The following is a 93,721-nucleotide window of genomic DNA, read 5'->3' on the forward strand; positions in this document are numbered from 1 at the left end:
TCTTCCATGACCCGCGCGGTCGCCGCGATCTCGGCGGACTGACCTCGTTCAGTCCGCCCAGGCGCGCAGTCGTTCCAGACCCCAGGTCGTCACGATCCGCGACGCGGGCACCCCGGCCTGTTCCGCCCGCTCGGCGCCGTGATCCAGCAGTGACAGCTGCCCCGGCGCGTGCGCATCCGAGTCGATCGAGAACAGGCATCCGGCATCGAGCGCGATGGCTATGAGCTCATCGGGCGGATCCTGTCTTTCGGGCCGGGAGTTGATCTCCACCGCCACGCCGTTCGCTGCACACGCGGCGAACACGGCTTCGGCGTCGAACTCCGACGCCGGCCTGGTGCCGCGACTGCCCTCCACGAGACGGCCGGTGCAATGGCCGAGCACGTTCACCCGCGGGTCGGAGACCGCAGCGATCATCCTCGCGGTCATCGCCTTCGCGTCCATGCGCAACTTGGAATGAACGGAGGCCACGACGATGTCGAGCTCGCGGAGCAGGTCGTCCTCCTGGTCCAGCGTGCCGTCCTCCAGGATGTCGACCTCGATGCCCGCGAGCAGCGTGAAGCCGTCTCCCGACTGCGCCCGCACGAGCGGGATCTGCTCGCGCAGTCGCTCCGCCGACAGTCCGCGGGCGACGCGAAGGCGCGGTGAGTGGTCGGTGATGGCCTGATACTCGTGTCCGAGCGTCCGCGCCGCCTTCGCCATCACCTCGATCGACGTCGTCCCGTCCGACCACTCGGTGTGCGCGTGAAGGTCACCGCGCAGCTTGGCCCGCAGAGCCGAGACCCGTTCCGGCTCCACGTCGCCGCGCAGCTCGACGAGGTAGTCGGGCACCTGTCCGGATTGCGCCTGCCGGATGACCGCGAAGGTGGACTCCCCGATGCCCTTGCTGGCACGCAGTCGCACCGGGTCTTCACGCACCTCGTCATCGAGCGCCTGGAGCGTCGCCGCCGCCTGACGGAACGCCTTCGCCCGGTACCGCGACGCGCGCTCGCGCTCCAGCAGAGAGGCGATCTCGAGCAGCGCGTCGACGGGATCCACAGTGCCTCCTATGCCGTCGCCAGCTCGCGCGAGACGGCCACCCATTCATCCAGCTTCGCCGCCGCGCGGCCGTCGTCGACAGCCCGCGCGGCGCGGTCGTATCCCTCGCGGAGGCGCTCGAGGATGGGACGCTGCACCTGCGTGGCATCCTGAGACAGTTCGAAGGCGACGATCCCAGCGGCAGCGTTCAGGAGGACGATGTCGCGCACCGGGCCGGCCTCTCCGGAGAGCGTGCGCCGCAGCACCTCGGCATTGTGCTCCGGGGTGCCGCCGACGAGGTCGGCGAGATCGGCGAGCGGGATGCCGAGATCGCGTGGATCGAGGTCGTGCTCGTGGATGTCGCCGCGCGTCACCTCCCAGATGCGGCTGTGCCCCGTGGTGGTGAGCTCGTCGAGACCGTCGTCGCCGCGGAACACGAGAGCGGTCGCGCCCCGGGTCCGGAACACCCCGGTGATCAGGGGCACGCGCTCGAGGTGCGCGACACCGACCGCGTTGGCTTCGGCTCTCGCCGGGTTGCAGAGCGGACCGAGCATGTTGAACACGGTGGGAACTCCGAGTTCGGCGCGCACGGCGCCGGCGTGCCGGAAGCCGGGGTGGAACGCCGCCGCCCAGGCGAAGGTGATCCCCGTCCGGTCGAGCACGGCCGCGACCGCGGCGGGATCGAGCGACAGCTCGAGGCCCAGGGCTCCGAGCACGTCCGACGATCCGGATGCGGAGCTCGCGGCCCGGTTACCGTGCTTCACGACGGGGATGCCCGAAGCGCCGATGATGATCGCGGCGGTCGTCGAGACGTTCACCGTGCCGATCCGGTCGCCGCCGGTGCCGACGATGTCCAGCACGTCGGGCGACACGGGCAACGGGACGGCTGCTTCGAGGATCGCATCGCGGAAGCCGACGATCTCGTCGATGGTCTCGCCCTTGGCACGAAGCGCGACGAGGAATCCCGCGAGCTGCGCCTCGGAGAGCTTGCCCTGCATGACCTGTCGCATCGCCCATGTCGACTCCCACACGCTGAGGTCGCGCCGCTCCAGCAGAGAGGTGAGCACGTCGGACCAGGTCAGCGAATCAGCCATGTGTGCGATCCTATCGGCGCCGGTTGCGGCGCCCGCCCGGATGGCCGCCGGCGGCCGGCCCCGGTTTCGCGGTGATCCAAGGCGGATTCGCAGCCACTTCTTAGGGTCCCCTAAGCGGAAGACACCCGGATCGCGGGCCTCCGGTGCGAGAATCACCCCTCGAGATCGGCCATAATGGAAGAGTGACGACCTCAGCGACGTATGCCCAGGCGGCGAGAACGATCAAGCGGCCCAACCCGGTAGCTGTCGGCACCATCGTGTGGCTCGGCAGCGAGGTGATGTTCTTCGCGGGACTGTTCGCGATCTACTTCACTCTCCGCAGCACGTCGCCCGAGTTGTGGGCGGAGCGCACAGAGCTGCTGAACGTCCCGTTCGCGGCGATCAACACCGCGATCCTGGTGCTCTCCTCCTTCACATGCCAGATGGGTGTCTTCGCCGCTGAGCGCCTGCAGCCGTACACCAACAAGAAGCGCGGCATGCTCGGCTGGGGCATGGTGGAGTGGTTCTTCCTCACCTTCGCACTCGGCGCGATCTTCGTCTCCGGTCAGGTATGGGAGTACGCGCAGCTCGTCGCCGAGGGTCTGCCGATCAGCGCCGACTCGTACGCGTCAGCGTTCTACCTCACCACCGGCTTCCACGCACTGCACGTCACCGGCGGGCTCATCGCGTTCCTGCTCGTCATCGGCCGCGCTTACGCCGTCAAGAACTTCACGCACAAGGAGGCGACCTCCTCGATCGTGGTGTCTTACTACTGGCACTTCGTCGACGTCGTCTGGATCGTGCTGTTCCTCGTTATCTACTTCCTGAAATAAGAGCGGAGCTGATCCCCGAGATGGCACGAGAGAAGAAGCGCCGCTCCAGCGGTCGTCGCAGCCCGTTTGCTGCGGCCGCACTCATCGGAGCAGGCCTGATGATCACCGGCGCCGTGTACGCCGGTGCGTCCGCCGCATTCGCGGCCACGGACACGCAGGCGTCGGCATCCACCCAGCTGACGGTGGAGGACGGCGAGAAGCTGTTCACCGCGAACTGCGCGACGTGCCACGGCCTCGACCTGCAGGGCACGCCGAACGGCCCGAGCCTCTACGGCGTCGGCGAGCTGGCGACGGAGTTCCAGGTGGCCACCGGCCGGATGCCCCTTCAAGCGCAGGGACCCCAGGCACCGCAGAAGGAGCCGCAGTTCACTCAGGAGCAGATCGAGGCGATGGCGGCGTACGTCCAGTCGATCGCGCCCGGTCCCACCTACCCGGACGCCCACCTGCTCGACGGAGAGGGCGACGTCTCGAAGGGTGCGGAGCTGTTCCGCGTCAACTGCGCGATGTGCCACAACGTCGCCGCAGCAGGAGGTGCGCTCACCGAGGGGAAGTACGCGCCAGGCCTGGCCGACACCAGCGCGCTGCACATGTACGCCGCGATGGTGACCGGGCCCCAGAACATGCCCGTCTTCGGCGACATGAACCTGTCTGACGAGGACAAGCGCGACATCATCTCGGCGCTGCTGTTCCAGCAGGAGTCCGTGCAGGTCGGCGGTGCTTCGCTCGGCTCCCTCGGACCGGTCTCCGAGGGTCTGTTCATCTGGATCTTCGGCATCGGCGCACTGGTCGCCATCACCGTGTGGATCACGGCGAAGTCCAACTGACGCTTATTCATCGAAGAGGAACGTACGAGGAGCACCATGGCACACGACGACGACTCGCAGGCTCTTGACAGGGCCTACCAGCCCTCTCCGGGGCTGGGTGTCGCAGTCAGCGACCCCGTGCGCAATCCTGGACTGCCGCCGCACCGCGAGCGGATCACCGACAAGGATCCGCGCGCCGAGAAGAACGCCGCCCGCACCGTCTACTCGCTGTTCTACCTGTCGCTCGCCGGCAGCATCTGGGCGGTCGCCGCCTACATGCTGTTCCCGATCGAGAGCGGCGCTCTCATCGACATCCGCAACAACAACCTCTTCATTGGACTCGGCATCGCCCTCGCGCTGCTGGCACTGGGCATCGGCGCGATCCACTGGGCGAAGGCCCTGATGTCCGACAAGGAGTTCGTCGAGCACCGCCACCCCACGCGCGGCAAGGACTCGACGCGCGAGGCCGCCGTCAAGGCGTTCGCCGACGCCAACGAAGAATCCGGATTCGGTCGTCGTGCGATGATCCGCAACTCGCTGTTCGCAGCGATCGTCGCCTCGATCGTGCCCGGTGTGATTCTCTTCCGCGGACTGGCACCTCACTCCTCGGCGGAGAACCCGACGGCGGGCGATCCCGTCGCGCTGCTCAAGCACACGATGTGGGACAAGGGCATGCGTCTCGCGCGCGACCCTGACGGCACCCCGATCCGCGCGGCGGACGTCACGCTGGGCTCGGCCTTCCACGTCATCCCCGAAGAGCTCGCCGAGGTCAGCCACCATGACGGTTACCTCGAGGAGAAGGCCAAGGCGATCGTGCTCCTCATGCGTCTGCGCCCCGAGCAGCTCATCGAGTCCGAAGAGCGCAAGGACTGGTCGTACGACGGCATCGTCGCGTACTCCAAGGTCTGCACTCACGTCGGCTGCCCGGTCGCTCTGTACGAACAGCAGACGCACCACCTGCTCTGCCCGTGCCACCAGTCGCAGTTCGACGTCACCGACCACGCCAAGGTCATCTTCGGCCCGGCCGCCCGGCCGCTGCCGCAGCTGCCGATCACGATCGACGACGAGGGCTACCTCATCGCACGCAGCGATTTCACCGAGCCCGTCGGCCCGAGCTTCTGGGAGCGCCATTGAGCACCGCAACGCTGTCCAAAGAGGACAATGACACCAAGGCACCGCTCGGCGGTCGCTTCGTCGGCGCTGCGTCGAACTACATCGATGAGCGCACCAGCCTCTCCGGGTTCGTCAAAGAGCTCGGTCGCAAGATCTTCCCCGACCACTGGTCGTTCATGCTCGGCGAGATCGCGCTGTGGAGCTTCGTGGTCGTGTTCCTCTCGGGAACCTTCCTGACGTTCTTCTTCCAGGCGTCGATGGTCGAGACCCACTACACGGGTGCATACGCCCCGATGCGGGGCATCGAGATGTCGGCAGCGCTCGAGTCGTCGCTGCACATCTCATTCGACCTGCGCGGCGGACTCCTGGTCCGCCAGATCCACCACTGGGCGGCACTGGTGTTCATCGCCGGCATCGGCGTGCACATGCTGCGGGTGTTCTTCACCGGCGCGTTCCGCAAGCCGCGAGAGCTGAACTGGGTGATCGGCTTCGTGCTGTTCATCCTGGCGATGGCCGAGGGCTTCACCGGCTACTCCCTTCCCGACGACCTGCTCTCGGGTAACGGGCTTCGGATCATCGACGGCATGGTGAAGGGTCTGCCGCTGATCGGCACCTGGACGTCGTTCCTGCTGTTCGGCGGCGAGTTCCCGGGCACCGACATCGTCGGCCGTCTCTACACGCTGCACATCCTGCTGCTGCCCCTGCTGGTGATCGGGCTGATCGTCGTGCACCTGATGCTGATGGTGATCAACAAGCACACGCAGTTCGCCGGCCCCGGTCGCACCAACGACAACGTCGTCGGATACCCGATGATGCCCGTCTACATGTCGAAGATGGGCGGCTACCTGTTCATCGTGTTCGGCGTGATCGTCCTCGTCGCGACCTTCTTCCAGATCAACCCGATCTGGAACTACGGGCCCTACGATCCGTCGCCCGTCTCGGCCGGCACGCAACCGGACTGGTACATCGGTTTCGCTGACGGCGCGCTGCGATTGGCCCCGTCGAACTGGGACATCGTGTTCCTGGGCTACACGTGGTCCTTCGGCATCCTGGCACCGGTCGCAATTCTGGGCCTGTTCATCGTCGTCGTCGCGATCTACCCCTTCCTCGAGGCGTGGATCACGGGTGACAAGCGCGAGCACCACATCGCCCAGCGTCCGCGCAACGCGGCGACGCGCACAGCGATCGGCACCGCCGGCGTCATCTTCTACGCCGTGCTGTGGGCGGCGGCATCCTCCGACCTCATCGCGACGCACTTCTCGTTGACCATGGAGGGCGTGATCCACTCCCTGCAGGCGCTGCTGATCATCGGACCGGTGCTCGGATACTTCGTGACGAAGCGCATCTGCCTCGCACTGCAGAAGAAGGACCGCGAGATCGTTCTTCACGGGTACGAGTCCGGGCGCATCGTCCGCCTCCCGGGCGGCGAGTACATCGAGGTGCACCAGCCGGTCGACGTGTACGACCGCTGGAAGCTGATCGACGTGGATGAGTATCAGCCGCTCGTGGTCCGCCCGAACGCCAAGGGACGCATCCCGTGGACCGAGAACGTCCGCTCGGCGATCTCCCGCTGGTTCTACGAGGACCGTCTCACCCCGCTCACCCAGGCGGAGATCGAGGCCGCGGATGCCCACCAGCACCATGTGCTCGCGGGCACCGAGGAGGCAGAGACGGCCGAGATCCAGAGCGCTCACGAGCGCGCCGGGTTCCCGGACGCGCCGCTCGTGGCGACCGAGGATCACGTCGGTGAAACGGCCAACACGCCCAGCACGGTCATCGCGACCGAGCCTGCCGAGAAGCCCTCGAAGAAGAAGAAGTCCGAGGACGGCGAGTAGCCGCCACTCCCCACGAGGGCCCGTCGAAGCGGTGATGGGGCCCTCGTGCGTTGCACCGAGGCCGTTCGACAGAAAGGAGCGGCGCCATGACCGCCACCCACGACGGAGGGCGCGCCGGTGAGGAGAGCCGCGGCGGCATGGCGATCCGCGCCGCGCGGCCGTCCGAACTGACCCGTCTCGAACAGATCGAGCGGGCAGCTGACGAGCTGCTCGTCGAACGCTTCGGCGCGAAGGAATGGCCTCCGCCCGCCACCGCCGCCGAGCGTGCGGCGCTGCCCGGCTTCATCCTCGTCATCGAATTCGCCGACACCGCACGCCCCGTCGTCGGCTTCGTACACGTGCTCGAGATCAATGGGCATGCGCATCTGGAGCAGCTTTCCGTTTTACCCGACCACGGGCGGAAGGGCTACGGACGGATGCTGGTCACCGCGGCGAAGCACGAGGCGCGGCGTCGAGGGTATCGGGCGATCACCCTGCGGACATACCGCGACGTGCCGTGGAACGCTCCGTTCTACGCGTCGTGCGGCTTCCGGGTCAGCACCCCGTCGACGCCGTTTCTGAGCGGGCTGGTGGACGTCGAAGCGCGGCTGGGTCTGGAACGGTACGGTCGACGAGTCCACATGACAGCCGAGCTCTGATCCGATCAGTCGCGGCGAACGTGCGCGTTCGAATGGCGGAATTCCGAGCATCCGCGACCGACACACGCGCGACGCGGATCGACGTCGTCCATATGCTGACACCATGATCGATCGCGCAGACTTCTTCGCCGCCAAGCTCGCATCCGAGACCGATCCCAGCGATGTGCATGCCGCCCGCAGGGCAGGCGAAGACATCGTGGTCGTCGATGTCCGCTCGGACGAGGCGTGGGCGCAGGGTCGGGTCGCCGGCGCCATTCACATGCACTACAGCGAGATCGCGACGCGTGCTGCTCCCGAGATCCCGGCCGACGCGCGAGTCATCGTGTACTGCTGGAGTCCCGGATGCAACGCCGGCGCCAAAGGGGCCCTGGAGTTCGCCAAGCTCGGCTACGACGTGCGTGAGATGATCGGCGGCTTCGAGTACTGGGCGCGCGAGGGCTACCCGGTGGAAGACGCCGACGGTGTGCACCACCGCCCCATCGACCCCCTCACGGGTGTGCCCCGCCTTCGTACGCGCGCCTGAGACGAGGCGAGGGCGGGCACAAGACCGCCGCACCCTTGTTGACGCACCACAGGGAGTGTGAGTCACCACGCCACACGTGACGTCTCACGACGCCTGTCCGGGTTCACGCCCGAAGAGATGTATCGAACGGGAACCGAAGCTCTCCACGCTGCGCCCACGTCGAAGGCCCCCGGAAATCCAGGGGCCTTCGACGTGATGAATGAGATCAGCGGGCGAAGTGGCCGCGATAGTACTCGTAGACCCACCCGATGATCGCGACGACGAAGATCGCGAGTCCGATCGGAAGGAGGAACTGTCCGACGGCGAGACCGACGACGAACACCGCAGCAGAGCCCGCCAGCACGATGGGCCACCAGGACCAGGGGCTGAACTCACCGAGCTCCGGGTCACCGTCGTCGATGTCTGCCGTCAGGATGTCTTCCGGCAGCTCGCCGCCCTGCGCCCGGTGGGTGCGGTCGAGGTAGAACGCGACCATCGCGCCCATGAACGCCGCGAAGAACAGCGCGACAGTACCCACCCACTCGATACGGTTGACGATCTCGAGGTGCTGGTTGGTGAGGATGCTCCACCCGGTGTAGACCACACCGACGAGCGCGAAGAAGGCGGTGAGCACCCACCAGAGAATGACGTTGTCGCGCATGGCTCAGTGGACCTCTCGTTCGCCGGCGTATGCGGGCTCGGGGACGGGGAACGCCTGCTCCGCTGCCTCCGGGTGATTCAGATCGAACGCCGGACGCTCACTGCGGATGCGCGGGATCGAGGTGAAGTTGTGCCGCGGCGGCGGGCAGCTCGTGGCCCACTCGAGCGATGCCCCGTAGCCCCAGGGGTCGTTGACCATGACCTTGGGGGCCTTGCGGGCGGTGATCCACACGTTGAGGAAGAACGGCAGCATCGAGGCTCCGAGGATGATCGCGCCGATCGTGGAGACCTGGTTCTGCCAGGTCCAGCCGTCGGCCGCCGAGTAGTCCGCGTAGCGGCGGACCATGCCGTCGACACCGAGCCAGTGCTGGATGAGGAACGTCATGTGGAAGCCGATGAACAGCATCCAGAAGTGGACGTAGCCGAGGCGCTCGTTGAGCATGCGTCCGGTCCACTTCGGCCACCAGAAGTAGAAGCCGGCGAACATGGCGAAGACCACGGTGCCGAAGACGACGTAGTGGAAGTGGGCGACGACGAAGTACGAGTCGCTCAGGTGGAAGTCCAGCGGCGGAGCCGCGAGGATGATGCCGGTCAGACCACCGAAGACGAACGACACGAGGAATCCGAGCGAGAACACCATCGGCGTTTCGAAGGTGACCGATCCACGCCACATCGTGCCGATCCAGTTGAAGATCTTCACGCCCGTCGGCACCGCGATCAGCATCGTCATGAGCGCGAAGAACGGCAGCAGCACGGAGCCGGTCACGTACATGTGATGTGCCCACACGGCGACCGACAGAGCAGCGATCGCGATCGTCGCGTAGACGAGCGTCTTGTATCCGAAGATCGGCTTGCGGCTGAACACCGGGAAGATCTCCGAGACGATGCCGAAGAACGGCAGCGCGATGATGTACACCTCGGGGTGCCCGAAGAACCAGAACAGGTGCTGCCACAGGAGCACGCCGCCATTGGCCGGGTCGTAGATGTGCGCGCCGAGGATGCGGTCGGCAGCGGCGGCGAAGATCGCCGCGGCCAGCACCGGGAAGGCCATGAGGACCAGGAGGCTCGTGACGAGCGTGTTCCACGAGAAGATCGGCATGCGCCACATCGTCATGCCGGGGGCGCGCATCGTGATGATGGTCGTGATGAAGTTCACGGCACCGAGGATCGTTCCGAAACCGGAGATGCCGAGGCCGACCATCCAGAGGTTCCCGCCGGCGCCGGGAGTGAACGTCGCGTTGGCGAGGGGCTGATAGGCGAACCAGCCGAAGGAAGCGGCTCCCTGCGGGGTGAGGAAGCCTGCGACAGCGATCGTGGACCCGAACAGGAACAGCCAGAAGGCGAATGCGTTCAGACGCGGGAACGCCACATCGGGTGCGCCCAGCTGAAGCGGGAGGATGGCGTTGGCGAACCCGGCGAACAGCGGCGTCGCGAACATCAGCAGCATGATCGTGCCGTGCATCGTGAACAGCTGGTTGTACTGCTCCTTGGTCGGGACGATCTGCATCCCGGGGGCGAAGAGTTCCGCACGGATGACGAGCGCCATCACTCCGCCGAGCAGGAAGAACAGCACGGATGCGATCAGGTACATGTACCCGATCGTCTTGTGATCGGTGGATGTGATCCACTTGACGACGATGTTGCCCTTCTGCTCGACGCGCGAGGTGCTCATCAGAGCAGCCTGGCGGGCGGGCAGAGCGGTGGGGCGAGAGCCGTGAGCGTCGAACGACGCGGCGCTGGTCGACATGGTTTACTCAGCCTCTTCCTCGGAGTCGGTCTGGCCCTTCGTTCCGGGGAAGTTGCCGAGACGGTCGTACGCATCGGAGATGTCTCCGGTGTTGCCCTGCTCCTCGAGCGATTCGAGGTAGGCCTCGTACTCAGCCTGCTCCACGACCTTCACGTTGAAGAGCATCATCGAGTGGTACTCACCGCAGAGCTCGGCGCATTTGCCCTGATACTCGCCGACGCGGGTCGGGATGAAGGACCAGGAGTTGTCCTTCCCGATGAACATGTCCTTCTTGTAGAGGAAGTCGATGATCCAGAAGGAGTGGATGACGTCGCGGGACTGAAGGTCGATCGTGACCTTCTGGTCGACGGGAAGCACCAATGTGGGCAGCTGCGCCTCATCGATGTTGCCCTCGGCATCGGGCTGGGCCTGGATGCCCATCGTCCAGACGGCGTCGGAGTTGTCCTCCTCCTCGCCGTTGTACATGAAGTCCCACGCCCACTGCTTGCCGATCGCAGTGATCTCGACGTCGGGGTCATCCCATACCGTCTCGATCGCGCTCTGGTCGCGGGCGGTGAAGAAGAACATCCCGAGCACGAGGATGAGCGGCACGACCGTGTAGAAGATCTCGATCGGCATGTTGTAGCGCATCTGCACGGGCAGGCCGGTCTGGCCCTTGCGGCGGCGATACGCGATCGCCGCCCATGCCATCAGGGCCCACGTGATCACGCCGACCGCAAGCAGGACGATCCAGGAGTTCACCCAGAGCGACGACACGCGCTCGACCTGGTTGGTGGTGGCGGTGCCGCCATCCTCGAAGCCCGGAAGATAGCCGTTGAGCTCGGTGGGAGTACATCCCGCCAGAGCCACGGCTGCCGCCACTCCCAGGGGGAGAGCGGCCCAACGAAGGCGGCGTTTCGAGGGCACGATGCACCTTTCAGATCGCGGACAGGGCACACTCAAGTCTAGGGCAACCTCACACCTGATTCATGCCAAGCGCGCAGGTTGGCGGGTGCCTCGACTCAGTGGAAGCTGTCGCCGCAGGCGCAGCTTCCGGCCGCGTTGGGGTTGTCGATCGTGAAGCCCTGCTCGGAGATCGTGTCCTTGAAATCGATGGATGCGCCGTCGAGATACGGAACGCTCATGTTGTCGACGATGACCTCGACGCCCCCGAAATCGACGGTCTCGTCACCCTCGAGGAACCGCTCGTCGAAGTACAGCTGGTAGATGAGACCCGAGCATCCGCCGGGCTGCACGGCGACGCGAAGTCGCAGATCGTCGCGGCCCTCCTGCTCGAGCAGGTTCTTCACCTTGGTCGCCGCCGCCTCGGTCAGGCTGATGCCGTGGGCGCGGGTGGTCGGTGCTGTCAGTGTGGTGTCGCTCATGTCGCTCCTTGTGACGGGCCGGGCTCGGCGCAGTGCTCTTATCGATTGTACCGTCGCACCTGCGGGAGCGGCGTGTATGGACGCCGCTCCCCTGCGGCATCACCCTGGTTGCGACGTGGCGTTCATCCGCGCGAGCAACAGGGCCTCAGCTGCGACGGCATTTCGGAAGGTCTGCAGGTGCAGCGACTCGTTCGGGCTGTGCGCGCGTGAGTGGGGGTCCTCCACCCCGGTCACGAGGATCTGCGCCGCAGGAAACTCCCTCACGAGATCCGCGATGAACGGGATCGACCCGCCGACGCCGAGATCGACAGGCTCCGCGCCGTAGGCGTCCCTCATCGCATCGCGCGTCATGGAGACGGCCCATCCGCTGGTATCGACGAGGAATCCATCCCCCAGATCAGGGTCGGAGAACGTCACCTCGGCACCGAACGGCGCGTGTTCTCTCAGATGACGCTGGAGCGACTCGTACGCCTCGCTGCCGGTCTGCCCCGGCGCCACCCGAGCGCTGATGACGACGGTCACCTCCGGGAGCAACGTGTTCGACGCCTCGGCGACGCTCGTCGCATCGATTCCGATGATCGTGATCGACGGCTTGTTCCAGATGCGGCTGAGGATCGTCCCCGAACCGATTGGCGTCGTTCCCGGCAGGAGCGCCGCTTCGTCTCGCAGGGTCTGCTCGGTGTACTCGGGCGTCGGAGCGTCGCGCTCGGTCAGGCCTTCGACCGCCACCGATCCGTCCGCGTCCCAGAGGGTCGACAGAAGCCTGACGGTCACCATCATCGCGTCGGGAACCGCTCCCCCGAACATCCCCGAGTGGGACGCGTGATCGAGAGTGCGCACCCGCATCGTGAATCGCGCGTTGCCCCGAAGCGAGACCGTCAGGCCCGGCGTGTGGGAATCCCAGTTGCCGGAGTCCGCCACCACGATCGCATCGGCGCGAAGGGCGTCTCTGTTGTCGGAGAGGAATCGGGCGAACGAGCGGGAACCGTATTCTTCCTCCCCTTCGATGAACATCGAGACCCCGAGATCGAAGTCATCTCCGAGCACCTCGGAGATCGCGCGCAGCGAAGCGATGTGCGCCATGATCCCGGCTTTGTCGTCCGCCGCGCCCCGACCGTAGAGGCGACCGTCGCGAACCGTCGGCTCGAACGGCGGCGTCTCCCAGAGTTCATCGTCGCCGGGGGGCTGCACGTCGTGATGCGCGTACAACAGGATGGTCGGCTTGCCATTGCGCGCAGCGCGCGTTGCGAGCACTGCGGGCTGGCCCTGCTCATCGGTGCCGGGGATCGCCGCACGCAGCACGCGCACCTCATCGAAGACCCCGGTCTGCGTCGCGAGCGCGGCGACCGCGTCTGCGCTGCGCTCCAGTTGCGTCTGGTCGAACGCCGGCCACGCCATCCCGGGGATGCGGACGAGGTCGCCGAGGTCCGCCAGTGCGGCCGGTATCCCGGTCGCGACGGCTTCGATGACGGCCGGATCTTCGGGACGGGGAGAAGCAGGAGAGGTCATGCGAGTAATCTTAAGGTGAACCCCCTGTAGCGAACCGAGGATCCTCGTGGCCAAGACCCCTGTCTCCCCATCGACGAACGATGATGCCGTCCCAGAGACGCCCGCCGTCGGAAAGGGCCGCGCGACGCCGACCCGCGCCGAGCGGGAGGCGGCTCGGCGCCGTCCGCTGGTCGCCAACACCAAGGAGGCGAAGGCAGCCGCTCGCGCCGAGCTCAATGAGCGTCGCGCACGCGCCCAGGCAGGTATGGCCGCGGGCGACGAGCGCTATCTGCCCGTCCGCGACAAGGGCCCGCAGCGCCGCTGGGTGCGCGACTACGTGGATGCCGGATGGCACCCCGCCGAATTCGTGATGGCCGTGATGGTGCTCGTCATCCTCGCATCCCTCGCCCCGGCCAACCTTGCGATCGCCTATTGGGCGTACCTGGTCATGATGGCCTACCTGCTCATCGCCGTCGGAGGCATGATCCTGCTGGGTCTGCGGGTCAAGCGCAAGGCTGCGGCGAAGTTCGGCAAGGAGCGGATGGAGAAGGGGCTCGGCTGGTACGCGGCGATGCGTGCGCTGCAGATGCGCTTCATGCGACTTCCCAAGCCGCAGGTCAAGCGAGGCCAGTACCCCGACTGAGCAGTCAGCACAGAAGAGGCCTCATGCTCGTCGAGCGTGAGGCCGTCCTTCGTTCGGTTCAGCGGCCGACGAGGCCTCTGTTGATCTCGCGGCCCCACAGCGGGCCTCGGTAGAGGAACGCGGTGTACCCCTGCACCAGCGTCGCTCCTGCCGCGAGTCGCTCGTTCACATCGTGTGCTGTCTCCACGCCTCCGACGGCGATGACGCAGAAGTCCTCGGGCACGACCTCGCGCACGACGCGGAGCACCTGGAGAGAACGCTCCTTCAGCGGCGCGCCCGACAGACCGCCGGCGCCTGCCGCCTCGACCTCGGCGTCGGGTGTCTTCAGACCGTCGCGGCTGACAGTGGTGTTGTGGGCGACGATGCCCGCCAGTTGTTCGGCGACGGCCAGCTTCGCGATCGCCGCGATCTCCTCATCGGTGAGATCGGGAGCGATTTTCACCAGCAGCGGGGTCTCCCCTGCAGCGACACGGACCGCGCGGAGCAGTGGCGCGAGTGTCTCCACTGCCTGGAGCCCGCGAAGGCCTGGGGTGTTCGGCGACGAGACATTGACGGCAAGGTAGTCGGCCAGCGGCGCCAATGCGGTGGCGGAGGCGACGTAGTCGGCCGTTGCCTCCTCCACCGCGACCACCCTGCTCTTGCCGATGTTCACGCCGATCACAGCATCCGGTGCACCGCGGCGGAGCTTCGCGAGGCGCCGGGCCGCGGCATCCGCTCCCTCGTTGTTGAAGCCCATCCTGTTGATCACCGCCCGGTCCGCGATCAGCCGGAACAGCCGGGGTTTGGGATTGCCCTCCTGCGGGATCGCCGTCACGGTGCCGACCTCGATGTGTCCGAAGCCGAGCGCCGCCAGCCCGCGCACGCCGACCGCGTTCTTGTCGAAGCCGGCGGCGATGCCCAGAGGCGAAGGGAAGGTCAGTCCGAGCGCTTCCACTCGCAGCGACGGGTCAGGGCGCGTCAGCGCGCGCGTCGCCCAGGAGAACGGCGGCACCCCGAGGACGCGGATCACCGCCATGCCGGCGTGGTGGGCGAACTCGGGATCGAAGCGCGACAGGACGGCGCGGAAGAGCAGCGGATACATCCCTGCCAGGCTACCGCTCGGCGGTCTCGGACTTCGCCTCGTCGGCGCGGAGGTCGTTGATGGCGCTCTCGAAATCGTCGAGTGAGTCGAACGCCTGGTACACGCTGGCGAATCGCAGGTATGCGACCCTGTCGAGGTCGCGGAGCGGTCCGAGGATCGCCAGGCCGATCTCGTTCGTGTCGAGCTGTGAGACTCCAGTCTGACGGACCGCCTCCTCCACTTGCTGCGCGAGGATGGCGAGGTCTGCTTCCGTCACGGGACGCCCCTGACACGCCTTGCGGACGCCGGAGATCACCTTCTCCCGACTGAACGGCTCCATGACCCCCGACCGCTTGATCACGTTTAGGCTCGCGGTCTCGGTGGTCGAGAACCGTCCGCCGCACTCCGGGCACTGGCGGCGACGGCGGATGGAGAGCCCGTCGTCGCTGGTTCGTGAGTCGATCACACGGGAGTCCGGATGACGGCAAAAGGGGCAGTGCATATCCTCTAACCTACGCGGAGAATCGCGCCTCGACGGCTTCGCCGTGGGCGGGGAGGATCTCGGCATTCGCCAGGGCGACCACGCCTTCTCGCACCGCGCTCAGGGCCGCACGATCGTAGGAGATGACCTGCTGAGGGCGCAGGAACGTGTAGGCCCCGAGCCCCGGAGCGTATCGCGCCTGACCTCCGGTGGGAAGAACGTGATTGCTGCCCGCCATGTAGTCGCCGAGGCTCACCGGAGTCTGATCGCCCACGAAGACCGCGCCCGCGCTGATGAAGACGGATGCCGCCTCCTCCGCGTCGCCGAGGTGCAACTCGAGGTGCTCCGGCGCGTACGCGTTGCTGAAGGCGATCGCCATCGCGCGGTCGTCGACCAGCACGATCGCGGACTGGGGACCGTCGAGCGCGGCACGGACCCGGGTGCTGTGCTGTGTGGCCGCCGCCTGCCGCTCGACCTCTTCGGCGACTCGGGCGGCGAGATCTTGCGAATCCGTGACGAGCACGGCCGACGCCTGCTCGTCGTGCTCCGCCTGGCTGATGAGGTCGGCCGCGATGAGGCGCGCATCCGCGTCGGCGTCAGCGACCACGAGGATCTCGGTCGCTCCGGCCTCGGAATCGGTGCCGACGACGCCGGCGACAGCGCGCTTGGCTGAGGCGACGAAGTTGTTGCCGGGACCGGACACGACGTCGACGGGGTCGAGCCCGATGGCGGCGACACCGTGGGCGAAGGCGCCGATGGCTCCCGCTCCGCCCATCGCGTACACCTCTGTCACCCCGAGCAGTCCGGCTGCGGCGAGGATCGTCGGGTGGATCCGTCCGCCCTGGTCGGCCTGCGCGGGAGAGGCGAGCGCGATCTGCTGCACGCCGGCGACCTGAGCCGGGACGACGTTCATGATGACGCTCGAGGGGTAGACCGCTTTGCCCCCGGGGATGTAGACGCCGACGCGGTGCACGGGCTGCCAGCGCTGGGTGATCCTGGCGCCCGCGCCGATCTCGGTGATCTGCGTCGCAGGCACCTGAGCGGCGGAGGCGACGCGCACGCGCCGGATCGCTTCCTGCAGTGCGTTCCTGACTTCCGGGGCGAGAACGTCGAGCGCCTCGGCGATGTGCTCAGCCGGCACCCGGATCGTGTGGCCGCTGACTTCGTCGAATCGTTCGGCCTGATCGCGCAGCGCCTCTTCACCGTGTTCGCGGACGTCGTCGACGAGCCGAGCAGCAATGTCGAGCGCTTCGGCCCGCGCCTGAGCAGCGCGCGGCACGGCCGCGAGCATGTCAGCCGACGAGAGCTCGCGCCCCCGCAGATCGATGGTGCGCACAGTCAGCCCTTCGTGACGTCGGCGATCTCGTGCAGGTAGCCGATGCGGCCGTCGTCGTGACGGACGACATAGGCGCCGCCCCGATCTTCGACGACCAGCGCCCACGCGGTCGGGCCGATACGGAAGACCGGCTCGCCGCGCTCGTCGTGCACATCGCGCTCGGTGGGCGCGAGAATCCAGAACGGCTGCGCAACCGGCGGCGCCTCCCGCGGATTGGTCGCATCGAGATCGGGGTCGTCGGTTTCTGCCACCGGCCCCTGGTCTTCGCCTACGAGAGGTTCGAAGTTCGAGCCGTCTCCCCGCGAGCGACGCGCATACGACGGCACGTACTGGCCGTCCACGGTCGCATTCTCGGTGCCGGTGCCGCCCCGTGAGGCGTGAGCACCCAGTGGGACCTGCGAGGCGAGGTCGGGGCGCGCGATCTCGTCGGTGGCGTGCTCTCCAGCGAGCTCGACATCGAGCACCATCGTGTTCGATCGGTCGGACGGGTAGGTCCCGTCGGCATCCGCCTGCTGCGCCGGGGCGGCCTCAGCCGGCGCGTGCTCCTCAGCCACCGGGCGCGGACGTGGGATCACTGGACGCACAGGATTGGCGTTGCGGTGCGCGAGCGTGACGAGCCGGCCTTGGAAGTCCTCCTTCACGCCCGGGATGATGGGGGCGAACACTGTGAGCGCCACGAGCGCGAGCATCGCGATCAGCTGCACCACCCCGTTCCACGCCAGCGTCCACGCGCCGAACTCGATCGCGCCGGCGACAGCCGTCCAGAGACTGCCGAGCCAGACCGTGGCAGCGACCGAGAAGGCGACCGATGCGAACTGATCGATGCCGAGAGACCCCACCCTCCGGATCCCGTCGGGTGAGAAGCGACGCAGCACCAGCAGGAAGACGGCGACCGTGGGGAGGCCGATCGGCAGGATCCACTGGATCCCCATCGCCCAGATCGACGAATCGCCGGCCAGCGGGAAGAACGAGACGACGAACGCCACCAGCCAGATGCCGACGATGAGAAGCTCGCGAAGCGTGAATCCGAGGATGCCGTACTCCGGCGTGACCTCCTCGTCATAGAGCACGCCGTCGTCGTCGATGAAGGGTTCGCTCTCGGTCTCGGGGGTCTCGGGCTGGTCCGTGCTCATCAGTCGTCCTTTCGTCGCGGTGCGCGGCGGGGGGTCGTTCCGCGCTCCCAACGCGTCCTGATACTACCCGCTCAGCCGAGACACGACGGGCCGAGCAGTGACTTGAGGTCACCGAACAGGTCGGCGGTCACCTTGACCGGCATGGGCACCTCGAACACCTTCGCCGTCGCTCCTCTGTGCACGCGGAGCATGACCTCGGTGTCGCCGGAATGACGGCGGAGCACCTCGGCGAGGTCGTGCATCACTCGCTCGGTGGCGCGCTGTTCGGCGAGCACGAGCGACAGGGGACCAGCCGCATCGAACGAGCCGACATCCGGTGCGAACGCGGATTGCGCGTGGAGGTTCAGCCCGTCGTCGCGGCGCGAGACGCGTCCGCGGACGGCGAGGATCGAATCCTGCTGAAGCGTGTGCTGGAACTCGGTGTAGGTCTTGCCCATGAACATCACGGTGACCTCGCCGTTGAAATCCTCGATGGTGATCATGCCGTAGGGATTGCCGCTCGCCTTCGCCACGCGATGCTGCACGCTGGTCACGAGCCCGGCGACCGTGACCTGGTCGCCGTCCTGCAGATCCTCGGAGTTGTTGAGGTCGTGGATGGAGATCGAGGCGTGCTTGGCGATGGCCACCTCGAGCCCCGCCAGCGGATGATCGGAGACGTAGAGACCGAGCATCTCTCGCTCGAAGGCGAGCTTGTCCTTCTTGGTCCACTCCGGACGGTCGGGCACCTTGGCGGGGGCTTCATGCTCGACACCGTCATACAGGCTGTCGAAGTCGAACCCGATCGCGCCCTGAGCTTCGTTGCGCTTGCGGTCGACGGCGGCCTCTGTCGCATCCTCGTGGATCTCCATGAGGGCTCGCCGGGAGTTGCCCATAGAGTCGAACGCCCCGGCCTTGATGAGCGACTCCACGGTGCGCTTGTTGGCGACGTGGAGCGGCACCCGGTCGAGGAAGTCATGGAACGAGGTGTAGCGCTGCTCTTTGCGAGCCTGGACGATGCCGTCGACGACGTTGCTGCCGACGTTGCGCACAGCGCCGAGCCCGAAACGGATGTCGTCGCCGACGGCGGCGAAGAAGTTGATCGACTCCGACACGTCCGGTGGCAGCACCTTGATGCCCATGCGGCGGCACTCGTTGAGATACAGCGCCATCTTGTCCTTGGAGTCTCCGACGCTCGTGAGCAGAGCCGCCATGTACTCGGCGGGGTAATGCGCTTTGAGGTACGCCGTCCAGTACGAGATCACCCCGTATGCCGCGGAGTGCGCTTTGTTGAATGCGTAGTCGGAGAACGGCAGCAGGATGTCCCAGATCGCCTTCACTGCGCCGTCGGAGTAGCCGTTGGCGTGCATTCCGGCCTGGAAGCCCTCGTACTGCTTGTCGAGCTCGGACTTCTTCTTCTTACCCATCGCGCGCCGGAGGATGTCCGCCTGTCCGAGCGAGAAGCCGGCCACCCGCTGCGCGATGGCCATCACCTGCTCCTGGTAGATGATCAGGCCGTAGGACTCGTCGAGGATGTCGGCGATGGATTCGGAGAGCTCCGGGTGGATCGGGGTGATCTCCTGCAGCCCGTTCTTGCGCAGCGCATAGTTGGTGTGCGAGTTCGCTCCCATGGGACCAGGGCGGTACAGGGCGATGAGGGCGGAGATGTCGCCGAAGTTGTCGGGCTTCATCAGGCGCATCAGCGAGCGCATCGGGCCGCCGTCGAGCTGGAACACGCCGAGCGATTCGCCTCTGGCCAGCAGATCGTAGGCGGGCTGGTCATCGAGCGGGAGCAGTTCGAGGTCGAGGTCTTCGCCGCGGTTCGAGCGGATGTTGTCGAGGGCATCGGAGATGATCGTGAGGTTCCGGAGCCCGAGGAAGTCCATCTTGATCAGCCCGAGAGCCTCGCACGACGGGTAGTCGAACTGGGTGACGATCTGGCCGTCCTGCTCCCGTTTCATGATCGGGATGATGTCGAGCAGCGGCTCCGACGACATGATGACGCCGGCCGCGTGCACGCCCCACTGGCGCTTCAGTCCTTCCAGCCCCAGCGCGCGGTCGAAAACCGTCTTCGCCTCCGGGTCGGTCTCGATGAGCGCTCGGAATTCGCTGGCCTCCTTGTACCGCGGGTGAGCCGAGTCGAACATGCCGTCCAGCGGCATGTCCTTTCCCATCACGGGCGGCGGCATCGCCTTGGTGAGCCGCTCCCCCATGCTGAACGGGAAGCCCAGCACGCGCCCGGCATCCTTCAGCGCCTGCTTGGACTTGATCGTGCCGTACGTGACGATCTGCGCCACGCGCTCCGACCCGTACTTGCGGGTGACGTAGTCGATGACCTCGCCGCGGCGACGGTCGTCGAAGTCGACGTCGAAGTCGGGCATCGACACCCGGTCGGGATTGAGGAACCGCTCGAAGATCAGGCCGTGCTCGAGCGGATCGAGGTCGGTGATCCTCATCGCGTACGCGACCATGGAGCCGGCTCCGGACCCTCGCCCCGGCCCGACGCGGATGCCGTTGTCCTTCGCCCAGTTGATGAAGTCGGCGACGACGAGGAAGTACCCCGGGAATCCCATCTGCAGGATGATCCCGGTCTCGTACTCCGCCTGCTTGCGCACCTTGTCGGGGATGCCGTGGGGGTAGCGGACGTGGAGGCCCTTCTCGACCTCTTTGACCAGCCAGCTGTCTTCGGTCTCGCCGTCGGGAACCGGAAAGCGCGGCATGTAGTTCGCCGAGGTGTTGAACTCGACCTCGCAGCGCTCGGCGATGAGGAGGGTGTTGTCGCACGCCTCCGGGTGGTCGCGGAACATCTGACGCATCTCGGCGGCGGTCTTGATGTAGTAGCCGTCGCCGTCGAACTTGAAGCGGTTCGGGTCGTCGAGCGTGGAACCGGACTGGACGCACAGCAGAGCGGCATGGGCATCGGCCTCATGCTGGTGCGTGTAGTGCGAGTCGTTCGTCGCCACCAGCGGGATGCTGAGATCTTTCGCGAGCCGGAGGAGATCCGTCATCACCCGCCGCTCGATGGACAGCCCGTGGTCCATGATCTCGGCGAAGTAGTTCTCCTTGCCGAAAATGTCCTGGAACTCGGCCGCCGCCGCGCGCGCCGCGTCGTACTGGCCGAGCCTGAGGCGGGTCTGCACCTCACCCGAGGGGCAGCCGGTCGTCGCGATCAGCCCCTTGCCGTAGGTCTGCAGCAGCTCCCGGTCCATGCGGGGCTTGAAGTAGTAGCCCTCCATGCTCGACAGCGAACTGAGCCGGAACAGGTTGTGCATGCCCTCGGTGCTTTGGCTCCACATGGTCATGTGCGTGTAGGCACCCGACCCCGAGACGTCGTCGCTCTTCTGATCCGGAGAACCCCACGCGACACGCGTCTTGTCGCTGCGATGGGTTCCAGGGGTCACATACGCCTCAAGACCGACGATGGGTTTGATGCCCGCCGCCTGCGCGGCCTTGTAGAACTCGAACGCCGCGAAGGTGTTCCCGTGATCGGTCACCGCGATAGCCGGCATCCCGTAGTCGGCGGCCGCCTGGGTCATCGAATTGATCTTCGCCGCACCGTCCAGCATCGAGTATTCGCTGTGCACATGCAGGTGGACGAAGGAGTCGGATGCCATGGGTTCGAGTCTACTTTCGGCATCCGACGTCCGGCGCTCGTCGCTGCGTCACCGGAGGTCGAGCCGCATGAGCACCCGCGGGAATCCGTCGAGCACAGAGCCGGTGTCGGCCGCCTTCTCGAAGCCGGCGCGCTCGAACATCGCGCGCGTGCCGACGTACATCATCGTCGGATTGACCCTGGCTCCCTCGTTGTCGACGGGATAACCCTCGACCGCAGGCGCCCCGCGCTCGCGCGCGTAGCCGACCGCACCGTCGACGAGCGCATGCATCAGCCCATGCTTGCGATAGCCGGGGCGCACCCGGAAGCACCACAGCGACCACACGTCGAGATCGTCGACATGAGGGATGAGGCGGTTCCGGGCGAAGCTGGTGTCACGGCGCGGGTGGAGTGCCGCCCAGCCGACGGGTTCGTCGTCGAGGTATGCGATCACGCCGGGCGGCGGGTCGTGATCACACAGCTCGCGCACGCGGTCGGCGCGGGCCTGGCCGCGCAGCGCCACGTTCTCCTTGCTGCCCAGTCGGTAGCTCAGGCAGAAGCACACATTGGAGGTCGGTTTCTTCGGCCCGACCAGGGTCGCGACGTCATCGAACACAGTCGCCGGACGCACCTCGATGCTCATGCGCACAGTCTGCCGCAGACCGCCGACACGCGCCGGTGAAACCGCGCGTCCCGGAAACAGGAGAAATCCCGAGAACAGGATGATCCCCGCGGAATCGTCCTGATCCGGCGCTGTTCTCCTGATCTCGGGGCACGACCCCGGCACACAGACCTTGAGACACAGCCCCGGCACACAGACCTCGGGCCGCGCCGCGCTACTCCCCGCGGAGCACGTCCAGCGCGTGACGGAAGTCCGCCGGGTACGCGGACTCGAACTGCACCCAGTCACCGGTCGCCGGGTGATGGAATGCCAGCTGGTGCGCGTGCAGCCACTGCCGCGTCAGCCCGAGCCGCGCGGACAGCGTCGGGTCGGCGCCGTAGAGCGGGTCGCCGACGCAGGGATGCCGGTGAGCGGCCATGTGCACGCGGATCTGATGGGTGCGGCCGGTTTCGAGATGGATCTCGAGAAGCGACGCCCCGCGAAAGGCCTCGAGCGTCTCGTAGTGCGTCACCGAGGGCTTGCCGTCGGGAACGACGGCGAACTTCCAGGAGTGGCTCGGGTGGCGTCCGATCGGAGCGTCGATGGTGCCGGCGAGCGGATCGGGATGGCCCTGCACGACGGCGTGGTAGATCTTCTCGACCGTGCGCTCCTTGAACGCGCGCTTCAACGCGGTATAGGCGGATTCGGTCTTCGCCACGACCATGAGCCCGCTGGTGCCGACATCGAGGCGGTGCACGATGCCCTTGCGTTCCGGGGCACCGCTGGTGGAGACGCGGAAACCGGATGCGGCGAGGGCGCCGACCACCGTCGGGCCCTCCCAGCCGAGCGAGGGGTGTGCTGCGACGCCGGTCGGCTTGTCGACGACGACGATCTCGTCGTCGTCGTAGACGATCCCGAGGTCCGGCACCGCGATCGGGACGACCCGTGGGCCTTCCTTCGCCTGCCACTCGACCTCGAGCCAGCCCCCGCCGTGCAGCCTGTCGGACTTGCCGAGAGTCGCGCCGTCCAAGCGCACGCCGCCTGCTTCGGCGATGTCGGCAGCGAAGGTGCGTGAGAATCCGAGCATCTTCGCAAGCGCTGCGTCCACGCGCTGCCCGTCCAGACCGTCAGGGACGGGCATCGAGCGGGTCTCCACCCCTCAGCGCCCCTCGGTTTCGGCATCGGCCGCGGGCGTGGCAACCCCTGACGCGGGCGCGGGCGCGTCCGCTTCGACGACTCCCCGATCCTCAGACAGAGGACGAGCACCGGCATCCGTCTCCGCTGCCGCGTGATCGCGGTCGCGAGTCCCGTCGAAGCGCAGGCCGAAGACCACCAGGAGCGCCACCGAGATCATGCCGCCCACGATGAAGATGTCTGCGACGTTGAAGATCGCCGGCATCATCCACGGCATGGAGATCATGTCGACGACGTGACCGACCGGGAAGCCGGGCTCCCGGAACAGCCGATCGCTGAGATTGCCGAGCACGCCACCGAGCAGAAGCCCGAGCACGACAGCCCAGAGCCTGGACCGCAGCCCGAAAGCCTTCCAGACGATGATCGCGGCGACGATCGACAGCGCGATGGTGAAGATCCACGTGACCTCAGCGCCGAGCGAGAAGGCGGCGCCGGGGTTGCGCACGAAGTAGAGCTGGAGGAAATCACCGAGAACGGGAACGGCCTCCTCCAGTGGGAGGTGGGTGATCGTGAGGTGCTTCACAAACTGGTCGGCGGCCAGTACGAGCGCTGCGAGGATCGCAACGAGCGCACCGGCCGCCGACCGACGAAGGGGACGACGTCCTGTCAAAGGATCGACCTACAGTCCGATCGCCGAGACGGGCGTGGAGTCGGTCGATGCCGACTTCTGGTCGAGGTCGCGCAGCTGACCCTCGATGTACCCGCGCAGCTGAGAGCGGTAGTCGCGCTCGAAGTTGCGGAGTTCGGTGATGCGGGCCTCGAGCGAGTTGCGCTCGCGCTCCATGCGCGAGGTCTCCTCACGCTGCTTGGCCTCCGCCTCGCTGCGGATGCGGTTGACCTCTGCTTCGGCCTCGGCGATGAGCTGGTCGCGCTTCGCCTCGCCCTCGGCGACGTGCTCGTCGTGCAGGCGCTGGGCGAGCTCGATGATGCCGGCAGTCGCGGTCGCCGAACCGGACGGCGCAGGCTCTGCCGGAGTCTCAGCGGCGGCCGCAGCGGGCACCTCGGCCACGGGGGCAGGTGCGGCAGCGGCGGCCTCGGGGGCGGAGCCCGACTCGTAGGCGGCCAGCTTGGCCTTCAGCTCTGCGTTCTCTTCGAGGGCCTTGCGCCACTCGATGACGATCTCGTCGAGGAAGTCATCCACCTCGTCCGGGTCGAAGCCGTCCTTGAAGCGGACGTGCTGGAACTGCTTGGTGACGACGTCATCCGGGGTAAGTGCCATGTTGGCTCCTCTTTCGATGAGTTCGGTTGCCAGTTTCGAAGTATGGCGTGGTCGTGATGTGGCGCGAACCCGGGGCGCGCACCTGGGAGCCAAGCATAGTCCTCGCTCCTGTCCGGCGCGACGCTGCGACACCCGTACGCGAGCGACTCGCGCAATGGATCAGGTGAATATCCGCACGATCGACATGAGGATCAGCACCACGATCATGGTGAGCGCGAACCCGAAATCCAGCGACAGTGTGCCCAGGCGAAGCGGCGGGATCAACCGCCGGAAGAACCGGATCGGCGGGTCGGTGATCGTGTAGATGGCTTCGGCGGCGACCAGGCCCGCGCCCTTCGGACGCCACTCCCGGTTGAACAGAGGAATGTAGTCGAGGACAAGGCGCGCGAAGAGCACGAAAATGTACAGCAGCAGCATCAGATGGACGATGCCGGCTATGACGGAGACCAGCTCCACGAGCTACGACTGATCGAAGCCCGCAGACTCAACGTCTGCGTGCGCGATGCCCCCGTGGCCCGACACCGCGATGTTCTCCGGCGAGAGCAGGAAGACCTTCGAGGTCACGCGCTCGATCCGGCCGTACAGGCCGAGGGAGAGACCGCTGGCGAAGTCGATGAGCCGCCGCGCATCGGCGTCACTCATCTGAGAGAGATTGATGATGACCGGCACGCCCTCGCGGAAGCTCTCGGCGATCAGCTGGGCATCACGATACTGCTTCGGGTGAACCGTGAGGATCTCGTTCACCACACCTCCTGCAGGCTGTCGCACCGCAACGGGGCGGCGAAGAGGAGTCACCGGGGCCGGCGCGGATTCCTCGCGGTCACGGTCACGATCGCGCTCGCGCTGAGCGCGGGCGGGAGACGGCGTCTCCTCCTCGTAGACCTCTTCCTCGTCGGCGAGGCCGAGATACACCATGGTCTTCTTCAGCGGGTTACCCATCGTGTCCTCCGGTTCGAACGTTCGGGCTGGTCTGTTGACAGGTTAACCCCGCTCGGGGCGGGGTCCTGTGATTGCGGATCCGATCCGCAGGTGTGTCGCGCCCGCGGCGATCGCCTCGGCGAAGTCGCCGGTCATTCCGGCGGAGATCCATGACGCTTCCGGCGCGAGAGCGATGACCCGATCGGCGATTCCGCGCAAGCGTGCGAAAGCGGATGCCGGCTCCTCGTCCAGGGGTGCCACGGCCATGACACCGCGAAGTCGCAACGACGGCAGTGCCAGGATGTGCTCGACCAGCGCTTCGACCGCACCAGGGGCGACGCCGCCGCGACCCGGGTCGTCGGTGAGGTTGATCTGTGCGAGGACGTCGAGGGGCGTCTCGTCCTCGGCGGCCCGGTGGAGGGCATCGGCGAGCCGTTCCCGGTCCACGGAGTGCACGGCGTCCGCGCTCCTTCGAATGGACGCGGCCTTGTTCGTCTGCGCCTGACCGATGAAATGCCAGCGTAGCTCCAGGGCGGCGAGCTCTGCCTGTTTGGCGCTCAGCTCCTGCTGCCTGTTCTCGCCGACGTCGCTGACGCCGAGGGCGTGCAGTTCGCGCACGAGAGAGGACGGATGGAACTTCGTGACCACGATGCGGGTGAGTTCAGCGGGATCACGACCGGACCGCCGCGCGGCGTCGGCGATCTGTGCGTCGATCGCCGACAGCCGCGCAGCCAGTTCGCTCACGTGAGGATCCTCGAGCGCCACCGGCTACTTGAGGAATTCGGGGATGTCGATGTCGTCGTCGGCGAAGGCCGGCTCGATGCTGGTGGCCGGTACGCGGGAAGGGGTCGCGGTCTCGGACTTCTCCGACGTCGCGGGCGCGTCGTTCGTGTCGGACAGCGACACCTCGGGCAGCGTCGACGCGGCCGCCGGGCGCGAGACGACCATCGGGTCGAGGCGGAGGGAGGGCTCTCCCCCGTCGAAGCCGGCGGCGATGACGGTCACGCGCACTTCGTCGCCGAGCGTGTCGTCGATGACGGTTCCGAAGATGATGTTCGCCTCCGGGTGGGCGGCCTCCTTGACGAGGTCAGCGGCATCGTGGATCTCGAAGATTCCGAGATTCGATCCGCCCTGGATCGACAGCAGCACGCCGTGCGCGCCCTCGATCGACGCCTCGAGCAGCGGCGACTCGACGGCCAGTTCGGCCGCCTTGATGGCGCGGTCGGCGCCGCGGGCGGATCCGATTCCCATGAGCGCGGAGCCGGCGCCCTGCATGACCGACTTGACGTCGGCGAAGTCGAGGTTGATGAGCCCGGGGGTGGTGATGAGGTCGGTGATCCCCTGCACACCGGCGAGAAGGACCTGGTCGGCGGTCGCGAACGCTTCGATCATCGAGATGCCGCGGTCGCTGATCTCGAGGAGCCGGTCGTTCGGCACGACGATGAGCGTGTCGACCTCTTCCTTGAGCTTGGCCACACCGGCCTCGGCCTGGCTCTGGCGACGGCGACCTTCGAAGGAGAACGGCTTGGTGACGACACCGATGGTGAGAGCGCCGATGGATTTCGCGATCCGCGCGACGACGGGAGCGCCACCGGTTCCGGTTCCGCCTCCCTCGCCTGCCGTGACGAACACCATGTCAGCTCCGGTGAGCGCCTGCTCGATCTCTTCGGCGTGGTCCTCTGCTGCACGGCGACCCACCTCGGGGTCGGCACCGGCACCCAGGCCCCGCGTGAGCTCCCGGCCCACATCGAGCTTGACGTCGGCATCGCTCATCAGCAGCGCTTGAGCGTCGGTGTTGACGGCGATGAACTCGACCCCGCGCAGGCCGAGATCGATCATGCGGTTGACGGCGTTGACGCCGCCACCGCCGACGCCGACGACCTTGATCACAGCGAGGTAGTTCTGGTTCTGGCTCATGGCCGGCCTCCGAATAAGTTGAGCCTGGAAGTGGGTGAACCTTAAACCTCAACTAGAGGTGTAAAGTATTTCCCGGTATTGCGTTCTCTTGTTCGAAGGTAAGCGCCGGGTGCCTGCGCACTCGCAGCGACACGGCGTGTCGCTAGTTTGGCGTGCGATCCGCTCAGCCGACGACCGCGAGGTGCGGCGAGGAAATGTCGATGGTCTTCGCGTCGGGCCGTGCCAGCAGGGTTTTCGAGAGGGCGATGGCCTTCTCGACGGATTCTTCCGCACTCCCCCACACCACCGTGAGCCCGGACGCGAGGGTGAGCGTCACATCGTCGGCGGTCGACGCGCGCACTCCCGTGACCGTCGCGCGCACATCCGCGGGAAGGGCGCGGATCACAAGCCCCAGGCTCTCGAACGCAGCCGAATCCACGCCACCCTGAACCTCGATGAGCGGCTGGCCGGCGGGTTGATCCGTGGTCGTCGCGAGAGCGACGCCCGCCGCGTCGACGAGGGTGTATCCGGCATCCGACCGGACGACGCCGACGGCGGTGCGCTCCACGATCCGGACGGTGAGGTCATGGGGTGGCTTCGCCTCGAGTGCATAGGTCTCGATGAGGGGGAAGGACAACAGCGCGGCTTTCACCTCGCTGGCGTCGACGAGTGCCAGTGGGGTGCCGATCTGGTCGCCCAGCGCCTGTTCCACCGCGGCGGCATCGAGAGCGGAAGCGCCGACGACCGTGATCTTCTCGACGGCGAAGAGCGGACTGTACGCGGCGGCGACGCTGCCGCCCACGAGCAGCAGCAGCGCCCCGGCCGCGCTGAGCCAGATGATCCGCCGCCGACGCGAGCGCTGAGTGAATCGGCGGATCTCCGCACGGAGCGCGCGACGACGCGCCCGTGCCGCCCGCCAGACGTCGCGACCGGTCATCGGCGCCGGCGTCTCGACCTGCTCGTCGGGTCGGGATCCGTCGTCGCCGGCGCCGGAGTCGCGCTGCGCGCGCGGGTCAGAGTCGCTCTGCGCGCGCGGGCCATCCGTGATCGCCTCGACGTCGACCCGGCGTCGCGAACGGCGTTCCTGCGGCGCGGTCTCCTGCTCCGCCGGTGTCGGAAGAGGCGGGGGCCGGCGCATCCGCTATGCCTCGGACGTCTGCCGCAGCGAGTCGAGCACCTGCGGGATGATCTGGTAGACGTTGCCGCAGCCGAGCGTGATCACGACGTCCCCTGCCCGGGCAACCGACGCGGTGTAGTCGGCGGCCTCCTGCCAGTCAGCGACGAAGCGGACATTCGACGGGTCACGGAATGCGCCGCTGACGAGCTCGCCCGTGACGCCGGGAACGGGATCCTCCCGCGCTCCGTACACGTCGAGCATCACCGTGTGATCGGCGAACTCTTCGAGGACGTCAGCGAACTCCTGATACATGTGCTGGGTCCGCGAGTACGTGTGCGGCTGCTGGATCGCGATGATGCGTCCGCCGCCCGCCAGCGTGCGCATCGCCTCCAGCGCTGCGCGGACCTCGGTCGGGTGGTGCGAGTAGTCGTCGTAGACGGCGACGCCGCGTTCGACGCCGTGCTGCTCGAGACGTCGCACGGTTCCCGCGAAACCCTCCATCGCGGCGACCGCGTCGGGCAGCGCGTATCCGAGGGCACGCAGCACGGCCACCCCGCCTGCCGCATTGATCGCGTTGTGCACGCCCGGTACGGCGAGCTGCAGCCGCGCGCTCTCATCGCCGTGGGCGATCATCGCTGCGACGGGCCCGTCGGTGACGATGTCGGTCACCCGCACATCGGCGTCGGTCGCCTGACCGAACGTGAGCACGTTGCGGTGGGACAGCCCGCCCTTCACGCGCAGCGCGCCCGCATCGTCGCTCGAGATGACGACGGCCTCGGTGGCGGCGTCGGCGAAGCGGATGAAGGCGTCGTGGAATGCCTCCTCCGAGCCGAAGTGGTCGAGATGGTCGGGATCGACGTTGGTGATGAGGGCGACGGCCGTGTCGTACAGCAGGAAGGTCCCGTCGGACTCGTCGGCTTCGATAACGAAGAGATCGCCCGACCCGGTGGCGCTCGAGATGCCGAACTGCTCGATGACCCCGCCGTTCACGAAGCTCGGGTCGGCCCCGAGCTCCCGCAGAGCAGTCACGATCATGCCGGTCGACGTCGTCTTGCCGTGGGCGCCGGCGACCGAGACCAGACGGCGAGAGCCGATCAGCCAGTGCAGCGCCTGCGAGCGGTGAATGACGTGAAGGCCGCGTTCCTTCGCCGTGACGAACTCCGGATTCTCGGGCCAGATGGCCCCGGTGTGCACCACGGTGTCGGCGTCGCCCAGGTGCGCGGCATCGTGCCCGACGTGAACGGTGGCGCCGGCGGCGGCGAGAGCTCGCAGGTTGTCGCTGTCGGCCCGATCGGAGCCGGAGACGCGGATGCCGGCATCCAGGAACATGCGGGCGAGTCCGCTCATGCCGGAACCGCCGATGCCGACGAAGTGGGCTGCGTTGATCGTCTCGGGGATCGGGAGGGAGAGGTCGGGTCTGATCATGTCCTGCTCAGTCTACGTTTCGCCGGGCCGCGCCCGGTCAGCGACGGGCCGTGGCGAGTGCGCGGTCCACGAGAGCGACGACGTTCTCGGTTCCGCTGCGAGTGCCGGCGTTCTGGGCGGCGGATGCCATCCGGGCGATGCGATCGGGATCCAAGAGCAGTGGCACCACGATCCGCCGGACCGCGTCGCCGTCGAAGGTCTCGTCGTCGAGCAGTTGCGCCGCGCCTGCCGCCACCGCTGATGCCGCGTTGAGCCGCTGCTCACCGTTTCCCACCGAGTACGGCACGTAGAGGGCGGGGATGCCCAGCGCGGTGATCTCGCTGACGGTCGCGGCGCCCGAGCGGGACAGAACGACATCCGCCAGGGCGAATGCGAGATCCATCCGGTCGATGTAGCGCCGCACCACATACCCCGGCACGCCGGGATCGACCAGATCGCTCCGTTCGCCGGTGACGTGGATCAGCTGCCATCCGGCGGCGAGCACGTCGCCCCAGGAGTCCGCGAGGGCGTCGTTCAGACGCTGAGCTCCGAGCGAACCCCCGAATGCCAGCAGGACGGGACGATCGGCGTCGAGCCCGAACATGTCGGCCGCCTCGGCGCGTGATTCAGCGCGGTTCAGCTCGATGACCTCTCGGCGCAGCGGCATCCCGACGACCTCACTGCCGCGCAGCGGCGTGCCCTCGAAGGCAACCCCTACGGCCGCGGCGCGACGCGCGCCGAGCACGTTCGCCAATCCGGGTTTCGCATTGGCCTCGTGCACGACGAACGGGATCCGCTGCCGACGGGCGGCGACATACGCCGGTGCCGAGGCGTATCCGCCGAATCCGACGACGACGTCGACGCGGTGCTGGCGCAGATGCGCGACGACCTGGGCGACCGCGCGGCGGAAGCGCGTGGGGAAGGCCGCCGCCTGCATGTTCGGCCGACGGGGGAAGGGCACCTTGTCGACGATGAGCAGTTCGTACCCTCGCTGAGGCACCAGGCGCGATTCGAGCCCTTCCGCCGTGCCGAGGACCAGCACGCTCGCCTCGAGGTCGCGGTCACGGAGGGCGTCTGCCACCGCGAGCAGGGGGTTGACATGGCCGGCGGTGCCTCCGCCGGCGAGAAGGTACGTGGTCACCTGGCGACTTTACCCCGGCCGGCTGGGCTCTTCTCGGCCAGCGGGACCGTGCGCGCGAACGCGAGGAGCACGCCGCAGGCGATGAGTACGGCGAGCAGCGCCGTGCCGCCCTGCGACATGAACGGCAGCGGCACACCCATCACCGGGAAGACGCCGATCACGACGCCGATGTTGGTGACGGCCTGCCCCACGATCCACACCGTGATGCCGCCCGCAGCGACCCGGATGAAGGGATCGTCGGTCTTGCGGATGATGTGGAACGCACCGACAGCGAAGAAGGTGAACAGCGCGAGCACCACCACGCATCCGATCAGGCCCAGCTCTTCTCCGACGATCGCGAAGATGAAGTCGTTGCCTGCCGCGGGCAGCCATCCGTACTTCTCCTGCGAATTGCCCAGGCCCAAGCCGAAGATGCCGCCGTTGGCCATGCCCCAGATGCCGTGGATCGACTGATAGCAGTCGGTGTTGTACAGGGTCATGTCATCGCAGGTCGCCAGGATGCGACGCATCCGGTCGGGGCTGGTGGTCGCGTAGGCGACCACGGCGGCCACGCCCAGGATGAGCGGAATGATGAACAGTCGGAGCTTCACGCCCGAGAAGAACAGGCAGCCGAGCAGGATCAGCACGAGCACCATCGACGTGCCCAGATCCCTGCCAGCGAGCACGGTGCCGATCGCGAGCACTCCGACCGGGATCACCGGGATGAACACCTGGTGCCAGGTGCCGAGCATCGCGCGCTTGCGCAGCAGGACGTACGCGATCCACAGCGCGAGAGCGAGCTTGAGGAACTCGGACGGTTGCAGGGTGAACCCCGCGATCTTGATCCAGTTCCGGTTTCCGCCGTTGGCGTCGCCGAGAGGGGTGAACACGAGCAGCTGCAGCAGGACAGCGCCGAACAGCGCCGGCCACGCCAGCTTCTTGAGGAACGCGACGGGCAGCCGGCTGACGAGGAACATCAGCGGGATGCCGAGCACCGCGAAGGCGGCCTGTCGGAGCACCCCCTCCATCGGGTTCTCCCCGTTCGCCACCGCCGTGGCGCTGGTCGCGGAGAGCACCATGACCAGCCCGAAGGTCGTCAGCAGCAGCGCCGTCGAGGCGATGAGGAGGAACTCCGTCGACAGCGGCGTGAAGCGGCGACCGAGCGAGACCCTGGCCGCGAGGCCACCGGACTCAGACCGCGGGGGGCGAGCCAGCTGTGTCATCAGCACTCCCCCGGTCGATCCATTCCCGCACCGCTTCGGCGAAGCGGCGGCCGCGATCCGCATAGCTTGTGAACTGGTCGAAGGATGCCGCCGCGGGGGCCAGCAGGACTGTTCCCTCGTCGTCGACGATCCCCGCCGCGATCTCGACGACACGGTTCATGACGAGTCCAGTCTCACCAGCATCCACCTCGAACAACGGCACCGCCGGCGCGTGTCGCCGGAATGCCGTCACCACGGCAGCTCGCTCGACGCCGATGACGACGGCTGCACGTGCGGTGCTGCCGACGTCGGCGACGAGATCGGCGATGTCCACGCCTTTGAGGTCGCCGCCGACCACCCAGACCGCTCCCGGATAGGCGCGCAACGAAGACGCTGCGGCGTGCGGGTTCGTCGCCTTCGAATCGTCCACCCAGGTGATGCCCGCGTGTCGCGCGATGACCTGGATGCGATGCGCGTCGAGTCGGAACTTCTGCAGTGCCGACTGGATCGCCTCGGGTGCGACGTCCAGCGAGCGCGCGAGAGCGCTCGCGGCCAGGATGTTCTGCACGATGTGCGGTGCAGAGAGACCGGCGGACTCGAGGTCTGCCATCGTCGTCAGTTCGAGCGCGCTGCGCGCCCGGTCGCCATGGAACGCGCGGTCGACGAGCAGCCCCTCCACGATTCCGAGATCACTGGGACCCGGCACGCCGAGGTCGAAGCCGACGGCCCGCGCCCCCTCGATCACATCGGCATCCTCGACCATGCGACGCGTCGCCTCATCGGCCTTGTTGTAGACGCAGGCGACGCGCGTGTTGCGGTAGACGACGGCCTTCGCGTCTCGATATGCCTGCGCGCTGCCGTGCCAGACGAGGTGGTCGTCGGCCAGGTTGAGGCACACCGAGGAGTACGGGAACAGCTCCCCCGCGGCACTGGACCGCCCCAGATACCAGAGCTGATGGCTGGAGAGCTCGACGACCAGCACGTCGAATCCGCCGGGATCGCGCACCGCATCGAGCACCGGGATGCCGATGTTGCCGCAGGGTGCCGCACGGAGCCCCCCCTCCACCAGCAGTGAAGCGGTGAGCTGGGTGGTCGTCGTCTTGCCGTTCGTGCCGGTGATCAGGACCCACTCGGCAGGCGTGCCATCGGCACGCACCACTTTGTCGCGAATCCGCCACGCGAGTTCCACATCTCCCCACAGCGCGATGTCGTGCTCCAGCGCCCACCGGATCACGGGATGCGACGGGGCGAATCCCGGCGAGGCGATGACGACCTCGGGAGCGAAGTCCACGAGCGCGGCCGGCACCGACGACAACGGAGTGAGTTCGAGCGGGACCCCGATCACGGGCAGCAGGCGCTCATACTCCTCGGCGGCGGACTCACTGAGCACGATCACATCGGCACCGAGCTCGGCGAGGGTGTCGGCCACCGAGAAACCGGTCACCGAGAGGCCGAGGACCGCGACGCGAAGGCCGCGCCAGTCGGCGTGCCAGCTGGTGAGCCCGTCGAGCCGTCGGTCAGTTGACACGGGTCAGCCATTCGACATAGAACAGGCCGACGGCGGACACCGCCAGAAGGCCCGAGATGATCCAGAGCCGGACGACGATCGTGACCTCCGGCCAGCCCCGCATCTCGAGGTGGTGGTGGAAGGGGCTCATCAGGAAGAGTCGCTTCCCCCTGGTCGCCTTGAAGTATGCGCGCTGCAGGATCACCGACCCGGACGACAGCACGAACACGCCGGCGATCACCAGGAGCAGCAGCTCGGTGCGGGTGAGGATCGCCATCGCGGTGATGACACCGCCGATCGCCATCGACCCCACGTCGCCCATGAACACCTTGGCCTTGGGCGCATTCCACCACAGGAAGCCGATGAGTCCTGCCGCGAAGGATGCGGCGATGATGGCGAGGTTGAACGGGTCGCGTACTTCGTAGCATCCGCCGATCGCCTCGGTCTCGACCACCGTGCAGGCCTGCTTGAACTGCCAGAAGGCGATCAGGCTGTAGGCGCCGACGACGAACACGCTCGCGCCGGCGGCGAGCCCGTCGAGTCCGTCGGTGAGGTTCACGCTGTTCGACGTCGCGACACCGATGATCGCGATCCACACCAGATAGAGGACCCACCCGAGGATGGCACCGAACACGAAGAGGTTGAGCCAGGTGATGTCGCGGAAGAGCGAGATCGCGCCGCTCGCCGGTGTCTGATCGAAAGTGTTCGGGAAGTTGAGGGCGACCACACCGAAAGGCACGATGACCAGGAGCTGGCCGATGATCTTCCGCCAGCCGGAGAGGCCCAGGCTGCGCTGGCTGCGCACCTTCATGAAGTCGTCGATGAAGCCCACCGCGCCGAATCCCACCATGAGCCAGATCACCAGGAGCGCGGACAGCGCGGGCACCCCGCCACCGACGTAGACGCCGGTGAAGTAGCCGACGATCGTGCCGAGGATGAAGATGACGCCGCCCATCGTCGGCGTTCCCCGCTTGGCCTCGTGGTTCGGGTTCTCGATCGCTTCGGGGGTGCGGATGACCTGCCCCCACCCCCACTTGCGGAACAGCCGGAGGAAGACGGGGGTCAGGAAGAGTGTGAAGGCGAGCGATATCGCCGCCGCCATAAGCAGGGACCTCACGAGAACAATTCTCCCAGACGATCGCCGAGATGCCGGAGCCCCACGGAATTGGATGACTTGACGAGCACACGATCACCGTCGCGCAGCTCTGTACGCAGGTACTCGAAGGCGGCGTCCTGATCAGGAAGGTGCACGGCCTCGCTGTCCCAGGACCCCTCGCCGACCGCGGCGAGGTACAGCCGCCTGGCCTCGGGGCCGACGACCACGATGCGCCGGATGTTCAGTCGGACCGCGAGCAGACCGATGCGGTCGTGTTCCTCGCCGGCGCTCTCGCCGAGTTCGGTCATCGCCCCGAGGACGGCGACCGTGCGCTCCTGGGGGCCGGTTATCTGCGCGAGCGTGCGAAGGGCGGCGGCCATCGAGTCGGGGCTCGCGTTGTAGGCGTCGTTGATGATGCGGACGCGGTCGTTTCCCAGCGGCTGCATCCGCCAGCGCTCCGCGATCTCGACCGTCCGCAGACGCGCGACGGCATCGGCCGTCGGCACGCCGAGCACGCCGGCGGCCGCGATCGCCGCGAGTGCGTTGCCGACGTGGTGCGCGCCGAGGACCTGCAGATTCAGCGGGATGGTCTCGCCGGCGACGTCGACGATGCAGCGCGTGCCCGCTGCGGAGACCTCGACGTCGTGCGCGCGGACGTCGGCGTCCTGGCTCTGTCCGAAGCCGACCACGCGCATGCCGCGAGCGACCGCCAGCTCACGCATCGCGGCGACTCTCGCGTCATCGATTCCGAGGACTGCCGTGCCGTCGGGGCGTGCAGCGGCGACCAGCTCGGCCTTGGCCTTCGCGGTCCCTTCGATGCCGCCGAACCCACCGGCATGCGCCATCCCGACCATCAGCACCACGACGACATCCGGTTCGACGAGACCCGCGAGGCGGGCGATGCTCCCGGGGCCCGCCGCGCCGAACTCGCTCACCAGGAATCTGGTGTTCTCGGTGACGCGGAGCATCGTCACAGGGGCTCCGACCTCGTTGTTGTACGAACGTACCGGCGCGACGGTTTCGCCCTCGGCCTCGAGGACGCGGGCGAGGAAGTTCTTCGTGGTCGTCTTGCCGTTGGATCCGGTGATCCCGACCACGCGCAGGTCCCCGTGGCGGCGCACGCGCGCGACAACCTCTCTCGCCAGGTCCGCGAGGGCGGCGATCGTGTCGGAGACGACGATCTGCGTGACCGGCTCGTCGACGGGATGCTCGACGATCGCCAGCACGGCACCGGCGTCGACGGCGGCGCCCACGAACCGGTGGCCATCGGTCTCGGCTCCCGGCTTGGCGACGAAGATCGAGCCGGGCTCCATGGTGCGGGAGTCGGTGTCGACGACGCCATCGACCACGGTGTCGGCCGTGTCGTCTCCGACAGGGCGCAGTTCTCCACCGATGATGGTGGCGATCTCAGCGAGCGACAGGGCGATCATGACGTCTCCAGGCGCGGCTCTCGCCGGCTAATCGAACTTGGGAAGCAACTCGTCCATCGGGACGGAGGACGGCATCACGCGGTAGGTCTTCAACACCTGCGTCAGCGCCTTCTGGTAGGCGGAGGCGGTCGCCGCGGACGATATAACCTTAGTCGGCCGATCCATGGTGACCACGACCACGTACTGCGGATCGTCGACGGGTGCGAACCCGGTGAGGCTGGTGTAGTACGCCCCGGAGAGATAGCGACCGTTCTCGGCGAGCTCCGCCGTACCCGTCTTGCTGGTGATGCGATAGCCGGGCACCGCGATCCGCTCCGCGGTACCGCTCTGCACCGCGACGTTCTCCAGCATCCGCGTCAGCTGCGATGCGGTCTCGGGAGCGATGATCTGCTCGCGCTCCGGCGCTTCGGGCGTCACCACCGTTCCATCGGCCTTGGTGCACGACTCTATGAGGGAGAGCTCGATCTTCTCCCCGCCGTTGGCGATGGCCTGGTATGCGCCGGCGACCTGCGGGGCGGTCACCATGAAGTACTGCCCGAAGGTCGTGGTGTAGATGGACTGGTTGTCCCACTCGCTGACGGGGTGCAGGACGCCGCCGGATTCGTTCGGAAAGCCGACGGTGGGCTCTCCGACGCCGAAGCGCTGCAGGTAGTCGTAGCGCACCTCCGGGCTGACCATCGTGCCGAACTTCGACAGTGCGACGTTCGAGGAGTCGATCAGGGCGCCGGCGAGCGTGTAGTTGTAGGCGGGGTGCGGGAAGGCGTCGTTGATCACGGCGCCGTTGGGGAAAGTCTCGCGCGACGAGGCGGTCGTCGTGGTCAGCGGTGTGGCGCCGGCACCCTCGATGACAGCGGCGGCCGTGATCGCCTTGAAGGTCGAGCCGGGCTCGAACGCGTAGCTGAACACCTTGTTGCCCCAGGTCTCGGGCGATGTGGCGTCGAGGTCGTTCGGGTCCATGTACGGCCATTCCGCGGCGGCCCGGATCTTGCCGGTCTTCACCTCGACGACGGTGACGGTTCCGCCCTGCGCTCCCTGCTTCTGCGCCTCCTCGGCGATCATCTGTGTGAGATACCACTGCAGATCGCTGTTGATCGTGAGCTGCACCGAGCCGCCGTCGACGGCATCGACGGTGCGCTCGCTGCCCGGGATGACGACGCCGTCCTTGCCGCGACGGTACGTCAACTCGCCGTCGACGGGCGCCAGGCACTCGGACTCGAGCTTCTCGATGCCGGCCTGCGGCTTGCCCTCGCTGTCGATGAAGCCGACGAGATTGCCGGCGACGCCGCCGTTCGGATAGACGCGCGTCTCGCGCGGCTTCAGGTGCAGGTACGCCAGTCCGAGGTCACGCAGTTCGATGTACTGCTCCGTCGTCAGCGACTTCGCCAGCATCGCGTACTGGCTTTCCGGGTCCGCGGCGATCGCCGCGTCGACGAGCGCCCTGACCTCATCGCCCGTCTGACCGGTGACGACGGCGATCTTCTCCGATGCCTCGGCCCAGGGCAGTTCGGGCTTCTTCTCTGGGTCGCTTTCGAGCTGCATGATGAGCATCGGGTCGAGCTGCGCGTCGTACACGAGGACGCTCGAGGCGAGCACGGTGCCGTTGGCATCGACGATCGAACCGCGCTGCCCGGCGATGGGCTTGCCCGCGCCCAGCTGGCCGAGCGACTGCTCCACGTGCGCGTCCGCGTTCACCACCTGGATGTCCACCAATCGCACGACGAACGCCGCCAGCACCGAGAGCACGACGGCGAGAGCGACCACGGTGCGTCGCCGCGGGCTGCGGGTGGCTCGTGTCGTCATGGGAGTGTCTCCGTCTCCGGGTGATTCAGCGGGTCGTCGGGCTCGGGAGTCCGTCTGTGATCGATGGCGGGAGGTCGGTCGCCGCCGTCTGGGTATCGGCTCCTCCATCCGGCGGCGGCGTCTCGACCGCGGCGCTCTGCAGGAGCGCATTGCTGATCGCTCCCGCGCCCTTCGGATCGACCGTTGACTGCCAGCCGGCGCCGGTGCCCGCGCCGAACACGGCACCGTCGCTCAGGCGCAGATATGAGGCCGAGCCTGCGACCACCATGCCGAGATCGGCGGCATTGGCGGCGAGCAGTTGCGGAGAACTGAGACCGGTGAGCTCCTCCTGGAGCGCGTGGCTCTGCAGATTGAGCTCACCCTGCTGCGAGGTGAGCCTGGCGAGAGTGAAGGAGTCCTGGGTGATCGCCAGCGATAGCGCGATCTGGGCGGCACCGATCGCCATCGCCCCGGCGAGGGCGATCAGGGCATAGGCGAGCTTCGGCTTGCGACGCGTCGGCGACACCGTGACCGGGCGCAGTCTCCGCTCGGGTGCCCCCGCAGGTGAGGGTCGCGTCGCGGGCCGAGGAAGGGCGCGTGCCGTTGCCGTGACGCTCATGCCGAGTCCCGCAGCTTCTCGGCGGCACGCAGACGCACCGGAATCGCTCGGGGGTTGCGTGCCCGTTCAGCGTCGTCTGCGAGTTCGGCGCCCTTCGTGACGATCCGGAACCGAGGAGCGTGTTCGGGAAGCTCGACCGGGAGGCCTGCCGGAGCCGTGGAGGCGGCACCCGCCGCGAACGCCTGCTTGACCAGGCGGTCCTCCAGCGACTGGTAGGACATCACGACGATCCTGCCGCCGACTCTCAGCGCGTTCATCGCGGCCGGGATCGCATCAGCGAGAACGTTGAGTTCGGTGTTGACCTCGATACGCAGTGCCTGGAAGACCCGCTTGGCCGGGTGGCCCGCGCGCTGCGCGGCCGCCGGGGTCGCCGCGATGAGGATCTCGACCAGTTCGCCGGAGCGTGTGATGGGCCGCTTCTGGCGAGCCTCGATGATGAATCGGGCATAGCGGCCCGCGAGCTTCTCCTCGCCGTAGCGCTCGAAGATGCGGCGAAGGTTTCCTTCGCTGTAGGTGGCGATGACCTCGGCGGCTGTGACGCCCGAGGTCTGGTCCATCCGCATGTCCAGCGGCGCATCCTTCGAGTACGCGAAGCCGCGCTCGGCCTCATCCAATTGCAGAGAGGAAACTCCGAGGTCGAAGAGGATGCCGGAGGCCCCCTGGGCGTGCAGCCCGATCTCGTCGTACACGGTGTGCACGAGGGTGATCCGGTCGGCGAAGCGGGCCAGGCGCTCCCGCGCGATCCGCAGCGCGTCGGTGTCGCGGTCGAGCCCGACGAGGCGGATGTTCGGGAACCTCTCGAGGAACGCCTCGGCATGGCCGCCCATACCGAGTGTGGCGTCGACCAGCACCGCCCCGTCGGCCTGAAGGGCGGGGGCGAGCAGCTCGACGCAGCGGTCAAGCAGGACGGGGGTGTGGATGTCTCGGAGGTTCATGATCTCTCTCGGGCGACCTCTGCTTCTCGAGGACCAGGGCTCTGATCCCCCTCCGCATCTCGACCCGGCACCGGGGAAGTGTGTCGGGGCGGGAGCGGCGGGGCATCACAGCCGTGGTCAGAACAGTCCCGGGATCACCTCCTGCTCCAGGTCTGCGTAGGTCTCCTCGCCGGCGGCGAGGTAGGTGTTCCAGCTCTCGGCATCCCAGATCTCGGCGTGTGCGCCCACGCCCGTGACGATGAGTTCCTTCTGAAGGCCCGCGTACTGGCGAAGGGGCTGCGGGATGGTGATGCGGTTCTGGCTGTCGGGCATCTCCGCGCTCGCGCCGGAGAGGAACAGGCGCATGAAGTCACGTGCCTGCTTGTTCGCGAGCGGCGCCTGACGGATCCGCTCGTGCATCGCCTCGAACTCGCTGGTGCTGAAGACGTAGAGGCAGCGCTCCTGACCGCGGGTGATCACGATGCCGCCGCCCAGATCCTCGCGGAACTTCGCAGGAAGGATGACCCGTCCCTTGTCGTCCAGCTTGGGTGAGTGAGTTCCCAGCAACATCGGCCATCACCCCCTCTCCGTCCGGCCAACTCGAGGTGCGCCCCACTTTACTCCACTTTCCTCCACAAACCTACGATGAATCCCACGACGGACGCGACGGCGAGTCGCGCAAGGCGCTGCGATCCTTGAAATTCCGCGGGCGAGCATGGTGGAGCGCCGGTGGAGGAGGGGTGGAGGGGCGGCGGAGGGAGGATCGAGCGCCGTGAGCCGAGTCAGGCCGGCACCGGGCACGACGGCAGGAACGTGAAAAGGCCCGGATGCTCAGCGCATCCGGGCCTTCTGGAGGAGGAGGAGGGTCAGCGACCGTCCTGGCGGCGATCCCATCGATCGTTCATGCGATCCATGAAGGATGCCGAGCTCTGTTGTTTGGTCGATTGTTTGGTCGATCTGCTGTCACGCGTCGGCGCCGGCGCGGTCCGCCGAACGGGGGTGACCGCCAGCATGACGCCCGCCAGCATGGCAGCGAAGCCGACGACACCGATGACGATGCCGAGCACGTCGCCGACGGCGACACCGGCGATGAGCGCGCCGACACCGGCGAGCAGCAGAAGCGCCCCGTACACGAGATTGCGATAGCTCAGAGTGCGATCGCCCGAGGGCGCGCTCACGACGTCGGCGTCGTTATGAAGGAGATGGCGCTCCATCTCATCGAGCAGACGCTGCTCCTGTTCGGACAGTGGCATCTCGTCCCCCTCGGGTATCGTGCCCTTCATTCTACGCGCGCTCGCGGGTCTCGGCTAGCCGTCGGGCGCCGCATTCCTTGTACGTATGCTGAGAGTCGTGCCCTCCCCCAGCCTCGTCTCCGAATCCGTCAGCAGGCACCTGGAGCGGTTCCTGCAGAGAATCCGGTCGGAGGCCACCGGCTACGGAGCCGACGCCGCCGTCTTCATCGACGAGGCCGCGAGGACCCTCATCGGCGGGAAACGACTCCGTGCGCGCTTCTGCCATTCCGGCTGGCGTGCGGTCGCACGGTATGCCGAGCGCGACGCCACCGAGACCGGGACTCTCTGGGACCTCTGTGCCGCCCTCGAGATCTTCCAGTCGGCCGCCCTCGTCCACGACGACCTGATCGACAACTCCGACACGCGACGAGGACGCCCCGCGGCACACCGATCGCTCGAGACGGAGCACCGCGAAGCGGGCTGGACGGGCGACGCCGCGGCGTTCGGGCGAGCATCCGCCATCCTGCTCGGTGATCTCCTCGTGGCGTGGAGCGACGACCTCCTGGAGTCAGGGCTCGCCGGTCACCCGCAGGCCGCCTCCGTTCGCGCCGAGTATGCGCGGATGCGCCGCGATGTGACCACCGGCCAGTTCCTCGACATCGCCGAGGAGTCCGCGTGGAGCGTGAACCCCATAGCGACTCATGCGGAACGGGCACTGCGGGTCACGTCACTGAAGTCGGCGAAGTACAGTGTCGAGCAGCCGCTGGTGCTCGGGGCCGCCCTCGCCGGGGCCGATGCGGATCAGGTGACCGCACTGCGTCGATTCGGGCACCCGTTGGGGATGGCCTTCCAGCTGCGCGACGATGTCCTCGGCGTGTTCGGAGACGCGTCCGTCACCGGCAAGCCCACCGGCGACGATCTCCGAGAGGGAAAGCGCACGGTCCTCGTCGCCCTCACGCGTGATGCCATCGGCGCCTCCGCGAGGAATCTCGTCGACGAGATGCTCGGTGACCGCTCTCTCACCGAGCAGCAGGTGTCATTCCTGCAGGCGACGATGGTGGAGTCCGGAGCGCTCGACCGGGTCGAGGCGATGATCGCCGAGTTCGCCCGAGAAGCCGACCGGGCGCTGTCGGGTGCGCACCTCGACAACAGTGCCGTCGGAGAGCTGCGCGATCTCGCCAGGGCGGCCACCGAACGCTCGGCCTGAAGCGATCTGGACGAACCCCTTCTCGGGCGAGGGTGCGCGCGATCCTTCGGACCTCGCTCTTGTGACCGGCGAGCAACGCCTCGATGGGCGAGCGACCCATCGTCTCCTCCTCGCTCAGCAGCCAGTCGATGACCTCGTCGTCGGCGAAACCGGCATCCTTGAGCACGATGATCGTGCCCCGCAGGGAGGGCAGCGGGTGTCCGTCGACGATGAAGACCGCCGGGACGACGAACACGCCGTCCCTGCGCATGCCGATCAGGTGGTGATCGTCGATGAGCCGCCGCACCCGTCCCAGCGGTTCGTCGAGCGCCTCGACGAGATCGGGCAGAGTCAGCCACGCGGTGGCGGAGGTTTCGGGGGCATTCGCAGACACGTTGCCACTATCTCACCTCCGGTCTGGCGATGCATCTCGTCACTCCAGTCACAACCTTCACTTACGTCACTTCTGTTGACTTCCATTTACTTCCGTGTCAGCGTGTCAGGAGTTGGAGGAGGGGGAAGCCATGACGATCAACGCTTCGCGCAGCGCGCGATACCTGAGTCTGGGGGTGCCGGCTGCAGTGCTGGGGACGCTCGCAAGCACCCTCGTCTCCGCCCCCGCGTCTGCAGAAACCGCGCCCCCGCTTCGTGTCGTCACCCGAGGCGAGAGCGTCGCCCGCGTCCTGCCGACGCAGGCTGTGCCTGGCTCGTACACCGTGCAGCCGGGCGACACCGTCTCGGCCATCGCCGATCGTTTCGGGCTGCGCACGGTCGACGTGCTGAGCTGGAACGGCCTCACCTGGCGCTCCGTCATCCACCCGGGCCAGAGCATCGCTCTCACCGGCGCTTCGACCCCCGCTGCGGCGTCTCCTGTCTCGCCCGCCGCGGGCGCGGTGCACACCGTGGTCGCCGGAGACACCGTGTACGGCATCGCCCAGCACCACGGTACGACCGTCGATGCGATACTCGCCGCCAATTCGCTCACACGAGCGTCGATCATCTACCCGGGGCAGACCCTCGTCATCGGGTCCGCCGGCGCACCCGCCGCGACGCCGGCACCGGTCGCGGCGCCGGCACCCGCAACGCCCTCCGTCGGACAGACGCACACGGTCGTCGCCGGAGACACCCTGTTCGGCATCGCTCAGAGGTATGGCACGACCACGCAGGCGCTGTTCGCAGCGAACGGCCTCGATGGCTCGTCGATCATTTACCCCGGGCAGAAGATCGCCGTCAATGCCGCGCCGGTGGCCGCACCGGCGGTCACCCCGTCGCTCACCGCGGCTCTCGATGAGGAGCAGTCGGCCAACGCCGCGCACATCATCAGCATCGGCCGCGAGCTCGGCGTCTCGGATCGCGGCATCGCGATCGCGCTTGCCACCAGCATGGTCGAGTCATGGATGCGCAACCTCGACTGGGGCGATCGGGACTCGCTCGGGCTGTTCCAGCAGCGTCCGAGCACGGGTTGGGGAACGCCGGAGCAGGTCAGAGATGCCGATCGCAGCATCCGGGTCTTCTACGGCGGACCGAACGACCCGAACGGCACCGCCACCCGTGGCCTGCTCGACATCCCTGGATGGGAGAGCATGGGGTTCAGCAGTGCTGCACAGGCGGTGCAGATCTCCGCCTACCCGGACCGCTACGGCCAGTGGGAGGCGCAGGCCTACCAGTGGCTCGCGCTCCACGGATGAGCCTCGGGGGAAACCCGCGGGGTCCAGAGGTGAGCCGCTCCCCGGGCTTTCAGGCAGTTCTCCATAGAATTTCCTCGTGACGACCAATCAGCAGGCCGACCCCCTCATCGGGCGGCTTGTCGACGGCCGGTACCGGGTGCGCGCGCGGATCGCGCGAGGCGGAATGGCGACCGTCTACGTCGCCACCGACCTGCGGCTCGAACGACGGATCGCGCTGAAGGTGATGCACGCCCACCTCAGTGACGATTCCGCTTTCCAGAGCCGGTTCATCCAGGAAGCCCGGGCCGCGGCGAGACTGGCCGACCCCCACGTCGTCAACGTCTTCGATCAGGGGCAGGACGGCGAACTGGCCTACCTCGTCATGGAGTACCTGCCTGGCATCACGCTGCGGGAGCTGATGCGCGAGCAGCGCCGGCTGACGATCGCGCAGACGATCACGATCATGGATGCGATCCTCGCGGGGCTCGCCGCCGCGCACCGGGCGGGAATCGTGCACCGCGACGTCAAGCCCGAGAACGTGCTGCTGGCCGAGGACGGACGCATCAAGATCGGCGACTTCGGTCTGGCGAGGGCGACGACGGCCAACACCGCCACCGGCCAGCAACTCCTCGGCACCATCGCCTACCTCGCGCCCGAGCTCGTCACGCGAGGCACCGCCGATGCGCGAAGCGACATCTACGCCCTCGGGATCATGCTCTACGAGATGCTGGTCGGCGAGCAGCCGTACAAGGGCGAGCAGCCGATGCAGATCGCGTTCCAGCACGCCACCGAATCCGTGCCCCGGCCGAGCGTGCGCAATCCCGGGGTTCCGGAGGCGTTCGATGAGCTGGTGCTCTGGGCGACGGAGAAGTCGCCGGACGAGCGTCCGAACAATGCCCAGGAGATGCTCGACAAGCTCCGCGAGATCGAACGCGATCTCGGGATCGCGCCGGCCGTGGCCGCGACGACGACGATGAGGCGCTCTCAGTCGGACTCCGGCGATCTGACCAAGGTGATGCCCGGAACGATGGTCGCCGCCGCGGACCCGACGGATCCCGTGCCGCAGACCGTCGACAACGCGACGGTGCTGCGTCGCCGCGCCTCCAAACGTCGCGCGCGCGGCGCGTTCCTGCTCACGCTCGTGCTGCTTCTCGCCACCATGGCTGGCGGGGTCGGCTGGTGGTTCGGCTCGGGCCCTGGTTCACTCATCGCGGTGCCCGCGGTCGCGGGGGGCTCCTACGAGGATGCTGCCGCCGCGCTGACCGCGGAAGGGTTCGTGCCCGAGAGAGTCGACGCGAACTCCACCGAGGTGGAGACCGGCGTCGTCATGAGCACCGACCCCGGAGCGGGCGAACGACTGGAACAGGGCTCGACGGTCGAGGTGACGGTGTCGTCGGGACCCGCGCAACACACCATCGAGGCGGTTGCGGGCGTCGACGCCGAGACGGTGAGGGGGATGCTGCGGGCAGCCAATCTCGACCTGACCGAGGACGAGCAGTACTTCTCCGATGTCGAGGACGGCATCGTGCTGAACGTGCGCATCACCCCGCGCGCCGGCGGAGACGCGTTCGGCTGCGACCAGGGCTGCACGGTGTTCGAGAAGGACACGGCGACCATGCAGGTCTCGGTCGGTCCCGTCCCTGATGTGACCGGCAAAAGCGTGGGCGAGGCGACGCAGATCCTCAGCGACAAGGGTCTGGGCGTCAACGCGGAGACCCAGACGCAGCACCACGACGAGATCGAAGAGGGCCGGGTCATCGGCATCGCCGACCGGGCCGAAGAGGGCAGCTGGCGCCCCGGTGAGTCGGTGACGCTCATCGTCTCCCAGGGACCGCAGCTGTTCGAGGTGCCCGACGTCGCCGGCCAGAACCGGGACCAGGCTGCCAAGACCCTGAGGGATGCCGGGTTCGAGGTCGACTACGCGGTCTTCTGGAACGGCGTTCCCAACGGTCTCACCGAGGTCACCGGCACGGATCCCGCCGCCGGCTCCATGCGCCGCGCGGGCACGAAGATCTACATGATCATCAACGTCAGCGGCTGACAGGCGCACTGCTCGCGAGCGAGCCGCCGGCGGCCACCTGCCGTTCATCGTCGCGACACCGACGGGCAACGCGCCCGGCACCTTCCCGTCGCCTGGCGCCAACACTCTGGCGGAATCCCGCAACCGCCTACCCGGAGTGTGCCCATGCCCTCTCGTTCCCTCCCCGCCGCTGCCCTGACGGCGTGCCTCGCCGTCGGCGTCGTCGGCGTGGCATCCTTGCCTGCGTCGGCCGCACCGGCCGGTGCGGCCTTCTCACGCAGCGCGACCTATCCGGTCTACCTCAACCTCCCCGCAGACGTGGATCCCGCTTCCGAGACGGTCGCCGAGATCTCCACGATCACCGCCGACGGCACCGTGGTGTACACCGATGCGCCGGGCCAGCGGATCGGCTTCGTCGATGTGAACGATCCCGCCGATCCGACAGGGACCGGCTCGGTGTCGCTCACCGACATCGGGCATGCCGACGATCAGCCCACCTCGGTCGCCGCGTACGGCGACTACATCCTCGTGGTGATCGACGAGACCGGGGGCGACTTCACGGCGCCGCGCGGTCGCGTCGACGTGCTGCGCGCCTCGGACCGCGTCGTCGTGCGTTCGATCGATCTGGGCGGTCAGCCGGACTCCATCGACATCTCCCCCGACGGCGCATACGCCGCCATTGCCATCGAGAACCAGCGCGACGAAGAGTTCACTCCCGAGGGCGCGGACGAGGGTGATCTTCCGCAACTCCCCGCGGGATTCGTCCAGGTGCTCGAGCTCGGCAGCGACCCCGCCACCTGGACCGCCACGGCTGTGCCGTTCGTGGCGGAGGACGGCACGCCGCTGCCGGTCGTCGCCGCCGCCGAACTCGACACGCCGCAGGACCCCGAACCGGAGTACGTCACGATCAACGGGGACAACCAGGCCGCCGTCACTCTTCAGGAGAACAACGGCATCGCCGTGATCGATCTGCCCAGCCGCGAGATCGTGTCGGTGTTCTCGGCCGGAACGGTCGCACTGACCGGAGTCGACACCGCCAAGGACGGGCGCATCGACCTCAGCGGGACGCTGCCGGCAGCACCCCGTGAACCGGATGCGATCGCCTGGGTGGGCGACGGCATGGTCGCCACGGCGAACGAGGGCGACTGGAAGGGCGGAACGCGGGGCTGGAGCGTCTTCGACACCGCCGCCGGCGCCGTGGTGTGGGATGCCGGCAGGTCGTTCGCCGACCTCGCGGTCCAGCACGGCCTGCACAACGAGGATCGTGCGGCGAAGAAGGGCGCGGAGCCGGAGGGACTCGCATTCGCCGAGTTCGACGGCACACCGTACGCCTTCATCGCCAGCGAGCGCTCGAACTTCGTCGCCGTCTACGACATGACCGACGCGGCATCCCCGGTGTTCGAGCAGGTGCTGTTCACCACCAACGGCCCCGAGGGGATCCTCCCGGTCCCGGAGCGCGACCTGTTGATCGTGTCGAGCGAGACCGACGATGCGGGCGCAGGCGTCCGCGCGTCGCTCAACGTCTATTCCTTCGGCCAGGATGCCGGCTCGCAGCCCAGCATCGTGTCCGACGTCTCCGCCGCCGGCCCGATCGGGTGGTCGGCGCTCGGAGCACTCTCCGGGCACCCGACCGACGCTTCGCTCGTGTACGCGGCGAGCGACGCCGTGCTCGCCCCCGCGACGATCTTCACGGTCGACGTCGACGCGGCACCGGCTCGGATCACGAGCGCGATGCAGATCACCGAGGGAGGCGCGCCCGCGGCCCTCGACGTCGAAGGCCTTTCCGCGGCTGCCGACGGCACGTTCTGGCTCGCAGCGGAGGGCGCAACCGGCGCCGGGAACGAGATCGTCCGTGTGGACGCCGACGGCGAAGTGCTCACCCGCCATCCTCTCCCCGCGGAGGTCGCGGCGCACGTCGGCAAGTGGGGCTTCGAGGGTGTGACGATCACCGGCAGCGGCGACAGCCTGCGGGTGTGGACAGTCATCCAGCGCCCGTTGTGGACGGACCCCTCCGACCTCGCTGCCGGTACCGTCGACGGCGAGGCGGTGACCCGTATCGGTCGGCTCAACCCGGCGACAGGTGAGTGGAGTTGGTTCGGATACCGCCTCGATGCGGCAACGGTCGCCGGCGACTGGATGGGCCTGTCGGAGATCACGGCGATCGACGATGACACCTTCGCGATCGTCGAACGCGACAAGCTCAACGGTCCTGCCGCGGCGGTGAAGCGCGTGACCCGCGTGGACGTCCCCGAAGACTCCGAGCCGGTACCCTTCGGCCAGCCGCTCACGGTTCTCGAGAAGACGACCGCCATCGACATGCTGCCGCATCTTCGTGACACCGCCGGCTGGACCCAGGAGAAGCTCGAGGGCTTCGCCTTGGCCGCCGACGGCCGCCTCTACGGCGTCACCGACAACGACGGGCTGAAGGACGCCACCGGAGAGACCGTCTTCCTGCGGCTCGGCACCGCCTCGGAGGTCTTCCCGGATTCGGGCGGCGAGGAGCCGGCAGAACCTTCCCTCTCGGTGAGCCCCGCGACGGTGCAGGCGGGTTCGTCCGTGACGATCAGCGGTCGCGGCTTCCCGGCCTCGGCAGAGGTGCGCTTCGAACTGCACAGCGCCGCCGTGGTGCTGGGCAGCGCGATGGCGGATGCCGCCGGAAACGTCCGCTTCGTCGCCACGATCCCGGCCGACACCGCCGCGGGTGCGCACGAGATCGTGGCCTTCGCGGGTGACCTGACGGTGCGCGCCGCCCTCGCCGTCACGGCGTCGGGTAGCGATGCCGCGCCGGGAACGGGTTCGGGTGCCGGTTCACAGGACGGCGACCTCGCATCCACCGGTGGGGAGACGGCATGGCTGCTGCCGGTGGCCGCCGCTGCCGGCCTCCTGCTCGCCGCCGGCGCGCTGCTGGCGCTCCGCCGCCGCAACGGCTGAGACACCGAGAACGCGCGAACCGCCCTTCCCGAGGCACGGGAAGGGCGGTTTGTGCGTTGTCGATCAGTCGGCGACCCGAAGATGGCGACGAATGCGAGCGATCAGTGCGCTGGCACCGTCGCGGAGATCGTCGGCCCCGATGAGGATCACTCGGTACCCGGCATCCTCCAGTAGCTGGATCCTGGTGAGATCCTGCAGCCAACGCTTTCGTGATCGGCGATGCTCGTCGCCCTGGTACTCGAGCAGCAGACGCGCTGCGCGGTAGCCGAGGTCGCCGTGCAGAGTGCCGCCTGCCGTCGCGACCGCCAGCTGGACTTCCGGTTCGGGTAGTCCGCCGGCGACGAGCGCCAGGCGCAGAAGCGACTCGCGGGGCGAGTCGACCGGACACCGCAGACGCTCGAGGGCCCATCGCAGTGCTGCCGCGCCTCGGCGGGCCCCATGCCGGTGCACGGCCTCATCCAGGTTTTCCGTCGTGCACAGGGGCAACTCCCGTCCGCGATCCGAGCGCTCGCCGCTCAGAAGGAAGTCGCCGACCGCGACCAGCCATTCGCGGGTCAGCACGACCGATAGGCCGCACCATGTGTCGGCGGGGCCGAGCACGGGCAGATCTGCCACGTGGTACCGCTCCAGGTCGGCATCCTGTCGCTCCCATCCGACGACGCCGGCTCGCCGGATCCGCCCTCGCGCGCCGAGCGCGGTGACATGCAGCTCTTCCTTGTCGACGGACGTGGGCAGCGGCATCCGCCAGAGCTGCGCGGCCGTCGTGCGACTGAAGACGTGATGCTCCGCCATCACCGCCGTGAGGCTGATGCAGCGATTGCGCAGCGAGCGGACCGGGCCGTCGGCTCGAACGCCGTGGAACGGACGGTCGAGATCCCGTCCACGCAGCCGCTTCTCGGTCGTCCCGTTGCCGATGGCAGTGCGCACGCGGAAGATGCGCCCCTGCAGCGGCACGGGCAGTGGGGTTTGCGGTCGCTTCCGCCGATTCTGCCTGCGTCACCGCGTCCGTGTTCCGCTTCTCCACAGCTCGGACACCGAGAACGCGCGAACCGCCCTTCCCGGCGTCCGGGAAGGGCGGTTTGCGCGTTCTCGAGCCTCAGAGAGGCAAGCGGGCTCAGCGCTTTTCGAGCTCCTGCGCGACGAGGAAGGCGAGCTCGAGGCTCTGCATATGGTTCAGGCGTGGATCGCACAGGCTCTCGTAGCGGGTGGCGAGGCCCTCCTCGTCGATCTGCTCCGAGCCGCCGAGGCACTCGGTGACATCGTCGCCGGTGAGCTCGACGTGGATGCCGCCGGGGAACGTGCCGACCGCCCGGTGCGCCTCGAAGAACCCGCGCACCTCGTCGACCACGTCGTCGAAGCGACGCGTCTTGTACCCGGTGGGCGTGGTGATGCCGTTGCCGTGCATCGGGTCGGTGACCCACAGCGGCTGCGCGCCCGAGTCGCGAACGGCCTCCAGCAGCGGCGGGAGGGCGTCACGGATCTTGCCCGCCCCCATGCGGGTGATGAACGTGAGGCGGCCGGGCTCGCGGTCAGGGTCGAGCTTGTCGATCAGGGCGAGCGCCGTCTCGGGCGTGGTCGTCGGGCCGAGCTTGACGCCGATCGGATTGCGGATCTTGGAGAAGTAGTCGACGTGCGCGCCGTCGAGGTCTCTCGTGCGCTCGCCGATCCAGAGGAAGTGCGCCGAGGTGTTGTACGGGGTGTCGGTGCGCGAGTCGATGCGGGTCATCGGCCGCTCGTAGTCCATGAGCAGGCCCTCGTGGCCGGTGAAGAACTCGACGCGCTTGAGCTCGTCGAAGTCGGCGCCGGCGGCCTCCATGAACTTGATGGCGCGGTCGATCTCGGCGGCCATCCGCTCGTAACGCTGATTCGCCGGGTTCTGCGCGAAGCCCTTGTTCCACGAATGCACCTCGCGAAGGTCCGCGAAACCACCCTGGGTGAACGCGCGGATCAGGTTCAGCGTGGAGACGGCCGTGTGGTAGCCCTGGAGGAGCCGCCCTGGGTCGGCCCTGCGGGAGACTTCGGTGAAGTCGTAGCCGTTGACGATGTCACCGCGGTAGGCGGGCAGCGTCACATCGCCGCGAGTCTCGTCGTCGCTCGAGCGGGGCTTGGCGAACTGGCCGGCCATCCGGCCCATCTTCACGACCGGCATCGACGCACCGTAGGTGAGCACCACGGCCATCTGGAGCACCGTCTTGATCCGGTTGCGGATCTGCTCGGCCGTCGCACCGGCGAAGGTCTCGGCGCAATCGCCGCCCTGGAGCAGGAACGCCTGGCCGGATGCGGCACGCGCGAGACGCTCGCGGAGGTTGTCGACCTCACCGGCGAAGACCAGCGGCGGCAGGCCGGCGATCTGCTGCGAGACGGCAGCGACGCGGTCGGCATCGGGCCACTGCGGCTGCTGCTTGATGGGAAGGGAGCGCCACGCGTCAAGGGCGTCGATGTGGTGCTGAAGCATCCCCTCAGCCTACCGGGAGCGGATACGTCAGGAGCCGCGTGTGACGCGCACCGGCAGCCGGTCCTTGACCGTGGATGCGTAGACGTCTTCGTACTTCTGGGCGCCCAGTCGCTGCAGCGCGACCATGATCTCGTCGGTCACCGAGCGCAGGATGTAGCGGTCGTTCTCCATGCCCTCGAAACGGGAGAAATCCAGAGGCTCGCCGATGACGATCCCGACGCGCACGAGGCGCGGCACGCGACGCCCGATCGGCATCGCAGTGTCGGTGTCGACCATGACCACCGGGATCACCGGCACCTTGGCCTCCAGCGCCATCCGGGCGATGCCGGTGCGCCCGCGATAGAGCTTGCCGTCCGGGCTGCGGGTGCCCTCGGGGTAGATCCCGAGAAGGTCGCCCCGCCCGAGCACCTGCAGGCCGGTGTTGAGCGAGGCCTCGGATGCCTTGCCGCCGGAGCGATCGATGGGGATCTGTCCTGTCGCCTTCATGAAGAACTTCGTCGCCCAGCCCTTGAGACCTCGACCGGTGAAGTAGTCGCTCTTCGCCAGGAACGACATCGGACGATCGATCACCAGCGGTAGGAAGATCGAATCCGCGAAGGAGAGATGGTTGCTGGCGAGGATGGCGGCGCCGCTCGTGGGCACGTTGCGCCGGCCCACGATCCAGGGACGGAAGATCGCCTTGACCAAGGGGCCGATCGCGACGTACTTCATCAGCCAGTAGAACATCGTGGTGAAGTCTATGGCACGCATGCGGCGCGCGCGGAGGCGTGCGTGCAAGGGTCGACCTGCGCGCGACCCGGTTTCACCCGATGTGCGACTCGATCCCATGCCCTAGACTCGGTGCAACACGTGCCCGACCGGTACCGAAGGAGCTGCCGTGGTCCAGTTTGAAGTCCCCGCGATCGTCCCCGCCGATCCCGATGCGAACGTCTCCGACCTGCTGGTGAAGCGCGTCGAAGCGACTCCCGACCTCGCCCTGTTCTCCGTCCCGGACGGCGAGGGATGGCGCGACATCACCGCCGCCGATTTCCAGACCGCAGTGATCGCCCTCGCGAAGGGGTTCGCCGCCGCCGGCATCCAGCCGGGTGACAAGGTCGGCTTCCTGGCACGCACCACCTACGAGTGGACGCTGGTCGACTTCGCCCTCTTCTACGCAGGTGCCGTGATGGTGCCGATCTACGAGAGCAGCTCGCCTTCTCAGATCCAGTGGATCATGGAGGACTCCGGCGCCGTGGCGCTGATCGTCGAGTCTCCGGAGCACTACGCCAGGGTCGACGAGATCCGCGGCGACCTGCCGCTGGTCCGAGAGGTCTGGCAGCTGCACTTGGGAGCCATCGCCTCGCTGGCAGCTCAGGGCGCGGCGGTGACCGATGACGAGATCGAGCGTCGCCGCAACCTGGCCGTCGGCTCCGACATCGCGACCCTCATCTACACCTCCGGGTCGACCGGGCGCCCGAAGGGGTGCGTCCTCACGCACAGCAACTTCGTCGAGCTGTGCCGTAACTCGGCGAAAGCGCTCGACAAGGTGCTGACGATGCCGGGCGCGTCGACCCTGTTGTTCATCACCACCGCGCACGTCTTCGCTCGGTTCATCTCGATCCTCGACATCCACGCCGGCGTGCGCACCGGCCACCAGCCGGACACGAAGCAGCTGCTGCCCGCACTCGGGTCGTTCAAGCCGACGTTCCTGCTCGCCGTTCCGCGCGTGTTCGAGAAGGTCTACAACTCCGCCGAGCAGAAGGCCGAAGCAGGCGGCAAGGGCAAGATCTTCCGCGCCGCAGCGGACGTCGCGATCGAGCACTCGAAGCTGCTCGAAGAGGGCAGGAAGATCCCGTTCGGGCTGAAGCTGAAGTTCGCTCTCTTCGACAAGCTCGTCTACAGCAAGCTGCGTGCGGCGATGGGCGGCAACGTCGTGTACGCCGTGTCGGGTTCCGCACCTCTCGGTGCACGCCTCGGTCACTTCTTCCACAGCCTCGGCGTCGTCATCCTCGAGGGCTACGGGCTCACCGAGACCACGGCCCCAGCGACCGTCAACCTCGCGGACAAGTCCAAGATCGGAACGGTCGGGCCCGCCCTGCCCGGCGTCGGCGTCCGCCTGGCGGACGACGGCGAGATCGAGGTCCGCGGCATCAACGTCTTCAAGGAGTACTGGAACAACCCGCAGGCCACCGCGGAGTCGTTCCGCGACGGCGGCTGGTTCCGCACCGGCGACATCGGCAGTTTCGACTCCGAGGGCTTCCTGACCGTCACCGGTCGCAAGAAGGAGATCATCGTCACCGCCGGCGGCAAGAACGTCGCTCCGGCCGCGCTGGAAGACCCGATCCGCTCGAACCCGATCATCGGACAGGTCGTCGTCGTGGGCGACAAGCGGCCTTTCATCTCGGCACTCATCACGCTCGACCCGGAGATGCTGCCGACGTGGCTGGCGAACAACTCGCTTCCGGCCGACATGTCACTCGCCGAGGCGAGCACCAACGAAGCGGTGCGCGCCGAGATCCAGCGAGCGGTCGACGCGGCGAACACGCATGTCTCCCGCGCGGAGTCCATCCGCAAGTTCACGATCCTCGACTCGGAGTGGACCGAGGCCTCCGGGCACCTCACTCCGAAGATGTCGATCAAGCGGAATGTCATCCTGAGCGACTTCGCCGATGAGATCGCCGCGATCTACGACGAGCCGGTCTCGACGACGAACGTCTCGCTCGGCTGAGCGATCGCCCCAAAATCCGACCGGGGCGGCGAGAAAAGACCCCCGCAGATCCTGCGGGGGTCTTTTCGTGGATCAGAACCAGGCGCTCTCGCGCACCTCTCGCATCGCGACCTTGCGAGCCTCCGGCTCGAGTCTGCTGAGGTAGAGCGTGCCGTCGAGATGGTCGGTCTCATGCTGCAGCGCCTGGGCGAGCAGGCCCTCGCCCTCCAGCACCATCGGGTTCCCGTCGAGATCGATCCCCTCGACCCGCGCCCACGGATGCCGCATCGCGTCGTGCCAGAGACCGGGCACCGATAGGCATCCCTCGCCCGTCGGCACGGGTTCGCCTCGGACCTCGGTGAGGACCGGGTTGATCACGTAGCCGATCTCGCCGTCGACATTGTAGCTGAAGGCGCGGAGCGCGACCCCGATCTGAGGCGCGGCCACTCCCGCTCGGCCGGGCAGCTCCACGGTCTCGACGAGGTCGGTGATGAGGGACCGGATCCCCTCGTCGATCTGCTCGATGGGTGCGCAGACGGCGCGCAGGACGGGGTCACCGAAGAGACGGATCTCGCGAACTGTCATCAGGTCGCCTTCGCCCGCAGTCCCTCGACCAGGAGCGCCGCGAGCTCCCGGGCCGCCTTGCGCGTCTCCGGCTGGAGGTTCGCGAAGACGATCGCGCCGCCGCCGGCGATCTGCACGTCGTACGGCACCCGGACGACGCCCTTCGCACGCGTGGCGAAGTGCGCTTCGAGCTCGTTGAGGCGCACCAGCGGGGCACCCGGCGTCGACTGGTTCAGGACGATGATCGCCTCGCGCGCCTGCTCGGTGTAGCCGTTCGTCTCGAGCCACGTCAGCGTCTCGGATGCGAGGCGCGCCTCGTCGACGCTGAGACCCGAGACGATCACGATCTGGTCGGCGAGGTCGAGGGTCGCCGACATGACCGAGTGCACGATGCCGGTGCCGGTGTCGGTGAGAACCAGGGAGTAGTAGTGCGCCGCGACACCGGCGACGTCGCGGTAGTCGCTGTCGCTGAACGCTTCGGCCACGCGTGGATCGGAATCCGAGGCGAGGACGTCCAGCCGCGTTGCGTCGCGGGCGACGATGGCGGAGAGGTCATGATATCCGCGCACGTCGTCATGGATGCGGACCAGGTCACGCACCGACTTGTTGTGGCTGGGCTTGACGATGCGGTCGGCCAGTGTGCCACGGTCGGGATTGGCATCGACCGCGATGACCCTGTCCTCCCTGGCATCCGCCAGCGCCATGCCGAGAAGCGCCGTGATCGTGGTCTTGCCGACACCGCCCTTGCGAGAGAGCACCGGGACGAACCGTGCACCTCCCGCGAGGGGCGCTGCGATCTTCGCCGTCAGCGCTTTGCGTTCGCGCGCACGCCGGCCGTCGCCGATGTTGATCCGCCGTCCCGAGATCGTGTACAGGAAGTGGCTCCACGCTCCCTCGGGCTCGGGCTTGGTGAGCTGGTGCGGATCGAGCAGGCGGTCGGCGGTGAGCAGATCGGCACTCTCCCGCGATGAATCGCCGACCTGATCGAGTCGCTTCGACGTCAGCGGCATCTCCGCCCGTGCTGCGGCTCGTGCCGGCTGCGTCGAGAGCGCTTTGTCATCAGATCTGTCCACGGGGCGGACCTCCTTCTGATTCGGCAGTGGTGCCACTGTCGTCGCAGGTGTGGCGATGTCGGCCTTCGCTCGCGCGAGGAAGCGTGCCGCCGCGGCGGCGTCCTCATCCTCGACGGCGCCGTCGGCGGCGATGGTCGCCGAAGCGGATGCCCGCGACCGGTCGGCAGCGGGCGGACGCGAGGATGCCGGAGCGTCGACGGCGGGCTCGTCGGTCGCCCCGGGAGCCGGCGGTTCCGCATCCGCGGTTCTCCGCGGGGTCGCCGTCTTCGACGACTTCTTCGGTTTCGTCGGCGCGGCTGGCGCGGCTGGCGCGGTCTGTGCAGCATCGGCGACCGCCTCGGCGGCGGGGCTCGGCTGCTCGCTCGGAGCGGCCTCGGCATCGCTGTCCGTGGGCCGCCCACCCGCCGATCCGCGCGGCGCGTCTCGTTCCGGTGCCGTGACGGATGCGCCGACCTCTGCTGGCGCGGTCACCTCGGGGCGCACGGCGGGAAGCGGCTCTACCGGGATCTCGATGATGATGTCGGCGGCGTTGATGCGGCCGATCGCCCTGGCCTCGTCGACCGGCGTCTCGTCGATGAGCGCGGTGACGATCTCGCCGTCGACGATGCCGTCGTCAGCGAGGTCGTCGTCCTCGTCCTGCGGCAGGGCGACGCTCACCTGGGCCGTTCCACCGAGGATGCCGATACCCGTCGTGTCGAGGGATGCGGCGTCGTCGAGCACCCCCAGCGAATCGTCCTCGGACGGGTCGTCGATGTTCTTCGGGCTCACGATGTCGCTCCAAGCTTGTGAGGGCCTCGGGTACGCAGCAGGTGCGCGGTCCTCGCCCGCACAAGATTAGTGCGCAGGACGGATGACGACCAAAAGATCTCCGGCATCCACCTGCTGGGTGGCACCGATCGCGAGGCGCTCGACGATGCCGTCGACGGGCGCGGTGATCGCCGCTTCCATCTTCATCGCCTCGATCGTGGCGACAGGCTCGCCCGCCTTCACCGACGCCCCGACCTCCGCCTTCAGCGTCACCACGCCCGAGAACGGAGCGGCGATGTGCCCGGCGATCGAGGTGTCGGCCTTCTCGACCTCGTGCGCGTCGACGACGATGGCGCGGTCGCGGACGAAGACCGGGCGCAGCTGGCCGTTGAGCGTGGTCATCACCGTCCGCATGCCCTTCTCATCCGCCTCGCCGATCGCCTCGAGGCCCACGAAGAGCTGCACGCCGCGGTCGATCTCGATGACGTGCTCCTGGCCGGGGACGAGCCCGTAGAGATAGTCGCTGGTGTCGAGCACCGAGAGGTCGCCGTAGAGCTCGCGCATCTGCGAGAACTCCCGCATGGGCGCGGGGAACAGCAGCGTGTTCAGCCGCGCGCGCCGCGTCGTGCTGTCACCGGCGAGAGCGGCCTCGTCGTCCGCGGAGATCTCGGTGAATCCCGACCGCACCTCTCGGCCGGCCAGCACCTTGGTGCGGAACGGCTCGGGCCAGCCGCCCGGCAGGTCTCCGAGTTCGCCCGCCATGAAACCGACGACGGAGTCGGGGACGTCGTACTTCTCGGGATTCGCCTCGAAGTCGGCCGGGTCGGCCTTGACCGCCGCCAGGTGAAGTGCCAGATCGCCGACGACCTTCGACGACGGCGTGACCTTGGGCACTCGTCCGAGGATGCGGTCGGCTGCCGCGTACATGTCCTCGATCAGCTCGAAATCGTCGGCGAGTCCCAGCGCTTTCGCCTGCTGCCGCAGATTCGACAGCTGTCCGCCCGGGATCTCGTGGTGGTAGACGCGCCCGGTGGGGCCGGGAAGCCCCGACTCGAACGGCGCGTACTGACGGCGCACCGCCTCCCAGTACGGCTCGAGATCCGAGACCGCACCGAGGTCGATCCCGCTGTCTCGCTCGGTGTGGGCGAGCGCGGCGACCAGCGACGAGAGAGAGGGCTGACTCGTCGTGCCGGACAGGGGTGCGGACGCGGCGTCGACGGCGTCGACACCCGCCGCGCTCGCCGCGAGCAGGGTCGCGAGCTGACCGCCCGGTGTGTCGTGGGTGTGCAGGTGCACGGGAAGGTCGAATCGCTCGCGCAGCGCGCTGACGAGCTTCGCGGCGGCCGCGGGCCGAAGGAGCCCGGCCATGTCCTTGATGGCGATGATGTGAGCGCCCGCGTCGACGATCTGCTGCGCGAGCCCAAGGTAGTAGTCGAGGGTGTACAGGTCCTCGGCCGGATTCAGCAGGTCGCCGGTGTAGCAGAGCGCGACTTCGGCCACCGCGGTGCCCGTGCTGCGGACGGCGTCGATGGCCGGGCGCATCTGATCGACATCGTTGAGCGCGTCGAAGATGCGGAAGATGTCGACACCGCTCGCGGCGGCCTCGGCGACGAACGCCTCGGTCACGGCGGTCGGGTACGGGGTGTAGCCCACGGTGTTGCGCCCGCGGAGCAGCATCTGGATCGCCACGTTGGGAAGCGCTGCGCGCAGCTTGTCCAGCCGCTCCCATGGGTCCTCCCCCAGGAAGCGCAGCGCGACGTCGTACGTCGCGCCGCCCCATGCCTCGACCGAGAGAAGCCCGGGGGTGAGGCGGGCGATGTGAGGTGCGACGGCGACGAGATCGCGCGTGCGGACTCGGGTGGCCAGAAGCGACTGATGCGCATCGCGCAAGGTGGTGTCGGTGATGGCGAGAGAAGTCTGCTCACGGAGGCTTCGGGCGAAGCCCTCCGGGCCGAGTTCGAGCAGACGCTGCCGTGAACCGGGCAGAGGCTCCGCACCCGGATCGATCACGGGGAGCTTGGTCGCCGGGTCGACGACGCCGGGGTGGGCGCCGTTGGGCTTGTTGACCGTGACATCGACCAGCCAGTTCAGGATCTTCGTGCCCCGGTCCTTCGACACCCGGCCACGGAGGAGTTCGGGGCGCTCGTCGATGAAGTGCGTGCTCACATCGCCGGCGATGAAGGATTCGTCGTCGAGCAGGGCCTGCAGGAACGGGATGTTGGTGGAGACCCCGCGGATCCGGAACTCCGCCAGCGCGCGACGCGCGCGTGCGACGGCCGCCGGGAAGTCGCGGCCACGGCAGGTGAGCTTGGAGAGCATCGAGTCGAAGTGAGGACTGATCTGCGAGCCCGCGGCGGTCGTGCCGCCGTCGAGGCGGATGCCGGCGCCGCCGGGCGAGCGGTACGTGGTGATCTTGCCGGTGTCGGGACGGAACCCCTGCGTCGGGTCCTCCGTGGTGATGCGGCACTGCAGTGCGGCACCCCGCACGCGCAGGTTCTCCTGCTCCAGGCCGAGCTCGGCGAGCGTCTGCCCGGCGGCGATCCGCATCTGGGTCTGCACGAGATCGACGTCGGTGATCTCCTCGGTGACCGTGTGCTCGACCTGGATGCGGGGGTTCATCTCGATGAAGACGACCTCACCCGCACGCTCCCCCGCCGTCTCCAACAGGAACTCCACCGTGCCGGCGTTCTCATAGCCGATCGATCGCGCGAAGGCGACGGCATACCCGTGCAGAGCGGTGCGGATGCCCTCATCGAGGTTCGGGGCGGGGGCGATCTCGACGACCTTCTGATGGCGCCGCTGCACCGAGCAGTCGCGCTCGAACAGGTGAACCGTCTCGCCCGATTTGTCGGCGACGATCTGCACCTCGATGTGACGGGGGCGGACCACTGCCTGCTCGAGGAACATGCGCGGATCTCCGAACGCACTCTCGGCCTCGCGCATCGCCTCGGCGAGAGCGGGCGCCAGCTCGCTCTTCGTCTCCACACGCCGCATGCCGCGGCCGCCGCCGCCGGCGACAGCCTTCGCGAACAGCGGGAAGCCGATCTCGTCAGCCTGCACCAGGAGCGCGTCGACGTCGTCGGAAGCCTCGGTCGAGCGCAGCACCGGCACCCCGGCGTCGATGGCGTGCCGCTTGGCTTCGACCTTGTTCCCCGCCATCTCCAGCACGTTCGCCGGTGGTCCGATGAAGACGATGCCGTTGGCTGCCGCTTTCTCGGCGAGCTCTGGGTTCTCCGAGAGGAAGCCGTAACCGGGATAGATCGCGTCGGCGCCGGCCTCCCGTGCGACACGGATGATCTCGTCGACATCGAGATAGGCACGCACCGGGTGTCCGCGTTCACCGATCTGATACGCCTCGTCGGCCTTCAGCCGATGCAGTGATCCACGATCCTCATAGGGGAAGACCGCCACCGTCCTCGCCCCCACCTCGAATGCCGCTCGGAAGGCCCGTATCGCGATCTCGCCGCGATTGGCCACAAGGATCTTCTGGAACATGCACACCTCTGAGAGCTCGATGCGCGACGATTTCGGCGCACATGGGGCGGGGCTGAGTGTTCCCTCAGCCTAGGGGAAGGTAACGTGGAGTCCGTGCACGTACTCAGCGTCAGCTCCCTCAAGGGCGGCGTCGGCAAGACGACCGTGACTCTCGGCCTGGCCTCAGCGGCCTTCGCCCGGGGCGTCCGGACACTCGTCGTCGACCTCGACCCGCAGTCCGATGTGTCCACCGGCATGGATATCCAGGTCGCCGGACGCCTCAACATCGCCGATGTCCTGGCGAACCCGAAGGAGAAGGTGGTCCGGCAGGCGATCACCTCCAGCGGCTGGGCAAAGGTGCACCCCGGAACCATCGACGTGCTGATCGGCAGCCCGTCAGCCATCAACTTCGACGGCCCGCATCCGAGCGTCCGCGATGTGTGGAAGCTCGAAGAGGCCCTCGCCGCCGTCGAGGCCGACTACGACCTCGTCCTCATCGACTGCGCCCCCTCGCTCAACGCCCTCACGCGCACCGCGTGGGCGGCGAGCGACCGCGTGATCGTCGTCACCGAACCCGGCCTGTTCTCGGTCGCCGCAGCCGACCGCGCGCTGCGGGCGATCGAAGAGATCCGACGCGGGCTGTCCCCTCGCCTCCAGCCGCTGGGCATCGTCGTCAATCGCGTCCGCCCCCAGTCGATCGAGCACCAGTTCCGCATCAAGGAGCTGCGCGACATGTTCGGCCCGCTGGTGCTGTCGCCGCAGCTGCCCGAACGCACCTCTCTGCAGCAGGCGCAAGGCGCCGCGAAGCCGCTGCACATCTGGCCGGGAGACTCCGCGCAGGAACTCGCCGCCGACTTCGATCAGCTGCTGGACCGGATCGTGCGCACCGGTCGCATCATGGTGCCCGAGGCCGGCGCTCAGGCCTGACCAGCGCGCACAGAAAAACGGCCATCCTCGTCGAGGGTGGCCGTTCTCGTGAGCGGAGCTCGAGACGGAGCGTCAGGCGGAGCGCTTCGCCCGGCGCGCGGAGAGTTCGTCGACGGGGTCCGGTGCCGTCGGGTCGAACTCGACGAGGCTGGATTCCACCTCGCGAAGGACCTTGCCGACGGCGATGCCGAACACGCCCTGGCCGCGGCTGACGAGATCGATCACCTCGTCGTTGGAGGTGCAGAGGTAGACCGAGGCACCGTCGCTCATCAGGGTCGTACCGGCGAGATCACGGATGCCGGCGGCGCGCAGCTGATCCACTGCCGTGCGGATCTGCTGCAGCGAGATGCCGGTGTCGAGCAGACGCTTCACGAGCTTGAGCACGAGGATGTCGCGGAACCCGTAGAGACGCTGGGATCCCGAGCCGCTGGCACCGCGGACGGTGGGAACGACGAGTTCGGTGCGGGCCCAGTAGTCCAGCTGACGATAGGTGATCCCGGCCGCGCGAGCGGCGACAGCGCCACGGTAGCCGACCTCGTCGTCCATGGCGGGAAGCCCGTCCGTGAAGAGGAGTTCGCTCACGAACCGCGGGTCGCCGGAAAGCTCATCCGCATTCATCTGGTTTCCTCCCTGGAACGGTTACCTCCACGCTAGAGCAGTGCCCCGGCAGCGGCAATGACATCCGTGCGCGAGTGAAGGTGTGTCGCAATCAGTTCGTTACGAAAGCACCCGGGAGAGCGCGTCCTTGACGAACAGGCCCCGCACTTCGTCGAGTTTGGCGGCCAGCTCCGGCGCCATCTCGCTCGCCTTGGCGCGGGAAGCGGCATCCGTTCGCCGCAGCAGCGCCGACATGGCCGATTCGATGAGTGCGACCTCGCGCTCGGCCCCCTGCCGGACGGCCCGCAGGTGCCGAGGTTCGATGCCGTGACGGTCGAGCGCGACGAGTCCGCGCAGCAGCGCGACGGTCGCCTCGGAATAGGTGTCGCTTGCGGTGATGATCCCGGTGCTGATCGCGTCGTTGAGCAGCTGCGGCCCGGCTCCCGCGGCCGTCAGCAGCTCATCGCGGCGGTAGCGCCGGGGCGCGGGGGCGATCGACGGCGGGGGCGCGAGCGACGTCGCGGCCGTGCCGTTCGCGTCGATCTCGTCGAGCTGCTCGCGGATGATGCTGAGAGGGAGATAGTGGTCGCGCTGCAGCACGAGTCCCAGGCGCAGCCGCTCGATGTCCGCGGCGGAGAACTTGCGATAACCGGACTCGGTGCGAGAGGGCTTCACGATGCCCTGAACCTCGAGGAAGCGCAGCTTGCTGGAGGTGAGTTCCGGGAACTCCGGAGTGAGCCGTGCGAGCACCTGACCGATGCTCAGCAGGCCCGCGGATCCAGAGCGATCGCGAGCGGGTGACGCCATCAGCCGTTCGCCGCCGAGCGATCGGCGGGAGAGGCGAAGAAGTTCAGCCGGAACTTCCCGACGCGCAGTTCTGAGCCGTCGACAAGAGCGCTGCGGTCGACGCGCTCGCCGTTGACATACGTGCCGTTGAGAGAGCGCTGGTCGATGATCTCGAACGAGGACCCGCTGCGGGTGATCTCCGCGTGCCGACGTGACACGGTGACGTCATCGAAGAAGATGTCCGCCTCCGGGTGACGGCCGACCGTCGTTACATCGGTGTCGAGAAGGTAGCGTGCACCCGCCAGCGCACCGGAGCGCACCAGCAGCAGGGCGGATCCGGCAGGCAGCGCCGCGATCGCGGACTGCTCGACATCGGTGAGTTCCACGCCGAAGGGGACGAAGGACAGATCGGAATCATGCCCGAACGTCTGCGTCACATCGTGCTTCTGCTCGCCGGTGCGGTGAATGGGTTCTCCGCCCGATCGGCTCTCGCTGTCTGTCACAGTGGCCCTCCTTCAGCGTCCAGACTATCCGATGCCGAGCCGCTCGCGGGAGGGTCGTGCGCACTCAGCCCGCACATACCGGCGATTCATAGGCTGGTGAGGTGCTCACGATCGCCCGCCGCCGTTCCAACGCCGCCTTCGCCCTCGCCGTGACGCTGCTCGCGGCGTTCCTCGTGCTGTTCTCACCGCAACCCGCATCGGCTCACGACAGCCTGGTCGCGTCGGATCCTGCGGCCGACACCACCGTCGAGACGCTGCCCGCCGCACTCACCCTCACCTTCAGCGCGAAGCTCATCGACGGCGAGGGGGCGACGGAAGTGGTGGTCACCGACCCCGACGGCGCATCCGTCACCGACGGTCCCGCCACCCTGGACGGCGCGATGGTCACTCAGCCGCTGGCCGCAACGGCGGATGCCGGCACCTATCACGTCATCTGGAAGGTGGTCTCCAGCGACGGCCACCCCACCTCGGGTGAGTTCTCCTTCACCGTCGCGACGAGCACTGCCGGTGACGCGCCGACCGGGGATCCGACGCCGACGGCAACGCCGAGCGACGAAGCCACCACCCCGGCATCCTCGAGTGAACCGACGCCTTCGTCCTCGGACGGGACTCCGGCGGATGGCGACTCCTTCATGCGCGTGCTGCCCTGGATCATCGTCCTCATCGTCGGCGTCGCCGGCGTCGGCGCCCTCGTCGCCGTGCTCGTCGCGCGCGCCCGCAGAAAGGGCCCAGGCGCCGATTCCGACGCACCCGCAGAGGGATAGGCTTGAGGCATGCCACATTACGATGTCGTCATCCTCGGTGCCGGTCCTGGTGGATACGTCGCCGCCGTTCGCAGCGCACAGCTCGGTCTGTCCACCGCCATCATCGAGGAGAAGTACTGGGGCGGTGTATGCCTCAACGTCGGCTGCATCCCCTCCAAGGCGCTCCTGAAGAACGCGGAACTCGCGCACACCCTCAAGCACAAGGCCGATCTCTTCGGCATCTCGGGTGAGTTCACCCTCGACTACGGCAAGGCGTTCGATCGCAGCCGCGTCGTCGCGGACGGCCGCGTCAAGGGCATCCACTTCCTCATGAAGAAGAACAAGGTGACCGAGTACGACGGCCGCGGCACCTTCACCGGCCCCAAGGCGATCTCCGTCGCCAAATCCGACGGATCGACCGAAGAGGTCACCTTCGACAACGTCATCATCGCCACCGGGTCGACCGTCCGACTGCTCCCCGGCGTCACCCTCAGCGAGAACGTCGTCACCTACGAGGAGCAGATCCTCAGCCGCGAGCTTCCCGAGTCGATCGTCATCGTCGGGGCCGGACCCATCGGCATGGAGTTCGCCTATGTGATGACGAACTACGGCGTGAAGGTCACGATCATCGAATTCCTCGACCGCGCCCTGCCCAACGAGGACGCGGACGTGTCGAAGGAGATCGCCAAGCAGTACAAGAACTACGGCGTCGAGATCCTCACCTCCACGAAGGTCGAGACCGTCGTCGACAACGGCTCGTCCGTCACCGTCACCTTCACGGGCAAGGACGGTCAGCAGAGTTCGATCGAGACCGGCAAGGTGCTCATGTCGATCGGCTTCGCACCCCGCGTCGAGGGATTCGGCCTCGACAAGACCGGTGTCGAGCTCACCGAGCGGGGCGCCATCGCCATCGACGATCACATGCGCACCAACGTCGAGGGCATCTACGCGATCGGAGACGTCACCGCCAAGCTGCAGCTCGCGCACGTCGCCGAGGCCCAGGGCGTGGTGGCCGCCGAGACCATCGGCAAGGCCGAGACCATGACGCTCGGCGACTACCGGATGATGCCGCGCGCGACGTTCTGCTCGCCGCAGGTGGCATCGTTCGGCCTCACCGAGCAGCAGGCGAAGGACGAGGGGCGCGAGATCAAGGTCTCCACCTTCCCGTTCATGGCCAACGGCAAGGCGCACGGGCTCGGCGAGCCGGTCGGCTTCGTCAAGCTCATCGCGGATGCCGAGCACCTCGAGCTCATCGGCGCGCACATGATCGGCCCCGACGTCTCCGAGCTCCTTCCCGAGCTGACGCTCGCGCAGAAGTGGGACCTCACCGCCCTCGAACTCGCCCGGAACGTCCACACCCACCCGACGCTGTCCGAGGCTCTCCAGGAGGGCTTCCACGGTCTCGCCGGGCACATGATCAACTTCTGATCGACAACCTCGCACGAAGGCCCGGCACACATGTGCCGGGCCTTCGTGCGTCAGATGCCCCGCATGGTGATGAGGCCGGCGGTCGCCGCTCGCAGCGGCCGAGTGCCCAGCAGACCGATGAGACCCTCGCGGCCTCGCAGCGGGACGCCGCCGGCCGGCATCCCCATCGCCATGTAGAACGCCGAACGGCGCTGCGCGGTGCGGGCGGAGCGGGCAGCACGTCGGTGGAACGCGCGAAGGTCGGGTTGGCGCCGCCCGATCTCTCGCCCGAGGGTTTCGGCGAGACGGGAGGCATCGAGCCAGCCCAGGTTCATGCCCTGCCCGCCGATCGGGCTCACCTCGTGGGCGGCATCCCCCAACAGGACCACCCGCCCCCGCACTGACGCACGAGCGAGGTGCTGTGCGGCACGGAAGGCGGAGGGGATGACATCGCCCGCGATGACGGGGCTCGTCCCGATGCGCTCCTCGATCAGCAACCGGAATGCGGTGGCATCGACCGGCGACGGATCCGACGCGCCGGTGCGCACCACCCACCGCCGCATCCCGCCCGGCAGCGGGAACGACTCCACCAGTCCGCCCGGTTCGCAGTACAGCTGGGCCCTGACGCCCGCGTCGGGGTCTGCAGCGTCCAGCATCGCGTACGACGACCATCCCGGCCTCCGCCGCCAGGGGATGCCCAGACTCTGGCGGATCGCGCTGTGCACGCCGTCGGCGGCGACGACGAGCGAGGCGGTGAGGTCGACCGAGCCGTCGGCCCGATCGACCGACACCCGCACGACATCACCCTCATCGCGCACCGCCCGCACCTCGTGCCGGGAACGCAGGATCCCGACGTCCAGCTGTGCGAGCCGCTGCCGCAGCAGTGCATCGGTGCGCCGCTGGGGCAGCACCAGCACGGGACGATCGTCGGTGAAGGTCAGCGACGCGAGGACCCGGCCTCGCGAACGCACCTCCCCGCCCTCGAGCCGGAGGGCCTCTCCCCTGACCGCCTCTCCGACCCCCGCTTCATCGAGCGCGTCCAACCCAGGGCGATGGATGCCGATCGCCCTGGTGCGGCCGTCTGCACCGTCTCGCCGCTCGCAGATCACGACGTCGAGGCCTCTCTCGGCGAGCAGACACCCCAGCAGCAGCCCGACAGGACCCGCACCGACGATGACGACGTCATGGTCGGGCATCGGCGTCGTCCCATCGCAGCTCGAGGCGGGAGGGGACTCCGCGACGCACCGTCCACCCCGGCGGCGCCGCGGCTGCCAGCTCGGCCGCGGTGTACGAACGGCGGATGCTGGTGAGACCGTCGTCCCGGATGAAGGATCCGGCGAGCAGGTTGCGCGCGAACGGCCATGTCGCCGCGGCGAACAGCAGGTAGGCGGCCCTGCTGCGTTCGATGTCCTGATGGAGCACGAGTCCGTCCTCGTCGACGAGCCGACGCGAGTCCGCCAGCAGCGCCTGGAGCTCGGTGCCGTTCAGATGATGAAGGAGGTGGTTCGAGACGATGACGTCGTACTTCTCCCCTTCCCGCACGAGATCGGTTGTCAGGGCACTGCGATACCTCACCCCGGCGCCGCCGTCATGGGCCGCCGCCCACCGCGTCGCCCGATCGTCCGCATCAAGAGCGGTGATGTCGGCGACCAGCCCGTCGCGCGACAGGGAGGCAGCCAGCAGACGGCACAGATCGCCACCGCCGGAGCCCACGTCGAGCACGCGGATCCGCCCGGTTCTGGCGCGGGGGCGGATGTCGCGCCGGTAGATCAGCCCGGGGCGAGAGACCGCAGCATTGACCAGCCGGAACCGCCGATAGGTCTTCTCCAGCATCGCCCGATCCGCACCGGGGTCATCCATCAGCTCACTGGCCCCGGCGGCGCGGGTGGAGAGGTCAGGCGACATGGCTCCCCGGCGCGACGACGGTCAGCAGCGCGCTCTCGGCGGTGAGACCCGGTCCGAACGCCATGGCGGCCACCCGGTCGCCGTCCTCGGCGCCGTCGTCGAGGATCCTCTTCATCACGAAGAGGATTGTCGCGCTGGACATGTTGCCGTTCTCGCGCAGCGTCTCCCTCGCCGGATGCAGTTGCCCGTCCGTCAGATCGAACTTCTCCTGCACTCGGTCGAGGATGCTGCGACCGCCCGGATGGATCGCCCAGTGCTCTACGGCCTGTCCGATCGCGCCCTCCTCGAACGCCGCGGCGAGCTCCGGCTCCCGGTAGAGCGGACGCAGCGCATCGTGGATGTTCTCCCCGATGATCTGCGGCACGGCCGTGGACAGGATCATCTCGAACCCGCTGTCGCCGATCGTCCACGCCATGTCCTTCTTGCCGTCGGGGACGATCGCGGTGTGGAAGCGATCGAGCCGGAGCCCCGGCACATCCGAGTCGAACGTGCGCGCGGTGACGATGCCCGCCGCTGCGCCGTCGGCGAAGAGCGAGGAGGCGACGATCGTGTCCGGGTCCTCCGAGGAGCGCAGGTGCAGGGTGCACAGCTCGACGCTCACCACCAGCACGACAGCGTCGGGGTCGGCCGCGCAGAACTGGCCCGCGGCACGCAGCGCCGGCATCGAGGCGTAGCAGCCCATGAATCCGAGGTGGTACCGCTGCACGCTGTCGGCGAGACCGAGGGCACGGACGATCTCGTAATCCGGGCCCGGGGCGTGGAACCCGGTGCACGACACCGTGACCACATGCGTGACGTCGGCGGCATCGACGTCCGGGTCGGCATCGAGCGCACGGCGGGCGGCCTCGACGAAGAGCTTCATCGCCTCGCGCGCGTAGACCTCGTTCCTCGTCTTCGTCCCCGGGGCGAGCAGCTCACCCGATGCGCGATCGAAGAACACCGGAGAGGACGAGTCGGCCGTCAGCGACAGTTCGTCCAGGACGGTGTGCCGGGTGTCGATGCCCGAGACGTTGAACGAGGTCGCCACGATCCGCTTCGCCAGTCGCCCGAGATCCGGCTGAGCGGCGAAGACGTCGCGTACCTCCTCCTGGACGAGAAGAGTGTCTGGGACGAGGGTCTGCAGGGACCGGAGCACGGCGGGCGGCGTCATGCTGTCACTCAAGCATCGGGTCGCACCTCGCGGAAGGGGGTTGCGCGTTGATCCCGATCTCTGAGAACGCGGTCAGACGCCCAGAGCGCGGGCGAGCTTCGAACCCGATGCCGAATCGCGACCGCCCGCCGCACGGATCGCACGCTCGGCAGCGGAGAAGAACGCCTCGCGGCCCTCGGCATCCGCCGGAGCGGCCGGTCCCAGCTCCAGCTCCCATTCGCGCCATTCGCGCTGGCGCCCCGTGCGCAGATCCGTGGCGCGAACGTGATCGTCGACGAACTCCGCGACGACGCCGTCCGGGCCGGGGAGCAGGTACGCGGTCCGGTCGTTCTCGATGCGCGCGAGCGGAACGAGCGGCAGAGCGGTCCAGCGCGAGATCGCCGCGACGACCGCCTCCGGCACGCCGTCGTCATCGCCGAGGGGCCAGCCGAGCTCGAGGCGTCCGTCGCCCTCCTTGGGTCCCTTGACATGCCAGCCGGCGTCCGGTCCTCCGGTGCGGCGCCGCAGAGCCACGCCCGAACGCGAGAGGGCGCCGTCGACGGTGTCCAGGTACCGGGCATCGAGAGCGCGCGGCTCTCCTGCCGTCACGGCCTCGACGCCGGGGATCGCGTCCCAGTCCGGCAGCGGGGTGGCCGCATCGACGTCGTACTTGCGCTCGACCTCGACCGATCTGGTCGGTTCAGTCATCGCTGGGGTTGATGTCCTCGAGAGACTCGTCGAACCAGTAGTCGACCTCGGTGGGTCCGTCCTGCGTGCCGGTGTTCTGCGGCTCACCGCGGCGGTGATACACCACCTGCGTCTCGCTGTAGGGGACGATCAGCTTGTCGTCCGCGTCGCCGAGGGGGATGATCTGCCCGTCGAGGGGGCCGCCGTGAAGTCGTGCGAGTGCCATGTGCTCACCCTAGCGCCGCATCATGGGCGGCGGGACGAGCGAGCACTCAGGCGGCCGCGACGCCCAGCACGGCTCCGACGATCATCCACGGCCCGAAGGCGATGCGCGTCGACCGGTCGGCGCGCCGGAGCGCCATCAGGATCAGCGCGTAGAGGGCGCCGAGGACGAAGGCGGATGCCGCGCCGACGGCCAGCGCCTGCCAGCCGTGCCGGCCCAGCACGAGTCCGATGACCGCGGCGAGCTTCACGTCACCGCCGCCCATCCCGTCGCGGCTCACCAGTCGCAGTGCGGCGTAGAACCCGCCGAGGATCAGCATGCCGAGCAGAGCGCCGATCAGCGGGCCGGTGCGAGCCGTCAACAGCGCCTCCAGTATCACGAGAGCGAGCAGGGCCGCCAGCGTGGGCAGCACGATCCGGTTCGGCAGACGGTGGGTGCGCGCATCGATGACGATGAGCCAGGTGCCGATGCCGAGCAGCGCGATCTGCACGATCACGATGATCACGGCGTGGACGGTCATGGGGCAAGGCTAGGAGATGGCGTTCCGAGGCGTGATGGGCCTGTGGAGAACTCCTCCGCAGCGGTCAGAGATCGATGATGTCGAGATCGACCGTGACGACGTCACCCTCTGCGATCGACTGCTCCTGACGTATCGCCTTCTTCAGCGGCAGCACGAAGGCGCCGTCGCTGAAGAAGATCGAGGTGGGCCAGATCGAGGAGCCGATCCGCGCGCGGACCCGGAGCGAGCCGAATCCCCGCGGTGGTGACGGAAGCTCTCGCAGTTCGAGGGAGAGCTCTTCGGGCATCGTCGCGAAGAACCACGATTCGACGCGTTTGTCCCAGCGCGTCACGACGCTGTCGAACTCGATCTGCATGTCGACAGCGTATCGATCGGGGTGGACACCACGATCCGCGCGTCGTCGGTCGAGCGATGTCCGATGTACGAATTAGCGTCAGCAGCGCAGCTTGCTTTATTCGAATATATCTTCGAGAATGGATGCATGGGGATCGGGCTCGATGCAGTGACCGCGCTCTCTCCGGCTGGCGACTCCCGCGCCGGAGAGGTGCTCCGGCTGCGCCGGGAGATCAGCAGGATGCAGCGACGCCGCAGCGACCTTCCCCTCCTCCCCCTCGATCCTGCACTGACCGCCATCCTCCCCGACGAGGGGCTGCAGGCCGGCACCGCCTACACGGTGTCCTCCTCACCGAGCCTCGTGCTGGCCTTGCTGAGCGCCGCGTCGCAGAAGGGGCTCTGGTGCGCCGTCATCGGCATGCCGACGCTGGGCGTCGAGGCCGCCGCCGCGTTCGGCATCGACCTCTCGCGACTGATCCTCGTCCCCGAACCCGGCGAGCGCTGGATGGCGGTGACGTCCGCGCTCTCCGAGGTGGTGCCGCTCATCGCCGTGCATCCGGGCGGCCGGATGCGCGATGCCGACGTCTCCCGGCTGAATGCCCGACTGCGCGACCGCGGATGCACGCTGCTGGTCACCGCCGCCTGGCCGCAGAGCGAGGGGACGATCCGCGTCCACGACCCCCATTGGCATGGCCTCGGCGCCGGGTGGGGGCTGCTCTCGGACTGCACGGTGACGGTGACGGCGCAGACCAGGCATATGCCGGTGCCGTCGAGCGTTCGGGTGAGGCTTCCCGGCAGCCAGGGCGCGATCGAGCCGGTGGCCGCGGAGCTCACCGCCCTCCCCTCGCTCACCGACACCCCCTCCTCCCTTCCTGCTGAGACCGCGGCACGTCCGGTGGAGATCTCCCGATGGGCGGCGGCAGGATGAGCGCCCCGCTCCGCGTCCTCGTGCTGTGGTTCCCCGACTGGCCGTTGCGGGCAGCCCTCGGCGGGGCGCCCCCGCATCCGCCGACGGCTCTGATCCATGCGAACACCGTGGTGGCCTGCACCGCTTCGGCTCGCGCGCACGGAGTCCGCGTCGGCCAGCGCCGCAGAGTCGCACAGGGGCACCTCTCATCCCTGCAGGTGCTCCCCCACGATCCGGCCAGAGACGAGCGCGCCTTCCTCCCGGTGCTCCAGCTCATCGAGAAGCATGCCCCGGGAGTGGGCCTTCTTCGCCCAGGACTCGCCGCTCTCCGCGCCAGGGGCGTCTCCCGCTATCACGGCGGTGAGGCCGAGGCGGCAGAAGCCCTCGTCGGCATCCTCGCCGACGCCGGGTTCCCCGAGGCGCGCATCGGCATCGCCGACGGTCCGTTCACGGCAGAGGCCGCCGCTCGTGCAGGCCATCCCTTCACCATCGTGCCGACGGGCACCGCGAGGCAGTACCTCAGCGCGTTCCCGGTGCAGGCGCTCAGAGACGAGCAGCTCACCGGCCTCCTCGTCCGGCTCGGGGTGCGCACCCTCGGGGATTTCGCTGCTCTGAATTCCCTCGAGGTGCGCGATCGCTTCGGCGAACGAGGAGCGCGTCTGCACGCGCTCGCCGCGGGTGCCGACTCCCGTCCCCTCGTTCCCCGCCCGCCCGATCCTGAACTCGCTCGCGCCGTGGAGTTCGAGCCGGCGCTGAGCGGAGCCGATCAGGTGGCCTTCGCCGTGCGGCAGACGGTGGATGCGGTGATGCTCGCCCTCGGGGATGCCTCGGTGGTGTGCACGGAGGTGCGCATCGACCTGACCGACGACAACGGCCTGGTCTTCTCCCGGTCATGGCTGCACCCGACCTGCTTCGACGCCGCCGATCTCGTCGATCGGGTGCGCTGGCAGCTCGAGGCACTGGCCGCCGAGAACGCGAAGGAGCCGGTCGACGAGGCCAGGACGTTCGGAGGCATCGTGTCGGTGCGCATCGTGCCGGTCGCCGTCGATGACGCCGCTCACCACCAGCCGGGGCTCTTCGGCTCGGGCTCCGACGAGCGTCTGCATCACGCCGTCTCGCGAGTGCAGACGATGCTCGGCCATCAGGGTGTCGTCACCGCCGCGGTCTCCGGTGGCCGCTGGCTCGCCGACCGGCAGGTGCTCACGCCCTGGGGTGAGCGTTCGGTCGCCCCACGCGACCCGGAGCGTCCATGGCCGGGGAGTCTGCCCGATCCGGTGCCGTCCGAGGTGTTCCTGCCCCCTCGGCCCATCACCGTGTCGGCAGCGGACGGCACGGTGATCGGCATCGACGAGAGAGGAGCGCTCTCAGCCGATCCCGCTCTCGTCGACGGAGCGGGCGTTCAGGCGTGGGCGGGACCCTGGCCGATCGAGGAACGTCGCTGGGACGACGCCGCGAGGCGGCATGGTCACCGCCTGCAGATCGTCGACGACCGGGATCGGGCGTGGCTGGTCTTCCGCGCTCGTGACCGCTGGTGGGCCGAGGGGCGGTACCGCTGATGGGATGGCACAATCCCCCGCAGACCTGGGCCGAGCTGGAGCGCCTCCTCAGCGGGGAGGATCCTCCGAAGCACCCCGCCGATGAACCGCGATCTCCTCGGGAGGATCCTGGGCCGGTGAGCCGGCGCCGGCAGCGGACGCCACCCGCGGCGCTTGCCCGTGCCGACGACGCGGTGCCCTACGCCGAGCTGCACGCGCACTCCTCGTACTCGTTCCTCGACGGCGCCTCCTCTCCGGAGGAGCTTCTCGCCGAGGCCGAACGGCTCGGTCTCACCGCACTCGCTCTCACCGATCACGACGGCTTCTACGGCGCAGCCCGCTTCGCCGAACTGGCCGAGGTCATGAATGTCGGGGTGCAGACCGTCTTCGGGGCCGAGCTCTCACTGGATCTGCCGGCCCCGCAGCGAGGCAGCCCCGATCCTGCCGGTGAACATCTGCTCGTCCTCGCCGGCGGCCTCGAGGGCTACCATCGCCTGTCCGGAGCGATCTCCGCCGCGCATCTGCGCGGCGGCGAGAAGGGACGCCCCGTCTACGATCTCGACGAACTCGCGGCGAGGGCGGGGGGCCAGTGGACGATCCTCACCGGATGCCGCAAGGGAAGCGTGCGCCGGGCGCTGGAGCGCGGTGACGCCGCGACCGAACTCCGGCGCCTCGTCGGCCTGTTCGGCCGCGACCACGTCGCGGTCGAGCTGTTCGATCATGGCGACCCGCTGGACACCCGTCGCAATGATGCCCTCGCCGAGCTCGCTCGTCGCATGCGGCTGCCGGTGGTGGCCACGAACAACGTGCACTACGCAGCTCCCCAGCAGGCCAGGCTCGCCGAGGCGATGGCCGCCGTGCGCGCTGTTCGCAGCATGAACGAGCTGGACGGATGGCTGCCGGCGCACGGCAGCGCGCACCTGCGAAGCGGCGCCGAGATGACCGCACGATTCCAGCGCTACCGGGGCGCGATCTCCCATGGTCTGGAACTGGCGGCGGCATCCGCCTTTCCGCTGCGACGCGCGCGTCCGGCGCTGCCGCAGCAGAAGGTGCCGGAGGGGCACACCCCCATGAGCTGGCTGCGTTCGCTCGTCTGGCGAGCCGTCCCCGAGAAATACCCGCACCTCGATGCCGACGGGCGCAGCAGGATCGAGCGGGAGCTGAACGTCATCGAGGAGAAGGACTTCCCCGGGTACTTCCTCATCGTGCACGACATCGTCGCCGAGGCGAGGCGGCGGCGGATCCTCTGCCAGGGACGAGGATCCGCTGCGGCGAGCGCGGTCTGCTATCTGCTGGGCATCACCGCCGTCGATCCGATCCTCTTCAACCTCCCCTTCGAGCGCTTCCTGGCCACCACTCGCTCCGAGGAGCCGGACATCGACGTGGACTTCGACTCCGACCGCAGGGAGGAGATCATCCAGTGGGTGTATCAGAGGTACGGCAGAGAACGCGCAGCGCAAGTGGCCAACGTGATCCAGTACCGCCCGAAGAACGCCGTCCGCGATATGGCGCGAGCGCTCGGTCACTCCCCCGGGCAGCAGGACGCCTGGTCCCGGCAGGTCGACGGCTGGAGCGCCGGCGTGGAGCCGGTGGAGGGGCACGACATCCCCGAGAACGTGCTCGCCTACGCCGGCGAGCTGCTCAAGGCTCCCCGCCACCTCGGCATCCACTCCGGCGGCATGGTGCTCACCGCTCGCCCCGTCGGCGAGGTCGTACCGGTCGAGCATGCCCGCATGGAGAATCGCACCGTCATCCAGTGGGACAAGGATGATGCGGCCTGGATGGGGCTGGTGAAGTTCGATCTGCTGGGACTCGGGATGCTGGCCGCTCTCCAGCACTCCTTCGATCTCATCGAGGCGGCGACGGGCGAGAGATGGACGCTGGAGAGCATTCCCAAAGAGGAGCCGGGGGTCTACGACATGCTCTGCCGGGCCGATTCCATCGGGGTCTTCCAGGTGGAATCGCGCGCTCAGATCGGTCTGCTCCCCCGCCTTCAGCCGCGGAGCTTCTACGACCTCGCCATTCAGATCGCCCTCATCCGCCCCGGCCCGATCCAGGGCGGTGCGGTGCATCCGTTCGTCCGTCGCAAGATGGCGAAGGACAAGCTCGACGAGGAGAACAGGGAACGGGCCGAGCGCGGCGAGGAGCCGCTCACCCTGGAGGTGCCGTACCCGCATGACGATCTGAAGCCGATCCTGAAGCGCACCCTCGGCATCCCGATCTTCCAGGAGCAGCTCATCCAGATGGCGACCGCTGTCGGCGACTGCACGGCCGACGAGGCGGATCTGCTGCGGCGGGCGATGGGCTCGAAACGAGGGCTGGAGAAAATCGAGAAGGTCCGCGAGAAGCTCTACGCGGGAATGGAGCGGCGCGGGCTCGTCGGTGACGCGGCCGACCGCATCTATGCGCAGATCCAGGCGTTCTCGAACTTCGGCTTCGCCGAGTCGCATTCGCTGTCGTTCGCTCTTCTCGTGTACGCCAGCTCCTGGCTGAAGCTGCATTATCCTGCGGCCTTTCTCGCCGGGCTCCTGCGCTCGCAACCGATGGGCTTCTACTCGGCGGCGACGCTGACCGCCGATGCCCGGCGTCACGGTGTGGAGGTACGGCGCCCGGACCTGCATGCCTCCGCCGTCACCGAGACGCTTGAGCCCCTCACGACCGAGACTCCCCCCACTGAGGCTTCCACCGCCCCGTTCTTCCGCGACCACGGGCGCCCGCCGACGGGTAGCGACGCCTGCCTCGTGAACCCGCAGCCGAAGCCGCTGCGGTTCGACAGGGATGCTCCCGACGAGTCCGCCGCACACCGCCGCGACGGCGCGTACGCGGTGCGCCTCGGTCTCAGCGGCGTCCGCGGGATCGGTCTGCCGATGGCGGAGCGGATCGTGGCAGAGCGAGAGGCGAACGGCCTCTACCGCGACCTGAACGACCTGGTGAGACGCACCGATGCCACGGCCGCTCAGCTGGAGGCCCTCGGCACGGCCGGTGCTTTCGCCTGCCTCGGCTTGAAGCGCCGCGAGGCGATCTGGCTCGCTGGGGCCGCGGCCGATGATCGCGCACGGTTCCTGCCGGGGACGACGGTGGCGGTGCAGCCGCCGTTGTTCGCCGACCAGTCCAGTTACGAGCAGCTGGCTTCCGATCTCTGGGCGACCGGGGTCTCCACCGACGATCATCCGATGGCGCATTTCCGCGCAGCCCTCGGCGAGCGGGGGGTGCTTCCGGCCTCCGAACTGCAGACGCACGAGTCGGGCAGGCGCATCGAGGTCGCCGGCCTCGTCACTCACCGTCAGCGACCGGCCACCGCGGCGGGGGTCACCTTCATGAATCTGGAGGACGAGCACGGACTCGTGAACGTCATCTGCTCGACAGGTGTGTGGAACCGCTACAGTCGCGTCGCGCGCGAGTCTCCCGCGCTGATCGTCCGGGGCATCCTGGAGCGCTCAACCGAGGGTGTCGTCAATGTGCTCGCCGATGCGTTCGAAGACCTGCGCACCGGGCTCACGCACCGGTCGCGCGACTTCCGGTGACATCGACGCCCGCCCGGCAGTGCGTCACCAGAAGCGCTCGGCCTCCGCAGGCGGCGGGCGATCGGCTCCACCCCAGCGATCGGCCTCGGCCTTCGCCGCATCCGCCGCCTCGTCCGCGCCGCGAAGCGCGACCTTCGCCTCGGACGCCCCTGGTCCGATCGGGTCGACGATGAGCTCGGTACGAGCGCCGGCCCCATGCAAGGTGATGGTGCACTCGAGCACCCGCCCGATCCAGCGCGAGATCTCTCCGCGCTGCGGCTCGGAATACTGATAACGGATGCCCGTGTCGAGGTCGACGATGCCCACGAGCCTCGGCTCACCAGCCTCGACGTCGAACCGTTCGGTCACTTCGAGCCGATGGCCCTGCGCGATCGCGACCTGAGCTGTCAGCACGAGTGTCCTGTCCATGTCTCCACCCTACGAATCGCGCGCGACGAGCGAAAGACAGGCTCAGCGTGGCAGCGAGCTCAGTCCTGCATCGGGTCCTCTCGGATGCCATCCCGCCCGTCATCGTCGAGCGGAACCTCCTCCTGCTGCTCGGCGACATCGGCCGGGTTCGCGTCGGGGTGAGCGAAGTCGGGTGTTCCGAGCGCCGGAGCTTCGGGGTCGTCGGGCTCTTCGAGGTCGGGCCGTTCCTGTTCCTGCAGGTCGGCCACCGGCTTCTGATCGTCGAGCGGGTTCTCTTCGATGCGCATGCGATGCTCCTCGCGGTCGGGGACGTGAGGCTTCAGTCTCGGAAGACGGCCGACGGCACTCAAGGGCCTTGACGCGGCCCGTCCGCGCTCGCTCGCACAGATCGCCGCGGTCGCAAGGAACCCCGACGGGTCATAGCGGGTCGGGCGGAACCCGTCAATCCGGTGTGAATCGCGACTACGGTCGCTTACCGTCGGACCACGGAGGAGCTGCGAGATGACACCTGACGATCACGGAACGCGCGGGGCGGTCCGACCCGTCGATCACCGGATGTCGGATGCCGATCGGGCCCGCGTGCGGGTCGGAGTCTCGGGCTGGCGCTATGCGAGCTGGCGCGGCGACTTCTATCCCGCCGGGATGCCGCAACGGCAAGAGCTTGAGTACATCGGCCGCCAGTTCTCCAGCGTCGAGCTGAACGGATCGTTCTACTCGCTGCAGCGCCCGTCGAGCTACATCCGCTGGCGCGACAGCGTTCCGAATGATTTCCTGTTCGCCGTCAAGGGGTCGCGCTATGTGACCCACATGCTGCGCCTGCGCGACACCGGCACGGCCCTCGCGAACTTCTTCGCGTCCGGACTTCTCGCCCTCGGTCCTCAACTGGGTCCGATCCTCTGGCAGCTCCCGGAACGCCAGCGTTTCGATCCGGATGTCCTCGACGGTTTCCTCAGGGCCCTGCCCCGTACCACCGGGGAGGCGCTGGCGCTGGCACGACGGCACGATGATCGCCTCGAGGGCAGAGCCTGGCTGGAACTCGAATCGGACGTGCCCCTGCGATATGCGATCGAACCGCGCTCCACGAGCTTCGACGATCCGCGCTTCGCCGAACTGCTCCAGGCGCACGGGGTCGCGGTCACCGTCGCAGACACCGCCGGCACGTGGCCGCGTTTCGATGCGCTCACCGCTGACTTCGTCTATGTGCGGCTGCATGGCGCGCAGATGCTGTATCACAGTGGCTACACCACGGCCGAGCTGCGGGAATGGGCCGACCTGCTGCTGTCATGGGCGGATGGGAGCGGCGCGGCAGACGGCCGCCCTCGCGAGGTGTACGTCTACTTCGACAATGATGCGCGCGGGCATGCTCCGCACGACGCGCGGGCGCTCGCGGCACTCGTGGGCGACGAGGTGACGGTCCGCCCCGGAGTCGATGAGGCGATGTGATGAGGCGAGAGCCTGTCGAGTCGTCGGCCATCGCCTCCATCGGGTACGCCCCCGAGATGGCGGTGCTGGAGATCGAATTCGTCGGCGGCGGACAGTATCGCTACTTCGCCGTTCCTCCCTCGATCCACCGCGCGCTGATGGACGCTGACAGCGTCGGCCAGGCGTTCATCACGTTGATCCGCGACAGGTACCCGACCGAGCGGATCGAATGACGTCGTTCCGGCTGCGAGCTAACGCAACCCTGTTCGGCTGTAAACCCCCTCTACACCGTTCGTCGACGCCAATACGGTGACGACCATGCCGGACATCTCGTTCTCCCCCACCACCGCCATCGTGACCGCGTCCGACTCCGGGATCGGTGCGGCCACCGCCATCGCCCTCGCCGAGGCCGGTATGGACGTCGGCGTCACCTGGCACTCCGACGAGGAAGGCGCGCAGCAGACCGCCGACGCCGTGCGCGAACGCGGCCGCCGCGCGGTGGTCGCTCGCTTCGACGCGACCGAACTCGACCGGGTGGCCGGCGTGATCGATCACCTCACCGACGAACTCGGCGGCCTCGACGTCTTCGTCAACAACGCCGGTGGCGGATCGAACGGACCGTTCCTCGAGACGACGATCGAGCAATGGCGAGACACGGTGGCACTGAACCTCGACGGTGCCTTCGCGGGACTCCAGGCCGCAGCCAGGCACATGGTGGCGGCGGGTCGGGGTGGCCGCCTGATCGCGGTCACGAGCGTGCATGCGCACCAGCCGCGCGTCGGCTCCTCGGCGTACGTCGCCGCCAAACACGGGCTCTCCGGTCTCATCGAGACCATGGCGCAGGAACTGGGCGAGCACGGCATCACCGCCAACGCCGTCGCGCCCGGCGAGATCGCCACCCCGATGAACGACATGGAGTCCGAGGATGCCGAGGGGACGCATCGCCCCGGCATCCCGCTCGCCCGGCCCGGCAAGCCCGAGGAGATCGCTGCGGTCATCGCGTTCCTGGCGTCACCGGCTGCCGCCTACGTCACGGGGGCGAACTGGGCGGTCGACGGCGGGATGCTGCAGATGGGGCCCCAGGCGGGCTCTCACCTCACCGACGACGCGTGGCGCCGCGGCTGAGTTCGAGCTCCCCGCGTAGCCCGCGAACCGATTGCTGCGCACCCGGCCGCTCAGTCGTCGCCTTCGCCATCTGCAGGTTCCTGTCCGTTACCGGAGCGGAAGCCGACCAGTTTGTGCGTGCCGTCGCAGAACGGCTTGATCGCCGACACGCCGCATCGGCACAGAGCGACGGTGCGGCGGGTGCGCTCGACGGCATCTCCGGAGGGCGACACGATCTCGAAATCTCCGCGGACGAGAAGGGGTCCGTCGGTGCAGGCGACGACCTGGGCGCTTCCCATCAGGCACCGTCCCCTGCGAGCAGCCCGGCGTCCACTGGCTGCCGAAGCGCCGACCGCCCGGCCGTCCATGCGGCCAGCGTGCGCTCCGCACCCCAGCCGTCGACGAGCATCGATGCCCGGGCGCCGAAGATGATGTCGGCCACCAGGAGCGGTTCCTGCTCCGCCAGCCCACCGGCGAGGTCGCGCCCTGCGATCTGTTCGTGCACGGCATCCGCCTCGACATGCTCGTCGAAGTAGTCGGTGACCGACTCGCCGTAGCCGAGGCGCCGGAACCCATCGCCGAGCAGCCGGTTCGGAATGGACGAGGTCATCTCGTATGCCGCATAGTGGCCGGCGCTGGCTCCGCGCAGCCGGCGGTTGAGTCCGAACATCGTCATCATCGTGAACGAGGCGATGGTCAGCGCCGGAACCGCATCGAGGTACGCCCCGTAGGTGTCGTCGAGACCGAGCTCGCGCATGGTCCGCGCGAAGATGGCGGAGTGCATCCGCTCGGGTCGGCCGCCACCGTACTCGTCCGCCTGGATCTCGACCATCGCGGCCTTCGCCCGGCCGTCGAGCCGCGGGATGCTCCAGGTCTGGGCGTCGGCCTCCTTCAGCGTGTAGACCGAGCGCAGCACCACGTATTCGCGGACCTGCTCATCGGTCGCCTTCTTCGCGACGAAACGCGACACGCTGGGGCCCGCGGTCGGTTTGGTCAGCTCGAAGAGTGCAGCGGCGATCGCCTCCGCGTCGGCGGGTGGCAGCGGTGACTCCCACTCGCCGACCTGCTCACGCAGGTGCCGCTCGAACGCCCGCTCGATCTGGACCCTTGCTGCGACCGTGATCGGATGCCACTCCCAGTCCTCGTCCGCATCGACGACCGAACCGTAATGCAGGCCGTGCAGCACGAGGAGGGTCAGTTGCAGATCATCGTCACGCACGATGTCGCCCGAGGCGCCGACCGCCGCAGCGACCCGCTCCCCGAAACCCGCCAGCGTGTCATCGGCTTCCGAGACCGGACGCCGGAGCGCTGCCAGCAGCTGTTCGCTCACCGGGCCGCGGGCACGGAACGGCGGTGCCGGATAGCCGGGCTCAGCGTCGCGGTCGTCCCCGCTCGCGTCGATCGTGTCGGTCGTCGTGGTCAGTGTCATGCCGCATTCCCGTCATCAGCATCAGGGCAGTTGCTCGAAGCGTAGGCACCGCGACGGTCGCGGGGAACGGGGTTGACGCGCAGCCTCCGACTAGGGCACGGCCTGGGCGGCGGCGAGCAGGCTGAGCGCAGCGTGAGAAGGGCTTCCGGGGCGGGCGGTGTGGGTGAGGATGCGCTGACCGTTGCCCTCCGGCAGGTGGAGCACCTCGTAGTCCAGCTCCAGTTCACCCACGGCGGGATGCCGGAAGCGCTTGGTTCCGCTCGTGCAGAGGCGCACCGAGTGGCCGGCCCAGAGGAATGCGAACTCGGGGCTCTTCAGGCTGAGCTCGCCGACCAGTTCGGCGAGGTGGCGATCGTCGGCGTATGTGGCGGCGGCGTACCGCATCGAGGCGACGGCGACCTCGGCCTCGGTTTCCCAATCGACGTAGAGATCGCGGGTGTGCGGATCGAGGAAGAGCATCATGATGTGATTGGGGCGGTCTGCGAGCCGGGCAGGTGCATCCGGATCGAGATGCCCGGCCAGCAGCAGATGCCCGGCCCGGTTCCACGCGAGGATGTCGTTGAAGCGGCCGAGGAGGACAGCGGGAACCTCTCCCATCGCGTGCAGGAGCTGCTCGGCGCCGCTCTTGGCGATCTCCGGCTCCGCCTCGGGCGGCCGCGCCGCGGGCGTGCGATGGGCGAGAACGAACAGGTGCGACCTCTCATCGGCGTCGAGCTGCAGCGCTCGGGCGAGCGCGTCGATGACGGCATCCGACGCGTTCTGGGATTGGCCCTGCTCGAGCCGCGTGAGGTAGGTCGCCGAGACTCCGGCGAGCTGCGCGAGCTCCTCGCGTCGAAGCCCGGGAACGCGTCGCCGGCCGTATGACCGGATCCCCGCGATCTCAGGTGTCAGGCGGTCGCGGCGGGAACGCAGGAACTCTCCGAGCTCGGTCACCGGGCGGTCTGCCTCGGGGGCGCGCGTGTCCATGCCCCCATTCTCTGCCCTCTCACACCCTCGAGCCTGACCCTACGAGTACCAGGCACCGTCAGAGCAGTCTCCGCAGGGATCTGGCTGCTCCTCGCCCGCGGGACCAGCCTCGACTCATGACCGAAACCGATGCATTGACCCGCCCATCCGCCGCCGCGCCGGCGCGCCGGTCGACGCGTGACCGTATCGCCGTCGCGATCCTCCTCACGGCGAACTTCACCCTCGCCGTCGACTTCTCGATCCTCAATGTGGCGCTGCCGCACATCGGCCGGGATCTGAGCCTTCCGACCTCTGCGCTGCAGTGGATCGTGACGGCGTTCGCGGTGTGTGCCGCGGGTTTCACCCTGTTCTTCGGCCGCGTCAGCGACCTGGTCGGGCGACGCCGTCTGTTCACGATCGGGATCGTGCTGCTCGGAGTCTCCTCGATGGCGGGCGGGCTCGCAACGGAACCGGTGCTGCTGCTCGCGGCTCGCGTCGGACAGGGGTTGGCCACCGCCATGGTCACTCCGGCAGCTCTCGCGCTGCTGACGACGATGTTCCCCGACGGTCCGGCCCGTGCACGGGTGCTGGGCCTGAACGGCGCGCTCATGGCGGCCGGATTCACCGCCGGCGCCGTCCTCGGCGGGCTTCTCACCGGCACGGTCAGCTGGCGGTGGGCGTTCTTCATCAACGTCATCGTCGCGGTGATCGTCGTCGCGCTCGCGCCGTTCGCACTCCGCGAGCCTCCGGCCGGGCTTCGCCCGCGGCTCGACGTCCCCGGCGCGGTCACCGTCACCGTCGGCCTGGTCGCCCTGGTGCTCGGGATCGACACCGCGGGTCACTCGGGCTGGGGGCACCCCGCGGCCTGGGCGCCGATCGCGGCCGCTGGAATGCTGTTCGCCGGGTTCGTCGTGATCGAGTCCAGGACAACCGACCCGCTCATCTCTCCGTCGCTGCTCCGACGCAGCAATGTGGCGTGGGGGAACATCGCGGGCCTCCTCGCCTTCGCGACCGAGACGTCGCTGGTCTTCCTCCTCACTCTCTACCTGCAGGAGACGCTCGGCTTCAGCGCTGTGACAGCCGGCCTGATCCTCGCCGTGCTCGGTCTCGGCACGGTCGTCGGCGGACTCATCGCTCCCCGCATCATCGGCCGCAGCGGCGCCAAGGCAGCGATCATCATCGGGTTCGTCGTACAGGCTCTGGCGACCGCGCCGCTCGCGTTCATCGCTGACGATCATGCCTGGGTGACGCCGCTGCTGCTCGTGACGTTCATCGGAGGGGTTGCGAACCTCGTCGCGATCGTCGGATACGCCGTGACGGCCACCGCAGGGATCCCCTCCGAGCAACAGGGTCTCGCCACCGGGCTCGTGACGATGAGTCAGCAGGTCGGAATCACCGTCGGCACCCCCGTCATGTCGGCGATCGCGACGAGTGTGGCCGCCGCGACGCTGCTGCCGGGCCTTCAGGCAGCGATCGGTGTCAACGCGGCGCTCGCGCTGACCACCGCCGTGCTGGTCGCGCTCTTCCTCCGTCGGCCATCACCGGTCACCGCTGCCGCTGAGCTCTCTCACCCCGCTCCCAGAGTGCCGCGGTGAGCGTCGACACATCGTCCGCCCGGATCCGCTGCCAGTTCCGCCCGCCACGCGCGAACGCCACGCGAACCGCGGGCGGGAGCGCGGCCGGGCTCACCGGAGCCTCGAGCCAGTCGCAACTGCGGACGTGCACGAGATCGACGTCGAGCGCGTCCGGCGCCGGGTCGTATCGCCAGGGACCCGCGAGCCGCCCGAGCCACACCTGATCGTCGATGTCGCGCGTCCAGACGAACGCGCCGTCAGCGGCGGCGGCGAACCGCTCGATCCGCCGCGCGACCCGGTCGCCGAGTTGCGCGTGCGCTGCCGCGAGCGCGTCTTCCAGCGAAGGGGGTGGTGGCATCAATCGGCCACCCATCCCGCAGACGCCGAGCGTCAGGGCCCGCTCCACGGCGGGTCCGTCCGGCACATCATCACGACGAGACCGCATCGGCGCTCGGAAGACGGAGATCGCGTGCGCAGTCCTGGTGCCGCTCACCGCGGCACCGGAATCAGGGTCGCCTGGACCTGTCGGTCGTCGACCGTGACGGACATCATGGTGCACACCGGTTGGCGCCGCCGGTCTGTCGGCGAGCCCGGGTTGAGCAGCCGCATACCCCGCGGAGACACTGTGTCCCACGGAATGTGCGAGTGCCCGAAGATCAGCAGATCGACGCCGGGGAACGCCGCATCCATGCGTTCCTCGCGCGCCTTCGCGAGGCCCGTCTCGTGGATGACGGCCACCGTCAGCCCTTCGACGGTGAAGCGAGCGATCTCGGGCAGACGCCGCCTCAGCTCAGGGCCGTCGTTGTTGCCGTACACACCCTGGAACGTGCGAGCCCGCGATTCGAGCAGCTCGAGCGTCTCCAGGTCCACCCAGTCTCCGGCGTGGACGACGAGGTCGGCCTGCTCGACGGCGCGCAGGACGGCATCCGGAAGGCGTTTCGCTCTCGCGGGCACGTGGGTGTCGGCGAGCAGCAGCAGTCTCGTCGCCACGCGATCAGGCCGAGCGCACGAGGACCCGACCGCCGTCGACCAGCACGTCCCAGCGGGGTTGCGGCACGCTGGCCGGCCCCCGTTCGACGCTGCCGTCGTCGAGCACGAACTGGCTGCCGTGCCACGGGCAGGTCACGCAGCCGCGCGCGTCGAGCGTGCCCTCGTCGAGCGGGCCCCCGGCGTGGGAGCAGACCGCCGAGATCGCGCGCAATCGCCCGTTCTGGCGAACGAGCAGCACCGGCACGTCATCGACCTCGACGCGATTCAGGCGGCCCTCGACGATGTCGGTGTCGGCGGCGACATCGCGCCAGTCTCGCACCGTGCGCTGGAAGGCGGTGCGGTTGACGCCGATCCCTTTGACGTACGACAGGTACCCACCGAGGGCGGCAGAGCCCATCGTCAGTCCGAGAGCGACGAGGCTGAGCGCGATGCCCACGCCCCGGTGACCGCGTCGCCGCACGATCCACGAGGCGGTCTGCATCACGGTGGCTGCCGCGTTCGCCAGCCCGTGCACGAGGCCGACCCGCTTGTCGGCCCCGCTCGTCTCCGACCAGTCCGACGCCCCGGCCATCGCCGTCGGCGCCGAAGCGAGGATGCCGAGGCCGACCAGACGCCGCGCGGCGGCCGATGCCTCCGTCCCGCCGGTCAGATCGAGAGCGGTCGCCGCGCTGAAGGCGCCGATCGGCAGGTCGGTCAGCACGGGGTGCAGCTGATGCCCGAGCCACGACCCGGAGAGCGCGTTCTTGATCACCGTCGGGCGTGTGAAGGCCTTCACCTTCGCGGTCAAGGACTTCGCGACGGCATCCAGCCCTCTGGCCTGGCCGATCCGCTCGATCGCCGTATTCAACATCACCTGCGCGTCTTCCACCACGATCACTCCTTCTGGCCGCTCTGTTGCTCTCCTGGGATGCATGTCTAGCGGGTGTATCGGTCGGGCATCAGGGGGTTGACCACTGCGGATCCGACGCCCCGGTGAGCGGGCGGTGCGGGCGAGCACCGAGCGGATCAGTGACGCCGGGCCAAGTGAGCTGCGGCTTCGTTGCGTGTGAACCCGAGCAGCTCGATCGCCTCGTTCACACGCTCCCGCGTCGCAGGCAGCACGCGGTCGGAACCATTGAGCACCCGCGAGACGGTCTGGTACGAGACTCCCGCCTGGGCGGCGACGTCACGGATGGTCGGCGGCCGACCCTGTTCGTGGCTCCTCGTCGGCCCGGTCATGCCGTCACCAACTCGATCCCGGCGTCGTCGAGACGGGCGCGTTCGACGTCGGTCACGGCGTGATCCGTCACGAGGACGTCGAATGCGCTCAACTCGGCGATCGCCGCGAATGCCGTCCGACCCCATTTCGCCTGATCGCAGAGCAGGATTCTCCGCTCGGCGGATCGCATGGCGGCCTGTTTCACCGCAGCATCCTCGACGTCGTGCGCGGTGGGTCCGGTATCGACGTTCAGCGCGCAGGGTGCGATGAGCGCCGTGTCGAAGCGGAGATCGGCCAGCCCTCGCTGCGTCACCGGGCCTGCGAAGGATTGTTCGCCGGGCCGCAGGTCTCCGCCCGGGAGCGTCACCTGAATCCGCTCGCCCGTCGCGACGGCGGTCAGCGCGGGAAGCGAGAGCGGCACGACACGCAGCGTCTTGCCGGTGATCGCCTTGGCGACTTCGAGGCCCGTCGTGCCGCTGTCGATCACGACCGCCTCCCCCGGAGCGAGCAGCCGGGCGACCGCCTGAGCGATCCTCTGTTTTCCGGGCAGGTTGCTCGAGAGTCTCGCAGCGAACGGCTCGACCCGCCCGCGGAGCTCGGCCCGCCGTGCCCCTCCGTGGTAACGGCGCACCAATCCGCGGGCGTCGAGATCGGCGAGGTCGCGGCGCACGGTCGCCTCGGATGCGCCGAGGCGGAAGGCCAGTTCCGACACGGCGACATCACCGCCGTCTTCCACAAGCGCGACGATGCCCTGATGTCGATCGATCGTATTCATTGCTCATACGATAATCGAGCCTGCGCGAACGTTCAACAGTCTGATCATTTTGCCGAGTCGAGCAGGAGCCTTCGCTCGAGAATCCGATCCTGTGTCGCTTCGACGCTACCCATGAGTCGCTCTGAGGAGGGCGCCCTGGCGGTCGAGCCAGACCTACCGTCTGGAGGTGAGCTCATCCCGGAGCTCCGGAGAGGACGCGACATGAATGAGCAATCGGACCGAGACCCGAGGGAAGACCCCTTCCGTCAGCACGAGGCGCAGAACTGGTGGCCGCAGCCGCCATCCTCCGACGCACCCGCCGTCGGCACCCCGCCTCAGCACGGGGTGCCGCTCAGCCCGCACTCGGATCAGCCGTCGACTGTTCCAGTCCCGCCGGTCGCACCACCCGCACCGCCGCTCGCGCCACCCGCACCGTCCGCTCCCGCGCCGCGAAGCGCATTGCGCGACGTCGGCGTCGGAGCGCTCGGGCTCGTCGCCGGACTCGTGATCGGCCTCATCATCCAGGACGCGATCGGCATCGCGTTCCTGGCCAGCGGAGCCTCTCTCATGTCAACGGCGGGCGTCCTTCTCGGGTGGCTCCTGCCGACCTGCGCCGTCGCCGGCGTGGTCGCGGCGGTCTTGATCGACCGGAGCGTCGTCCGCAAGCGCGGTCACTGAACTCTCGGCGCCGCCGGCACGGTCTTCACGGAGAAGAACAGTGTGTGAATTTCGTGCGTGGGGTGACGCGCGCGGCGTAGCATGACCACGTGGCAACCAACATCGATCCCGACGAAATCGTGCAGCAGGTCACCAATCGCGTCGCCGAGAGCTACCCCGACACCAGCCGCGACCACATCTCGTCGCTCGCTGCGGAAGAACTCCAGAAGATCTCGCACAGCAGGGTGAAGGACTATTTCACCGTGCTCACCGAGCGCGCAGTCCGCACACGGCTCACCGCCTGAGTCGGAAGCCCGCCCCGAAGCGCACCGCTATTCGAGCCACTCGGTGATGAACCGCTCGCTCGCGTGGATGTGGATCGCTTCGTAGACCTCGGAGCCGACCACCGCGAAACGGTGCGGCACGAGGGCCGGAACGACGAGGATCTGACCGCCCGTGGCGACGACCTGCTCGTCGCCGACGGTGAAGCGCGCGGCCCCGGAGCGGATCACGAAGGTCTCGCCGTACGGATGCCGGTGCAGTCGTGGACCGGCGCCCTCGCGTTCGATGCGTTCGAGGAAGAACGAGACATCGGAGCCGTGGGCGAAGCCTTCGAAGTCGCCGCCGACGGCGGACTGCTCGATGATGGGGATGACCATGCGGCCACTCTGCCCGCCCGAGGCGCCCCGGTCCATACCCTCGCGGGGATCCGGATGCGCTGCGCCCTGATCACGTCGCGGGTCCTGGCGGCGCCAGGTTCAGCACCCACGCGTTGACGGTCAGTTCGGTGCCCCGGAAGGGGAACTGCATCCGCTCGTGCCGCACGAAGCCCGCCGCTGCGCAGAGCGCGTTGGATCGGTCGTTGTCGACACTCGGAAACGCCGTCAAGAGGTCGTGTGTGCGGTGCTGCTGCGCATCGCGGATGAGCAGGTCGAGTGCGCGCGAGGCGGCTCCCTTGCCCTGAGCAGCGGGCAGTACGAACCAGCCGGTCTCGTGCACGTCCTGGCCATTCCAGCTCGTCGACCACCAGCCGATTCCGCCGACGCCGGCTCCGTCGGCCCATGTCGAACCGGATTGAATCGGGAGCAGAACCGGGCGGAAGCGCTCGTTCCGCGTAACCGAGGATGGCCGCGATCGTGCAGCGACACGTCGACGCCGACGTCTCCGGAGCGATGTTTCACGCGGACCGAACCGGGCGGGTCCGCCCTGGGCGTGCTCGGTCAGTCGGTGAGTGAGCGTTCGACCCATGCGCGTAGCTGCCCGGCGGGTACGGCGCCCGTCACGCGGTCGACTTCTTTCCCGCTGCGGTAGAACAGGAGCGTGGGGATTGAGGCCACCCCGTGACGCCGGGACACACCCGGAGCGGTATCCGCGTTGACCTTCACGACCTTGAGGCGTCCGGCCAGGTCGCGCGAGAGCTGGTCCACGGCCGGTGCGATCTGCCTGCATGGCCCGCACCAAGGTGCCCACACGTCGACCAAAACGGGAAGAGTAGCCTCACGGACGACGGCGTCGAACGAGTCGTCGTCCGCCTCCACGAGCCAGGGCAGGTCGGTGCGGCACTTCGCGCAACGCACGCGCCCGGCGCGCCCCGAGGGCACGCGGTTCTTCGCCGCGCACCTCGGGCATGCCACAACGTTCACAGCCATACCCCGCGCCGCGCGAGCACGGCCTGCACCTGGCGGAGACTGGGCTCCATGAGCCACTCCCCGTCGATGTGCACGACCGGGGTCCGTAGCCGTCCGCCCGTCAACGCGTCAAGACGAGCGCGCACGACGGGGTGGTCGTCGAGATCGACGTAGTCATACGCGATGCCCGCCCTTTCCAACGCACGGCGGATGAGCTGCGAGATGCCGCACCAGCGGTTGCCGTAGATCGCCACCGGTACGGTGCGCGTGCGCGGCATGGCTCGGGTGCGGGGCGGGCTGATCTCCCGAATGGTCATCGGTGCGCCTCCTTCTCGTCGTGTCGCCCGGCGGTGACGAGGTCGAGAGCTGCCACGAGTTCGTCGAAGTCCGGGAGCTCTTTCAGCCGTTCAGACACGTGGGACCAGCGGATGATGCCGTCGGCATCGATCAGGTAGAGGGCGCGTTCGCTGTGTCCGTCCGCATTGCGCCATACGTTGTACGCGCGTGCGGTCTCGCCCCGCGGCTGGAAGTCGCTCAGCAACGGAAAGCGGATGCCGCGCACCGCCGCCCATGCCCCGTGGCTGTAGATGGAGTCAATGGAGATCCCGAGCAGGCGGATACCTCGGGAGGCGAACTCCTCGTGCTCCTGCTCGTAGAGCTCCAGCTGCACGCTGCATCCAGGGCTCCAGTCGAGCGGATAGAACACCACCGCCACCGGTGACCCACGCAGCTCGGAGAGCCGCACGATGGTGCCGTCTGCCGCGGGGAGCGCGAAATCCGGTGCCGGCGTTCCCGGCTCCAACCCGGTCGTCACCCGCGGCCCGTCCATCGGCGGCGCGCTCTTGAAGAGGTCGCGGACCCGACCCATGTCATCGGAGGTTCGCGGCGCCTCGATGGCTTCGATGGCGGTCGTGGACTCGAGCACATCGAGAGGATCCATCACGCCACCCCCACCTTCTGCTGCGGGCGGATCACACGGACGGGGACATTCCCGCGCATCCGGCGCCCGGGGCCCTTCCGGGTCCCGGGCAGCAACCGGGTCAGGAAGCGACCGAATGCGCGGGTTCGGCTTTTGGGTCCGAGGACTCCTGCTCCGCCTCTGTGGACTCGATCGCCCGGGCCTCCGGGGCCGACGATCCGACAGCGACTGCGACCTTACGCGGGAGCGCATCGGCCTTCACCGGCAGCGTGACCTTCAGCACGCCGTCTCGATAGTTGGCTGCGATCGCGTCCAGATCCACCTCGTCACCCAGCGAAAGCTGTCGCACCACGCGAGCAGAACTCCGCTCACGGACCACCCAGCGCTCACCATGGTCCTCACGGGACATATCGCGGTCCGCACGGATGGTCAATACCCCCGCTTCCGCGGACACGTCGATCGACGACGGGTCGAATCCTGGAAGGTCGGCCTCGACCACGTAGCCGTCGTCATCCCGGTAGAGGTTCACTGGTGTAGAACTCAACGCCGGCTCCGGGATGCCGGAGAAGAACGCAGAGCTGATCCGGTCCAGCTCCTTGAAGGTTTCGAACAGCATCATCACTCTCCTCTCTTGCATTGAGTCACCTCGACTCAAGTTCACCATGGCTGACACATGAGCGGGCGTATTTATTCCCACTCCCGAGAGAGAATTTCCGAACCGTGTCGTGCAGCATGGCTAGGCCACAGGACGGGAATGTGTCGTGCTCGCCGAAGCCCCGCAAGGGCGCGGCGGCCTCGGGTGCGACACTCTTCGCCCACCTTGATCGAACGGCACGTCTAGGACGTCGGTGTACGGGTCTGTGCGCGACGCAGATGGCTCCGTATCGTCAAACCACAGTCCGGGTACACGCCAAGGATGCCGCCTCACCGCAACGATGATCCGCCGGCGAGGTCCCGGCGCTAGGTCGCGCTCCTCAGCGTTGACGCTGCCGCGCGACGGGACTCAGCCCGTGATGCTCCGCGCAAACCTCGAACACGAACGACGAAGCCCCGACAAGAATACGCTTCTCATCGGGGCTTTCGGTCGGGCTGACAGGATTTGAACCTGCGACCCCTTGACCCCCAGTCAAGTGCGCTACCAAGCTGCGCCACAGCCCGTTGTTCCGCGCTTCCGCGCGGGCAACTCCCCTATCTTAGCCTGACCGCACGGCACGTCGCGAACCGGTGCGTTGCGGGTGTCGGACGCCCGGCGTACCGTCTCTGGCATGGTGACGATCACGACCGAGGTGGCGACGACCGACCGGTGGGACGACCTTCAGCACGCGCTCACAGGTGGCGGCGACGGCGCGAGCTGCCAGTGCATCTGGCCGGTGCTGCGTAATAAGGACTGGAACGAGACCACGCTCCCCCAGCGCACAGAGATGCTCCGCGCCGAGATCGACGAGGGCCCGCCTCCGGGGATCATCGCGTATGTCGACGGCGATGCGGCGGGGTGGATTCGCATCGGGCCGCGCGCGCGACAGGCGAGAATCGCGAACACGCGCATGATCGCGGCAGCCACCGCCGAACCCCTCGACGACGAATCGGTGTGGGCGGTCACCTGCTTCGTGGTGCGCCGCGAGTACCGAGGAAAGGGACTGAACGGCGAACTGCTTCGCGCCGCCGTCGACTACGCGAGAAGCTCCGGCGCTCGTCTCATCGAGGGCTACCCCGTCGACACCGACGGCGCGAAGATGCCCTCCAACGACCTCTACCACGGCACCGCCCGCACCTTCCTCTCCGCAGGATTCGAGCGGAGCGCCGAACTCAAGCCGGGCCGCACCCTGGTCACGATGCACCTCTCCGTGTGAGCGCCGATTCCGAACTCCCCCCAGTACTCGCCCACCTCACCGCCGGATCCTGAGCACTCCGATCCGCGGGCCGCGCACCCTCGAGCAGCCCGGCACCCGCACTCCGCGCGCATACGATGAGAGGATGCAGCGCCGCGCCCTGCCCACGACGATCATGTGGGCGTTCCTCCCGTACATCGCGGTCGCGGCGGCGCACGTGATCCTGCTCGCGCTCGACAGCCCGGCCGCTGGCCCCACCAAGCTGCTGCTGATGCCACTGCTCGCCGTGCCTGCCATCGTTGCCGCCCGACGTGTCACCCCTCGGACGGCGATCGCCCTGCTCGCCGTCGCTCTCCTGTTCCCCTGGCTCGGCGACGGTGCGGGAGCGTTCTTCCCCTCCGCACCGGAACTGCCGCTGATGCTCGCGTTCTTCGGCATCGCGCATCTGGCATACATCGCACTCTTCCTCCGGCACCTCGCACACCGACGAATGCCCTGGTGGACGCTCATCTACGCTGTCTGGTGGGTCGCAATGATCGCCGTACTCGGCCCGCACACCGGCGGGCTGCTCATCGGCGTGGCGATCTACGGTGTCGTGCTCGGCGGCACGGCGGCGCTCTCGGCGCGCTGCCATCCGCTCATCGCGACCGGCGGCGCGTTCTTCCTGGCCAGCGACACCATCCTCGCCTTCCGTCTCTTCCTGCCGGATGGGCTGCCTGCATGGAGCAGCCCGGCGGTCATGCTCACCTACACGCTCGGGCAGGGGCTCATCGTCGCCGGTGCCCTCATCATGCTGCAGAGACGGAGTGAACGCTGATGGATTCTGCACGCGTCGACAGCTGGCTGTGGGCCATCCGCGTCTACAAGACGAGATCTGCGGCGACGACCGCATGCCGCGCGGGGCACGTTCGCGTGAACGGCGAGAAGGTGAAGGCGGCGCACACGATCAAGATCGGTGACGAGCTGCGGATCAGGATCGCCGGCTTCGACCGCATCCTGTTCGTCCGGCAACTGCTCGTGAAGCGCGTCGGTGCACCCGTCGCCGCTCTCGCCTACGAAGACCGCACGCCCGAGCGCGAGCCGCAAGCAGCCCTCGGCCTCCGCGACCGAGGAGCCGGCCGCCCGACCAAACGCGAGCGGCGTGACATCGACAAGCTCCGCGGCAGGGACGAGTACTTCCCGGAGTGAGGCGGCGTCAGGAATCGTGGCGCTGGCGACCCCGCAGCGCGAGCAGTTCCACGAGCCAGCCCGCCGAGCGCACCTGGCTCGCCCCGGCAGCTTCGACCCTCTCGCGGAGTCTCCGATCGCTCGTGACCACCGTCACTGTCTCGCCCGCCGCCGTACGCCGCGTCACTTCGGCGACGATCGTGTCGTCGCCACCGGCATCCGCGCGAACGACATCGACAGCGTTGATTCCGCTGCGCGCCCTGCCCCGAACGCCCGAGGCGGATTCGACCCCGCGCGCCTGCCCCTCGACCACCATCGAGACCGCGGGAAACCAGACGTCACCCTCCAGCGCCAGGTCGGCAGCCGGCACGGCAAGCCCGAGCAGGCGATCACGCAGCCGGGTCGCTGCGCCCACGCGATCCTTCCACCAGCCGTCGGGCACCGAGCCCACCACGTTCGCCGCGTCGACGACGATCGCGGGGCGTACGTCCAGCCGGGCTCGCAGGCCCGGCCAGGCATCGCCGAAACCCGGATGCAGGGGCAGCTCGTCCACCTCGTGAAGAGGCACCCAGGCGAGCGCCACGCTCTCGGGATCGCTGATCACCGGATCGAACGGCACGACCACATCGGAGACGACCGTCGCATACGACCAGATCCCGAGGTCGAGCACGCTCGTGAACCGCGGGCGCACCGCGCCATCGGGAATGCCCGCTTCCTCCTGCGCCTCCCGCAGCGCGCCGGCGATCGCGTCCTCGCCCTCGTGCAGCGCGCCGCCGGGCAGACCCCATGTGCCACCGAAGTGACTCCACGACACCCGATGCTGCAGCAGGATGCCGCGCTCGGCGTCCACGGCGAGGAGCCCGGCAGCACCGAAACGCCCCCAGTACTTCTCGCCCGACGGCGAGACCACCCACGCGTCGCCGGCGTCGCGCGGGCCATCGGGCCGACGCGGCTCGCCGGGTGAAGGAGGAACGATCGTCACCCCTTCACCCTTTCACAGCATCCGTGCCACGGCATCCGTGCCACGGCATCCGCTCGGGCACCGTGACCGACGGTCAGCGCTGGCGCTTCTCGCGCACGCGCATGTTGATGACGATCGGCGTGCCCTCGAACGCGTACAGCTCGCGAAGACGGCGCTGGATGAAGCGGCGGTAGCCGGGATCGAGGAACCCGGTCGTGAACAGCACGAACGTCGGCGGACGCGTCGACGCCTGCGTGCCGAACAGGATCCGCGGCTGCTTGCCGCCCCGCAGCGGGTGCGGGTGCTCGGCCACGAGCTCGGCGAGGAAGGCGTTGAACTTACCTGTCGGGATGCGGCGATCCCAGTTCTCGAGGGCGGTCTCGAGCGCCGGCACCAGCTTGTCGAGATGGCGACCGGTCTTCGCCGAGATGTTCACGCGGGGCGCCCAGGCCACGTGCGCGAGGTCCTGCTCGATCTCGCGCTCCAGGTACCGGCGACGATCCTGGTTCTCGAGGTCGTCGTCGTTCAGGCGATCCCACTTGTTGAACGCCAGCACGAGAGCACGGCCGGACTCCAGCACGAGGTCGATGATGCGGACGTCCTGCTCGCTGATGGTCTCCGAGACGTCGAGGACCACGACTGCGACCTCCGCCTTCTCCAGGGCGGTCGAGGTGCGCAGCGACGCGTAGAAGTCCGCGCCCTGAGAGAGGTGCACCCGGCGTCGGATGCCGGCGGTGTCGACCAGGCGCCACAGCTTGCCGCCGAGCTCGACGACCTCGTCCACGGGGTCGCGGGTGGTGCCGGCGAGCTCGTTGACGACGACGCGCTCCTCCCCCGCCGCCTTGTTCAGCAGCGAGGACTTGCCGACATTCGGTCGGCCGAGGATCGCGACGCGCCGCGGACCGCCGATCTCGTGTTTGGCGACCGCCGAGACCTCGGGAAGCTTCTTCAGAACCGCATCGAGAAGATCCGCGACACCGCGTCCGTGGATCGCGGACACCGGGTACGGCTCGCCGAGCCCGAGGTTCCACAGGGCCGCGGCCTCGGGTTCCTGGCGGGCATCGTCGATCTTGTTGGCGACGAGGAAGACCGGCTTACCGCTCTTGCGCAACAGCTTCACGACGTGCTCGTCGGTGGAGGTCGCGCCCACCATCGCGTCGACGACGAACATCACGACGTCGCAGAGGTCGATCGCGACCTCTGCCTGCGCGGCGACCGACCGGTCGATGCCCCGTGCGTCGGGCTCCCATCCGCCGGTGTCGACGAGCGAGAAGCGGCGATCGGCCCACTCCGCCTTGTACGTCACCCGGTCGCGGGTCACGCCGGGGGTGTCTTCGACGACGGCCTCGCGGCGACCGAGGATCCGGTTCACGAGCGCGGACTTGCCGACGTTCGGCCGCCCCACGATAGCCACGACCGGCAACGCCGGCAGGAACTGGATGCCGTCCTCCCCCAGGGTGACCCCGGCGAGAAGCTCGGCATCCTCATCGTCGAGCTCGTAGTCGGCGAGGCTCGCGCGCAGCGTTTCGGCGCGGGACTCGGCCAGCTCCTCGTCGAGTGCTTCCATCTTCTCGGCGAGCTGGTCGGGACCGCCCTCGTATTCGTCATCAGCCATTGTGAACTCCTCGGCGTCGTTGGATCACCGTCAGCACGGCATCGATGGTCTGG

The 93,721-nt window shown here is 68.2% G+C and carries 93 protein-coding genes, 1 tRNA gene and 1 pseudogene; 27 read left to right on the top strand and 68 right to left on the bottom strand.

Annotated elements, in window-relative coordinates:
• Window positions 1–48: 48 nt before the first annotated feature.
• Together RIN18_RS09325 and trpD are read right to left on the bottom strand one after the other, a co-directional pair.
• The gene (locus RIN18_RS09325; RefSeq protein ID WP_309103693.1) at window positions 49–1,035 is read right to left on the bottom strand and encodes a PHP domain-containing protein; all 987 of its coding nucleotides are present in this window, start codon (window positions 1,033–1,035) and stop codon (window positions 49–51) included.
• 8 nt (window positions 1,036–1,043) lie between these two features.
• The gene (trpD, locus tag RIN18_RS09330; protein WP_309103694.1) at window positions 1,044–2,108 is read right to left on the bottom strand and encodes an anthranilate phosphoribosyltransferase; all 1,065 of its coding nucleotides are present in this window, start codon (window positions 2,106–2,108) and stop codon (window positions 1,044–1,046) included.
• A 182-nt stretch (window positions 2,109–2,290) separates the two neighbouring features.
• On the opposite strand from trpD, the gene RIN18_RS09335 reads away from it, so the two are divergent.
• The 6 genes from RIN18_RS09335 to RIN18_RS09360 all read left to right on the top strand — a co-directional run bounded on the left by RIN18_RS09335 (window position 2,291) and on the right by RIN18_RS09360 (window position 7,832).
• Complete coding sequence (locus RIN18_RS09335; RefSeq protein WP_309103695.1) at window positions 2,291–2,920, top strand: heme-copper oxidase subunit III; 630 nt, start codon at window positions 2,291–2,293, stop codon at window positions 2,918–2,920.
• A 20-nt stretch (window positions 2,921–2,940) separates the two neighbouring features.
• Window positions 2,941–3,744: a cytochrome c gene (locus tag RIN18_RS09340; protein ID WP_309103696.1), complete on the top strand. Its 804-nt coding sequence runs from the start codon at window positions 2,941–2,943 to the stop codon at window positions 3,742–3,744.
• 36 nt (window positions 3,745–3,780) lie between these two features.
• On the top strand, window positions 3,781–4,857 hold the full coding sequence (locus tag RIN18_RS09345; protein WP_309103697.1) for a Rieske 2Fe-2S domain-containing protein: 1,077 nt from the start codon (window positions 3,781–3,783) through the stop codon (window positions 4,855–4,857).
• On the top strand, window positions 4,854–6,671 hold the full coding sequence (locus RIN18_RS09350) for a cytochrome bc complex cytochrome b subunit (RefSeq protein WP_309103698.1): 1,818 nt from the start codon (window positions 4,854–4,856) through the stop codon (window positions 6,669–6,671). The genes RIN18_RS09345 and RIN18_RS09350 overlap by 4 nt, the downstream gene beginning before the upstream one ends.
• A gap of 137 nt (window positions 6,672–6,808) precedes the next feature.
• The gene (locus RIN18_RS09355) at window positions 6,809–7,309 is read left to right on the top strand and encodes a GNAT family N-acetyltransferase (protein ID WP_309103699.1); all 501 of its coding nucleotides are present in this window, start codon (window positions 6,809–6,811) and stop codon (window positions 7,307–7,309) included.
• A gap of 103 nt (window positions 7,310–7,412) precedes the next feature.
• Entirely contained in the window at window positions 7,413–7,832 is a 420-nt protein-coding gene (locus tag RIN18_RS09360) for a rhodanese-like domain-containing protein (RefSeq protein ID WP_309103700.1), read from the top strand.
• A 205-nt stretch (window positions 7,833–8,037) separates the two neighbouring features.
• Here RIN18_RS09360 and RIN18_RS09365 read toward each other — a convergent pair whose 3' ends face one another.
• The 5 genes from RIN18_RS09365 to RIN18_RS09385 all read right to left on the bottom strand — a co-directional run bounded on the left by RIN18_RS09365 (window position 8,038) and on the right by RIN18_RS09385 (window position 13,091).
• Window positions 8,038–8,472 (bottom strand): cytochrome c oxidase subunit 4, encoded by a 435-nt coding sequence (locus RIN18_RS09365; protein ID WP_309103701.1) that lies wholly within the window; start codon window positions 8,470–8,472, stop codon window positions 8,038–8,040.
• Between the two features lie 3 nt (window positions 8,473–8,475).
• A complete protein-coding gene (gene ctaD / locus RIN18_RS09370) occupies window positions 8,476–10,143 on the bottom strand; it encodes a cytochrome c oxidase subunit I (RefSeq protein WP_309103702.1) in 1,668 nt (555 codons plus the stop codon).
• Window positions 10,144–10,221: 78 nt separating this feature from the next.
• The gene (gene coxB / locus RIN18_RS09375; RefSeq protein WP_309103703.1) at window positions 10,222–11,124 is read right to left on the bottom strand and encodes a cytochrome c oxidase subunit II; all 903 of its coding nucleotides are present in this window, start codon (window positions 11,122–11,124) and stop codon (window positions 10,222–10,224) included.
• A 95-nt stretch (window positions 11,125–11,219) separates the two neighbouring features.
• The gene (erpA, locus tag RIN18_RS09380; RefSeq protein ID WP_309103704.1) at window positions 11,220–11,582 is read right to left on the bottom strand and encodes an iron-sulfur cluster insertion protein ErpA; all 363 of its coding nucleotides are present in this window, start codon (window positions 11,580–11,582) and stop codon (window positions 11,220–11,222) included.
• 99 nt (window positions 11,583–11,681) lie between these two features.
• Entirely contained in the window at window positions 11,682–13,091 is a 1,410-nt protein-coding gene (locus tag RIN18_RS09385) for a dipeptidase (RefSeq protein WP_309103705.1), read from the bottom strand.
• Between the two features lie 46 nt (window positions 13,092–13,137).
• Between RIN18_RS09385 and RIN18_RS09390 the strand changes: the two genes are divergently transcribed.
• Window positions 13,138–13,713 carry a DUF3043 domain-containing protein gene (locus tag RIN18_RS09390; RefSeq protein WP_309103706.1) on the top strand — a complete coding sequence of 192 codons (576 nt, stop codon included), beginning with the start codon at window positions 13,138–13,140 and terminating at the stop codon, window positions 13,711–13,713.
• 58 nt (window positions 13,714–13,771) lie between these two features.
• Here RIN18_RS09390 and RIN18_RS09395 read toward each other — a convergent pair whose 3' ends face one another.
• From RIN18_RS09395 to RIN18_RS09515, 25 genes are all read right to left on the bottom strand, one after another.
• The gene (locus RIN18_RS09395) at window positions 13,772–14,794 is read right to left on the bottom strand and encodes a quinone-dependent dihydroorotate dehydrogenase (protein WP_309103707.1); all 1,023 of its coding nucleotides are present in this window, start codon (window positions 14,792–14,794) and stop codon (window positions 13,772–13,774) included.
• A gap of 10 nt (window positions 14,795–14,804) precedes the next feature.
• Window positions 14,805–15,275: a transcriptional regulator NrdR gene (gene nrdR, locus RIN18_RS09400; RefSeq protein ID WP_309103708.1), complete on the bottom strand. Its 471-nt coding sequence runs from the start codon at window positions 15,273–15,275 to the stop codon at window positions 14,805–14,807.
• Window positions 15,276–15,285: 10 nt separating this feature from the next.
• Complete coding sequence (gene hisD / locus RIN18_RS09405; protein WP_309103709.1) at window positions 15,286–16,590, bottom strand: histidinol dehydrogenase; 1,305 nt, start codon at window positions 16,588–16,590, stop codon at window positions 15,286–15,288.
• A 2-nt stretch (window positions 16,591–16,592) separates the two neighbouring features.
• On the bottom strand, window positions 16,593–17,723 hold the full coding sequence (locus RIN18_RS09410) for a hypothetical protein (protein WP_309103710.1): 1,131 nt from the start codon (window positions 17,721–17,723) through the stop codon (window positions 16,593–16,595).
• 71 nt (window positions 17,724–17,794) lie between these two features.
• The gene (gene dnaE, locus RIN18_RS09415; protein ID WP_309103711.1) at window positions 17,795–21,313 is read right to left on the bottom strand and encodes a DNA polymerase III subunit alpha; all 3,519 of its coding nucleotides are present in this window, start codon (window positions 21,311–21,313) and stop codon (window positions 17,795–17,797) included.
• Between the two features lie 48 nt (window positions 21,314–21,361).
• Entirely contained in the window at window positions 21,362–21,934 is a 573-nt protein-coding gene (locus RIN18_RS09420; protein WP_309103712.1) for a GNAT family N-acetyltransferase, read from the bottom strand.
• A 193-nt stretch (window positions 21,935–22,127) separates the two neighbouring features.
• On the bottom strand, window positions 22,128–23,048 hold the full coding sequence (locus RIN18_RS09425; RefSeq protein ID WP_309103713.1) for an RluA family pseudouridine synthase: 921 nt from the start codon (window positions 23,046–23,048) through the stop codon (window positions 22,128–22,130).
• A gap of 3 nt (window positions 23,049–23,051) precedes the next feature.
• Complete coding sequence (lspA, locus tag RIN18_RS09430) at window positions 23,052–23,696, bottom strand: signal peptidase II (RefSeq protein ID WP_309103714.1); 645 nt, start codon at window positions 23,694–23,696, stop codon at window positions 23,052–23,054.
• A 9-nt stretch (window positions 23,697–23,705) separates the two neighbouring features.
• Window positions 23,706–24,305, bottom strand: coding sequence for a DivIVA domain-containing protein (locus tag RIN18_RS09435; protein ID WP_309103715.1), 600 nt, complete (start codon window positions 24,303–24,305; stop codon window positions 23,706–23,708).
• 159 nt (window positions 24,306–24,464) lie between these two features.
• The gene (locus RIN18_RS09440; protein WP_309103716.1) at window positions 24,465–24,761 is read right to left on the bottom strand and encodes a YggT family protein; all 297 of its coding nucleotides are present in this window, start codon (window positions 24,759–24,761) and stop codon (window positions 24,465–24,467) included.
• A gap of 3 nt (window positions 24,762–24,764) precedes the next feature.
• Window positions 24,765–25,244 carry a cell division protein SepF gene (locus tag RIN18_RS09445; RefSeq protein WP_309103717.1) on the bottom strand — a complete coding sequence of 160 codons (480 nt, stop codon included), beginning with the start codon at window positions 25,242–25,244 and terminating at the stop codon, window positions 24,765–24,767.
• Between the two features lie 42 nt (window positions 25,245–25,286).
• Window positions 25,287–25,967, bottom strand: coding sequence for a YggS family pyridoxal phosphate-dependent enzyme (locus tag RIN18_RS09450; protein WP_309103718.1), 681 nt, complete (start codon window positions 25,965–25,967; stop codon window positions 25,287–25,289).
• Window positions 25,968–25,991: 24 nt separating this feature from the next.
• Window positions 25,992–27,140 (bottom strand): cell division protein FtsZ, encoded by a 1,149-nt coding sequence (gene ftsZ / locus RIN18_RS09455; protein ID WP_309103719.1) that lies wholly within the window; start codon window positions 27,138–27,140, stop codon window positions 25,992–25,994.
• Between the two features lie 163 nt (window positions 27,141–27,303).
• A complete protein-coding gene (locus RIN18_RS09460) occupies window positions 27,304–28,257 on the bottom strand; it encodes an FtsQ-type POTRA domain-containing protein (protein ID WP_309103720.1) in 954 nt (317 codons plus the stop codon).
• Between the two features lie 3 nt (window positions 28,258–28,260).
• Entirely contained in the window at window positions 28,261–29,661 is a 1,401-nt protein-coding gene (gene murC / locus RIN18_RS09465; protein ID WP_309103721.1) for a UDP-N-acetylmuramate--L-alanine ligase, read from the bottom strand.
• A gap of 37 nt (window positions 29,662–29,698) precedes the next feature.
• Window positions 29,699–30,781 (bottom strand): UDP-N-acetylglucosamine--N-acetylmuramyl-(pentapeptide) pyrophosphoryl-undecaprenol N-acetylglucosamine transferase, encoded by a 1,083-nt coding sequence (locus RIN18_RS09470; RefSeq protein WP_309103722.1) that lies wholly within the window; start codon window positions 30,779–30,781, stop codon window positions 29,699–29,701.
• A complete protein-coding gene (gene ftsW / locus RIN18_RS09475) occupies window positions 30,778–31,983 on the bottom strand; it encodes a putative lipid II flippase FtsW (protein ID WP_309103723.1) in 1,206 nt (401 codons plus the stop codon). The genes RIN18_RS09470 and ftsW overlap by 4 nt, the downstream gene beginning before the upstream one ends.
• Window positions 31,952–33,490 carry a UDP-N-acetylmuramoyl-L-alanine--D-glutamate ligase gene (gene murD, locus RIN18_RS09480; protein WP_309103724.1) on the bottom strand — a complete coding sequence of 513 codons (1,539 nt, stop codon included), beginning with the start codon at window positions 33,488–33,490 and terminating at the stop codon, window positions 31,952–31,954. Before murD ends, ftsW begins: the two co-directional genes overlap by 32 nt.
• A complete protein-coding gene (gene mraY, locus RIN18_RS09485; protein ID WP_309103725.1) occupies window positions 33,480–34,586 on the bottom strand; it encodes a phospho-N-acetylmuramoyl-pentapeptide-transferase in 1,107 nt (368 codons plus the stop codon). Before mraY ends, murD begins: the two co-directional genes overlap by 11 nt.
• The gene (gene murF, locus RIN18_RS09490) at window positions 34,583–35,995 is read right to left on the bottom strand and encodes a UDP-N-acetylmuramoyl-tripeptide--D-alanyl-D-alanine ligase (RefSeq protein WP_309103726.1); all 1,413 of its coding nucleotides are present in this window, start codon (window positions 35,993–35,995) and stop codon (window positions 34,583–34,585) included. Before murF ends, mraY begins: the two co-directional genes overlap by 4 nt.
• A gap of 27 nt (window positions 35,996–36,022) precedes the next feature.
• Complete coding sequence (locus tag RIN18_RS09495) at window positions 36,023–37,795, bottom strand: penicillin-binding protein 2 (protein ID WP_309103727.1); 1,773 nt, start codon at window positions 37,793–37,795, stop codon at window positions 36,023–36,025.
• A 25-nt stretch (window positions 37,796–37,820) separates the two neighbouring features.
• Complete coding sequence (locus RIN18_RS09500) at window positions 37,821–38,393, bottom strand: hypothetical protein (protein WP_309103728.1); 573 nt, start codon at window positions 38,391–38,393, stop codon at window positions 37,821–37,823.
• Window positions 38,390–39,328: a 16S rRNA (cytosine(1402)-N(4))-methyltransferase RsmH gene (rsmH, locus tag RIN18_RS09505; protein WP_309103729.1), complete on the bottom strand. Its 939-nt coding sequence runs from the start codon at window positions 39,326–39,328 to the stop codon at window positions 38,390–38,392. The genes RIN18_RS09500 and rsmH overlap by 4 nt, the downstream gene beginning before the upstream one ends.
• Window positions 39,329–39,445: 117 nt before the next feature.
• Window positions 39,446–39,877, bottom strand: coding sequence for a division/cell wall cluster transcriptional repressor MraZ (mraZ, locus tag RIN18_RS09510; RefSeq protein ID WP_309103730.1), 432 nt, complete (start codon window positions 39,875–39,877; stop codon window positions 39,446–39,448).
• A 296-nt stretch (window positions 39,878–40,173) separates the two neighbouring features.
• Window positions 40,174–40,560 (bottom strand): DUF3040 domain-containing protein, encoded by a 387-nt coding sequence (locus RIN18_RS09515; RefSeq protein ID WP_309103731.1) that lies wholly within the window; start codon window positions 40,558–40,560, stop codon window positions 40,174–40,176.
• Between the two features lie 85 nt (window positions 40,561–40,645).
• Between RIN18_RS09515 and RIN18_RS09520 the strand changes: the two genes are divergently transcribed.
• Window positions 40,646–41,746, top strand: a complete 1,101-nt coding sequence (locus tag RIN18_RS09520; RefSeq protein WP_375163517.1) for a polyprenyl synthetase family protein — start codon at window positions 40,646–40,648, stop codon at window positions 41,744–41,746.
• A 25-nt stretch (window positions 41,747–41,771) separates the two neighbouring features.
• On the opposite strand, the pseudogene RIN18_RS09525 reads toward RIN18_RS09520, so the two are convergent.
• Window positions 41,772–42,119 (bottom strand): annotated as a pseudogene (locus tag RIN18_RS09525) (Rv2175c family DNA-binding protein); the annotation flags it as partial.
• Window positions 42,120–42,249: 130 nt separating this feature from the next.
• Between RIN18_RS09525 and RIN18_RS09530 the strand changes: the two are divergent.
• The 3 genes from RIN18_RS09530 to RIN18_RS09540 all read left to right on the top strand — a co-directional run bounded on the left by RIN18_RS09530 (window position 42,250) and on the right by RIN18_RS09540 (window position 48,343).
• A complete protein-coding gene (locus RIN18_RS09530) occupies window positions 42,250–43,413 on the top strand; it encodes a LysM peptidoglycan-binding domain-containing protein (RefSeq protein WP_309103733.1) in 1,164 nt (387 codons plus the stop codon).
• A 76-nt stretch (window positions 43,414–43,489) separates the two neighbouring features.
• The gene (gene pknB, locus RIN18_RS09535) at window positions 43,490–45,433 is read left to right on the top strand and encodes a Stk1 family PASTA domain-containing Ser/Thr kinase (RefSeq protein WP_309103734.1); all 1,944 of its coding nucleotides are present in this window, start codon (window positions 43,490–43,492) and stop codon (window positions 45,431–45,433) included.
• A 144-nt stretch (window positions 45,434–45,577) separates the two neighbouring features.
• Entirely contained in the window at window positions 45,578–48,343 is a 2,766-nt protein-coding gene (locus RIN18_RS09540) for an esterase-like activity of phytase family protein (protein ID WP_309103735.1), read from the top strand.
• A gap of 63 nt (window positions 48,344–48,406) precedes the next feature.
• On the opposite strand, the gene RIN18_RS09545 is transcribed toward RIN18_RS09540, so the two are convergent.
• The 3 genes from RIN18_RS09545 to RIN18_RS09555 all read right to left on the bottom strand — a co-directional run bounded on the left by RIN18_RS09545 (window position 48,407) and on the right by RIN18_RS09555 (window position 51,524).
• Window positions 48,407–49,270, bottom strand: a complete 864-nt coding sequence (locus RIN18_RS09545; protein ID WP_309103736.1) for a hypothetical protein — start codon at window positions 49,268–49,270, stop codon at window positions 48,407–48,409.
• A 187-nt stretch (window positions 49,271–49,457) separates the two neighbouring features.
• On the bottom strand, window positions 49,458–50,798 hold the full coding sequence (locus RIN18_RS09550) for a class II 3-deoxy-7-phosphoheptulonate synthase (protein WP_309103737.1): 1,341 nt from the start codon (window positions 50,796–50,798) through the stop codon (window positions 49,458–49,460).
• Between the two features lie 27 nt (window positions 50,799–50,825).
• Entirely contained in the window at window positions 50,826–51,524 is a 699-nt protein-coding gene (locus RIN18_RS09555; RefSeq protein WP_309103782.1) for a lysophospholipid acyltransferase family protein, read from the bottom strand.
• Window positions 51,525–51,675: 151 nt separating this feature from the next.
• On the opposite strand from RIN18_RS09555, the gene RIN18_RS09560 reads away from it, so the two are divergent.
• Window positions 51,676–53,505, top strand: coding sequence for an AMP-dependent synthetase/ligase (locus tag RIN18_RS09560; RefSeq protein WP_309103738.1), 1,830 nt, complete (start codon window positions 51,676–51,678; stop codon window positions 53,503–53,505).
• 72 nt (window positions 53,506–53,577) lie between these two features.
• Here the strand turns inward: RIN18_RS09560 and def are convergent, their stop codons facing one another.
• The 3 genes from def to RIN18_RS09575 form a co-directional block, all read right to left on the bottom strand.
• Entirely contained in the window at window positions 53,578–54,069 is a 492-nt protein-coding gene (def, locus tag RIN18_RS09565) for a peptide deformylase (RefSeq protein WP_309103739.1), read from the bottom strand.
• Window positions 54,069–55,889 carry an AAA family ATPase gene (locus tag RIN18_RS09570; RefSeq protein ID WP_309103740.1) on the bottom strand — a complete coding sequence of 607 codons (1,821 nt, stop codon included), beginning with the start codon at window positions 55,887–55,889 and terminating at the stop codon, window positions 54,069–54,071. The genes def and RIN18_RS09570 overlap by 1 nt, the downstream gene beginning before the upstream one ends.
• Before the next feature lie 66 nt (window positions 55,890–55,955).
• A complete protein-coding gene (locus tag RIN18_RS09575) occupies window positions 55,956–59,363 on the bottom strand; it encodes a pyruvate carboxylase (protein WP_309103741.1) in 3,408 nt (1,135 codons plus the stop codon).
• Between the two features lie 93 nt (window positions 59,364–59,456).
• On the opposite strand from RIN18_RS09575, the gene RIN18_RS09580 reads away from it, so the two are divergent.
• On the top strand, window positions 59,457–60,269 hold the full coding sequence (locus RIN18_RS09580; RefSeq protein WP_309103783.1) for a ParA family protein: 813 nt from the start codon (window positions 59,457–59,459) through the stop codon (window positions 60,267–60,269).
• A gap of 72 nt (window positions 60,270–60,341) precedes the next feature.
• On the opposite strand, the gene RIN18_RS09585 is transcribed toward RIN18_RS09580, so the two are convergent.
• The 3 genes from RIN18_RS09585 to RIN18_RS09595 form a co-directional block, all read right to left on the bottom strand.
• The gene (locus tag RIN18_RS09585) at window positions 60,342–60,887 is read right to left on the bottom strand and encodes a MerR family transcriptional regulator (protein WP_309103742.1); all 546 of its coding nucleotides are present in this window, start codon (window positions 60,885–60,887) and stop codon (window positions 60,342–60,344) included.
• Between the two features lie 99 nt (window positions 60,888–60,986).
• Window positions 60,987–61,673 (bottom strand): MerR family transcriptional regulator, encoded by a 687-nt coding sequence (locus tag RIN18_RS09590; protein WP_375163518.1) that lies wholly within the window; start codon window positions 61,671–61,673, stop codon window positions 60,987–60,989.
• Window positions 61,673–62,155 carry an FHA domain-containing protein gene (locus RIN18_RS09595; RefSeq protein WP_309103743.1) on the bottom strand — a complete coding sequence of 161 codons (483 nt, stop codon included), beginning with the start codon at window positions 62,153–62,155 and terminating at the stop codon, window positions 61,673–61,675. Before RIN18_RS09595 ends, RIN18_RS09590 begins: the two co-directional genes overlap by 1 nt.
• A gap of 101 nt (window positions 62,156–62,256) precedes the next feature.
• On the opposite strand from RIN18_RS09595, the gene RIN18_RS09600 reads away from it, so the two are divergent.
• Entirely contained in the window at window positions 62,257–62,919 is a 663-nt protein-coding gene (locus RIN18_RS09600; protein ID WP_309103744.1) for a copper resistance protein CopC, read from the top strand.
• A gap of 9 nt (window positions 62,920–62,928) precedes the next feature.
• Entirely contained in the window at window positions 62,929–64,326 is a 1,398-nt protein-coding gene (lpdA, locus tag RIN18_RS09605; RefSeq protein ID WP_309103745.1) for a dihydrolipoyl dehydrogenase, read from the top strand.
• 50 nt (window positions 64,327–64,376) lie between these two features.
• Here the strand turns inward: lpdA and RIN18_RS09610 are convergent, their stop codons facing one another.
• The 7 genes from RIN18_RS09610 to RIN18_RS09640 form a co-directional block, all read right to left on the bottom strand.
• Window positions 64,377–65,501 (bottom strand): NAD(P)/FAD-dependent oxidoreductase, encoded by a 1,125-nt coding sequence (locus tag RIN18_RS09610; RefSeq protein ID WP_309103746.1) that lies wholly within the window; start codon window positions 65,499–65,501, stop codon window positions 64,377–64,379.
• Complete coding sequence (locus RIN18_RS09615; protein WP_309103747.1) at window positions 65,488–66,210, bottom strand: methyltransferase domain-containing protein; 723 nt, start codon at window positions 66,208–66,210, stop codon at window positions 65,488–65,490. Before RIN18_RS09615 ends, RIN18_RS09610 begins: the two co-directional genes overlap by 14 nt.
• Window positions 66,200–67,360: a type III polyketide synthase gene (locus tag RIN18_RS09620; RefSeq protein ID WP_309103748.1), complete on the bottom strand. Its 1,161-nt coding sequence runs from the start codon at window positions 67,358–67,360 to the stop codon at window positions 66,200–66,202. Before RIN18_RS09620 ends, RIN18_RS09615 begins: the two co-directional genes overlap by 11 nt.
• Window positions 67,361–67,432: 72 nt before the next feature.
• The gene (locus tag RIN18_RS09625; protein ID WP_309103749.1) at window positions 67,433–68,047 is read right to left on the bottom strand and encodes a CYTH domain-containing protein; all 615 of its coding nucleotides are present in this window, start codon (window positions 68,045–68,047) and stop codon (window positions 67,433–67,435) included.
• On the bottom strand, window positions 68,040–68,252 hold the full coding sequence (locus RIN18_RS09630; protein ID WP_309103750.1) for a response regulator: 213 nt from the start codon (window positions 68,250–68,252) through the stop codon (window positions 68,040–68,042). The genes RIN18_RS09625 and RIN18_RS09630 overlap by 8 nt, the downstream gene beginning before the upstream one ends.
• Window positions 68,253–68,298: 46 nt before the next feature.
• The gene (locus RIN18_RS09635) at window positions 68,299–68,769 is read right to left on the bottom strand and encodes an A24 family peptidase (protein WP_309103751.1); all 471 of its coding nucleotides are present in this window, start codon (window positions 68,767–68,769) and stop codon (window positions 68,299–68,301) included.
• A gap of 64 nt (window positions 68,770–68,833) precedes the next feature.
• Window positions 68,834–69,124 carry a DUF1905 domain-containing protein gene (locus RIN18_RS09640; protein WP_309103752.1) on the bottom strand — a complete coding sequence of 97 codons (291 nt, stop codon included), beginning with the start codon at window positions 69,122–69,124 and terminating at the stop codon, window positions 68,834–68,836.
• A 126-nt stretch (window positions 69,125–69,250) separates the two neighbouring features.
• On the opposite strand from RIN18_RS09640, the gene RIN18_RS09645 reads away from it, so the two are divergent.
• From RIN18_RS09645 to RIN18_RS09655, 3 genes are read left to right on the top strand one after another with little or no spacing between them, the layout of a single operon-like run.
• Window positions 69,251–70,030: a hypothetical protein gene (locus RIN18_RS09645; protein WP_309103753.1), complete on the top strand. Its 780-nt coding sequence runs from the start codon at window positions 69,251–69,253 to the stop codon at window positions 70,028–70,030.
• Window positions 70,027–71,565 carry a DNA polymerase Y family protein gene (locus RIN18_RS09650; protein ID WP_309103754.1) on the top strand — a complete coding sequence of 513 codons (1,539 nt, stop codon included), beginning with the start codon at window positions 70,027–70,029 and terminating at the stop codon, window positions 71,563–71,565. Before RIN18_RS09645 ends, RIN18_RS09650 begins: the two co-directional genes overlap by 4 nt.
• On the top strand, window positions 71,565–75,068 hold the full coding sequence (locus RIN18_RS09655) for an error-prone DNA polymerase (RefSeq protein ID WP_309103755.1): 3,504 nt from the start codon (window positions 71,565–71,567) through the stop codon (window positions 75,066–75,068). The genes RIN18_RS09650 and RIN18_RS09655 overlap by 1 nt, the downstream gene beginning before the upstream one ends.
• A 24-nt stretch (window positions 75,069–75,092) precedes the next feature.
• Here the strand turns inward: RIN18_RS09655 and RIN18_RS09660 are convergent, their stop codons facing one another.
• Both RIN18_RS09660 and RIN18_RS09665 read right to left on the bottom strand, forming a co-directional pair.
• Window positions 75,093–75,476, bottom strand: coding sequence for a hypothetical protein (locus RIN18_RS09660; RefSeq protein WP_309103756.1), 384 nt, complete (start codon window positions 75,474–75,476; stop codon window positions 75,093–75,095).
• A 59-nt stretch (window positions 75,477–75,535) separates the two neighbouring features.
• Window positions 75,536–75,763, bottom strand: a complete 228-nt coding sequence (locus RIN18_RS09665) for a hypothetical protein (RefSeq protein WP_309103757.1) — start codon at window positions 75,761–75,763, stop codon at window positions 75,536–75,538.
• A 268-nt stretch (window positions 75,764–76,031) separates the two neighbouring features.
• On the opposite strand from RIN18_RS09665, the gene RIN18_RS09670 reads away from it, so the two are divergent.
• The 3 genes from RIN18_RS09670 to RIN18_RS09680 all read left to right on the top strand — a co-directional run bounded on the left by RIN18_RS09670 (window position 76,032) and on the right by RIN18_RS09680 (window position 78,023).
• A complete protein-coding gene (locus tag RIN18_RS09670; RefSeq protein WP_309103785.1) occupies window positions 76,032–76,919 on the top strand; it encodes a DUF72 domain-containing protein in 888 nt (295 codons plus the stop codon).
• On the top strand, window positions 76,919–77,131 hold the full coding sequence (locus RIN18_RS09675; RefSeq protein ID WP_309103758.1) for a KTSC domain-containing protein: 213 nt from the start codon (window positions 76,919–76,921) through the stop codon (window positions 77,129–77,131). Before RIN18_RS09670 ends, RIN18_RS09675 begins: the two co-directional genes overlap by 1 nt.
• Window positions 77,132–77,216: 85 nt before the next feature.
• Window positions 77,217–78,023 carry an SDR family oxidoreductase gene (locus RIN18_RS09680; RefSeq protein WP_309103759.1) on the top strand — a complete coding sequence of 269 codons (807 nt, stop codon included), beginning with the start codon at window positions 77,217–77,219 and terminating at the stop codon, window positions 78,021–78,023.
• A gap of 50 nt (window positions 78,024–78,073) precedes the next feature.
• Here RIN18_RS09680 and RIN18_RS09685 read toward each other — a convergent pair whose 3' ends face one another.
• The 3 genes from RIN18_RS09685 to RIN18_RS09695 form a co-directional block, all read right to left on the bottom strand.
• The gene (locus tag RIN18_RS09685; protein WP_309103760.1) at window positions 78,074–78,301 is read right to left on the bottom strand and encodes a CDGSH iron-sulfur domain-containing protein; all 228 of its coding nucleotides are present in this window, start codon (window positions 78,299–78,301) and stop codon (window positions 78,074–78,076) included.
• Window positions 78,301–79,431, bottom strand: coding sequence for an iron-containing redox enzyme family protein (locus tag RIN18_RS09690; protein ID WP_309103761.1), 1,131 nt, complete (start codon window positions 79,429–79,431; stop codon window positions 78,301–78,303). The genes RIN18_RS09685 and RIN18_RS09690 overlap by 1 nt, the downstream gene beginning before the upstream one ends.
• Before the next feature lie 90 nt (window positions 79,432–79,521).
• Complete coding sequence (locus RIN18_RS09695; protein WP_309103762.1) at window positions 79,522–80,397, bottom strand: helix-turn-helix transcriptional regulator; 876 nt, start codon at window positions 80,395–80,397, stop codon at window positions 79,522–79,524.
• Window positions 80,398–80,513: 116 nt separating this feature from the next.
• On the opposite strand from RIN18_RS09695, the gene RIN18_RS09700 reads away from it, so the two are divergent.
• Window positions 80,514–81,971: an MFS transporter gene (locus tag RIN18_RS09700; protein WP_309103763.1), complete on the top strand. Its 1,458-nt coding sequence runs from the start codon at window positions 80,514–80,516 to the stop codon at window positions 81,969–81,971.
• On the opposite strand, the gene RIN18_RS09705 is transcribed toward RIN18_RS09700, so the two are convergent.
• The 5 genes from RIN18_RS09705 to RIN18_RS09725 all read right to left on the bottom strand — a co-directional run bounded on the left by RIN18_RS09705 (window position 81,922) and on the right by RIN18_RS09725 (window position 84,913).
• The gene (locus tag RIN18_RS09705) at window positions 81,922–82,443 is read right to left on the bottom strand and encodes a GAF domain-containing protein (RefSeq protein WP_309103764.1); all 522 of its coding nucleotides are present in this window, start codon (window positions 82,441–82,443) and stop codon (window positions 81,922–81,924) included. The genes RIN18_RS09700 and RIN18_RS09705 overlap by 50 nt on opposite strands.
• Window positions 82,440–82,940 (bottom strand): metallophosphoesterase, encoded by a 501-nt coding sequence (locus RIN18_RS09710; RefSeq protein ID WP_309103765.1) that lies wholly within the window; start codon window positions 82,938–82,940, stop codon window positions 82,440–82,442. Before RIN18_RS09710 ends, RIN18_RS09705 begins: the two co-directional genes overlap by 4 nt.
• 4 nt (window positions 82,941–82,944) lie before the next feature.
• The gene (locus tag RIN18_RS09715; protein WP_309103766.1) at window positions 82,945–83,811 is read right to left on the bottom strand and encodes a Rieske 2Fe-2S domain-containing protein; all 867 of its coding nucleotides are present in this window, start codon (window positions 83,809–83,811) and stop codon (window positions 82,945–82,947) included.
• A gap of 134 nt (window positions 83,812–83,945) precedes the next feature.
• The gene (locus RIN18_RS09720; RefSeq protein WP_309103767.1) at window positions 83,946–84,158 is read right to left on the bottom strand and encodes a LacI family DNA-binding transcriptional regulator; all 213 of its coding nucleotides are present in this window, start codon (window positions 84,156–84,158) and stop codon (window positions 83,946–83,948) included.
• On the bottom strand, window positions 84,155–84,913 hold the full coding sequence (locus RIN18_RS09725) for a DeoR/GlpR family DNA-binding transcription regulator (RefSeq protein WP_309103768.1): 759 nt from the start codon (window positions 84,911–84,913) through the stop codon (window positions 84,155–84,157). The genes RIN18_RS09720 and RIN18_RS09725 overlap by 4 nt, the downstream gene beginning before the upstream one ends.
• Before the next feature lie 201 nt (window positions 84,914–85,114).
• Here RIN18_RS09725 and RIN18_RS09730 point away from each other — a divergent pair, with 201 nt between their 5' ends.
• Together RIN18_RS09730 and RIN18_RS09735 are read left to right on the top strand one after the other, a co-directional pair.
• A complete protein-coding gene (locus tag RIN18_RS09730) occupies window positions 85,115–85,570 on the top strand; it encodes a hypothetical protein (protein ID WP_309103769.1) in 456 nt (151 codons plus the stop codon).
• An 89-nt stretch (window positions 85,571–85,659) separates the two neighbouring features.
• Window positions 85,660–85,854 carry a three-helix bundle dimerization domain-containing protein gene (locus RIN18_RS09735; protein ID WP_309103770.1) on the top strand — a complete coding sequence of 65 codons (195 nt, stop codon included), beginning with the start codon at window positions 85,660–85,662 and terminating at the stop codon, window positions 85,852–85,854.
• Between the two features lie 27 nt (window positions 85,855–85,881).
• Here the strand turns inward: RIN18_RS09735 and RIN18_RS09740 are convergent, their stop codons facing one another.
• The 7 genes from RIN18_RS09740 to RIN18_RS09770 all read right to left on the bottom strand — a co-directional run bounded on the left by RIN18_RS09740 (window position 85,882) and on the right by RIN18_RS09770 (window position 89,254).
• Window positions 85,882–86,208: a cupin domain-containing protein gene (locus RIN18_RS09740; protein WP_309103771.1), complete on the bottom strand. Its 327-nt coding sequence runs from the start codon at window positions 86,206–86,208 to the stop codon at window positions 85,882–85,884.
• 70 nt (window positions 86,209–86,278) lie between these two features.
• Window positions 86,279–86,797 carry a GNAT family N-acetyltransferase gene (locus tag RIN18_RS09745; protein WP_309103772.1) on the bottom strand — a complete coding sequence of 173 codons (519 nt, stop codon included), beginning with the start codon at window positions 86,795–86,797 and terminating at the stop codon, window positions 86,279–86,281.
• Complete coding sequence (gene trxA / locus RIN18_RS09750; RefSeq protein WP_309103773.1) at window positions 86,770–87,198, bottom strand: thioredoxin; 429 nt, start codon at window positions 87,196–87,198, stop codon at window positions 86,770–86,772. The genes RIN18_RS09745 and trxA overlap by 28 nt, the downstream gene beginning before the upstream one ends.
• Complete coding sequence (locus tag RIN18_RS09755) at window positions 87,189–87,494, bottom strand: glutaredoxin (RefSeq protein ID WP_309103774.1); 306 nt, start codon at window positions 87,492–87,494, stop codon at window positions 87,189–87,191. The genes trxA and RIN18_RS09755 overlap by 10 nt, the downstream gene beginning before the upstream one ends.
• Entirely contained in the window at window positions 87,491–88,117 is a 627-nt protein-coding gene (locus tag RIN18_RS09760; protein ID WP_309103775.1) for a redoxin domain-containing protein, read from the bottom strand. Before RIN18_RS09760 ends, RIN18_RS09755 begins: the two co-directional genes overlap by 4 nt.
• Before the next feature lie 100 nt (window positions 88,118–88,217).
• A complete protein-coding gene (locus tag RIN18_RS09765; RefSeq protein ID WP_309103776.1) occupies window positions 88,218–88,715 on the bottom strand; it encodes an Hsp20/alpha crystallin family protein in 498 nt (165 codons plus the stop codon).
• A 465-nt stretch (window positions 88,716–89,180) separates the two neighbouring features.
• Window positions 89,181–89,254, bottom strand: a tRNA-Pro gene (locus tag RIN18_RS09770).
• Window positions 89,255–89,361: 107 nt separating this feature from the next.
• Between RIN18_RS09770 and RIN18_RS09775 the strand changes: the two genes are divergently transcribed.
• The 3 genes from RIN18_RS09775 (at window position 89,362) to RIN18_RS09785 (ending at window position 91,113) form a co-directional block, all read left to right on the top strand.
• Entirely contained in the window at window positions 89,362–89,946 is a 585-nt protein-coding gene (locus RIN18_RS09775) for a GNAT family N-acetyltransferase (protein ID WP_309103777.1), read from the top strand.
• A gap of 124 nt (window positions 89,947–90,070) precedes the next feature.
• Window positions 90,071–90,742, top strand: coding sequence for a lysoplasmalogenase family protein (locus tag RIN18_RS09780; RefSeq protein ID WP_309103778.1), 672 nt, complete (start codon window positions 90,071–90,073; stop codon window positions 90,740–90,742).
• Window positions 90,742–91,113: an RNA-binding S4 domain-containing protein gene (locus tag RIN18_RS09785; protein WP_309103779.1), complete on the top strand. Its 372-nt coding sequence runs from the start codon at window positions 90,742–90,744 to the stop codon at window positions 91,111–91,113. The genes RIN18_RS09780 and RIN18_RS09785 overlap by 1 nt, the downstream gene beginning before the upstream one ends.
• 7 nt (window positions 91,114–91,120) lie before the next feature.
• On the opposite strand, the gene RIN18_RS09790 is transcribed toward RIN18_RS09785, so the two are convergent.
• Complete coding sequence (locus tag RIN18_RS09790; protein WP_309103780.1) at window positions 91,121–92,074, bottom strand: NUDIX hydrolase; 954 nt, start codon at window positions 92,072–92,074, stop codon at window positions 91,121–91,123.
• A gap of 73 nt (window positions 92,075–92,147) precedes the next feature.
• Window positions 92,148–93,668 (bottom strand): ribosome biogenesis GTPase Der, encoded by a 1,521-nt coding sequence (gene der, locus RIN18_RS09795; RefSeq protein WP_309103781.1) that lies wholly within the window; start codon window positions 93,666–93,668, stop codon window positions 92,148–92,150.
• Window positions 93,669–93,721: the final 53 nt, after the last annotated feature.

It is taken from the genome of Microbacterium sp., from assembly GCF_031179285.1.
In the GTDB taxonomy this organism is placed as follows: Bacteria; Actinomycetota; Actinomycetes; order Actinomycetales; family Microbacteriaceae; genus Microbacterium.

Bases quoted from the DNA above. Each gene is read 5' to 3' on its own strand.
- trpD (WP_309103694.1), bottom strand. From the start codon at position 2,108: ATGGCTGATTCGCTGACCTGGTCCGACGTGCTCACCTCTCTGCTGGAG.
- RIN18_RS09340 (WP_309103696.1), top strand. From the start codon at position 2,941: ATGGCACGAGAGAAGAAGCGCCGCTCCAGCGGTCGTCGCAGCCCGTTT.
- RIN18_RS09345 (WP_309103697.1), top strand. From the start codon at position 3,781: ATGGCACACGACGACGACTCGCAGGCTCTTGACAGGGCCTACCAGCCC.
- RIN18_RS09355 (WP_309103699.1), top strand. From the start codon at position 6,809: ATGGCGATCCGCGCCGCGCGGCCGTCCGAACTGACCCGTCTCGAACAG.
- RIN18_RS09360 (WP_309103700.1), top strand. From the start codon at position 7,413: ATGATCGATCGCGCAGACTTCTTCGCCGCCAAGCTCGCATCCGAGACC.
- RIN18_RS09365 (WP_309103701.1), bottom strand. From the start codon at position 8,472: ATGCGCGACAACGTCATTCTCTGGTGGGTGCTCACCGCCTTCTTCGCG.
- ctaD (WP_309103702.1), bottom strand. From the start codon at position 10,143: ATGAGCACCTCGCGCGTCGAGCAGAAGGGCAACATCGTCGTCAAGTGG.
- erpA (WP_309103704.1), bottom strand. From the start codon at position 11,582: ATGAGCGACACCACACTGACAGCACCGACCACCCGCGCCCACGGCATC.
- RIN18_RS09385 (WP_309103705.1), bottom strand. From the start codon at position 13,091: ATGACCTCTCCTGCTTCTCCCCGTCCCGAAGATCCGGCCGTCATCGAA.
- RIN18_RS09395 (WP_309103707.1), bottom strand. From the start codon at position 14,794: ATGTATCCGCTGCTCTTCCGCGCCGTCCTGTCGCGCTTCGATCCCGAG.
- nrdR (WP_309103708.1), bottom strand. From the start codon at position 15,275: ATGCACTGCCCCTTTTGCCGTCATCCGGACTCCCGTGTGATCGACTCA.
- RIN18_RS09410 (WP_309103710.1), bottom strand. From the start codon at position 17,723: ATGAGCACGGACCAGCCCGAGACCCCCGAGACCGAGAGCGAACCCTTC.
- dnaE (WP_309103711.1), bottom strand. From the start codon at position 21,313: ATGGCATCCGACTCCTTCGTCCACCTGCATGTGCACAGCGAATACTCG.
- RIN18_RS09420 (WP_309103712.1), bottom strand. From the start codon at position 21,934: ATGAGCATCGAGGTGCGTCCGGCGACTGTGTTCGATGACGTCGCGACC.
- RIN18_RS09435 (WP_309103715.1), bottom strand. From the start codon at position 24,305: ATGGCACTTACCCCGGATGACGTCGTCACCAAGCAGTTCCAGCACGTC.
- RIN18_RS09445 (WP_309103717.1), bottom strand. From the start codon at position 25,244: ATGGGTAACCCGCTGAAGAAGACCATGGTGTATCTCGGCCTCGCCGAC.
- ftsZ (WP_309103719.1), bottom strand. From the start codon at position 27,140: ATGAGCCAGAACCAGAACTACCTCGCTGTGATCAAGGTCGTCGGCGTC.
- RIN18_RS09460 (WP_309103720.1), bottom strand. From the start codon at position 28,257: ATGCGCCGGCCCCCGCCTCTTCCGACACCGGCGGAGCAGGAGACCGCG.
- murC (WP_309103721.1), bottom strand. From the start codon at position 29,661: ATGATCAGACCCGACCTCTCCCTCCCGATCCCCGAGACGATCAACGCA.
- ftsW (WP_309103723.1), bottom strand. From the start codon at position 31,983: ATGACACAGCTGGCTCGCCCCCCGCGGTCTGAGTCCGGTGGCCTCGCG.
- murF (WP_309103726.1), bottom strand. From the start codon at position 35,995: ATGATCGCCCTGTCGCTCGCTGAGATCGCCACCATCATCGGTGGAGAA.
- RIN18_RS09495 (WP_309103727.1), bottom strand. From the start codon at position 37,795: ATGACGACACGAGCCACCCGCAGCCCGCGGCGACGCACCGTGGTCGCT.
- RIN18_RS09500 (WP_309103728.1), bottom strand. From the start codon at position 38,393: ATGAGCGTCACGGCAACGGCACGCGCCCTTCCTCGGCCCGCGACGCGA.
- rsmH (WP_309103729.1), bottom strand. From the start codon at position 39,328: ATGAACCTCCGAGACATCCACACCCCCGTCCTGCTTGACCGCTGCGTC.
- mraZ (WP_309103730.1), bottom strand. From the start codon at position 39,877: ATGTTGCTGGGAACTCACTCACCCAAGCTGGACGACAAGGGACGGGTC.
- RIN18_RS09515 (WP_309103731.1), bottom strand. From the start codon at position 40,560: ATGCCACTGTCCGAACAGGAGCAGCGTCTGCTCGATGAGATGGAGCGC.
- RIN18_RS09520 (WP_375163517.1), top strand. From the start codon at position 40,646: ATGCTGAGAGTCGTGCCCTCCCCCAGCCTCGTCTCCGAATCCGTCAGC.
- RIN18_RS09530 (WP_309103733.1), top strand. From the start codon at position 42,250: ATGACGATCAACGCTTCGCGCAGCGCGCGATACCTGAGTCTGGGGGTG.
- RIN18_RS09540 (WP_309103735.1), top strand. From the start codon at position 45,578: ATGCCCTCTCGTTCCCTCCCCGCCGCTGCCCTGACGGCGTGCCTCGCC.
- RIN18_RS09550 (WP_309103737.1), bottom strand. From the start codon at position 50,798: ATGCTTCAGCACCACATCGACGCCCTTGACGCGTGGCGCTCCCTTCCC.
- RIN18_RS09555 (WP_309103782.1), bottom strand. From the start codon at position 51,524: ATGTTCTACTGGCTGATGAAGTACGTCGCGATCGGCCCCTTGGTCAAG.
- def (WP_309103739.1), bottom strand. From the start codon at position 54,069: ATGACAGTTCGCGAGATCCGTCTCTTCGGTGACCCCGTCCTGCGCGCC.
- RIN18_RS09575 (WP_309103741.1), bottom strand. From the start codon at position 59,363: ATGTTCCAGAAGATCCTTGTGGCCAATCGCGGCGAGATCGCGATACGG.
- RIN18_RS09585 (WP_309103742.1), bottom strand. From the start codon at position 60,887: ATGAATGCGGATGAGCTTTCCGGCGACCCGCGGTTCGTGAGCGAACTC.
- RIN18_RS09590 (WP_375163518.1), bottom strand. From the start codon at position 61,673: ATGGCGTCACCCGCTCGCGATCGCTCTGGATCCGCGGGCCTGCTGAGC.
- lpdA (WP_309103745.1), top strand. From the start codon at position 62,929: ATGCCACATTACGATGTCGTCATCCTCGGTGCCGGTCCTGGTGGATAC.
- RIN18_RS09610 (WP_309103746.1), bottom strand. From the start codon at position 65,501: ATGCCCGACCATGACGTCGTCATCGTCGGTGCGGGTCCTGTCGGGCTG.
- RIN18_RS09615 (WP_309103747.1), bottom strand. From the start codon at position 66,210: ATGTCGCCTGACCTCTCCACCCGCGCCGCCGGGGCCAGTGAGCTGATG.
- RIN18_RS09620 (WP_309103748.1), bottom strand. From the start codon at position 67,360: ATGACGCCGCCCGCCGTGCTCCGGTCCCTGCAGACCCTCGTCCCAGAC.
- RIN18_RS09625 (WP_309103749.1), bottom strand. From the start codon at position 68,047: ATGACTGAACCGACCAGATCGGTCGAGGTCGAGCGCAAGTACGACGTC.
- RIN18_RS09630 (WP_309103750.1), bottom strand. From the start codon at position 68,252: ATGGCACTCGCACGACTTCACGGCGGCCCCCTCGACGGGCAGATCATC.
- RIN18_RS09635 (WP_309103751.1), bottom strand. From the start codon at position 68,769: ATGACCGTCCACGCCGTGATCATCGTGATCGTGCAGATCGCGCTGCTC.
- RIN18_RS09640 (WP_309103752.1), bottom strand. From the start codon at position 69,124: ATGCAGATCGAGTTCGACAGCGTCGTGACGCGCTGGGACAAACGCGTC.
- RIN18_RS09645 (WP_309103753.1), top strand. From the start codon at position 69,251: ATGGGGATCGGGCTCGATGCAGTGACCGCGCTCTCTCCGGCTGGCGAC.
- RIN18_RS09650 (WP_309103754.1), top strand. From the start codon at position 70,027: ATGAGCGCCCCGCTCCGCGTCCTCGTGCTGTGGTTCCCCGACTGGCCG.
- RIN18_RS09655 (WP_309103755.1), top strand. From the start codon at position 71,565: ATGGGATGGCACAATCCCCCGCAGACCTGGGCCGAGCTGGAGCGCCTC.
- RIN18_RS09660 (WP_309103756.1), bottom strand. From the start codon at position 75,476: ATGGACAGGACACTCGTGCTGACAGCTCAGGTCGCGATCGCGCAGGGC.
- RIN18_RS09665 (WP_309103757.1), bottom strand. From the start codon at position 75,763: ATGCGCATCGAAGAGAACCCGCTCGACGATCAGAAGCCGGTGGCCGAC.
- RIN18_RS09670 (WP_309103785.1), top strand. From the start codon at position 76,032: ATGTCGGATGCCGATCGGGCCCGCGTGCGGGTCGGAGTCTCGGGCTGG.
- RIN18_RS09675 (WP_309103758.1), top strand. From the start codon at position 76,919: ATGAGGCGAGAGCCTGTCGAGTCGTCGGCCATCGCCTCCATCGGGTAC.
- RIN18_RS09680 (WP_309103759.1), top strand. From the start codon at position 77,217: ATGCCGGACATCTCGTTCTCCCCCACCACCGCCATCGTGACCGCGTCC.
- RIN18_RS09685 (WP_309103760.1), bottom strand. From the start codon at position 78,301: ATGGGAAGCGCCCAGGTCGTCGCCTGCACCGACGGACCCCTTCTCGTC.
- RIN18_RS09690 (WP_309103761.1), bottom strand. From the start codon at position 79,431: ATGACACTGACCACGACGACCGACACGATCGACGCGAGCGGGGACGAC.
- RIN18_RS09695 (WP_309103762.1), bottom strand. From the start codon at position 80,397: ATGGACACGCGCGCCCCCGAGGCAGACCGCCCGGTGACCGAGCTCGGA.
- RIN18_RS09700 (WP_309103763.1), top strand. From the start codon at position 80,514: ATGACCGAAACCGATGCATTGACCCGCCCATCCGCCGCCGCGCCGGCG.
- RIN18_RS09720 (WP_309103767.1), bottom strand. From the start codon at position 84,158: ATGACCGGGCCGACGAGGAGCCACGAACAGGGTCGGCCGCCGACCATC.
- RIN18_RS09725 (WP_309103768.1), bottom strand. From the start codon at position 84,913: ATGAATACGATCGATCGACATCAGGGCATCGTCGCGCTTGTGGAAGAC.
- RIN18_RS09730 (WP_309103769.1), top strand. From the start codon at position 85,115: ATGAATGAGCAATCGGACCGAGACCCGAGGGAAGACCCCTTCCGTCAG.
- RIN18_RS09740 (WP_309103771.1), bottom strand. From the start codon at position 86,208: ATGGTCATCCCCATCATCGAGCAGTCCGCCGTCGGCGGCGACTTCGAA.
- RIN18_RS09745 (WP_309103772.1), bottom strand. From the start codon at position 86,797: ATGGGTCGAACGCTCACTCACCGACTGACCGAGCACGCCCAGGGCGGA.
- trxA (WP_309103773.1), bottom strand. From the start codon at position 87,198: ATGGCTGTGAACGTTGTGGCATGCCCGAGGTGCGCGGCGAAGAACCGC.
- RIN18_RS09755 (WP_309103774.1), bottom strand. From the start codon at position 87,494: ATGACCATTCGGGAGATCAGCCCGCCCCGCACCCGAGCCATGCCGCGC.
- RIN18_RS09760 (WP_309103775.1), bottom strand. From the start codon at position 88,117: ATGGATCCTCTCGATGTGCTCGAGTCCACGACCGCCATCGAAGCCATC.
- RIN18_RS09765 (WP_309103776.1), bottom strand. From the start codon at position 88,715: ATGATGCTGTTCGAAACCTTCAAGGAGCTGGACCGGATCAGCTCTGCG.
- RIN18_RS09775 (WP_309103777.1), top strand. From the start codon at position 89,362: ATGGTGACGATCACGACCGAGGTGGCGACGACCGACCGGTGGGACGAC.
- RIN18_RS09780 (WP_309103778.1), top strand. From the start codon at position 90,071: ATGCAGCGCCGCGCCCTGCCCACGACGATCATGTGGGCGTTCCTCCCG.
- RIN18_RS09785 (WP_309103779.1), top strand. From the start codon at position 90,742: ATGGATTCTGCACGCGTCGACAGCTGGCTGTGGGCCATCCGCGTCTAC.
- der (WP_309103781.1), bottom strand. From the start codon at position 93,668: ATGGCTGATGACGAATACGAGGGCGGTCCCGACCAGCTCGCCGAGAAG.